Origin of the sequence: Streptomyces spororaveus (assembly GCF_016755875.1) — a bacterium.
GTDB classification, from domain to species: Bacteria; Actinomycetota; Actinomycetes; order Streptomycetales; family Streptomycetaceae; genus Streptomyces; species Streptomyces spororaveus.
Window position 1 is genome coordinate 1 of the sequence record NZ_BNED01000002.1, and the last position, 110,648, is coordinate 110,648.

The window sequence follows — 110,648 nt, forward strand, 5'->3', positions numbered from 1 at the left end:
CGACGACGTCCGTGCCCGCACCGGCCGCAACCGTATGGAAGTTGCCTACCTCGGCGATGTCCTGGTCGGCTGTACCACCGTGCGCCCGCCCACCGCCGACAACCGTGCCACCGCCACGGTCATCGTCCGTGTCCTGCCCGGGTACCGGCGCCGCGGCGTCGGCACCCGCCTCTACAAGCGCGTCCTGGGCCAGGCCCGCGCGTTGGACGCTCAGGTCATCGAGACCGTGGTGCTGGCCTCCAACCCGGACGGACTGCTCTTCGCCGAGCAGCACGGCTTCACCGAGCTTGAGCGTTATCTTCTGCGCGACGGCGACACCGTGCCCTGGATCGACCTGCGCCTGACCTGACCCGCAGGCCGCAGCGTGCCTGGCCGGCTCCCACGCAGGCTGGCGGCGGGGGCGGCCCCGGCCGTACTGCGTCCCGTGATCGGGGACCGGGGCCTGTCCCGCACACTCCATACCGGCACGGGCCGGGATGGAGCCTATAGCCCGCCGCGGGACCACAGTTCCCGGGGTTTCGGTCACACGTGCGATGCCGGGCATGGGTGTCCGGCGGGCGCGGCCCTGGCGGACGGGGCATGCTGCCGACCGGGGGCGGTGCCGGCGACGTGTGACGGCTGCCGGTCCTGCCCGCGGTCGACAGCGCCACGGGGCTGGGAGCAGCCCGTCCGGCAGGTAGCTCCCCGCACTCGCCATTGCACCCCTCGGCAGGGTGAGAGCAGGGGTTGACGCGCGGGGGCGGGGTGAGCCCCACCCGGACAGAGTGCTCGCCCCCGGCCGTGGGACGAGGTTCCGCGGACGGTCCACGCCGTCGAGCGCGTCCGCGTTCGCCGTCCGCAGGGCGGCCACCCTCGCCCGGCCCGGCCCGGCCGGCCACGCATCCGCCGGCTGACGGCTCTTGGGCCGCGGCGGGCGCCGGTCAGCCTGGCGGCGCATCGACGTCCTCACACGCGCTGTTGGCGGTCGTCTCGGGCGCAGTGGCGATCGCCTCCTGCCAGTGCTGCCGCTCCCCCGCCAGGCCCCGCGCGGCCGGTTCGGCGTACCAGGCCCATGCCTCGGTGCCCGCGGCTCCGGCCGTCGGTCCGGACTGGACCGCGATCACGTACTGGCGGCCGGGCTCCAGCACCGCGTAGCGGTCCGGGTCCTCGGTGGCGTACCGGCCCGGGCTGCCGCCGTTCTTCACCCCCTGCGTGACGTCCAGGACGTCGCCGAACTCGCCCTTGAGAGCCTGCAGGGTTTTCACACGGGTCGTGAGGTAGGCGCTGCCGCCGTCCTCCCGGTAGCGGGTGTTCTCGACGGCTTCGACGACGGCCACCGCCTGGGACTGCGCCGCGACGACGTCGTCACGGCCGAGGTCGGGGCCGCACACCGCGTGCGTGGTCCCGGCCTCCTGGGCGGGGATGGTGAACCAGGCCGCGCCCGCCGCGGCGACGGCCGCGACGAGGCAGCCGCCGACCCACACCTTCACGCTCATGATCAGCCCCACAGCTTCTTCAGGTTGGCCTTGTCGACGTCCGTCGGGGCGTCCGGGTACTGGGCGACGTCCGGCCACATCACCGAGGAGACCGCGTTCTTCCCGCTGCCCGATTTGTGGCACAGCCCGAGCGCGTGGCCGAGCTCGTGCGCCGCGACCATCCGGCGTGTGGCCGGGTCGTAGGTGTCCATGCGCGCCTTGTTGAAGCGGATCAGGTCCGTCGCCGCCGGCCCGGGACGTCGCGACCACACCCCGGCCGCTGCGCTCCGCGGGTCGGAGAAGTCCTCGTAGTTCAGGTCGTTGACGGTCGTCGCCGCATCCGGCGCGATCCTGATCCTCGCCCCCGGGTACGACCACGCCCTGTTGGCGTGGGCGTACTCGGCCTTGTACTTCGTGCTCGCTGTCCACCGGATCTCGCCGTCATCGACCGAGCTGTCCGCACGCGTCTCGGTGGCGTCGCTCCCCGACTTCGCGATGCACGGCGCAGCCACCGCAGCATGCGCAGGGGCCGGCGCGAGGAGCAGCACGGCGGCGAAAACCGCCGGGCCGGCTAAGAGGTTGCGCATCCCGTCAACGGTAGGGCAGGCCCCGCCGAGGAGGATCGTTTCAGCACGGCCACCCGCATCCCGAACCTGCCCCGTACACCCTCAAGCCGCTGGCGGCAGCGGCCCGAGGTTCACATTGGCCGTGCGCTCGGGCATCTCGTTGATCAGGACGGGGTCACTGCCGATCTGGACGCCCAGACCTGCGGCGGGAGCGCCTACGCGCCAGCCCCAGTGCCGGTAGAAGGAGACGGGGTCGTGGCGGGCGGGCGCGAGGCTGGTCAGGGCGGCCCGGTGGCCCTCCACCCGGTACCGGTCGAGGAAGGCCTCTGCGACCTGCCGTCCCAGCCCTTCCCCGCGGCGGTCCGCGCGCACTGCCAGGAAGTCCAGGAGGACCATGCGGCGCATGACGGTCTGCTCGATCACGGTCAGCCCCTCGAGCTTGGTGTGCTCCCGAACGTCACGCGGTGGAGGGTTCGTCCCAGGGCATGACGATCGTGGCGGTGCCCTCGCGGGTCCAGGCGACGCGGCAGGCGCGGTTGTCTGCGTGGGCGCGCCAGCCGTGCATCGAGGCGTCGTAGTCGGCGCTGATCAGCGCGGTCCGCACCCGCGCGGGGCGGGCGGGGGTGACGCTGTCGTCCCATTCCAGGACGTCGACCACCGGCCGGCCGTCCATGACCGCCCAGCCTGCGCCGGCGACCTGCCGCGCCCACGTCGGACGTACGGAAAGCTGGACCAGGGGCTGGCCGCCGTACTCGACTTTGTAGGTGAAGAACACCTTCGGGTCGTCGCCGGTGACGGTGGACTCCACCCGGGCCAGAGGGACTTCGGGAACGCGGGAGGCATCATGGCCTGTGCGCTCACGCCCAGCCTTGAACGCGGGTGTCGGTGCCGGATGCGCCGCGTAGTCCATGTCGTCGAACCAGGCTTCGAACCCGCCACGCACCGCGTCCGTCACAGCCTTGCCGATCAGTTCCCTCGCCTGCCCCACCCGCACGGCCACCATCCCCTCTTCACCATCCGGCCCCGGCTCCCGGGGCCTCCGATCCCGGTATGCCACACCATCGGCGCGACGCGCCCGGCAACGGGACGAGACCACCCTTCGCACAGCCAGGACTTCCCACGGGGCGCTCACACCCGCCGGCACCAGGGAATCGGCGGCGGGGTGGCCCCGGCGGGCTGGAGGAGGCGGACTGGACCCGGAGCAGGCGGGTTTCGGGGTGCGGGTGCGTACGTCGCGGACCGGGAGCCGGCTGCCCAGGGCGGCCGGTGACGTTTGGGGCGGCCCGGTGGTACTGCTGCCCCCAGAGCGCTCTGGGCACCGGGCCTCGCCCGCGCACTCCCTGTCGGCGCGAACTGATCACGACCCTAGCCGTCGAACAGGCAGCCACCCCAGGAACGGGCCGAAAAGCAGCCCGCAGGGGTTGGTCCTGACACCCGAAAACTGACGGCACCCGCCCCCGGCCTGATCGCGGGGCCGGGCAGCGGGATAGCGGTAGTACGGGGTTATCCGAGCCAGACGACGTCCAGGACAGACATGCGCCGGGTGAGGCGGTTAACCGTGTAGACGACGGACAGCTGGCCGACCGACGCGGCGCGGACGTCCTCACCCTCCGGGTCGCCGGTATTCCACTGGGGCCATCCCCACGGGGAGCGGACCGCGATGTCCAGGACGTCGCGGACCATCTCCCGGGCGGGCGCGGGAAGTCCGGCGAGGGTCTTGGCGGCCCGCGGGGATACGCGTACTGCCCACGGCTGTTCTTCCGTCACGGGCGGCCGCCGAGGATGTCGTCAAGGTCGATGAAGTCGGAGTCGTCCTGGCCGGAGTCCATGAACGCGTCGACGGCCGGGGCCGCGGCGACACGGAGCTGCCAGGTGCGTACGACCTCGTGCAGGGGGGCGAGGCTGAAGGTGTGGCGGGCGTCGTCCAGGGCCTTGACCCAGTCCCGTTCGAATGCCGGCGCCCACGTCTCAGCGCGGCGGTCCGCGCGCAACTGCGCACGGAGTTCGGCCGCAGCACCGGGGGCGGGCGCATACGGGGTGACAGGGGCGTGGTCGGGCTGGGCGCTCATCGAGGGTTCCTCCCGGCGGCGGGTCGTACCGCAACGGTACGCGCGCCGGAACAGTGCGGAAGCCGGCATCGTCAGATCTCTACCGGCCGGGCGAGAGTCTGGGCGTACTGGCGCAGCGGCTCGTCCTGCATGTTCCAGGTGGCGGTCAGGTGGTGGAGGAGGTCAGGCGTCGCGAGGTCGGTGTCGCTCGGGGCGCTGGGCAGGAGGCGGTCGGCGGTGGCCGCGAGGTCCTCGGCCGGGACGGACAGCGGGGTCGCGGTCGGGGCCGCCGCGGCCGGCGCCGAGGACCGGGAGGTGGCGGATGCCGCTGCGGGTCTGGACGGTGATGGTGTCCTCGCGCGGGACGTCGGGCCTGGCGACATAGAACGCGGCGTCGTGGCCGGTGGCGGGCAGCAGGGGCTTGCCACGGTCGTGCACGGGGTTGCTCCTAGAGGTCGGGAGTGGTCGGGGGCTGCCCGATGATGTGGCCGAGCCGGAAGTGCGGGTGCCGGGTGGTGGTGTAGCGGAAGCCGGTCAGGATGGCGCCCAGGGCGGTATCCATCGCGCTGCGGACCGTCGCGCAGCGGATGCCTGCTGCGGAGTCCGCGCGATCGGCCTCGGCTTGCCCGAGCGCTGCCGGGTCGAGCCGGGTCTGGGGCAACCAGTCGACGACCACGCGAGCGTCGTCGTCGAGGTAGACCACGACGCCGCCCTGCTCCTCGTCCGCCAGCGGCTCGGGTGGGGCCATGTGCAGCCCGGCTGTGGCGAGGTCTAGCCGCACCTGTTCGAGAAGCAGCTCAGGGGCGACCGCGGCAGCCCCTCGGCCCAGTCGAGGAAGTCAGCCGCTTCCTGCTCCTGGCGTTCGTAGTCGTCCTCGGTCTGGCGGTTCGACTCACGTTCGGCGTCGTTCCTCGGGTCCGGGTACGGGTAGTTGATGCTCGCCATCAAAGGATCCGAATTGGTAGTTCGCATTCAGGTAGTCGACGTCGCTGTTTCCACGTCTGACAGTCCAATAGCGCGGGCTGCGCCGTCCTGAAAATGGATTTCTCCCAATCCTTTTGCCAGGATCCGGCGCACCTGCTGGTCGCTTGGTCCCGTGTCACGGGCGTCGGACAGGCGCTGGGCCGACTGCGGCGGTGTACCGAGACCGGGCGCATGTCTTCACGTGATGCCGGTATGGGCGGCGGTGTGCTGGTGGAGGCGGCCAGACCTGGATGCTGCGACCGGGGGCGGTGGCCGGAGACGTGTGACGGCAGCCGGGGACCCTGCCGCGGTCGGCAGCGCTATGGGGCTGGGAGCGGCCCGTCCGAAACCTTCCGGGCAGTGCCTGGCGTTGACGCGCACAATAAGGCGGCGTCCCGCCCGGACAGTGCACGTCCGGGTGAGCCGAAGCTCAGAAGTTGTCACCAGCGCGACCGACTGAGCTGGTGAATGGGGACGGTCGAAGCAGCCTGGTTGTCACACACGAGGCATCCGACTTGTCACAGGCGCTCAATTCGGCAGTCGTTCTGTCACCGGAGACGAAGATCGGGAGCTTGGGGGCAAGGTCAGGACCGCGCGGTCCGGAACGCCAGATACCGGCTGAAGGCTTCATTGCTGTCGGGGGTGAAGCGCCACTCCACCAGGGCCGACCGCAGCTCCGGCTCGGTCAGCCAGCCATGCCAGGCGACCTCATCGGGATCTGGGACCACGGCGTTGGGCACCACGGCTTCGTGCACGCCGAGCCAGTGAGGGCTCAAGCCGCTGCGGTTGAGGAACGTGAACAGCAGGCGCGGCAGCGCACGAATGCCCAGCTCTTCGGCCAGCTCCCGCGCGGCGGCCTGTTCATAGGACTCGCCGACATTTGCGGCGCCACCGACCTCGACCTCATAGAGCCCGGGGAAGCGTGATACCTGTTCCGACCGCCGGTGGACGAGGATCCGGCCACGCTCATCACGACACACCGTCACGGCGACTCGGTGGAGCCAACCCTCTCGGATGGCTTGCCGGCGGCTGGCCACCATCCCCAGCACACGATCTTGATCGTCGACACGCTCCACCAGTTCATCCACAACGCACACCCTGGCAGAGCCCGCTGACAACGCCGCTTCTCCGAGCCGGCAGAGGCCGACCCAGGAGAACCGGAACCAGGAGGCCGGACACAGATGACCACCGTTGTCGACCTGTCGCGCTCAGGCTCAACCGCCCACAACACCGTCGGTGACAACCAGCCTGCCTATGTGACAACCATCGCGCTTCGGCTCACCGGGCGGTCCTGCTGGGCGCGGCGACGGCCGGGGTTCAGAAGGAGACGTCGAAGTAGTCGATGTCGGTGAACTCGACCCGGAGCTCGTCGGCCCGGGTTCCGCCGTCCTTGAAGTAGATCTCCTGCAGTCCCTCGGCGACGATCGCCCGCAGGTCGCGGTCGGCGGCGCCCTGTGCGCGGGCGTCGAACAGGCGCTGGGCGTACAGGGGCGGGAGGTGGACCGTGAGCCGGCGGACGCGGCCGTCGTCGGTGCTGCCGACGGGGGCGGTGTAGCCGAACCGGGCTCGTGTCTCGACCGTGATGCCGGTGCTGGTGGCGGCCTCCTTACGGCGGCGGCCACGCACCACCGGCTGCCAGCGGGCGCGCACGGCCGTATCGATGCGCTCCGCGACAGGCTTGGGTGGAGTCTTGCGGTCGCCCTTGCGGTAGCGCTCCACCGACCGCTGGCTGACTCCGAGCTCGGCGGCGACGGCCTTGGTCGTCTTGAGCCGCTGCAGCAGGAAGTTGATCCGGCCTTTCAGGGTCTTGGGCGGTTCTTTGGTGAAGGCCTCCTGGTCGGCCCGCTCGATCGCGTCCTCGATCTCTCCCACGGTGGGGACTCCTCTCTCGGCGGGGTGGGGCCCGGCCGCCGCGGCGGGGGCTGGCCCGGACATCAGCGGTCCGCATGTCTCTCACGCGGACCGGGACCCGCCACGTGGGGCTGTGGCGGGGTAGGGAGCATGCACAGACCGGCGGCTAGAGACACAACCGTGCTCATTCGTACGGGAACTCGGGGTTGGTGGCGCCCCCGAAGCCGTCGGCAGCGCCGCAGGGGGTGTCACTGCCGGTGGGGGCTACTTGGGTGTCCCTTCGCAGCGAAGGCCGAGCGTTCTCACCGAAGGTTGGGCGAAGGGCTCTTTCTCGCCAAAGGTTGAGCGCGCCATCGAGGCCTGCGCAGAGGCCGTAGCCTGCTCGCTGACCGGCGAGGGACTGTAAGGGTCCGCGGAACGCCGGAGTTCGGCTGGGCTCACGCCTGAACCCCGGCCCGGCACCGGACGGTCACGACCGTTCGACCTCCGCCATGAGGAGGCGCAGGGTCAGCGAGTGCTTCTGCGGCGGGAGGGCGTCCAGCGCGGCGCGGGCGTGCGCGGCGCCGGCGGCGGTGTCCCCGGAGCGGGCGAGCATCAGCCCGCGGTGCATCTCCAGGTGGGTCGCGAACCGGGGCAGGGTCGCGGGCAACTCGGCGGCTGCGGCGTCCTGGGCGGCGACGGCGGTGGTCTCGTCGCCGAGGCGGGCGGCGAGCAGGGAGGTGAAGACGTTGACGCGCCAGTGGGGGACGGCGTAGTCGGAGGTCTGTTCGTGGGAGCCGGCCCGGTCGAAGATGCGCCGACCCTCGGCGAGAAGCCGACGTGCGGTGGTGTGGTCGCCGCGGATGGCCGCAGCGTGGGCTTTGCCGAAGACGGCGTTCAGCAGGCCCAGGGACGGGCGGTCGCTGATGGCGATGGCCTGGTCGGCGAAGACGTCCGCGACCGGGAGGGCTGCGCCTTCGTAGCCGAGGGCGATCGCGGCGCGGCCGCGGACCCAGACACGGGTGTCGAGGTCTTCGGAGGCGTCGGCGGCCTTCGCGGCCATCCGGTACCAGTGCACGGCTTTCGCCCCGTCCGAGCCCGGGAACGTCTTCGCGTAGAGGGTCATCAGGCGGGCGGCGACCGACCAGAGACGGGGGTTGTCGAGCTGCTGCTGGACGGTGACGAGTTCGGCGCTGACCCGGCGCTGGATGTCGGCTGCGCCCAGGCTCATGTACTCGGTGCCGTACGTGGCCAGCTTCGCCTCCCACGCCTCGATGGTGGGGCCGCCGGTCAGGCGGGCGGCGAACCCGGCGCTGAGGAGGTCGGAGGCCACCAGCGGGGCTATCGCGGCGCCGGCCGCGTCGGTGAGGAACTCACGTCGGTCCACTTGACCCTCCAGAACGGCCAGCGGTACGTCCAGCACGACGGACAGGCACCGCAGGTAGTAGGCACCCGGCTTCACCGCGCCGCGCTCCCACCGGGACACGTACTCACGGGTCAGAGCCGTCCCGTACCGGGCGTTGATGTGGTCGGACAGCCTGCCCTGCGACCATCCTCGCGCGGTACGCAGGTCTCTGATCAAGTCCCCCAGGTCCATCACCCCATCTTGCCCCTACCGATGCCCCTGGTGAGGGGACATCAGATCACCGACGGTATGCATGCGAGGGGCCCGTGCAGGCAGTCGAGGAGTGGTGAGCGGCATGACGTACGACAGCAGGCCCGGAGCACCCGGCGGAGGCCAGGGCGCCGTGGTGCACGTGACACTCCCCCGACTCGATCCCAAGCCGGTCCCGGGCTGTCCGCGGTGCACGGGCGCAGCGGCACGGCGGTCCATGTACCGCCGGACCGGGGACCTGTCCGGGGTGTCCGACTGCAACGTCGTCATCCGCCGCCACCCCCACGCCTGAGACAGGAACCGTGATGATCGACCGGCACGACATCGGGCACCGCGTCCAGGACGCCCACGGCAGGACCGGGATCCTGCGGGAAATCGACCCCGCTTGGGAAGACCCCTCCGACCCGCCCGGCGGCCGCCGCTGGCAGGTGGTGGCCTTCATCTCGCCCGAGCGCGGCGGACGCGAGTGGCACGCCGACCCCACGACTGCCTTCCGGATGTGAGGGGCTGTCCTGACACCCGACACCTGACGCCTGTGCCGCCACGCGCGACGGCAGCCGTCCCCTGGGGGTGCGCCCGGCAAGGGACGGAACGCGTCAGGTGCCAGGCACCAGGCCCGCTCCAGGCAGACCCCGGGGGGCGGATGGGGCTCCCGAAGCGGTGTCCGAAGGGCACGTCATGGCCGCGCCAATCACCAACTCCTCCGCCAGCCAGCCGCCCCACAGCGCTCGTCTCAGTCAAGCTCGCCCATCACGTGCAGTTGCGCGAACTCGTCAGCCAGCATGCCCATCACGCCAGGGCTCTCAGCCGTCCAGATGCGCGCGCAGCTGTGTGTTGAGAGCCCCGGCCATCTGCCTGAGCTCGCTGACCTGCTGGACAAAGCCCGTAGCCCAGCCCCCACTGGTGCCCGGGCGCGGCATCTGGTTGGAGATGACGAATGCCTGGGCCATGATCCGGGCGGAGGCGTCGCCGGAGCTCGGTGCTTCTAGATCGAAAATGACACTGGCCCGCCGCATCGCCTGATGGGCGCTCTCCACCTGGTCCAGATGTGCCTGCGCGACGAGTCGACTACCGCTGGAGTATGAGGCGTCCACCAGCCGATCAAGGGCGTCCACGTACTCGTGTGCAGCCAGGATGAATGCCACTGCCGCATCCCTGCGCAGCATGCGCCTCCACTGCCTGCGCTCTTCCTCGCCCTGTACTTCCGCCTGCCGGATGGAAGCTCGCGCCTGCTCCACCGCACCGAGTGCCTGCGCCCTCATCCCGCTACGGCCTAGCGCGGCCGCGGCTATCGCCGCGCCCCCGCCGGCGAGGGCGCCGATACCCGCGCCGACCAGCCCCGCTAGTCCCTGATCCATCAACGGCCTCCGTCGTTTGAGCCTGGTGTCCCAGTGGAATTCTGGGGCGTGATGACATGGGCCGAGCTACGCACAGGGATTCTGCGAGTACCTCAACGCTCACGCTCACCATGAACTCAGACGGTGCCGGACCGCCCACTGCGGAGATGGGCATGTGCGGCCCCGCCGACCGGACTCACCAACGGTTCCGCTCCCTGGCCTCCGGGACTCGGACACACCGGGATCTGGGCTTCGCCCTTCGGGCCCCGTCTGTCCGGGCGTCGGGGGCTGATCACGCGTGCCGCCTCTGCGGGACTGGTCCCGGTGCTGGCCTCGCTCACGCGCCCACCGTATCGGCGTGGCGGTCGTGGCCGCCTCGATACAGTCAGACCCAGCGCTGTCGTCACTCGGCCCACGGATCCGACAAGCTCTGGCGACGGGAACTTCACCTCTCTGCGATCCAGTTACCCCAGGGGGATCCCCGATGAGTCAAGGAGGGCCTGTGACCGGTACGCAGCCGCTGTTCACCCGCGTGGAGCTGAAAGGCCCGCCGGAGGCCGTCGACGATCTGGTCACGGGTCTGAGCGAGATCGGTGAGATCGCCTTCGACTCACGCGGCACCCCCGACGCCCGCGGGGAGGTCGCCTGCATCGCGGAAGTCGTGACGGCGCCCCGCCTGCCTGCTTCCGGTCCCGGCCCGATGCGCGTCGTCATGCAGACGGCCTTCGACGTCGATCCCGCACAGTGGCCGGGGCTGTCCCTGGAGGAGGTCCGGGCGCGGCTGGAAGAGGCTGTCACCGCGGCCGTGTCACACGCGGTCGCGGGCAGCAGCGGCGTCGCGGCGCGGGTGGTCTCCTTGCGCCCCGCCCGAGCGCCCCGGGTATGACCGGCGCGATGCGCTGGGAGGGTGTGTCGCTGCGGCTGGCCGGCTGGAAGGCCGGACCGGGACACCGCTGGCCCGGCTGGCAGGTCATCGCCCTGGTGGACGGCCGGCAGGCCGGATCCGTGCAGTTCCACGCCCACCCGCGGGGCGCTGCCGTGGCGGTGTCGATGCTGGAGGTGCTCGACGGGTTCCGGGGGCGGGGTCTGGCCTCCCTGCTGATCGACACGGTCTACGAGGCCTATCCGGACGCCTGGGTCGATCACGGGGTCCGGACCATTGACGGTGCGCACTGGTGGGACGCCTACCGCGATCCGGCGCCGGGGCGGAACATCCACAACCGGCCGCCAGGGGAATGGGCGGCCTACTTCATGGCGAGCAGGGTGGCCGCCGACAAGACCCGCAACGCGTCGTGGAACAGGCACTTCGGGCTCGACGGGCATGGCGGGGCCGAGTACCGCTACCGGCAGCGGCTGGAGATGGAGTTCATCGGCCACGACAAGTCCTTCCTCCGGCGGGTGGACATGCCGCAGGCCGATCCGACCGCGCAGGCCCTGCACGCCGGGCAGCTGGTCCACCTGCCACCAAGGCTGCACCGCTACGTGCACGACCCGGGCAATCCGGCGGAGCAGCGGGCACACGCCCTGCTCGACCACCTCGGCCACGGCAACCTGCCGCGCCCCGAAGATCACACCGGGTGGTGGAACACCACCCCCGGTGCCGCGCTCGACGACGCCGTGCACCGCGAACTCGCCGCGGGCGGCCAGGGGCCGGGCCTTCCCGCGACCCAGCTCGTCTTCCACGCCCTCCCTCTGCCCGATGAAATCCCCGAGTACGAGAGCGCGGGAAGCTACCTGGAGTACACCAGCAGCGGTGACGTCCCGGTGGAGCTGGCCGGGTTGTCCTGGCGCCAGAGCTCGGCACCCCAGACCCTCCACTCGGCCATCTTCGACCTGCCCGTCGAAGCCGCCGTCCCTCCGCTCTACCCCCAGGCAGCGAGCGACAGCTACCTGGAGCGCTACGACGAGGCCGGAGCGCTTCGCACCCCGCCGACGCCTTGGGAGCAGCTCATCGCCGGCAGGGCCGGAGAGCTGAGAGCCGTCGCGGACCGGCTGCTGGACGGCATCGCCGCCCGCGCGGCCGCAGCACCCCCCAGCCCACCCGCGCCGGGCCCCACCCGGGCAGACGATCCACGGCAGCCACCGCCGGCTCCCACCCCCCGGCCCCGCCTCCCGTAGCCGAAGCGCCCCGTCCACGAGGACGTCGCCAACGTCGGCAGGTCTCGGCTCTACCGTGGGGGTGGGGCCGCGCCGCCCCGGTGCCGGAGCGGCCTCGCCCTGCTACGCGGTGGGGCTGAAGCCGAGGGCTTCGGAGATGACCGGCACCCCGATCGACAGGGTGAACATCGGCCCGAGGGCGTCGGCGTCCAGGGTGCTGCCGATCTGGTGGAAGCTCTCGGCCATGTTGCCCTCCTCGAAGCCGTCACCGAGGAGGTCCCATGGTGAGTGGCCGGTCGGGCGCTCACGGGCCTGGGTGGCCGCGGTGACCGCGTAGCAGAGCGCGGCCGGCCACAGTTCCTCGACCAGGTAGTCCCGCGCGTCCTCACCGCCACCGTCTTCCTCGTCCTCTTCCAGGGTGGCGGCAACCTCCGCACGGAATCGGTCGCGAAGGTCGGGGTGAGCTGCTTCTACCGCGCTCACGAGTGTGTCCAGCCTCGTGCCCGGTCCCAGGTCCTGCAGGGCGGGGGGCAGATCACCGGGCGGAAGCCACACCCACACCTGACCGGGGTCGAACCAGTGCGGCAGCGGCAGTCGCAGAACACCGTCATCGCCTTCGAGACGCTCGCGGAGGTCCGGACCCGCGGCGCAGGCCAGCAGCGCGGTCACGGCCGACCAGCCTGCGGGGGCGGCGATGTCCTCGTCGGTCAGTGCGTCGATCGCGTAGGCCAGGCGCAGCGGGTGGCTGTGGAGGATGTCGCCGTCGAAGACGCAGAACGGGCAGAGTAGGAGCCGGTCGCTCTCGGTCGCCGGCAGGAGGTGCGCGGCCGGGTACTTGTCGCCGCACAGGGAGCACTGTGCGGCGTTGACCAGGGCGTCGGCCTTGGTTGCTCGGGCGCGTGCGAGCTCCGCGCCCACGGTGTGCACGATGTCCGCGAGCGGTGTGGTGGCGGGGAGGGTGAGCACCATCGCTTCCCCGGTGTTGATGGGGATCCTGGGGGCGATGAAGGTCAGTTCGGGGACCGTCGTGAGGTCGTAGTGGTCCGGATCGTCGGGATCTGCGTCAAGGTCCGATCCGCCGCCCGGCCGGGAGAGCATCGACCAGACCGGCCCGAGCCAGCCGGTCCAGGTGCCGCCCTCGGGGAATCCGTCGTTCTCCACCGGCCAGCCCTCGGCCTGGAACGCTTGGATCAGGCGGTCCTGGATGTCGGCGGTCAGGATCTCGTGGGGAGCTGATCCGTGGAGGCGTGCGGCGCGGGCGTGGCTGGTCCCGTCGGCCTCGGCCCGGATGGCCAGCTTCTTCTTACGGTTGCGCGTCATGCGTGCTCGTCGTCCCGTGCAGTCCCACGTCCCGCACTTCGGTGATCCAAGCACAGGTGATCGTCGGTGAGATTCGACAGAACCTTGTCCGCCGGCGCTGCTTGTCACGTGGGAACGCACAGCATCGGAGTCGGGCGGTCACAAACGCCGCACCGACCGTAGCGCCGCAACTCGTGCCGGGACAAGCCCAGGCGGCGGGCGCCCAAGAACTTGCCGGGCTCCCGCCGTCGACCGTGTCAGGACCTGGAGCTGTGATGCGGACGGTTCCCGTGGCCCTGAAGCCGTCCTCTCGACGTCTGCCTGGTTCATCCGGGCGGAGAACGGCAGCCGGACCCGATCCGGTCAGGCTGAAGGGCCGTCACCCCTTCCCGAGGCGACGGCCCTTCGGCGCTTGCTGTTTCCGGCCTACGGGGCGGGGGTGAACTCCACTTCGGTGTCGCCGCAGCCGGCCGCGATGTCGAGCAGCCGGTCCTGCTCCAGCTCGTCGACCGCGAGGCCCCAGCGGAGCTTGGTCGCGGTCCACTCGGCCCCGTACCGGCACAGTGCGTCCGCGGCCGGCGGCAGCCACTCGGCCGGGTCCTGATCGGCCTTCTGCCGGTTCGAGCGGGCGGTGACCGCGACCAGGGAAGACGGCTGACCGAGGTCGTTCGCGTAGGCCTCGCGCCTCTGGGCGGTCCATGAACTGGCCCCGCTGTCCCAGGCCTCGGCGAGGGGCACCATGTGGTCGATGTCCAGCGCCCCGGCCGGGGTCACCTCGCGCGCGTCATAGTACGACCACCACACGCCCCCGGTCAGGGTGCAGCCCGGCCCGACCTCGGGCGCCTCCAGGGCCTCCGCGATCAGCACCTCGGCCCGGGTGTTGCAGCCGTCGGACGGGTTCGCGCCCGCGTTCCAGTGCCGGAAACTCGAACGCTGGTAGCCGGTCCGGTCCTCGGTCGCGATCGGGAGCGCGGAGACCGCGACGCCGATCGGCAGCACCTGCGGCACCGCCGCGACCGGGGGCGCAGGGGGCGCGGCCGCGTGCGCGGCGGTGACGGGCAGGGACAGGAGAAGGGCAGCGGCGGCCGTGACGGCCGACCGCATCATGATCATCATGGGTTGGTTCTACCGGCCCCCGTACCCTCGGCAACAGCCTCTGGCCCCGGCTTCACCCGCCCGGTCACCCAGGTTCACCGGCGAAACGCCACTGCACGGGCCACCCGGCTGGGTGAGCACCACGCTCCCCCGCGTCGTTGCGCCCCGACGCCGACCGCCGGCGGCCGGCTTGGGCCCGCCCGGCTACATGAGCCGGGTGAAGCCGAACTGGTTCATGAGGTCGGTGAAGGTCTCCTGCGCGTGCTCGCGCAGGACGTCGTCCTCGTCGGCGGGGTTGACCTGGGTGGTGACGGGCTGGATGCGGCGGGGCCGGCGGGCTTCGTCAGGGATGCTCGTGAAAACGCCGTGCTCCGTGACGACCGGTGTCAGAGGCGTCGGTTCGGCGGTGACGATGGCCGTAGTGACGTGGAGCGTGCTGTCCACGCGCAGGTGACGGGCGAGGTCCTGGGCGAGCGTGAGCACGTCACGGCACGCGGCGCCGGTGACGTCCGCATCGACCAGGATGCCTGGAGCCGACTCGTCCGCCCGGCCGGAGCCTCGCATCGCGTTCCAGGACAGGTTGACGGCGAGGACGGTACTGCCGTCGTGGTGCAGCTCGGCGTAGATGCCTCTGCCTTGGCCCATGAGCAGGGGCAGGGTGCTGAAGACCCAGCGCCGCAATCCGGGCCGCGGCCGGACGATTTCGAGGCCGGTCAGCGGCCCGGCGGCCAGAGGGTTGCCGGCCAGGCGCCTGGAACGGGTGCGGGCGGTCTCGCAGAGGACGGCCGCGCTTTCCCGGGCGAGGGCTGGTGCGGTACGGGACAGCGGGCGCTCGGGGCGGGCGACGGCCACGAGCCAGGCGGAGGGTTCAGCCTGGTCGGGAAGGATGCCGTCCAGGGCGTGGGTGAGGAGCTTGTCGGTCTCGTCCTGGGCGTGCTGGGCGCGGGTGAAGCGTTCGCGGTAGGCGCGTTCGATCTGGTGCTCGGCCATCCATGCGGTGTGGTCGGCGTCGCGGTAGGGCACGACGGCGGCCTGCTGGTCCTTGTCCTTGGCGGCGGTGCCGTAGACGTGGTGGGGAGCCATGGGGCTGGCGGGTATGTCGATGACCAGGAAGCTGAGGTTCCCGTCGGGGGAGGTGAGGGTGGTGAAGGTGAGGTCGGGCAGGTAGGGCTGGACGTGGTTGCGGATCCACTGGGCGTACTGCTGGGTGTGGACCTCGTCGGGGTCGATGCCGACCGGGATCGTGGTCTTGTCCGTGACGCCGTAGATGAGCAGGCCTCCACGGGTGTTGGCCATCGCGGCGACGTCCTTGGCCAGCTCGTTCCACCGCCCGTCACGTGGAGGCTGCGGGAGCATCTCCTTCCAGTCCAGGTCATCGGACTCGGCAAGGTTGTCGTCGGCGGCCCTCTTGACCATGTCGAAGGTCAGCGGGCCGGGCTGGGCACCGAGGTGCTCGTGCAGTCGTGTCCATGAACGGGCCATGCCCGCACCCTACGGCGCACCGCTGACACCTCGGACGGCGTTGGGTTCTGTGCCCTAGCGCGGGGTCTCGTCGTACCACCATCTCCCGCGGCCGCTGGTCGGCAACCCTGTAGGGCGCAGACCAGCCGCCAGGTGTGAGGGGAGTGGCTAGTGCCGTCGGCGAAGGTACTCGGTGCCCTGCCGCTGGAGCTTGCGCCGCACGCTGTTCCCCATCTTTTCCTTCTGACCGACCTTCAGTGCAGCCTGCTTCCAGGTCAGGCCGGTCGCGTAGCAGAAGGCGACCTCCCGCTCCTCGGGCGAGAGCTTGTCCAGCACGATGCCGACCTCCTCCTTCAGCCCCGGGTCCGGGTCGACGGCGCCACTGCCCGCGATGAGGTCGGCGTCGTCCAGCCGGACCACCCGCCGTCCGCGGGCGGTGCGCTCCCAGAGCTCGGTGTCCGCAGAGGTCGCGGCACGGAATGCGGCGCGCAGCAGGGCCCGAAGCTCGTCGTCGGTCCGTACCTGCTCGTCCCAGCCCTCCTCCAGCAGCCCCTGGGCGACGCGCTCGCGCCGGCGGTCTGGGGCAACGTGGCGGGCGAAGTGGCCGACGACGATGTCGTCGGGCCCGTGGTGGACGCTGGCGTGCCGGGCCTGGAGGGCCGCGGTGAACAACGAGCGGGGCGCGTAGCCGTGCCATCCCCACACGAAGGGGCCGCCGGGGGCCGGCTTCAGGTGGCCGTGGAGTCCGAAGAGGGCGGCGCGGGTGTCCACATGGTCGGGCTTGAGCTCCATGATGAGGGCGGTCAGCACGTGGTGGGATGCCCGGGCCCTCTGGGCGGGGCCGTCCCTCCCGATCACCAGGACGATAGGGCCGATCATGCCCGGCCCGACCCGGCCGCCGGGCACACTCACGTCCACGGGCTGAGGGTCCCGGTGCTGGATGAGGCGGGGCGGAAGGCGGTCCAGGGCGCAGGCGGTGCGCCAGGTCCAGACGGCCCAGGACTTCGCACGCCAGGCGGGTACAGGGCCGGTGGGGGCATGGCAGTGGTCGTGCACCAGCCGGCCGAAGAGGTCGCGCCCGCAGCTGAGGCGGTCTGTGCTCCCCCAGGGGCAGACCGGGTAGGTGCGGGGCGGCCGGCGGTGGGCGAAGAGGCTCTCGGCAAGGTCGGTGAGCGCCCGCAGCATGTCCCCTCCGCCGTCGGCGGGGAGCATGAGGTCGCCGAGAACCGGGCCGAGGCCGTACGGGAAGAGCTGCTGCGCGCGCATGCGGGCCCTGCGGGCCAGCGCGGCCACACGCTCGATCGTGGCCGTGTGGTGCTCGTAGCCGACCAGCGTGCACGCGAAAGCGAGCTGTTCGAGCTGGTCGGTGTCGAAGCGCGGGATCCCCTCAAGCCAGCGCCGGGGGTCCGGGCCGCGGCGCCGGCCGGAGGGACGGCAGCTGGGGCACAAGCGGCCCAGTCCGGTCGCGGGCGCGGGCGGCATCCACCCACGCGCCTCGGTCGGCCCCGGCGCGGCAGCGGGCTGGCGGCGGGTGTTCACGGGCGCTCCAGCAGGTGGTCGGCGAGCAGGGCGGCCGCGACCGCGCCGCCGAAAACCTCCGCGGGCGACGCGCCCGCGGCCCACAGGCCCCCGCCCGTGACCGCTCCCACCAACAGCACCACCAAGACATACACGTTCACCAGCCGGATCCCTCCGCTGAGCGGGAGCGGGCCCGATGCCCCTCCTCACCCTTCCGGGACAGGCGACACCCACACCGACAAAGATTCTTGCGCGAGTTCACGTCGCCCGATCCGATCGGGCGAGATCGGCATCGTTTCGATCGTTCTGCCGAGGGGAGCGGCGTTCCGGTGCATGGCAGCCTGGGTCGACGGCGATCGCGGGCATGCCCCGGGGCGTGAGCGGTCGGCCGGGCATCAGGGCCGTCGCGCCAGCGGGCCGGGGGGTGTACTCAGCGGGTGCGGCGCGTCGCTGGAGCGCAGTGGTGCGTGGAGGGCGAAGCAGCGGCGTAGTCGCAGGGGCGGGTGCAGGTGCCCTGTGCGTATGAAGTTCCAGGCGCGGGCGGCGAGCGGGGTGGTGCGTTCGTCGGCGATGTCGGCGGTCCACATGCCAGCGACGCTGGTACGGCCGCAGGCCCGTACCGCGGCGGCGTCGCAGGCGAGTTCAGCCCACCAGTGCAGAGCGGCGGTACCCAACCACGCGGTCAGGGCGGTCACGGTGAAGGCCCAGAGGGGCAACAGGCCGGAGGCGAGGATGACGGACACAAGCGCGCACGTTTCGACGACGAGCCGGGTGCGGGTGTCTCGCCGGCGGAGGTGGGCGAGTTCGTGTTCCAGGACCGGCGGAAGGTGCCGGGTGTGGTCTGGGTGGAACCAGAGGGCGCCGAGCCACAGGTGCCCGGCCAGGCCGTGGCCGGTCGCGCGGGCGTCCTTGTGACTGTGCCGGTCGCCGGGCAGGGCGAGGGAGACGCGTTCCAGCCCGTGACGGCGGGCGAAGGCGTGCACGTGTTCCTCGGTCTGCCGCATGCGTGCGGCCATCTCCAGGTAGAGCGCCGTGGGATCGGGCGCCTTGTGCGGGCGTACGAAGGGGTCCCAGGTCAGTATCTGCGCGAAGTACCCGGATGAGATGGCGCGGTCGCTGGTGTGGTGGCCGTGCCAGGCCCAGAGCGCGCCACCGACGAGCGAGGTGTAGGCGGCGATGGGGTGGGGGCCTTGAACGGCTGTAGAGACGACCTGCCCGGTGATCAGGGCTCCGACGATGAGGTGAACACCCCAGCGGTCCAGTAACTCCCCGATACGCATGGCGTCAGCGTAGTCCGCTCTGGGGGGCGAGCTGATGCCGCTCCCGATGAATGAGGGCGTGAGGAAGGTTCGCGGGTACGCCGCCTACCAGCGCGGATAGGGTGCAGCAATGGATCCGATAGCGGCGTTTTCGCAGATGAGAGCCGTCCCCGCGGGAGTGGGGCAGCACCATGGCCGTGGTGCCAGTGTGCTCTTCTTCGGAGGTGCAGACGGGCATGACGACGCTCTGCCGCGGGCCGTCGGCATGGTTCCCGTGAGCCTTCCCGTGACCAGTGACAACCGCTGGGAGTGCTCGATCGACCTTGAGAACCGGTTGGCTCTCCTCTTCGAGGGCCATGAGCTGGTCAGCGGGCTGAACGTAAGGGTTTGGGACATCAACCGCGCCCGTCAGCACGGTTGCAGCGTCATCTACCTGCCCGGCGTCAACGACTCCGAGGACGTGGTCGGTGCGCTCCTGGGCCAGTCCGGGTGGTGGGTTTTTGCGCAACACCAGCCGACTCTGCAGACCGCCGCCCTCCAGCCGCCCGTGGGGTGGGCCCGCTCGGTCCTCATCGGGCTCGCCCGACGCATCCGCGGGGCTGCGGTGAAGGGCGATGGCTGACGAGTACCTCCGTCGGGGTGCAGGTCCCGAAATGCGGCGGCGCCGGCGCCTGCTCCGCGGGTAGCGTCGTCTGCAGGGGGGTGCGGCCCTGGCCACCAGGGCCGCGACGGGGGCCGCGCCCCGACACACTCCAGCCCCGGCATGAGCCGTGTCAGTGATTCTCGGGTCTGTCTCGCCTCAGGTCGGGTCTGCGCTCGTTAGGGCAGGAGCTGGATACGAGTCGTGGGAGGAGCCGACGTGGGTAAGCGTGAGAAGGGCCGCGGGCATCGCCGCTTCTCTGGGGGATGGTGTGATGCGCAACTCTGTCTGTGCAGCTCAACGGCACTTCCACTGACCGTGGTCTCCGCAACAGGTGTGGCGCTATCGCTCCGCGGGGTGAGCTCCCCGGAGCGCGCTTGACGTTGCCTGCGTCGCGCCATGTCAGTCGCGGCAAAGCGCCACCCAGTAAACGCCGCTGCGACTAAGCTCGGCGGGGGACGGTTTGTTCCGTGCCCCTGAGCGGTTGCCTCCTGATAAGGAAATGCAGTGTCGATCTGGACCGAGATGGGTTTTCAGGAAAGTCCGTATGCGACTCGCCCAGTACCTGCCTCTGCAGAGGGTGAAGCTCTGTTTGTGGGGCGTGAAGTAGTCGCTAAGAGATTGGCTAACCGTCTCACTTCATCGGACCGGCATCCGACGATCGAAGGCGAAAACGGAGTAGGGAAGACGAGTCTCGTATCCGTTGTCGGTTACCGACTTCGACGCGAGTATGAAGAAGGCGAAACGGGCCAGGCCATTATCCCGCTCGATGAGGCGTTTCAGCTGACGCCGAAAGAGACTGCCGCCTCACTGGAGCGAAGGGTCCTTCTGGCGGTTGCGAACGCGATGATCGAGCATCATGGCGTTCTGAAACGTGGCGGGCATAATGTTCCCGACGTTTCTAATGTGAAGCGCTGGTTGAATTCTCCTCTCCTGACTGGTGGAGGTGGAGGCGGCAGCGCCCTCGGGTTCGGAGCGAACGCCACTCGCACTGTTGCGGCGAATACCGGAGCCGGCTTCAACGAGGAAGGGCTGAAGTCGACCATCACTGGATGGCTTAGCCAGTGCTTCCCCACTTCGCAATCCGGCGCCTTCGTGTGCGTGCTCGACAATCTGGAGCTTCTTGAGACATCGAAGGACGCCAGGGCTCTTCTCGAGTCGATGCGGGACGGCATGCTGTCCATGCGAGGTCTCAAGTGGGTCCTTTGCGGAGCGCGAGGCATCGTCCGGACAAGTGCCTCGTCTCCGCGGCTTGAAGGAAGACTCGCTGAGCCTCTCGAGCTGGATCCCATCGCTGACGATGAGATCACCCAGGTGATCGCTCGCCGGTTGGACTACTACCAAATCAACGACTCTGCTGTAGCTCCCGTCGGACCCGAAAGCTTTAAACTCCTCTACGATATTCTGAATAAGAATCTCAGGAATGCGCTCAAATATAGTGAGGATTTCGCGTTCTGGCTGGATGATGAGGGGCATATCGGAAAGCGTGAAGACGATTTCGGTGCCCTGTTTGAAGAGTGGGTCAAGCGTGAGGCGGCAAAGAGTGCCGAACAGACGGATCTGTCCGGCACTCGCGCCTGGGAGGTTTTTGGTTCTCTCGTGTCGTATGGCGGGAGTTGCTCTCCTGGCGATTATTTCGAGTTCGGATTCCAAACACCGCAAGCCATGACCCCTCACATCAAGACCCTCGAAGATGCAAATCTTGTTCAGAGTTCGACGTCGGACGAGGATCGACGAAGGAAGACCATTACCCTGACGCCTCGGGGCTGGTTCGTTCGATATGCGCGGAGCGGGTTCGTGCTGCCGGAGTGATTGGCGTTCGTTCCGCTTAATTGATTGCGCGGGTCAGCTCTCGGTTCGCTGCCCGGGCGGCGTCAAGCTCCTCGCTGCGCTCCTCGAGCTCAGCCTGCTTATGGGCGAGTTCTTGCTCAAGCAGATTGATTCTCCGCTGGAGCTGGTCGATGTCGACCGGGGCTCCGAGCCCGGACTCCGCCCAGACGTCCTTGCCGAGCTGGGAAGACAGTCGTTTCTCCAGCTGCCGGACCTGTGAGGTGAGGCGCTTGTTGGCTTCCAGTGCGTTCGCGAGGTCAGCCTGGAGGTCCACAGTCCGGGCTCGGAGGCCTCCTTCACCTGGGGGCGAGTCGGCCCCGGTGGCGGTCGCGGACGGCCCGGGCGGCGTGATGTTGCGCTCGTCAGGGAGGGCCGACGCTGGTGGTGTGGCGCCTCAGCCCGAGGCATCGGTCTTCGCCAGCAAGGCGGACGGGGGTCTTGGCCACCACGCGCAGCGCACATGGGAGGCGCTGCGGACGGCGGGCGCGCGGGAGAGTCGCGTGGAGGAGCTCTGCGAAGCGGTCGGGTTCACTCAGCGCACGGTGGCCATGCACCTGGAGGGTCTTGCCGCGCACGGGCTGGCCGTCCAGGTCGCGGGCGGCTGGAGGGCCGCTGACGCGGTTCAGGGGCTGCCGGCTCCGCGGCCCGGTGAGCCGGTTCTGGCGGCCAGGTCCGTCGTCCCGTAGGGGGGTGTGGTCAGTCCGCGCGGAAAGCGGCCGGCTGCAGCGACTTGTGGTGCGCGCAGGACGAGCAGGCGCAGGCGTCGGACTCGACGTGCTCCGCGAGGACTTCGCACTGGAGGCAGCCGCAGTAGGCGGGCTCTCCGGGGGCCCGCACGTGCCCCGGGGGCAGAGGTTGTGGCGCCGGCCATGCGCCCGGGATGTGGGACGGGTCGCGGAAGTCCGTAGGCGAGGGGGCAGGCTCTGCGGGGGCGGGGCTGATCAGGACTCGCATGAATGCTCCCAGATCGCCTTCGTCTCGCATGGCCGTGATGTCGTCGGACTCGGCCGTGAGCATGAGCTGCGTCCCGTGGATCCCGCCCGGACAGCTGGGGCCGGGGCTCTCCTTGGGTGCTGGTGACACCGTTCCCCCCTTCCGGCCCTGTTCCCGTACGCCGGAAGTCTGCGCCGGTGGCGCCGGCCGTGGACGGGAGCCCGCGAAGCCGTCCCACCGGACGGGACCAGCGGCCGCCCGAGGTCATGCGCCGGTCCCGTCCGGCGGGACGCGACGCGCGTAGGCCTGCCCCGGCGGCCCGGTGCTGGGGGCGGCCGGGCGGCGGGCCGTTCCCGTCTGCCGGAACGCGCGGCACGGTCGTCATGCCGGGGCCTGGCATCAGCCGGCCGGTGTCTCACCGCTCGGCCCGGAAGCCCGGAAGGCTCACCTCTGAGCGGCCTGCGGCGCCCTGCGAGACTGACCGCAGGGGGCCGCAGGCCGCCACCCCCCTTTGGGGTAACCCGGGCCGGAGGGGCCGGGGTTGGGCGATCTCAGGGAGTAGTTGATGAGTGCCATGGGCGTGCCGGGTCCGGCGATCACGCAGGTGCAGCTGACCGGTCCGGCCGACGAGGTGAGTCGGCTGATGCAGGTGCTGAGCGGCGTGTCCGAGGTGATCTTCGGTCCCGTTATGCAGCCCGGGCGCGGCGGGGACGTCTCGTGCACCGCGCAGGTGGTCACGCACCCCTCCCCCGAGCCGGTGCCGGCGGGGCGGCCTGCCTCGGTGACGGTGCAGGTCGCGCTTGAGGTCGAGCCGGGGGCGGTTCCTGGTCTGCCGGGCATGGCGGCCGCGCGGCAGGTGGAGGAGTCGGTGGCCGTTGCCGTATCAGCGCTGCCCGGCGTCCGCGGGGCGAGCAGCCGGCTTGTCGCCTGCGTGGGGCTGCCCGCTGCGCGGGAGTAGCCGAAGGTGGCTGGTGCCGAGGCGCGGCTCGACGAGGCGGGTGTCGCTCTGTGGCTGACCGACTGGAAGGTCGAGATCCCCGTGGCGTGGACTCCGCGGCGGGTGCTGGCGATGGTCGGTGGCGAGCGGGCCGGACGGCTGGACTTCCTCGTCCACCCCGACGGGCAGGCGGTGTCGGTGTGGGCGGTCGAGGTGGAGCCCGAGTTCCAGCGCCGGAACCTGGGCGCGGTGATGACGGACGCGCTGTACGCGGCGTACCCCGGCGTGGATCGACCACGGCGGGCGGGGGCCGGACGGCGTGCGGTGGTGGGACCGGTATACCGACCCGGCGCCGGAACGCAACATCCACAATCGGCCGCCGTCGGAGTGGGCGCGATACTTCGACGCCGTGCAGGTGGCGGCGCAGCGGGCCAAGAATGCCTACCTGAACAGGCACTTCGGCTTGGATGGGCACCGCGCGGCCGAGTACCGGTACGGGGAGCGGCTGGAGGCCGAGGCGCAGGAGTGGGCGCTGGCCTTCCGGGAGGCTGCGGCTCAGGGGCCTGACCCGCTGGTGCAGGAACTGTACGGGGGGCTTCGGCTGGTGTTGCCGCCCCGCCTGCACCGGCTGGTGCACGATGGGCGGCGCGAGGAGGGCGAGCGGGCCGAGATGCTGCTGGACCAGATCGGTCACGGCAGCCTCCCCTACGAAGCCGGCTGGAACACCACGCAGCAGGCCGCGTTCGCAGACATGGCGCACGAGGAGGTCTTCGCCCCGGTGCTCGGAGACGGGGAGGTCACTCACCTGTCGTTCCGGGTGCGGCTGGCGGCCGGGCAGGAGGTTCCGCCTCACGATCTGCGGGCGACCTGGCTGACGTACGTCAACTCGCCGGGGTGGGGGTGGAGCTGACCGGTATGGCCTGGCGGTCCCCCGGGATGCCGTGGACCACGCATGAGGCAGGTTTCAGCCCGCCGATCGACGCCGCCGTCGCGCCGAGGGACTCGCGTAAGACCAGCCCGCAGTATGCCGAGCGGTATGACCTGGGCGGCGAGCTGCTGCCCGGCCAGCTCTCGCGGCGGTCGGACGACCCGTTCGCGGGCCGCGAGGCGGAGATCGCGGCGATGGCCGCCAAGCTCAAGGCGTCGGGCCTTGAACGCGCGCTTTCACAGCTGCCTCCGCCACCGACCATGCGGGAGGTGTTCGAGGGCCTGCAGGTTCACCAACAGGACCCCTCGCAGCGGCAGTCCCCGCGGCTGCGGTAGGACCGCGGCCGTGGGGACGCGTGGGCGGTCAGCTCAGCTCGGCGGCAAGGCGGTGGAGCAGAGCGGCCGCGAGGGCGTTGAGGGCGACGGCATCCGCGCGGGTCCAGGCCGCCGAGGCGATGGCGCCGTCGTTGTGCTGGGGGCCGCTGGTCTGGTTGAACGCCGCCTGGATCACCTCGGCGTAGCCGCGGCCTGGTCGGTAATCCGGTCCAGGAGGATCCCGTACCGGTCGGCCTGGTCCTGGTCGTCACGCTTCTTGGCCCCACCGCTCGGCCACACACCCAGCTTCCTCATCGAGGTCAGGGCAAGGCGGGTCTCGCGGATCGCGTCCGTGTACTCGCCTGCCGTGATCTGCCGGTCCGCGGTGCACAGGTGCTCGGCGGCCTGCCGGATCGGGCCGTGTGCCATCGGCAGCGGGACGGTGACGGTGAACGACGCGGTCAGGCCCACACTCTCGAGTTGCCGCTCCCAGGTGCTCGCGGCGACCCGGTAGGTCTCCTGCAGGCCTACAGCAGGGTGTGCCGTGCTCTGCGGCAGGGTCCCCTGCAGATCCAGCAGGACGGCGAGGTCGCCGCCGGCGCGGTGCTCTTCCAGGGCGAGGAGCTGGGCGGAGGTGACCGGGACGACGAGGTCGACGGCCATGCTGGTGGCCTTGGTGCGCAGCGGCACGAGGGTGGGCAGGACGGAGCCGATCCAGCCGATGCCTTCGGCCGCCCGAACCTCACCGGAGAGACTGAGGTGGTTGACGCCGTCGGCGACTTGCCGCGGTTCGGCTTCGATGCGCACGGCCAGCCGGTGCGCGCCCAGGCCGGGCAGCAGCCCCACCGCGGCGGCGCCGTGCTGCTCCGGCGCCCGCAGTCTGACGTGGGTACCGTCTTCGAACTTCATGTCCGCAACCATCCGGCCGCCTCCTGTCTTTCCGGCCCGATTGTCCGCTGCCGGCCGGCTCGCGCGCCGGTGAATTCCGACAAGGCTGCGGCAGCGTGGCTTCGGGCACACGGGCGGTGGCCGAGGCGGTAGGGTGCGCCTCAGGTGGTGCGCCCGCCTGGCCCGCGCCGAGGATGCCCATGCCGTCCGGTGCGAAAGGCCGCAAGGACTGTCCGGGGCTTACCCGGCGAAGGTCGATGACCCAGCGCGCGTGATCTGGCCTCCGTGTTCCCTTCACCGGTGGCGGCATGGGCGCCCGGGAAGTTGATGGACATGTCTCACCGCAACCGCGCCGTGCAGCGCGGAGCACGCAAGATCCGTGATCGCCAGGATGACACCGGCTACACCGAGGCTCGGGCTGCCGTCCTGGAGGGGTGGAATCTGTCGCGGATCCATCCGGGCCCCGCGGTGCTGGACGGCAAGCTCTGGTCCCGCTGGGGGCGGTGGATCTTCGAGACCCCCGACTGGCGACAGTGGCGTTTCCGCACCGGCTGTGGCCACGTACAGTCCGCCGGAGACGTTCCGCCGGATGCAGGCTCGGGTCCCGAACTCGCGGTGACCCAGTGCCTCTTGCACTGCTCCGGCGCCGATCCGGCGCTCTGCCCGCCGGTGGGCACCCAGGGCTCGAAGTACTACCGCGTCGGCTGGTGGAATGGGCACACCAGGGTTCTCCCCTTCGCCTACGACTCGGAGTACGTCCTGGTCGGGCCGCTCACGGACGCTGATGATGGCATCGTGAGCGTGCCGGGCATCACCGATGTCGTGGACCCGGCCGTGAAGGTGCTCAACCTGTAGCACTCCGGAGACGACTGTGGGGCCCGGATCTCACTCGGCGGGCCCCACGGGACCAGAAACCCTGGCCATCGGCCCTACCAGCGTACGGTCTCGCCGAGGCGGACGCCGAGGCGACCCGGCTTCGGACCCGATGTACTGCTCTCACCGGCGCGGCGCGGCATGACCTGGCTGTGGGCGCCCTAGCCTCTCGCCATGGCCGAGATGTTCGATCACGTACCGCAGGTGTGGACGGCAGGGCAGCTGCGGAACGCTCTGACCGCAGTTCCCGACGAGACCCCGGTTCATGTCGGTGTGGCTGACGGGCCGGGTGACTTCGCTGGCGGGTACGAGGAGTTCGTGCTGGTCAACGCCGAGCCCGTGGAGCTGGCAGACGGCAGCAAGACGGTCCCGCCTCAGGTCAGGTTCACGCTCTTCGCCGACGCCGCGGCAGGGGCGTACTACCTCGACGTGGACTGATCGGTGCTGAGGTCTACTGGCCGGGTGTCCGCCCGCTGGGAGCCTGATGCTGGTAAGCGGTGGCCTGCCGCTGGTCCTGCTGAGCCGGAGCACGGGGCAGGCGAGGGTCCGTCCCGCCCGCCTGGGTGACGCGCAGGATCCGATCGCGTGCCCGCGCCTCAAGACGTTCAACGAACGCCGCGATCTGCTCCTCCTCCTCGGCGGCGTACCGGTCGAGGTCGAGGTCGGCGTGCGGGCCCGTCTCGATGTCGGCGTGCGGGCCCGTCTCGATGTCGGCAAGGTCGATGCACTCGTCGTTGTCCGTCGGCGGCCTGTCGGTGGTCCGCTGGTTCAGCTGGGCGATCAAGCGCTGCTTGCGCTCGAAGTACTCGGTGAAGTCGTCTCTGTCCTCTACGACTGCTTCTTGGCGTGTCAGGCGTCCGTCGCGCTGCTCGATCGGCGGCGGGACGTAGGTGGGGGCGAACGTCTGGGCCAAACGGGCGGAGGCCTCGTTCGCGGCGGCGATGAAGGCGGGCCGGTCGAGTCGGTGAGCAGTGCCAGCGAGGCTGTCGAGGCTGGGGTCGCTGTAGTCGTGGCGTGCCACCAGGAGGTGGTCAGCGGCTGGCGCCAGTTCGAGCAGAGGCTCCCGGGCGATCGGGTCCCTGAGCAGATCGGCGTGGACGGCCAGGACGCTGCCGGGGGCGGGAGGCGGCTGGAGTGCGGCGTCCCGGGCGGAGATGACCGTGCACTGCACACCAGGCTGGAGCGCGGCGACCATCGCGCGGGTTTCCTCGTGCAGGACCACTGACTCCACGATGGTCAGCGGGGATCCCTTGCGGGCTGCGAGAGCGGCCGCTGCGGCAACGAGTGTCTCCCGTCCGCCCATGCCCTGCTCATAAATGATGAGTCCCCCGCCGTCCGCGACGAGCGCCTCAACGGTCTGCGCGATCAGGGGCGTGCGCAGCATGCTGGTGTCCAAGAGTCCTCCCGCTGGCAGTGGTTGTGGCGCCGGGCTCTCAATGCAGCGTAGGGCTGGCGGTGGGCCGCGATGCCGTCCGGCCGGGTAGCGTCCCGTGCCGGGGGGCGTGAGCCTGGCACGCGTTTTGCTGCCCGTCGGGCAGGACGCGGCGGCCGGGCGGGGGTCAGTTGGGGGCGGCGCGGAACGTGGAGACTCCGGGTCCGGGGCCTTCGCCGGCCAGGGTCATGCCGCCGGGGACATGGTCGATCCTTCCCGCTACTTGCTGGTGGTGTGTGCGCGAAGTCCTTCGGCGGCGGCCTGGCGCAGAGCCCGGACCGCACGGCGTATCTGGCTGGGGCGGGCGGCTTGGGCGGCGCGACGCTGGCGGCGGTGCTCGGCGGCCGCGGCCGCTATGAGGCGTTGCTGTCCGGCGACTCGCAGCCGCTCCTGCTGCTCGGCATGGATGGCTTCCTGTGTGAGGTGAATCAAAGGGGCTTTCCGTTCGGGGGCCAAGGCGCCTCGGTCCTGTCCGTCACGGGCAGTTTGCGCGGCGCTGCCGAGGCCCGGGGGGACGGCGGCGAGTCCGTCCCGCAGGGCGGGACAACGGGCCGGGATGGTGTTCTTCCGGTTGCGTGGGGCGGGATGCCGGTGTGCCGGGCAGGGCACGGAGGCTGGCCGCATCGCGGTGAGTCGACGACCGGGAGGTTCGGTTGCTGCCTCCGCCGGGCAGCATCGAGCCGGCGGAGGTGCCGGACGGGCCGGGATGAGCCTGCGCAGGGGTGACGCACTCGGTGACGGGGTGACGAGCCGGTGACGCACCTGGTGACGCACTCTGGCCGCTGTAAAACGGGCTCTGAGCTGGTCTTTTCGGCGACAAGCGAGGTTGATGGTGACGGGGTGACGCACTTTCCGGGCTTCTCTCTACCCCTGTTCTCCCCATCAATCTCTCAACAGAGAGAAGGGGGGAAAGTGCGTCACCCCGTCACCACCTGCAGAAGAATGTCCACGTTTTCGCAGGTCAGATGGTTGGGGTGGGTAGGAGAGTGCGTCACCGGGTGCGTCACCAGTGCGTCACCGGGTCGCAGAGTGCGTCACCAGCCCCATCACGCTCTCCTGTGCCAGTGATCCGTGACCACGTGCCACCGAGACTTAAGCGACGCGAGTTTGTGTCATCGAAGGCTGATCGAGCCGCTCCCGGTGTCGGCTCCACGCGGGTGACAGAGCCGGACGGGAGCACTGCCGGGCCTCGGTACTGGCAAGAGCTGAGGAGTGAGTATCCGCAGAGTGAACCCGGTGGGCCCGGACGCGATCTACAGGGCGCTGGCCGCTCTGGGGGCGGCGCCTGTGATGGACCCGGAGCTGTGGCCGAACGGCCCGCAGGACGATGACCGTGCGAGGCTGCTGGGCTGCCTGCTCGCCAAGACCGAGCTCGAACTTGCCGCCACGACCCGGACGAGCGCGGGAGAAAACGGCCTCGCGGTCCTTGGCGACGTATACATGGGGTGGATGGACGAGGTCGGGCCGGACAGGGACACCGCCCTCGCGGTGCTTGTCTCCCGGCTGGAGAGGACAGCGGTCCATCTCCTGGACCCCGAGGACCCGGACGCGGAGAATGCCCCGCCAGGGCAGTTCACGGCGTGGGCCGCGGTGGTAACCGCCGTGACCGCGCTCGGAGCCCACATGCACGCCCAGGACGGGGACGTGGAGGGAGTCCGCCGCGCTCTGGGGCGCGTGGAGTCCTGCATCATCCAACTGCTCCAAGGCGTCCACGATTTGCGCGTGGTCATCGGCGACGCGGACGATGACGAGGACGAGAGCGAGGACTGATCGGGGCAGTGGCCTGCCAGGCGTACACGTTCCCACGCGACCATGACGGCAGAACCCCCGCCCAGCCGACTGGGCTGGGCGGGGGCGCAGACAGGTCAGCTGGCCGGGTCGGTGGAGATCCGAAGCGGCCTGCCCGTCTTCGTGCGGGCCATCTTCTGCACGTCGACACCGCGGCGGCGCAGCGCGGGTGCGGCCCGTTGGAGACGGCCGGACAGGACCGCCGGTGTACGCGGCCAGTCCTCTGCTCTGGGCGGCGGCGTGTGCAGCTCGGGGGGAGTACGAGTTTGGGGAACAACCGGGTGCGGCTCAGCGGTGGTGCGGCGTGGCAGACGGATTTCCGTCGCCGGACCACAGGCCGGGCTCCCAGGACCGCGATGGAGGTCGCCACGGTCCGCCGCACGCTGAACCACACGCTGACCGAGTTAAAGCGGGCCATCGACCAGTACGCGGTCGCGGTCGCCGCCGACCTGTACGCCCTCGCCTGGCAGCAGGCGGCCGGAGCCCCACCAAGCGAGACCCGCGACCAGCGGGCACAGCTGAAGAACCTGAAGGAGATCCTGGGTTCCCGCCGGTGGCAGGAGGAAGAGGGCCGCCAGGCCGCCGCGGCTCCCCCGAAGTCTGTCCCCTCACAGCCTCGGGTAGCCACCGCCGCGCCCCGGGTGCGGCCGGATGTCGCCCGGGCCGACGAATCCGTCGCCCGGTCTCCACGCCGGAATCCCTCTTCCTCTGCGGCGCCCCGGCGTTCCTCCGTACCGCCCCGGCCGCCCGTCCCAACATCGGCGCCGACCCCGGACCCGTCCCCGCACGTGATAGACCGCCCACCGCGCAGGGAAGAGCCAGCATTCCTGGAAACCGGGCAGCTGTGGGAGATCGCGACCGAGCTTCGGCCGCTGCTGGAACAGACCGCTCGGACCGGCTCCACCACCACCTGGCCCCAGATCCACAAACGTCTACCGGGCCTGCCACGCCTGCACGCCGACGACCAGTGCGTGCTCCTGTGGCTGGTCGACGAAGACGGCCGGAAGGGGGAACCGCTCCTGTCCGCGCTCGTCACCGTCGGAGACCGCCAGATGCACCCCCGCTTCCCCGCCGTCGCCGAACAGCTCGGCTGGACACCCCCGGCCGGCACCCGTCCACACACCGGATGGAGCTACGAGGTCCTCAAGGCCCACCAGCATTGGCGCCACCGACGCTGACCCGGCCGGGCCGCCAGCCCTGGGCAAGCCTTTGGTACGGGAGCTTGCCCAGGTTCTCCTTGGGCTTGCCCAGACTTCGGATTCCGCATCGGAACCACTTGCCTGGACCATGGGCGGGCGCAGCTGGCTGGGGTCTCCCGGCTAGCTCTCTGAGGGTTTCGCGGAGGGCGGCAGGGCCATGTCGAGGAGCGCGTCGATGGTCTTCTTGCCCAGCTTGCTGTCGAGGTGGAGGGATCGGCGGATGATTTTCCCGACGGTTTCCGGGTCGACGTTCAGCCGAGCATGTCCGAGCCGCAACGTCGCTCCGCGACGGCGGCGTGGTCGGCGTTGTGGGCAGTTGCCTTGGAGCTCCGCGGCCGCCTGGGCGCACGCCTCTGCGCAAGCGGCCGGCTCTACGGCCGACGGACTGCCATCTTGGGAGAGTTGCCCGCTCCGCCTGTGCCAGCGCGGGCTCCACCGATCTTCGGCATCGACGAGTTCGCCTTCCGCAAGGGTCGGACGGCACCGTCCTCGTCGACGTCGAGTCCTCCGGGCCAGTGGACGTATTGCCCGATCACGAGACTGGCACGGTCGCCGCATGGGGACCGGAGCTCCAACGAAGGCGGAAATGGTTTACCCCTGCGTGAAGAGAGCGCCAGCGCCTGTCCGTGGAGTAGCAGGCTTTCTTGCTGGAGGATCGGTGCATACTGCTGGAGGCGGCCCACCTGCTGGATTGAAGCTCTGCTGGCTCTCATCGTGATCAGGTAGGCATCCCACCCCAGTACCCAGCACGAGCAGCAAGGTGCTGGTCGCTGACGTCCGCCGCCCCAGACGACACGCTCACCAGCCACAACGAGACCTTCACCGAGCGGCGCGCTTGCCGGGCTCAGTTGGAGCGCGGCAGCAGCTGCCCCCCGCCAGCCCACCTCCGGGCAGTTCGGTCGCCTCATGCACGCCGCCGATTGACGGCGGGGGTACGGCGCCCAGCGAAAGTGCTGGCGCGTCACACGGCCGCTCAGGGCAGGTGACGCCACCCCCTCCCGTTGCTGGCTGCTTTTTGGCCGCTCCGAGGACTCGCAGCCGCCGGACTGGCTGGCCACGCATGCCATGTGACGGTAGGCGGTAGGCACCTGGGGCTCATGTTTGAGGCAGGTGCGGGACAGGGGGCCAGACGCGCAGTGACAGAGGTTGACGTCCGGCGGGGGCTGAGAGGGGGGACCTGCGGAGACGTCGTCTGCAGGTCAGGTATTTAGATTGGGGCCGAGCGCATTTCCGCAGGTCAGAAGCCTGTAGAGGGCAGTTGAAGGTACGTCAGGGGTTACATTGAGCGGGAGTTATGTAGCGTCAGAGGTGGCTTCTGACTGGCGAGATGAGACAAATAGTCTCCCTGTGGAGACGTCGGAGGCTCCCAAGCAAGGCCAAGAGGAGACTATTTGTCTCATCTCAGGGCGGAGTGAAAAGGGTGGTGGCGGAGCAAGGACGAGTCATGGCGACGGGCTCGTCCGAAAGCATGGGTACGTCAGCGGCTACCTTCGACACGCCAGGGGAGACTATTTCGCACCTCTGGGGAGACTTATAGTCTCCTTTCAGTAGGCTTCCTCTCGTCTGGATGCGACGCGAGGAGAACTGCACCCCATGGCCCTGCCCTTCGAGGACCCGAGCAAGCAGCGGGCTCCCGCAGAACAACCTGTCCGCAGGCGCAAAGCACCGCCAACGAGCCCGTACCGAACCCGCGGACAGGCAGCTCAAGGTGCGGTTGTTGCCATCCCGCCGGGTCATAAGGTCACGGTCGAGGAGCCGGCCAAGGCGAGTGAGTTTTTGGGACGTTCGTTTGCCATGGACAGCCTGGAGTTCCTCCGGTGGCTGGCGGTGTACTTCCACGATGACCTCCTCACCCTCCGAGTAGCGCTGTTCCTGATGGGCTCCCAGGAGCCTGGAGGGCTCATCAGGGCCACTCAGAAGGAGATCGCGACGGCTCTGAGCGCGCACCGTGTGCACGTGAACCGTTCGGTCGGCGTGCTGTACCGGCTCGGTGTCGTTCACATGGTTCAGCGCGGCATGTACCAGCTCAACCCGCAAGCCTCACTCCGAGGCGGTGTTGTAGAGGTCGAGGAGGCCGAACCGCGGGCGTTCTCGACCGGGGCGAAGGTCAAGCGTAAGATCGATCAGCTGGTTCTCATCGATTCCTTGGATCTCGATCCGAAGGTGCTGGATGAGTTCAAGAACTTGAAGCTTCCCGCACCGCACCCGCGGAAGCGGAAGCGGAAGAACGAGCCCGTCTGTGACGAAGCAGCGGAGGGATAGATGTCTGTTCAGCCTGCCGAGCAAGAAGCACCGCTGCTGTGGGTCTCGGTGCCCGTTTTCGCCTGGCTGCCGAAGTTGCCGGGGCCAGCACTCCAGGTGCTCTTCTACCTCTTGGGCACGCAGCAGCAGGGCGGCCGGATCGTCGCGACCCACAAGGAGCTCGGAGAGTGGCTCGGCATGGACCGGGCACACGTGGGCCGCGCACTGAAACACCTTGAGTTCGCTCGTCTGGTCCGCCGTGAAAAGCAGGGGATCTACGTTCTGAACCCGATGTTGGCAGGGGGGCTGACCCCAGCCGACTCGAAAAACGTGATCGATGCCATGGACCCAGAAGACCGGCTGGATGTCGATGACTTCGAGGATCGGTACTTGGAACGCGTGCGCGCGGACGAGGCGCTGAAGAAGCAGCGGGCTGAAGAACGAAATGCCTCGCCTCGCCCTCCGGCAGACCTCGCAGCACATCGGCGGCGCCGACCGAAGCTCGTTTAACTCACAGAAGCAAGGAGGGGCCCCCGCCGTGTGGCGGGGGCCCCTCCTGCGTCTGGATACGGGACTACTGTAGCGCGGTGCTGAGCAGGCCGAAAGACCGGGAGAACGCTTCCCGCGAGGTGCGCCACCGGCCCTGCCGGGCAAACAATCATGGTCCTCCCCGCCGCGCTCGTCGCCTATCTCTCCGTTGACCCCGTCTTCTTCCTCCGATCTTCACCACACTGCTGCCGTACACGGCGACACCTGGGCGCCTTTCGTGCTTGCCTCCGGCCTCGGCGAAGGAAGGACGGGCACTGGTGGAGTGTGACGGATCCGAATACGACGCCCGCCCAGTCCCAGCAGTGACAAGCCCTGCTGGAAGGCGTCGACGGAGCAGAGAAAGCAGCAGCCGAGACTGGCCTTCACCTGCCCGAGCCCCTTGTCCCCCTGGGGACTCTGGGTTGTTCCGGCAGGCAGATCGCCCTTCCCCACCGGGCGCATCATCAGCAGCCCTGAACGGCAACACCCCGTGGGCAGTCACACGAAACTCGGCTCAGAAGAGGACACAGGAGCATCGTGAGCCGAGCGGGACTTCTCAAAAACCCTTGTGTCGCGCCAATCCATGCCTGGGGTGCTAACGCCGTTAGCACCCCAGGCATGGCGTTGCTTCGTCCCCTGGCTATGTCGATGAGTGAGGGGTTCTGGCACAGATCTTGGGGAGACGTCGCGGAGCGTTACCTTGATGTTCGATTGTGAGGGGGCGGTTCGCGTGAGACCGCGTACGCCTTGTCGTTAGGCGATCAGAACTGACGCTCCCTCAGGGGTCTGCCGGCCGCTACTGCGGCTGCTTGTCGACGGTGATGGTGCTGGTCATGCAGACCGATGCACCGTTCTGGGACTCGTTGGTGTTCGCCGGAATCGATGATGTGGATGTCGAGACGGTGACGGCCGGGTTCGGCACGGTCGAGGTGGTGGCGAGAGGGCGCGAGGCCGAGGCGTCATGCCCGGACTGCGGTCGCGTCTCGGGCAGGGTCCACGACCGGTACCAGCGCCGACTGAAGGACCTGCCGCTCGCTGAGCAGGGGTTTACGATCCGGCTGACCGTCCGGCGCTTCATCTGCGGGTCGGCGGACTGCCCGCGCCGGACCTTTGCCGAGCCGTTCTCCCGGCTGGCCACCCCGCATGCAAGGTTCACCACTCGGCTCAACCACGCCTTGGAGCGCGTAGGGCTCGCGTTGGCCGGGCGGGCCGGAGCTCGCCTGGCTGCCCAGCTGGGCTTCGGCGCCGGACGGATGACCTTGTTGCGCAGGGTCATGGCGCTGCCTGATCCGCAGTTCAGTACTCCGCGTGTGCTCGGCGTGGACGACTTCGCAATCCGTCGCGGTCAGACCTACTTCACGGTCTTGACCAGCGTCGAAGACCATCGTGTGGTCGATGTGCTCCCAACCCGTGAAGCCGGACCGCTGGCTGCCTGGCTGGTCCGTCACCCCGGCGTGGAGATCATCTGCCGAGACCGGGCGGGCGCCTACGCCGAAGGAGCTCGCCTCGGAGCCCCCGACGCTGTGCAGGTCGCCGACCGGTTCCATCTGTGGCAGGGACTCGGCCGGGCCGTGGAGACCTGCGTCGCCGCCCACCGCGACTGCCTGCGCCATCCGTCACCCAGTGCTGCCGAGGGCCATCCCGGATCCTGGCCGGCCGCAGGACAGCTCGGAGCCCGTCGGCCGGCGAGCCGAGCGGAAGAAGGCAGCGCACGCCTTGGTCCACGACCTTCTTGCCCAAGGTCACTCACGCTGGGCGATCGCCCGGCACCTGGGCTGGGGCCTCAACACCGTCCTCCGGTACGCGAACGCCCCCAGCTGGCAGGACACCTTCCGCGAGAACCGGCCCCGTCCCAGCAGGCTGGACCCCTACAAGCCCTACCTGGAACGACGCTTCGCCGCGGGATGCACCAGCGTCACCCACCTCCACAACGAACTCCTCGCCGACAACGCGCCCGTCACCTACCAAATGGTCCGCGCCCACATCGCCATCCTCCGCGGGACGCCTGCCGGCACACCGACGAGGCCTCCGACGGTGCGGCAGGTGACCGGCTGGCTCACCCAGCACCCCACCACTCTGAGCGAGGACGACCAGGCCGCTCTGAAGGACGTCCTGGCACGCTGCCCCGAACTGGACACGGCTGCCGGACATATCCGCGACTTCGGCGAAATCCTCACCGACCGGCTCGGGACCACACTCCCCACCTGGATCGACGCAGTCGACGCCAGCCAACTACCCGGCCTCACCAACTTCGCGCTCCACATGCTCCGAGACCTCGACGCCGTGACCGCCGGACTCACCCTCCACTGGAGCTCCGGCAGCATCGAAGGCGCCGTCAACCGCATCAAAAAGATCAAGAGGCAGCTCTACGGACGAGCCGGCTTCCACCTGCTGCGGAAGATGATCCTGCTCCAGTAGCAACTTGTAGTGTGGGGAGACTGTCATGAGGGGTGATCGATATAAGCAGGCGACGGTACGTAGCCAGGGGGGTACCCGGCGGGTATCGCATTTGGGACAACAAGGGGCAGCGGTGGTGGGGCGACCACTACGAGCTCTGCCCTGACGCTCTCCTGACGGAGCTGAACGGCGCTGCCGAACCCGCGAAGCTCACCGCTCTCCTCAAGCAGTACCGAGCACAGAAACGCTGACGGAGCGAGCGACCGGTTTGGAGCATGGTCGGGTGGGCGTGGCCGAACTGGCCTCGGCCGACTTGTTTCACTGCTTGATCAGTGGCGGCAGCGTCCAGCTCAGCACTTCGCCTCTTGGACGGCCGACTCGCTCACCTGATCTCCAGGAAGCACCTCCTCGAACAACGAGGTGACGCTCCGCGATGGCTCCCCAAGATCTGTGCCAGAACCCAAAACTCATCGATGTTGATCAACCGGTCCGCTCCACACGCCTCCCGAACTTCTCGACGAATGACTCCTCCGGACATCGTCATAGCCAGTTCCCCATGCGCCTGGCCGGGTCTTCCTCTGCTGGGCCCTGCCGCGATCCTGGCAGCCTGCCGACCTGTCGGCGATCTGTACCGAGAAGCTGGAGCTCAGTGGCAACACGGTGCGCGAGCGGCGGTCCGCCACTCGCGGCCCGGAAGGCCAAGGGCCTACGGGCCTGACGTTCGCATGGCGATCGTGACCACCGCATCCGGAGGCGACCTGGTCTCAGACCATCGCAGCGCGGGCGGCCAGGAGCACGCTGCGCACCGGCCTCTCCCCCACGTCAGCCGGATCCTGGCGGATCTGGACCCGAAGCCGCACAAAGCGCCTGAGCCAGACGAACCAGATCTCCATCCAACGAATGGCGTCTCCGAGCCAGTGGTTGGTCTCCCAACAGGACGACGTCGGCCGGCGCATCATCGTCAGTGGTCAGCCCCGCAACAGCCTCCTACGTGCAATCCCCCACCTCGGTGAGACCGGGCAACGACCACGGCAAGGTGCCCGCTACGCATGCCGCCGATGCGTGGCACAGCGGACGGGCACCACAGACAACATTGACTGGTCCTGGACGTCTCACCACTACCAAGTCTGCATCCCGCACCGGCTCCGGATCGGACGCGCTGTCGACAGCCCCGCCCGCCAGCTCGATCTCACCGATCTCCCCGAGGTCCTCCAGGCTCAACGTCGGCACTACCGACTGTTGCGCAGGCATGGAGTCCTCATGATGGACGCCTGCTACCAGTACAGCTCAGCCCTCTGGCACAGCCTCTTGCAGCGCGGCTACCGCCTGAGCGACCGGGCAGAACCAGGACGCCCGCCTGACGTTCTTCGACTCCTACGACCGCCCGGAGGGGACCGAGGCTGGCGCGTGGCGGCGGCACGTGTACGAGGTGCGCCACCTCGGCGCCCTGCGCCTGGAGCGTCACCGGCTCGCCAACGAGTCCGGCGTCGAGGACTCCTACCGGGCGGTGACTGAGGAGCTGGCCTCACTGACGTGACCACTGCTATGAGGCGCCGCCCCGCTCGAAGTGGCGCCCCTTCCTGGCTCCGGGGCCACAACTCCGGCGTCATACCTCATCAAACCGGCCAGAGGCTGGGGAACGAGTCCAGGGCAGGCCCCACAGACCCGGGCGCGCGTTCTCATTCCGCCAAACGGCGGCTCAGCCGGTCCGTCAGCGCCAGAACGCGAGCATGATCAAACCGTGACAGCTATGCCGCGCAGGGGGCACAAGGGCCCGATCTCCCGGGGCCGCCACGCTCCTCGCTTGTGGCCCGTCTGGGTAGTGGGCCTGCTCGCCCTGCTGGTGACCCTGGCCGTGGGCTCCGGAATCTACGAATTCCTGCATGGTCTCGCGTCGAAGGAGGCCAGTCCGGAGAACCCCGTAGCTGCCCACGAGGTGGTCCGTACTGTCCTGGCTACTCTCACCTTTGCCGGTGCTGTACTCGCAGGCGTGTATGCCTACCGCAAACAGCGCCTCGCGGAAAGCGACGCTCATCGGGCCGACGAACAGCTGCTCGCTGAGCGCTTCACCACTGCCGCGGAACAACTCGGTCACGACCAGGCAGCAGTGCGCCTGGCTGGCGTATACGCCATGGCCCGGCTCGCCGACGACTGGATCGAGCAGCGACAGGTGTGCGTCGACGTTCTGTGCGCCTATCTGCGCATGCCGTACGAGCCCAATCCGGAGGCCGCCTCGACGGCGTCGGAGGGCGAATCACTGTCGTCGACGCCCGCCGCATACAAGGAAGGCGAACGCGAGGTCCGCCTCACCATCATCCGGACCATCCGCAGCCACCTGCAACCCGAAGCACCGACATCCTGGTCGGCGTGCAACTTCGACTTCACCCGCGCCACGTTCGACGGTGGGTACCTACAGGGAAGTCTTTTTCAAGGCACGGTCTCCTTCGGTGGCGCGGAGTTCAGCGGCCGCAGCTTCTACTTCGGCGGCGCGGATTTCAGCGCTGGCAGAGTCTACTTCGGCGGCGCGAACTTCAGCGGAGGCAGAGTCGACTTCCGCGGCGCGAAGTTCAGCGGAGCCAGCGTCGACTTCACCGGCGCGAAATTCAGCAGAGGCAGCGTCTACTTCGGCGGCGCGAAGTTCAGCGCCGGCAGCGTCGACTTCACTGGCGCTAAGTTCAGCGGCGGCACGGTTACCTTCATCGACGCGGAGTTCAGCGGCGGCACGGTTACCTTTGTTGGCGCGAAGTTCAGCAGAGGCAGCGTCGACTTCAGCGGCGCGAAGTTCAGCGCCGGCAGCGTCGACTTCAGCCGCGCGAAGTTCAGCGGGAGCCCGGTTACCTTCATCGACGCGGTGTACAGCGGCGGCACGGTCGACTTTGAGGACGTGACAGGCGCCCCACAGAACTGGGGACCTTTCCGGCCAACCGACGCGGGAAGGTGACCCAACAGCACTAGAGGTCCCGCAGCCCTCGAAGCCCCGGACCTCCCTCATGTGTGTTTACGCGTGATGCGGTTCGACGAGGATGTCGATTTCGTCAAGGAGCTGCGCGCCTCGGGCGTCGGTGATGCGGGCGTCGGGAGTGACGACGATGAAGCTGCCGAGCCGTCCGGCGTTGGCGTGGGCGGGTCCAACCAGGTCGCCGGGGCGGGCGCGGAGCCGGACGAGGGGTGTCCGGGGCGGATGGGGGCAGGCCGGTGACGGAGATGAGGCAGCCGGCGTTCGGGCTAGTGAAGAAGCGGACGGTGGCGTGGTGTCGGCGGGTGGGGGTGAGGTGGGCGGGGCGGCCGAGGGCGATGTCTAGCAGGGCGGTCCAGAGGTTGATGCCGAGGGCGTGGTGGAGGAGTTCGCCGATGTGGCCGGTGCCGATGCGTGCCGTGGTCTCGATGACGTACGGCCGACCGGTCGGGGTGACGATGACTTCGGTGCGGGAGGCCCCGTTGCGGATACCGACGGTGCGGACCGCCTTGCCCACCTCCCGATGGATGGCCGTTCCACCGCGGGCGGAAGCAGGGTCGGCAGGGTGTGGGCGAGTTCGACCCGGTGGGTGCCGCGGGTAGTGGTCTTGGTGGTGGTGGCCAGGTGGGTGGTCCGCCCGTGCTGGGTGAACGACTCCACGCTGTACTCGCGCCCCGGGATGTACTGCTGGAGCAGCAGCGTACGGCCTGCCGTCGCCGCGTACATGCCCGGCACGGTGTGGGCCGTCTGCCAGGCGGTGTCGGCGTCCTGGAGGCGGGCGAGGACGGTGACGCCCTGGGAGCCGGCGGCGTCAGTCGGCTTGACGATGACAGGGAGCCGCCTGCCGGGCCGCAGGAACCGGGTGCGGAGCATGGCCGGGGTGGCGATGGTGTGCGGGCGGGGGGCGGTGACGCCTGCGGTGGTGAATGCGTCGGCCATGGCGGCCTTGTCGCGGGTTTGGGGGCTCCACTGCCTGGCTGCCTCTGCTCACAGATGGAGGGCAGCCGGCGCGGCTCCTGACGCGCTGAACATCCGCCGGAACCTGCCTATCCACCGCAGCGACCACGACGCTGCGGCCCCGGCCCCGGGTGGGAAGAAGCAGCGCGGCCTGAGGGGCCTCGGCCCACCGCAGGCATTCACAGGAGATGCGTGGGCGGCCTGGTGGTGGAACCTTGAGAGCAGTTTCGTTTGTGAGGAGCGCCTGTAGGCGTTCTTCGGGTACTGCTCGGGGCCGGCCGCAGGCCCCACGGGCTGATCTCGTTAGAGAGCTTTGGCTGCCTACGCAGTCGTCGCACTCTCACACAATGGCGCGATAGCTAGCGCGAGTTCGGCGTGGGCAGGCAGCTGATCGGACCGCACGGCGCTGTGCGCCGTCGAAGACTTCAGCACCCTGGGCTCCCGCCATCCAGGGAGACCGATGCCGCTTCCGAGGCCCGAAGCAGCTGTAGTGCTGTACCGATTGGGAGGTGTCGCTTCCCCTATCCCGGCGTGCACCTAGTAATGTTCGGCCCCATGAGCATCCCAACCCCTCGGGGGGACAGAGAGAAACTAATCACCTCTCTCACCCCGCAGCTGCGTAGGCACCTGAAGATCCGCGCGTTTGAGCACGGAATGGACATCCAGGACGCAACCGAGCACGCCATCAAGGCTTGGTACCTGGCCGTCGACGTTCCCGAAGTCGACACCGCCAAGGCGAAGACCTGGGGCACCTTCCTCCCGGCGGGTGAACCTGAGACGTTCAAGGGCGCCTGCACCGAGCGGGGCGTCACCTACGTCCAGGGGCTTGCTCAGGCAGTCACGCTGTGGCTGGAGAACCACCCCTCTCCGACGGCGCCACTCACAGCTCAGCCGGTCACGCGCGTGATAGTCGCCAACCAGAAGGGTGGCGTCGGGAAGACCTTCATTTCCTCGGGGATCGCGCAGGCGCTCGCCGAAGACGGACGCCGCGTCCTCTTGGTCGACTACGACCCCCAGGGACACCTCACCGCGGAACTCGGGTTCGAAGACGTCATGTACGAGGACGACGTCGAGACCTTGCTGATGCACATGGAGGGCTCCGCCAAGGGCGACATCCGCGACCTCCTGGTCGCTCTCGACCACAAGCGGTTCGGCGAGCGCCTCCACCTGCTTCCCGCTTCCGATGACGCCTTCCTGCGCGACGTATCGCTGTCGAAGGTCAGCTTCAGCGAAGCCGCTCTGGAACGGGCTCTCGAACCCCTCGAGGACGACTACGACGTCATCATCATCGACGGGCCCCCCAGCCTCGGGCTGAACATGGACACCGCCCTGTACTACGTGCGGCGTCGTGAGGGCGAACTCGCCGACAGGTCCGGAGTCATTACCCCGGTGTGGGCCAACAGGGCCTCTCACCGCGCCTTCCGTCTCCTGAAGAGCCAGATGGACGACCTGTGCCGCAAGGGACGCATCCAGGTCGACTACCTGGGCCTCGTCGTCAACGCCTACGACAGTCGGCGCGGCAAGCTCGTGAAGGAGAACAAGGACCAGTGGGAGCGAAGCACCTCCCCCACCGTCCTCGCCGTGATCGGTGACCTCAAGGAAGGCCGGGAAGCCGCCGACGGCGAGATCCCGCTCCTGGAGTACGCCCCTGACAGCGACCACGCCCAGGCCATGCGCGACCTGGCGAAGGAGCTCGCCGTATGACTCCCCCCACGCAGCGAGTCACCCGGGGCTTCAGCCTCGACGACGACTCCGACACCCAGTCCTCACCGCGCCGCATCCGGACCCGTCAGCAGATCATCTCGGGAGAGGGCAAGCGGCCGCCGGCAGCTGTGCCGCTGACGGATCTGGCGCACAACCCGTTCAACCCGCGCACGGAACTCCTCGATGTCGAGGAGACCGCCGAGTCTCTCCGGGCCAAGGGGCAGATCCAGCCCGTCACTGTGGTGCGCCGCGAGGCGTTCCTCGCTGCGCACCCTGGGCAGGAAGATGCGCTTGGCGAAGCCCCGTACGTGGTCATCGACGGAAACCGACGCCTGGCCGCAGCCCACGCGGCAGGAATCGACGAACTGCGCATCGATGTCCACGACGCCCTGGCCGAGACCTCCGAGGGAATCCTCGAGTCGGCTCTGATCGCGAACATCCACCGCGTCGATGTCGATCCTCTGGACCAGGCACGAGCGATTCAGCAGCTGGTGAAGGCCCACGGAGAGCAGCAGGTTGTAGCTGCTCGCCTCGGCAAGACACCGGCATGGGTCTCCCAGCGGCTGTCCCTGTTGAAGCTCCCCGAGGACCTTCAGGAGAAGGTCGAGACCAGGGAGCTGACGGTCAAGGACGCCCGGCGCATCGGTGGTCTGCCCGCCGGAGAGCAGCACGCGGCGGCCGAAGCGGCGATTAACCGGGTTAAGCCGCCCCGCAAGCCGCGCGGCACCGCCCCCGATTCACCTGCTTCGACCGGAGCGCCTTCGACCGCAGCGGAGACATCCGAAGCCGGTGGCGCGCCTGCCAGCGTCTCAGTCCCCACGCAGTCGGCGGGCGCCGACCTCGCTGATGATCAGGACGCCCAGCCGATTAACCCGGTTAATCGAGACGCTGCAGACCCGGATCCGCTGGCCGTGTTCGCCGACTATGTCGACCGGGCTCAGCAGTTTGCCGCCGAGATGGAAGACCTGGCATCCATCCACCGGAAGGCTGTCCTTGCCGACTGGCAAGAGGCGGACATCCTCCTCAAGGCGCTTCGGCGCCACCTGGACCTGGTCACCCAGCAACTGCCGGCACCAGAGACCGACGCGTAGATCAGGATGCCGAAGGCCGCGCTCGCCCTCAGATGGGGCTGGGCGCGGCTTTCGGCATTTTGGTCCGTCTCCCGCTCTGCACCCCGGCCTGACGGCAGCCACCCCCGGTGTCGTTTCTCACCGAAGGCAGACACCCTCATCCAGTGTTGACCGCAGCAGGTCCGTGCCTGTCGGCCCCGTTCCTCCACAGCCGTGGGCCACTGTCCAGATAGCCATGGTGAAGAGGTACGCAAGGGTGGATGGAGGGTCACGTCAAGGGCGCCCAATGGGACAGAGGACGGCGTTCTACAGGGCGCTGCTGTCGATTAACCGGGTTAATCGACAGCAGCCAACGTCCCGATGGTCGAGCAACGAGTAGTTATCACCCGACCCGCAATCGGGCGATCGGTGCTTCCGGTTCCTCGGGAGACCTGCAACCCGGTTGAGGGTCGCGTGCCGCAAGCCGCCACGGCCGGGCCACTCCTGGTGGCTTGGCCAGGCCAGGGCCGTCAGCGCGGAACCAGGCGGTGATGTCGTACGACCCGAAGCCGAATGTCGACTTCACCCAGCTCCGCGAACAGGAGCCGACCGCCTCCAGCCGCCTGACCTAGCAGAAGCGGCCTTGGAGACCGGTGGGCGGGGCCGATATCGGCTGCTCCACCGGTCCCCAAGGCCAGGGCCGGAGTAGGGACGCGGCGGGCCCCGCACGAAAAGCCGGAGGTCGTGGGTTCACGTGCGGAGCCGCGTTCACAGGGTGGGGCCGTCAGACGCCGGTCAGGGTGTAGGTACCCGTACCGTCCTGCCTGCCGCTGGAGTACTGGCGGATCAACTCCCCGTCCGCGTACCGGTCGTAGCCCATCATGGAGCCGGTGTACTTGTTCTGCACACCGATCTTCGAGCTGCCGGGTACGTCGCGGTAGATGTAGAACCGCTGGAGGTCGTCCTCTCCGCAGGTGGCCGTCGTCAGGTAGGCCTGCTCCTGGTTGGCGATGTTCGCCGGGATGGTCGCGCATCCGCCGTTGCCCCAGTTCCACAGGGACGCCTCGAGGACTCCGTTGTTCTCCGTCACGTTGCACAGACGCCAGTTGTCCAGGTGGGCGCTGAAGAACGAAGACACGCGCAGACGGATGCCGTCGTTGGCCAGGAGCGGTGCGCTCCAGTTCAGGGGCTTGCCGGGGACGTCGATCTTGTAGACGCCGGGCTCGCAGTTGAGCGCGGCCTGCGCGCTCCGGCCGGTGACCTTGGGCTGCCCGGCGGACATACCGCTGGTGGGAGCCGGGCGCTGCACGAGGCGGTCCTGCATCTGCTTCGCCGTTGGCGCCACCGCACCCGCCGGGTGCTCTGCCCGCGCCGCGGGCGAGCCGCAGTCGAGGAGGCCCTTTGCCTTGGCCATGATGCTGTTGGCCGGCACCGTGTCCTCGCAGCGCACCGCGCCTTCCTCAAGGGTGGTGTAGGTGGTGAAGCTGCCGCTGCCGGGCCCCTCGATCCACTTCAGCGCCCAACCGCCGCTGCCCTGTTGCACGCGGTTGCAGTTGAGGCTTCCGTACGTGCCGGTGACCTTCTTCGTGCCCTTGTAGACGCCGTAGTAGCCGGGCCGGGAGAAATTCCACGTGACCGTGTTCGACTCGCTGCTGGTGGAGGAGTAGTTGACCTGAACGTTCAGGCCCAGGCTCGCGCCAACCGTGCCGAGGGTCTCGACGGCGAAGCTGCCCTGGACATTGCCGTTGAGGCCGACGGAGACCGAGATGGTCGTCTGGGTGCTGGTGGTGACGCTCTGGTAGCCAGTGGTGCCCTGGGTGACGTACCAGCCCTTGAAGTGGGTGATCTCCGGGGTGACCTCGGTCGTCTTGACGTACGGACGGCGTGTGCCGAGGTCGGCCGCCGTGCAGACGTCGCCGGGTTTGACCTGCGTGGCGGCGGCTGACTTCGCAGGTGCGGCCGAGGCCGGTGAGACGGCAAGGCCCACGGTGGCTACAGCGGCCGAGGCCGCACAGGCCATGAGCGCTCGCCCTAAGCGGCTGACGGGCTTTGTGGGGCGCATCGTTGCCCTTCCCCCCTGGTCGTGTGGTGTTCGGTCAAGGGGTGAACGTAGCGGCCACGGGGGTGGAGGCGTGAGCCTAGAACGTGCCAAAAACGATCATAGATGGGCTTATTCCGCCCCTGGTGCGCACGGGTGTTGGACCGGTTCCATCCCTAACGCACCCGCACGTCACCGAATAGGGGACCATCCTTTGAAACGCGCCTCACGTCGGCTCGCGACGGCAGTCTCACTCGCCCTCACCGCCGTCCTCCTGCCCCTGGGCATCTCACCGGTCGCGGCCGCACCGCCTCCTGCGGGCCAGGCCGCCGAGGGCCACGGCACCTGCACGGCCACCACGCCCGGCTCCGATCTCGCACGCCAGGGCACGGCACGGACCTGCGTTAAGGAGCGGCCCGTCACCTCCGAGGATCTCGCCCGTATCCGCACCCGCACCGCCGCAATCCCCGGGGCCGCCGCTGCCCCCCTGGACGACGTCGACCCCGGAGACGACCCGGATGCCAGCCCGGAAGCGCTGTGCACCTCCAGCAAACGCCAGGATGTCGTCTCCAACCGCCACGCCTACTGCATGCGGCACGGCATCGTGTACGTGCTTGAGAACCGCGCAGGTGAGCCGATCGGCACCGCCGAACTCCTGGTCACAGCCCGGTCCGCGCTGGACCCCAAGAGCGTGCAGTGGCAGGAGAACATCGCCGTCTACGCTGGCAAGTACGACGGGGTTTCCGCTGTGAGACTCGCTCTGTCGTCGTCGTGCACCGCGTGCATACCGGGGCCGCCCGCCTGGGGAGGCGGGGCCATCGAGCTGCGCGCGGGTGAGGTGGACCAGAGCGGACACCTCTCCTACGAAACCACTACCCGGGGCGGCGGTGAGCGCTCGCGAAGCATGATCGCCTACCAGAGCCAGACGGAAAGCCCCGATGCGGAGTACCCCGTCATCAGCTACGGGCAGTGGGCGGGCCCCTCGGTGGCCTGTGACGGGCAGGTCGGCAGTACCCCCGGCTGCATCGCCACTGACAACCTGGCCAGGGTGGTCCTCAGCAAGTCCCAATACGGGGCCTCCGCGGTGGCCTACGAATGGGCGCAGAACAACCTGAGCGACAACAACGCCATGGGCACCGCAAAAAGGCCGCTCACACGTGACGGTGACAAGGCGAGGGCAAAGAGCAGGAGTTACTACACCTGCAAGGCTCCCCCGAAGCCCTTTGCAGCCGACCCCACCGTCGTAAATGATGAATGTGACGAGTTCCCCTTTGCCAGGACCCGCCAGGGCGGCACGATCGGCTCCATGTGCGCGGAAATCATCCCCCGCTACGTGGGCGGCGGCGCATGGCGGGTAGACGTCGTACGCGACGAACCGGTAGCACCCTGCATCAGGGCCCATGTCCCCTCAGACCAGAACCAGAACGCGGGGCGGTCCGTGGGCCGTCAGGTTCAGTCCGAGCGCATCCTCCAAGGCGAGGCATACCAAGTAGTCATCACTCCCTAGGCGCCGCGCTTCCCTCCCCGGGCACCCGGGGAGGGAAACCCCTGGTCGGTGTGTGATCTCGCCAAAGCCGTCGGCATGGGAGCCTCCGTCGGCTGCGCAACCTGTGGCTGGTCACCGGCGAACGCCACGGCCAGTCCCCCGCCGCCGTGCCGGAGCCTGCTGTCGCCGACCGACCGCGCCTGCCTCGTCCGCAGCTACCGCGGCAGCTTGGCGGTCCGCTCGGGGTGGGCGGTGGCGGTGATTCCCAACAGGCGCATCAGACGGTGCGGGTCGGCGCTTTCAGCCACTTCGTTGACGATGCGGTCCTGGCGCAGATCGCCCAACATCAGCCCGCGGGGGAGGACTCCGCGGAACGATTGTGACCACCAGGGGATCCGGGTCGACCGCGGTCTACTGGGGGTGGTCAGGACGCCCAGCCGATTAACCCGGTTAATCGAGACGCCGACCCGGATCAGCTGGCCATGTTCGCCGGCTACGTCGACCGGGCTCAACAGTTCGCTACCGACGTGGCAGACCTGGCATCCATGCACCGGAGGTGTCCTTGCCGACTGGCAGGAGGCGGACATCCTCCTCATGACGCTTCGGCACTACCTGGACCTGGTCACCGAGCAGCTGCCGGCACCAGAGATCGACGCGTAGATCGGAATGTTGAAGACCGTACTCAGCCCCTGGAGCAGGCCCATGCCTGCTACACCCGGATCGCCAGTGCGCTCACCCTGACGTTCCCCGGCGGCGGCCCGGTCGCCGCGTTCATTCTGCACATCCACGACGACGACAGCGTTGGCTGGCGCTGGCACGACGAGCCCTTCGACTCGGCGAGCCGGTGACGGCCTGGGTTCGCTGCTCCTGAGACCAGATCAGCTGGGACAACGGTCGCGATCTACCTCTCCGGGTCCAGACCACCTGAGATCCCGGCAGCCGAACATCTCAGGTGGTCCGGACGCCGCTGGTCACGGCTGAGCCCCGGGTCCAGATCATTTGCGACGGGACAGTCCACATCGGCCTTCCTCGATTAACCCGGTTAATCGAGGAAGGCCGAGCAGCAGGCCCGATGATGGCCTGCAGTACACAAAACGGGCCCGGCCCCCTGCCCCATCGCGCAGGAGGCCGGGCCTTCGGGCGTGTGAGGACCGCCAGTCAGCGAACAGAAAGCAGATCACCGAGACACGCGGGCCGGAGCCGTGACCCGGCCCGGTTCCCGCGCCGGGAGCCTGCCGGAAGAGGTACCGCGCCCGGGCCCAGAATTCCGCCGCTCACTAGGATTCCAGCATGATCCAGGACGGTGAATTGATGCGCGGCGGCCTGTCGACGGTGCGCCGTGACGGCGAGACTATTCTCAGGCCCTGGCGCGTGTGGACCCCCGCAGTGCGGGAACTACTGCGCCACCTGGAGCAGGTGGGATTCGCTGGCGTGCCGCGCGCCCTGGGTGACGGTCCCGTGGACGGCCACGAGGTGGTGTCGCTGCTGCGCGGCGAAGTCGGGCTGTCCCCGTGGCCACGGGCGCTTCTCGCGGACGAGGGCGTCACCGCGCTTGGGCGATGGCTGCGCGATTACCACGAGGCCGTACGCGACTTCCGGCCCTCAGCGCAGGCCGTCTGGTGCGACCCAGACGCCCGCTGGCGTCCCGGGCTGATCATGCGCCACGGCGACCTCACGAGCTGGAACTCGGTCTGGGCGGACGACCGCCTGGTGGGCGTCATTGACTGGGACCTGGCCATCCCCGGCGAGGCGTTGGACGACCTCGCACAACTTGCCTGGTACAGCGTGCCTTTGCGGCTTCCCGACCGTCAGCGCAGGGTCGGCTACGGCGCAGCTGGCGCGCCGTTGGCGCGACGGCTGCGGCTGCTCTGCGACGCCTATGGTGCGGACCCGGCCGACGTGCTGGACGCGCTGGCGGGGTTGCAGCGCGCCGAGACCGAGCGGATAGCGCGCCTGGGCCCGCTCGGCGCGGACCCCTGGGCGGCATTCCTCCGGCAGAACTTCATCCCGGACATCGAGGAGGAGCGCGCGTGGGCGCTGGCCCGTCGCGAGGAACTCCTCGGCCACGCCTGACGCGACCTGGCCGTACGCGGCACCTTGCCTTGACCGGCCATCGGCGGTCCGAGAAACCGTGGGTGACGGCCGAGAATGCGATCCCCGCCGCGGCCCCGGTCCAACCGATGGCGAGGTCGAGCAGGACCCGCATCACCGTGAGCATCAAGAGCATGACCAGGTGATAGACGGCGACGTGAGCGAGCACGCCACGACTCGGCAGATGTCGGCCCATCGGCATCGCGCTCGGGACGCCCCTTCACCGCTGCCCATCTGTCCGTCTGCCAGCAAGGATCCGCCCAGACATGGAAAGCGAACACCGTGGCGAACACGGCTGCCGGCATCACGCCGTCACCCCCAGGAGTGCACTCCGAGGCGCAATAGCGACGCTCACCAACCGAGACACACGAGCGGATCGCCGAACGGGCATCACCCGTCGACTTCCCCGCAGAAGCGAGACACCGAGGAAGGTGGACACGGCCGTCGCCGCATGAACGAACTGGTCCCCGAGGGGATGGACGGAGTCGAAGACGGCGGTGAGAGCGGCGACCAGGGCCAGGCCCTCGATGGCGCGGACGCGATCGGTCATGCTGCGTGTGCTCCTCATCTCGGTGTTCGGGCGGTGTACAGGGCGGCCGGCCTCTTGCCGATGCTGCGGACGGCCTGTGGTGCCTCGCCCCGGCCGGGGCGGCGGTTCAGAAGGGCGGCTCGTCCCGGTCCGGGACGGGCCAGAGCCGCAGGCGCAGCTCGCGGCGGTGGGCCCAGCAGCCGCACGCCTCCATCTCGGGAAGGCACCGCCGACCCACCAGCCGCCCTCGCCGTGGCAGCGTGGGCAGTTAGGCCGGGGGCGGGCGGTGATCTCGACGCGGTGCTGGTCGGCGTGCAGCGCGAGGTGGCTGGCCTTGAGTACGGCGGCGGCCGCCGCCGCGGCGAGCGGGACGGCGGCGGCGAGCAGCAGGGTGGCGCGCAGGCGGCGGGTGGTCACGTCAGCGGGATGGCGCGGCAGGCGGTGGCGTGGTTGTTGGCGTCCGGCCGGATGCGGAACAGGTAGCCCTGTTCCGGGCGGGCGGAGGAGTCACCGCAGCCGAGGCAGTTCCAGCGGTTGTTCTCGGCGTGCTCGCCGTGGCCGGTGACGTCGACGTAGCTGCCGCCGGTGGTGACGAACCGGATCAGCAGGCCCTTGGGGCGGACGGGCTCGGTGAAGGCGGAGGCGCGGACGGCGGTGTTCATGGGTGGTGGTCCTCTCGGTTCAGGCCGCAAGCAGGTGCTTGGCTGGGGGAGCGATGTAGGAGGCGGGGTCGGCGGGCGTGCCGTCGAAGCACTCCAGGCAGGTGCCCAAGGGCTTCAAGGGGAGGCAGTGGAAGTAGCGCCGGGCGCAGGAGCCGGAGCATGTCTGGCGTGCGGCCATCGCCTTGTCGAGCGCGGCTTCCTTCGCGAGCGTCATCGCGAACTTCGGCTTCGCCAGGTCGACCCGGTACAGCCACGCGAAGCGCTTCCCGTCGCGGCATTCGATCCGGGCGACGGGTTCCTGGCCGCCGGGGCGCAGTCCCATCTCCCGCAGTTGGCGGCGGGTCGCGAGGTTCACGCGGCCGGCCTGCTTCCACCGGAAGACCGGTAAGGAGCCGTCGCCGGGGTCGTACGGGTCGACGTCGACCAGGTCCTGGTCGGCCATCACCTGTTCCAGGCGCCGGGCAGCCGGTCGGGGCGCTGCGGGTAGCGGGGGCCGGGGCGCTGCGGGCGGGGCCGGCCGATCCGGCGGCGCGGGCGGGGAACGAGCACGAGCGGTCTCCTCCAGTCGTCGGGTGGACAGCGCTGCGCCCCGCTGGCGTCGTGTTGTTGTCGGCGGGGCGCAGCGGGTAGTGCGGCTGGGTTGTGCGGCGATGCCGTGGGCCGTGTGGGCGGGGTGCTCAGCCGGAGGTGGCCGGGGCGGGCGCGGTGTGGGCCGGCCGGGGTGTGCCCGGCTGCTGCTCGGGGGCGCCTGCCAGGTGGGAGCCGATCAGCAGCCCGCCGATGCCGAAGACCTTGTGGCGGTTGACCTTCCACCAGGTCGGGGCGGGGGGCTCGGTGAGCACGCCTATGACGGTCGGGGCTTTCGCCAAGGCAGGGTCTCCTTCTCGTTCGCGGACGGGGTGGTGCGTGCGGCCAGGCGGCCTGTCCGGCCCTCGGCGGCCCCGGGGTGCGGGGCGGGCGAGGACCAGGCAGGGCGTCGGGTCAGCGGGTGTGACGGGTACGCCGTTGGCGGGCGGCCCGCTGCCGCAGCCCGTCGAGTGGCCTGGGGTGGGTGTGCTGCCAGGCGGTGTCGAACACGTCGTCGTTGGTCGGGAAGGAGCGGGACTCGCCGCAGGTGCACCTCCAGGCGTACGGCTCGGGGCGGGTGTCGTCGCGGGTGGCGGTGATCTTGGCGGGGAGGCTGTTGTGGCTTCCGTGGAGGATGCCGGTCCAGAACTCGGTCTTCGGCGTCTGCGGCTTCATCGGATTCCCTTTCGGTGCGCGGTGGTGGTGCTGGACGGGGTGGGGTGCGGGTCAGCGCTGGAGCGGGTGGATCTTGTCGGGCCCGAGGTCGTCGCCGGCCGGGGTGGGGGCGGGGAGGGGGGCGTGCAGGTGGAGCGCGGGGTTGAACTGGTACTGCGGCGGGTGGTTGTGGACGATGGGCCGCAGGGTCAGGCCGCGCAGGGCGAAAATGCTGGCGAGCGCCCACATGAGGGCGGCGAGCCCGGTGGCGGCGGCGCGGCCCCCGGCCGGGGCAGCGGACCAGATCATGGCGAGGCTGCCGATCCCGAACAGCAGCCAGGCGATGCGGGCTCCGGCGTTGCCGAGGAATCCGCCGACCAGGCCGAGCAGCCCGGTCAGCTGCTAGAACGCGAACAGGGCGGCCGGGGCCACGGACAGGTGCGCGGCCTGGTCGGCGAGGAAGACCCGGACGGGGTGGTCGACCGTGCCCCACAGACCGCCACCGTCGCCGCCGCTGGTGGCTGGGACGGCGGACAGGCCCTTGAGCGCGGCAGAGACGACGTCGCCGGCGGTGTCCAGCATCAGCACGATGAGGCTGAGCCCGCCGAACAGCGCCACCGCCTTGATCCAGCTGGCGACCTCGTGCCAGCTGGAGTGCCGTGCCTGGAAGACCTCCTCCCACCGCTGGTAGAGGAAGCCGCCCTCCTCCCACGACTCCTTCCACGCGGCGCGCAGCCACGCGAGCCGCCCGGTGCCGGGCTTGGCGTCCAGTTCGGGGGCCGGCGGCACGGGCGGCAACCGGTTGAGCAGGTCGAGGAAGGACGAGTTGTCCTGGCCGTTGACCGGGTTGTCGCTGTGGGTCATGGCGTGGCTGCTCCTTCTGCCGGAGGGCGGTGGTGGCGGGTCAGCGGATCTCGTTGCGGGTGCGGGCGAAGAACGCCCCGCGCGTGGTGCTGTTGTTGTGGATCTCGGTGTGGTGGGTGACCGGACCCTCGAACACGTTCTTGGTCACGACCGCGCGGGCCTTGCTGATCGCGCCGCCGATGGCGGTGGCGACCATCGCGACGGCCGCAAAGGGCAGGGTCGCCATCAGGACGCCGGTGAGCGTGACGGAGGACAGGCCCTGGAGCACGAGCCAGGCACCGCAGCCGATGCCGGTGACCCCGGCGCCGACGCCGATGCTCGCCACCGCGATCCCGGCCGCCCAGGCCGGGACGATCCGGTGGTCGGGCTGCTGCACGGGCGGGGTGGTACCGAAGGCCGGCGGCGCGGTGTCGTCGCGGAACGAGGTGGGGTGGTGGTGTACGGGCTTGGCCGCCCAGTCGTCGATCAGGCGGCGGGCTTCGGCCGCGGCCTCGGACTCGGGCATGCCGTGCTGGGTGTGCAGGGGGTCCATTCGGGTTCTCCGATCACGCGGGAAGGGGGCGCCCTCCTGGCCGTGGCGGGCCGGGAGCACGTGGGGGAGGGGTGCGCGACGTCGGAGGGCGCCGCCGGGGTGCGTGTCCGGCGGCGCCCTTCGGCGTGGTGTAGCGGGGGAGTGGGGGCTGGCGGGTGGGTAGGCACCGCCTACGCGCCCCGGGCATCCTCGGATCATCAGGCGCGGGGGGAGGGGTGTGAGGTGGAGTTCGTCTTCGAGTGCGGGTGGTGCGGGGGTGACAACTACTTCGTCGGGAGGCAGGTCGGCTGGTGGGTCGACAAGTGGGAGATCCCGTCGGAGTGGGACTGCCGTTTCTGCGAGGGCCTCAACTACACGCCCGACCCGCCGTGGACCGAGGCGTAGTCAGAGGCTGGAGACCAGTCCGGCGAGCGCGGCGAGGCCGGTGTTGATGGCCGGGGCCAGGCCGGTCGCAGCGAGGGTGAAACCGAACAGCGTGCAGACCAGCGCGGAGCCGACGCGGACGTAGCCGCCCTTGACCAGGACGACGACGATGATGGCCAGCAGCACGGTGGCGGAGACGGAGAGAGCCACGGCAGGTGGTGCTCCTTTACGAGGGGCAGGTGGTGCCGGCCGCGCTCGGGCGGTCCGGCCCCGGGGATGGGTGGGTGGTTCAGGCGTCGGTGAGGCTCTTGATGGCCTCCAGCGCCTGGCGGGGAGAGTCGACCTTCTCGGAGCGGCTGCTGTCACCCTTGGAGCCGCGGCTGCCTCCCTTACCGCCGTCTCCGCCGCCGCGCCGACGGGGCTTGCCGTCGCCGTCCTCGTCCTCGTCGCTCTTGGGCTCGGGCCAGAACTCGCCGGGACGTACGGGCTCGTTCCAGTCGAACCACAGGCCGCGCTTGGTCAGCTCACTGATCTCGTGGTCGGTGAGCCGGTTGACCTCGTCGGGGAACAGCTCGGACAGGTCTGTGTCGAAGTCCGCGAAGAGGCTGCGCATGAGGACGGCGCGGCCGTTGTCCAGGACGATGACCGCGACGCCGCCGGTGGAGACGCCGTTCTCCGGGTCGGCCTCGCCGCGCATGGCCCGCTCGATCGCGGAGCCCTCGGTGCGGGAGTAGCGGGCGGGGATGGTCGGAACGTCGTACGGGTTCTCCATGGTGCCCTCCGCTGCCTTGCGGGTGGCGCCGGGCGAGCCCATGTTGAAGATCGTGGGCCTGGAGTTCTGCCGCAGGTTGTCCTTCATCTCGGTGGAGAACCCGTTGTGCGCGAACGGGCTCTGTCCCGCCGGGTTGAAGCCGATGCCGTACTTCAGCCCGGTGACGGTGAGGTCGTCGCCGTCGGTCTGGATGAACTCACCGAACTCCGCGTCCTGGCCCGCGGTCATGAACTCGTCCGCGAACACGTTCAGCTGCCGGTAGGGGCAGCGCGGGTCGCCCGGCTTGTAGTCGTGCGGCTGCCCGTCGTGCGGCCAGGGCATCTCCGCCCTGATCTCGCACAGCGCCTGCGCCGCACGCAGCGAGCGGGCCATCCACAGCGCGTTCGAGCCCTGCCGGTCGATGTACCTCCCGAGCACAGTCGTCTTCTCGTCCTTGCGGACCGTGGACAGCCACACCACCTGACCGGCCAGCGACATGGCGGCCATGTCGATGGCGAAAAACTGCGTCTTCCCGGACCGGGACACGCCCAGGATCAGGCCGTGCCGGGCGGCGTTCTTGTCGTGCTGGAAGACCATGTTCTTCACCGGCTGCCCGGTGATGGTGTACCCGCACACGTACATGCCCTTGGCGTCCGGGGTGAGCAGCTCGCGGGTCGCGGGGAAGATCTGCGACAGCGGCGGTTCGTCGAACGCGCTGATCAGGAACTCGTTACCGTCAATGAGGACGAACACGCAGGAGTCATCCTCGGGCATGCCCAGGCCGCGGCAGACCTTGGCCAGGTCGATGCGCGGCGTCTCGGTGGAGTCCGCCATCTTCGCCCGGTAGAAGGTCACCCCGCGTTCGTCGTCGCGGGTCTTGTGGACCAGCTCCGAGCCGGGGGCGCCGCCCTTGGGTCCTGCGACCCGGTCCGTCCAACGCTCGGCGTCGGTCGGCTTGGTGCGGCGGCGCTGGTTGGCGTCGGGGGTGATGCGGGCCTCCAGCCAGCCGGGGCCGCCCTGGCGGCCGGGCTGGACGGCTACTTCCGCCAGGACAACGTCGCTGGACGGCACACCGAACGGCGCGGCGACCGCAGCCTCCGACAGGCCGGTGATCGGCCGTCCGGTCTCCGAGGCGCGCAGCAGGATCGTCATGTCGTGCCGCTGCCCGGGGTGCCGGGTGGCCTTGACGACGTGCGTGCGGCCGGGCATTCCGGCGTTCTCCCACATCATCCGCACCTCGCGGGTGAGCAGGTCGGCTCCGTCGTCCGGCACCGCCACCGGCTCCTCGATGACTTCGGCGGGGGCCGGCTGCGGGGCAGGGGCGGCGAGGGCGGGGCGGTGACGGCGGCGGGTGTGCCGGGAGAACGGCATCACCAGGTAGCCCGCCGCCGCCCATCCGGCGGCAAGCAGCCCGTCCATCCCGTACGGGCCCCAGCCAGTGGTGGTCTTGGCCGCAATGTCGATGGCGGCGGCCAGCACGAGCGGGGACCAGCGCAGGATCTTGCGTCCGGCCCCGGGCTCGTCGCTCTTCGCAGCGAGCACCCAGCCGCCAATCCCGGCGGCGCCGGCGAGCTGCACGACCTGGTTGACGGGGCTGTCGGGGTAGAGGTTCGGGGCCACGGCCAGCACGGGCGCGGCGAGGGTGTAGGCGAGGCGTTCGAGCGCAACGCTGCGCGGCGTGGTCACCGGCTTCTCCTTCGGCGAATGAGTACGGGCGGCCCCGCTGGTGTGCGGGGCCGCCCGTGATGGGGGTGAGTGGGGGAGGGGAGTCAGCGGTTGAAGAACCCGGGCCTGGGCGTCTTCTCGCGCCGGTTGGAGCGGATGTCGTCCAGCGCGCCGTAGAGCTTGGAATGGGTACGCCGGGTCTCGTGGGTGAGGTCGGCGGTCTCCTGGGCGGTGTCCGACAGCTTGCGGACCTCCCGGGCCGCGCCGACCAAGGCGACGGCCACGTTCGCGGTGAGGGCGACGAACTTCGGGTCCAGGCCGGCGTTCTCGATGTCGGTGGCAACGTCGTCGGTGTGGTCGGCGTTGGCCTCCATGCTGCGCTGCAGCCCCTCCAGCTCCAGGGTGGCGTCGTCCATGGCCTTGCCGAGCCTGTCCAGCTTGGCCTGCACGGCCTTGTACCGGTTGTCGCCGTCGGCCACGGCGGGCGCCGCGCCGCTGCTGCGGGGTGCGAGGTCGCTGCTCATCAGCGGATCTCCTCCGGGATCTCTAGTCGTGGTGGACAGCGGCCGAGGCGTGCTGGAGGCCGGCGTCTTCCTTGGCGGCCATGTCCTCGCCGTAGACGCGGGCGACCATCGCGGCCGCGAGCTTGGCGGCCTCCTTGGCGATGCCGCACTGCTCGGCGCAGCGTTCGGCCTGTGCCTTCATGCGGGCCGCGGAGTCGGCCAGGTCCGCGATCAGGTCGGTCACGGCCGTGTCGATGTTGTGGTCGCCGACCAGGTCGCCGGCCATCTCCCGCAGGGCTTCCGCGACCTTGCCGAGGGCCTCCATCAGGGCCTCGGCACGCTCCTGGTCAGAGGCGGCCTTGATGGCGATGTTCGCCATCTCCACCAGGTACTCGTCGAACGTGATGTCTGTACGGTGCTGAGCGGCGAGGCCACCCCCACGGGACGGCCTGCTGACTTCCGAGCTGCCCATGCTGCTCCCTTCCGTGCTGGTCGGCCTGGTGGTGCCGGGTCGTGCGGTGTGCTTCTCCGGTGCGGGCGCCAGACCCCGCACGCCGGTCGTGACGGCCGCGGGGGTGTCGGGGACGATGTCCGCGTCGGCGATGTCGTCCTCGCTCTTCGCGGGGCGCTTGGGTGGGCTGGTGTCGTGCTCGGGCCACTCCACCGTCGGGGTGGAGTCCTCCGCACCGAACGGACTGTCCGCCGGACGGCCACGCCGACCGCCACGACCCGTACGACCGCGCCCCGTCCGGCCCGTCCGGCCCGTCCGGCCCGTCCGGCCGGTGCGACCGGTGCGACCGGTGCGTCGGGTACGTCCGCGCCGTCCGGCCCGGCCCGTACCGGCGGTGCGCCGGCGCCGGAACCAACGCCGCTTCTTCGCACCGTCAGACGCCCCGTCACCGGCCCCGGAGCCGGTGCCCGGCGTATCACCCGCCGTGCCGTCCTTCGAGGCGCTGGAGGCCCCGTCCGAGGCGTCCTTGCCGTCGGTGCCCTTGGCCTCGTCCTTGTCCTTGGTCAGGTTCACCTTCTCGGTGCTGGCCGCCTTGGCGTCCTTCGCGTCCGCGGCGGTCTTCGCGGCGGCGCGGCGCTTGTCCCAGCGGCGCTGGGCTTCCTCGCCGAGGGCCTGGCCCAGCGTGGTGCGGCCCGGGTCGGCCGCTGCGGCTTCCCGCTTCGCTTTCCGTGCCTCGGCCCGCTGCGCCTTCTTGGCCCGGCGGTCCTCCCACGCCTGCTGCTTCTGGGCGCGGGCCTGGTCGCGGTCCTTGCTCCGGTCCGCGACACCGGCAGCGTGCCCGGCGGTGCGCCGCTCCTGCCGCCCGGCCTGCCGGGCGCCGGCGCGCTCCTGGCGTCCGCGGGCCCGCTCGGCGCGGACGCTGGACGCCGGACCTCGCTCACCCTTCGAGTCACCACCCCGGCCGGAGCTGCCAGAGCCCGTCTGAGAGCCTTTCGACCCACCGGACGACCCGTTGCGCCCGGAGCCAGCTGCGCGGCCGCCAGAGCCCGACTGGGAGCCCTTCGGGCCGCCCTTGCCGCCTCCGCTGCCCCCGGTCGATCCGGTCCCCGAACGGCCGCCGAGGCCGCCGGAGTTGGAGCCTCGCGAGGAACCGGACCGGCTCGGCCCGGCGCCGGAGCTGTTGCGGGACGCCCCCGCGCCGCCACCGCCGCGCGAGGACCCGCCACCGCCGCCGGCCTTCGAGCGGCCCTTGTCCGCCCCCATACCGGAGCCGGACGCCTTCGCGCGGTCGGCATCGGCCTTTCCGCGCGCCGCCGCCTTGTCGCCCTTCGCTTTCACCATCGCGGCGCGGAGCCTTCCGTTCTGCTCCATCATCGCGACTTCCTGCGCGGTGCGACCCTCCAGCAGCGCCGCCTTCCGCGCTATTTCAGCCTCACGGAATGGCGTCTCGCTTTCATGATTGGCCCGCGCCATTTCCAGCCGGAATTCCAACCAGTCACCGAGACGGTCAGCAAGAGAACGAAGCTGAATATATTCACCTACTCCGTATTCGCCGCCGGCTTCTCCGGCTTCCGGCACCGCTACTCCTTGGGAGCGCAGCGCCGTAGACGTGTCGGGGGCGGCGGGAATCGGCGGCAGTTCCATCGTCGTCTCTTCCGGCGACTCCGGCGGAGCCGCCGGGATGTCTTCCGGCGGTGGAATGGTGTCGCCGTAATCCGGGATCGGCGGGGGCACGTATGTTGAGTCATCGCGCCAGGGGCCGCGGACCAGGATCCCGTTCGGGTCGTCCACGTCGGACACGATGCACCTCCCTCCTGGGACTTGACAGAGCGTGGGGTCTTGTGTGCACGCGTGTGCACGTGCACGTGTGCACGCTTTACGCGCGCGAGGCCCCGCCGGAGCCCGGCGGGGCCTTCTCTGGTGACGTTCAGTTACGCGGGGGGTGCTTCGCCACGACCTGGTCCGCGTACTGCAGCAGGTCGTTCCAGATCCGTCCGTCGCCCTCCACCCGCCGGTCCAGCGCCGTGATGAACAGGCGGCAGAGCAACGCGAATCCGGAGTAGACGTCTTCGCGACCGGCTTTGACGTCCTTGGCAATTCGGGATCGTGCCAGGCGGAGCCAGAATTCCATCAGCCCTGCCTCGCCGCGAGATTCGCGGGCTTTCGTCGCCTCTTCCTTCAGCCAATTCTGGCGCCGCAGCGCCGAACGTTCGGCGCTGCTGAGGGGGCGGTTCACGCCGACTCCCTGTCACCCAGGTCATAAATCGACGTGGGGCCACTGTACCCGGAATTCCGGCTCTGCCCATCCTGCTGCGACGGATTGGGCGCGGCCTGGAGCGGTTGCAGGTTCTTCTTACGCCACTTTTCCAGCTCCTTTTCCCTCCTGCCCTTGACCGTATTGACAACGGCCTCGTCGTGGGCGCGGCGCTTGTAGGCGCTCTTCTCCAGGCCGTCGGTGAGGCTGTTCAGGTTCTTGAGCACGTTCCCGAGGGCCTTTTCCACGGGCATCGCGCGCAGCCTGGCGTGGTACCAGCGGTCGCCCTCCACGTGCGTGTCGCGCAGGTGCACGCGGGTCTCGTGCGCGAGGGTCTCCAGGTTCCTGCCGATGTCCAGCAGGACCCGCTGAACGTCGGCCAGGTACTGGGCGGTTGCCTCCGGGTTCTGCGCCACGTCGCGCAGAGGGGAGCGGTTCGGGTCGTTGCTGTTCATGCGAGAAAGACCTCCAGGTCTCGGGGGTTGGGGATGGGGAAGTCCGGGTCCCCGAGGCTGTTGCGCGGGGTGGTGGTGCTCGCTCGGTACGAGCGGGCCCGCGCTCCGCACGAGGCGGGCGCGGGGGAGCGGCCTGCCGGCCGTGGCCGCCCCCGTTCCGCACTCGGTGGGCGAGCGCGGAACGGAGGCGACCATGAGCGGCAGGAGTGTTGCCAGACGGGCGAGCGCCTGGGCGCTCACCGGGCGCTCACTGAGCGCCCGGTGAGACCTCTTCGACCTGAGCGCGCAGCCGCTGGGCGGTCGGGCGGGAGACCGGGGTCTCGCAGAGGCCCGCATTGGTGAGCGCGTCGCGGATCTCGGTCCACTCGGGGCGGCGCCCGAGCTCGGTGTAGAGGAGACGGATGCGTGCGTGGCGGCGCTCGGTGAGCGCCTCACTCGCGCTGCGGGTGAGCGAGCCGTCCGCTCGGTGAGCGTCGTCGTCCGCCGTGACGCGCTCACCCTCGTGAGCGCCTGAGGTAAGCGCCGGGCGCTCGCGCTCGCCATTCCCCCCGCCGGGCGTGAGCGCGCTCATGTGGGGGTGAGCGCGCTCGGCTTCGTCCACGCGCTCGACCGTGTGGGCGTCCTCGAGGGTGAGCGTGTCGGCGAGCGCGGCAGGCGCCGTGTCGAGCTTGAGCGCCATCCGCATGTCCAGCGGGGCCTTGCTCCGCCACCGCCGGCCGTACTTCTCCTTGAGTTGCGCTCGCAGGTACGTCTGCTCCTGGAGGCGGGTGAGCGCCTCCTCGTAGGAGGTGATCTCCCACAGGATCATCCGGCGGCGAAGCCGCGCGGTGGGGATCGGGGCGAGGATCCAGCGGCTACGGCGTACCGCCTCCATCCGCTTCTTGCCGGTGACCGCGCCGATCCGCGTCGCGTACACGTGGGAGGCGATCTCCGAGAACACGACCCACAACAGGGTGAGGGCCGCGTGCCCGAGGCGGCCCGACACGGAGTCCGCAGCGTTCCAGTTCAGGTACACAGTGACCGCCGTCAGCGCCCGGGGCACCCAGCGAATCCAGCGCAGCTCCATCCCCATCCGAATCAACACCAGGTTGGCGCCGGTGAAACTCGGGATCGCGACGTCGATTCCGACCGGCAGCAGCCACGGCCAAGACCAGCCCCACCCAGCTGCCTTGGTCTCCAGCGCTGTGTAGGAGGAGAGCAGACCGAGGGTGGAGACGACCGCGGCCGCGATGACGATCGCGATCACGCCGACCAGCTCCTGCCCCGACAGCGGCGGCACCGAGCCGGCAGGCCGGGCGTCGGCCCGCGCCTTGCGCCGGACGGCGCGGGACTCGGTCCGGATCTCCCGGCGCCGCGCCCCCTGCACGGTGCGCTGCGTTGCCGCCTCGAGGATCCGGTCCGCCTCGGCGCGGGCCTGGCCGGCGGCGGCCTGGTCGGCGATGGCCTTGGCCACTGCCTCCCGGGCTGCCTTCACATCGGCGTCGGCCTGCTCGCGCAGCCGAGCGACGTCCTGGTCGACGGACACCCGCAGCTCCTCAGCGCACATACGCGCGTCGGCCAGGGCTCGTTCGGCGTCGGCACGAAGGCCGGCGGCCGCCATCTCGGCCCCGACCCGCACCCGCACGGCCTGATCGTCCGCGCTCCCGCGCATCCGCCCGGCCTCACCCCGCGCACGCTCCAGAAGCTGCTCGGCGTCGGTGGTGGCGCGAGTGCGGATCTGCGCCGCCGTGCGCTCCGCACCGGCGAGCAGCACAGTGCGCGCAGTCTCCGCGTCGGCGAGAGCCTTCGCGGCGGCCTGCCCAGCCTCGATCTTCACCCGCTCGGCGGCCGCGGCCGCCGAGCGGGTGACCTCGTCCGCCTGGCCGCGGGCAGCTGCGAGGACCTTCTCGGCCTCGCCGGTCGCCGCCGCCGTGACGGCGTCGGCCTCGCGGCGCGCCTGGGCAAGCAGCTGCTCCGCCGCCGATTCGGCCTCGGCACGGATCTGGTCCGCGTCGACGGCCGCGCTGCTGGTGGCGTCCGCGCGAACCTGGTCGGCGTCCGACGCAGCCACGGACAAGAGGCGGAACTGCTCAGCTGCGGCGGCCTCGCTGATCGACGCTGCCTCGGCATGTGCACCGTCCAGGAGTTCGGCGGCGCGCAGCTCACCCTCGGCGAGGAGGCGGGCAACATCGTCAGCGGCCTGGCTTCGGAGGTCGGCGGCACGGTCGGCGGCGTCGGCCAGGACCGGATCGGCCTCCGGGAAGACCTCCAGGACGGCTGGCTCGGTGTCCGTGGCGGCGTCGGCCAGGAGGCGGGACTGCTCGGCGGCGGCCTCCTCGGTGAGGGTGGCCGCCTCCGAGCGGGCGCCGTCCAGCACTTCGGCGGCGCGTGCCTCGCCCTCGGCGACGATCCGGGCGGCGTCGACGGTGGCCTGGTCTCGGACATCGGCGGCCCGGTCGGCGGCGTCGGCCAGAACCGGGTCGGCCTCCTCGAACACGAGCGGCATGGTGTTCTCGGCAGCGGCCTGGGCGGCGATCGAAACCTCGACGGTGGGCGCCTTGGCGCGCCCGGCGCCGCGGGGCTTGGCGGCCGGGGCGGGCTTGCGCCTGCGCCGGGCGGTGGTGTTGGCCACGGGGGTGTCCTCTCTTACTCCGGCGCCTCGTGCCAGAGGCCACCGGTCGGTAGGGTCGTGACCAGGCCCTCCGGGGCCCCGGCAGCTTCAATGCCGGGGGCTCGGAGGGCCGTCTGCACGGTGCAGGCGGTCAGGGGCGGGCGGGCAGCGCGCTGCTGTCCTTCCCAAGGTGCTGGCGCAGCCAGGCGACGGCGGCCGGGGTCATCGCCCCGGCGTCCGGCTCGCTCAGCGGCGCGGAGTCGATGTCGTGCATCGCGTCGGCGGCCGGGAGCAGCCGCATGTAGTCGGGGTCGATCCCGGCGCGGTGGCGGTTGGCGCTCAGCTCGACCAGGTCGTAGAGGACCTTGCGGGTGTCGGCGTGCGTCCAGGACCGTTCCACCCGGCCGACGAACGTGTGGCCCGGCAGACCGAGCCAGAACCGCTCGACGTCGCGGAACAGGACCAGGTCGCCCTTGATGTAGGTGACCTTTGGCCGTACGGCCTGCGTCTGGGGCTGGGTCACGTGCTCTCCTCACTCGCGTACACCGGCCCCGAAAGGCCGGCGGGTCCGGACTGCCCGGCTCCCCGTCACCGCCCGACCCGACCGCCGGAGTTCGGCGGTCGGTGCGGGCGGATCAGGCAGCCGTCAGGCCGACCGCGAGCTGGTGTTGGCCAGAGACGCCGTCGCGTAGAACGCGGCCGCGCTGGTCTTCCCGCTGCGCGTCGTGCCGCCCATGAGCGGGTGGGAGTCCGCGAGGAGGGGGAGCGCGGTATCCACTGCGCCGGTGGGCCGGTGCGGGGCAACGATCCGGCCGTCGGGGAGCAGCTCGCCGGTGTCGTCGAAGACGATCAGGGCGTTGCAGAGGAGACTCCAGCCCTGTTCCGGGCGGCCGACCACGACGCGCGCGTCCTCGCGGTCCGGGCTGTCGGCCGTCGGGCACGTCGGCCGGTGCATACACAGGGACTCCGGCAGCCGGCTGCCGGTCGGGGTCGTCGCGGCGTCGAGCTTGGTGCTGCGCTGCATGGGGCTCTCCAGGCGAGTGACGGGCCCGAGACTCTCCCGGACCGAAGGCATGAAAGGGCGGCGTCCCGGGGGGCAGCCGGTACGCGGCGGTCCAGGGCTGCGGTCGAGAATCTGGCCTCCGAGCCCGCCGGACGGGACACCGGATGTTCAGCTCTTGCCGCGTCGGGCGAGGGGCGGATGGATGTCGGTGACGCGATGACCGGCGTCCCAGGCGGCCGCCGCGGTGAGCACGGCGACCGCCAGGTGCGCCTGGGTGAGGGGGTGGGTCAGGCCGCGCGCGGCGATGGCCCGTACCGCGTGGTGCTGGGCGGTACGGGCGGCCGGTATGTGCAAGCCCTACTCCTGTTCGGGCTGCGGCTGCGGCGGCGTTCCGCAGGTGCAGGGCTCGTGCTTGATCGACTGGTACGGCTTGCCGTCCGCGCCGGTGGAGTTCACGGTGACCAGGGTCGGCGAGTGGCCGCAGCCGCTCACCGGACCGTGCCCGCCGTACTCGGCGGCGGGGCCGGGGCGGCGGCGTTCTGGCCGCAGCGGCAGGTCCACCAACCGCACAGGACGCAGGCGTCGTCCGCCGCGCGGAACGGCACGTTGAAGGACAGCAGCGGGGGCCGGACGTAGCCGGGGGCCATCTCCGCGAGGGTCCGCCGGGCACGGCCGCCTTCGGGAATCCGGGCGTCGTCCCGCTCGGCCATCGTGAGCACCAGGGTGCCGAGCTGGTGGAGGGAGTCGGTCTCGTCCCGCTCGTAGCCGCGGGAATCGTCTTCGCGGCGGATGTCGTCGATCTTCCCGGCGCGCGGGGTCAGGGTGGCGGTCATGCCGCGACCTCCCAACCGGTACGGGCGCGACGGGCGGTGCGCACCACTGCCAGCTTGGCGGCGAGCTCGGCGATCCGCTCGTTCTGCTGCCGCAGGAGTGCGGCCTGGTGCGGCATGCCGCCGCTCCTGGTCGGCATCCTGCGGGCCTCGCGGTTCAGCTTCACGGCGAGGTCCCTGAGCTCGTTCCACTCCTGGTCGCTGGCCTCGTCGGCGGTGATCGCGGCGGTCAGGCGCTGGGCCTGAAGCTCGCGGAGGGCGACCAGCTCGTAGCCGGAACGGCCGCCTCGAACCAGGTCGTCGATGCGCGGGTTGCCGTCGCCGTCGCGCAGGGCCAGCTCCTCGCAGGCCGCCCGGACGGGGCAGCCGCGGCAGAAGCCGATCGCCTCGGCGCGCTGCGCCTGCCAGGTGGCCGGCGGCTCGCCGTCGGCCCGGGAGAAGAGGTCGGGGTCTGCCTGAACGCACTTGGCGCCGACGTCGATCGCGGCCTGGAGTACCGGGCGCCGCATCCGGCGGGCCTGAGTGGATGTCATCCTGTGCATGCGTCTTCCCTTTCTGGAGGGGGACTGCAAAGACGAACCCCCGGGGGCCTAAGCCCGGGGGTTCGTCGTGTTCTGACTGCTGTACGAGCAGCCACGGCCCCGGCCGCCCTCTCTTGGTGCTGGGCGGCCGGGGCCGTGGTCGATCGTCGCGATGTGCGGGTCAGGCCACGAGTGCGCGCCTGTGGCAGCGGGCGGTGTACGCGGCGGCGGTCTCGCCCGGGGCCGGGGCGGGCAGCGCGGCCCTGACCTCGGCCACCAGATCGGTGTGCGCGGGTTGGTCCGCCGGGGTCAGGGGGCGGCACCAGATCGTGGCCAGGTGCGTGTAGGCGACGCGGGTGAGGTGCTCCTCGAAGACGTCGCTCGCGGAGCGGTCCTGGTTGGCGTCGGCCAGGGCGCGGAGGGTGCCGGTGGCCAGGGCGCGGACGGAGCGGCGGTCCCCGGCGTTCTGGGGGGTCATGGCCAGCGGGGCGCTGGCGGGTCCGTCGACAGCCCGACCGCGAGTGGTGGGGATCGCGTCGGCGGGCACCGTACGGGCGGCGTCGGCCCTGCGGGCGGCGGGCACGGCACGCTCCCACTGGGCTCGCCGGTCGGCGGGACGCTGCTGCGGCCGGGCGACCTTGAGGGTCTGGACGGTGGCGCGGCGGTGGCGGGTGACGTCGACGGCGAGCCGCTCCTCGCGCGCCCAGTTGCTGTACTGGCGGCGCCAGGCGTAGTCGGTGATGTCCACGTCGACGAGGCGGTTGCTGGAGCTGCAGCGGATTGCGGCGTCGACGCCGGCCTTGCCGGTGTGGTGCGGGACGAGCTTGAGCAGGTAGGTGCCGCGGTGGGGGGTCACGGCTACCCATGTGCCGCAGTCCGGGCACACCAGCGAGATGCGGCGGGTCTGCGTGGTTTCCACGGTCCGCATGTCGATGTGTCCGGGCGACAGGGTGGAGAGAACGATCGCGTCGAGGGGGCTGACGCGGGAGGTACGGGTGCGGCCCAGGCGCTTAGCGGCCTTGGGCACGGTGAGCTCAGGCATGGCGACTCCTCGGCAGGAAGAGGGGGTGTTCCCGGGGCGGATGCTCTCTCCACCCACCAGGTCCACGAGCCAACAGCCCGAATCCCGGCGGACAGACAGCGCATCAACGCTGAGGTCGTACAAGCAGTCCTGCCGGCCGGGGGGTTTGGTTGTAACTACCGCCTCCGACCACCTGCCCGCCTCCGAAGAGACCAGCTGCAGAAACTGCGGTGGTGCTCGTGCTGTTCAGCGGGAGAGGCGACCACTCTTCGAGCAGACCCCTTTGCTGACATAGCTAACTTAGCTGATAGGGTTGGGGTTGTGTCAAGCAGTTCGCTAATGAAGCTAGGGAAGCTGCCTAAGTCGAGGGGGTCGTCTTACGATGTCGCTCATGAACAACGAGGCCGTGCAGCCGTACCAACGGATCGCCCAGGACTACAGCGAGAAGATCCGCCAGGGACGACTCGCTGCCGGCACGAAGCTGCCCGGCATCCGAGAACTCTCCGAGGAGTACGGCGTCGCGGCAGGCACCGTCCAGCGAGCTCTCACCGAACTGCGCAACGCGGGGCTGATCTACTCCCATCAGGGACGTGGGTCCTTCGTCAGCGGCGCAACTGGTAAGTCCGCCCAGGACCCAACTGCACTCGCCATCGAGGCGCTTCAGTCCCAGGTCGCCGAACTCACTGCCCGCCTGGACAAGCTCGAGAGAAGGCGCGATGGCTGACGCCGACTCCCACCTTTCACGCTGCATGTCTTTCGCTCCTTGGTCGCTGTCTGCGTCGCTACCAAAGTTGTAGGACCGAGCGTGGATTGCGTTCTAGGCCTGACATGTGTCCAGCCGACGGGACACAACAATCGGAGACATGAAGGGGATTCAGTGTGGGGCAGAAGCCGAACGTCTTAACCCCCGAGGCATCGCCCTTGCATCGCTTCGGCTACCAGATGCGAGACCTGCGAGAACGGCGCAACCACACCCTGCGCAGCCTGGCGGAGGCGACCTTCATCTCCTACTCCAAGCTCTGGAAATGGGAGAACGCACAGCGGGCGCCGAAACATCGCTCGGAGGTTGAGCAGCTCGACCGGGTGCTCGTCGGCCAAGGGCTCCTGGTGGAGTTATGGGCTCGTATTGGTGTGGACGCTTCCCCACCATGCGATGTGTCCGTTCCGGGGGTCCATGTGTCCGAATCATCTCCACACCTGGCCCTACCCGCCTCTGGACAGGCAGGCTCGAACGATGACGACACGGACACGGTCGTCGTCCCCTGCCGCGTCCACGGAAGGATCCTCTTCGTGCCCGTGCCCCGCCGCGTTGTCCTCGCGTCTGGCTTCGCCGGACTGGCCGCGACAGCGATTCCGGCCCCGACAGCGACCGCCGCCACTACAGCCGCCGACATGGTCTCTCCCATTGAGCACTTCTCGCAGCTCCGCCGCGTGATGATCCAGACCGATAACTTGATCGGCCCTCGACACGTCCTGCCCGCGCTCCAGCAGCACCTGGCCCGGCTTACCAGCCGCCGCCGGGCCTCCCGTGGTGCCGACGCTGCCGAGCTCCTCGCGCTTGAAACCCGATACGAGGAACTCGCTGGCTGGCTGGCGCAAGACATTGGGGACGAGCGAACCGCCCACGGTCACACGGCGAAGGCCCTGGATGCGTCCCACATCACCGGCGACACTGATCTCACGGCATACATTCTCGGCCGCAAGGCCCAGCTCGCCGTCGACACCGGCCTTGCTGCCGACGCACTCGGCCTTGCCGCCGCTGCCCGACGCACTGCCCGCCCCGGCAGCCGCCTCGAAGTCATCGCAGTCATGCACCAAGCACACGCACACGCCGTTCTAGGCGACGGCACTGAGGCTCTGACCTCGTATGACACTGCCCTTGCTCTCCTCGGGCGCGCGGACACCGACGGGGTATGGGGCTCCTGGCTCGACGAGGCATACGTGAGCACGGCCCGTGCTCGTTCCCTGGCCGCACTCGGCGAGTACGAGCAGGCAGCAGCAGGTTTCGACACCGCCATCGCTGCACTGCCGGCCGCCTATCGACGCGACCGCGGCGTTTACCTCGCCCGCGCAGCCCGCGCCCACGCAGGTGCCGGCAACCTCCCCCTCGCTGCTCAGATCGGCCTACAAGCTGTCGGGATCGCGGCTGAGACCGGCTCGGCGCGCATCGTGAGCCAGCTCGATCGACTCGACCGAGTTCTCGCCGCGGCCGGCGACAAAGAGGGCATCGCCGAATTCCGCGCCGCGCTCGATCAGATCGTCCTGCACCCTGCCTAACGCCACCCGGCCCTACTCACTTCTGGAGACTTCCGTGCCTCGCCCGTTTGTCCTGCTGTCCGCCGCCGTCTCCCTCGACGGCTACCTCGACACCCGGCCGGGCGAGGACCGGCTCCTGCTCTCCAACGCCGCCGACTTCGACCGTGTCGACTCAGTACGTGCCTCCGTCGACGCCATCCTCGTTGGCGCTGGCACCCTTCGAGCTGACAACCCCCGGCTCCTCGTCAACTCGCCCGAGCGGAGGGCGGCCCGGGTCGCCTCAGGTCTTCCCGAGTACCCGCTGAAGGTCACCATCACCGGGACGGGCGACCTCGACCCTGCCTGGAAGTTCTGGCACCACGGAGGCAAGAAGCTGGTTCTCGCCGTTGGAGATGAAGCAATAGGAAAGGCCCGCGCCAATCTCGGCGACCTCGCCACCATCCAGGGCATCCCCACTGAAGCAACATGGCAGACCGCGCTCGACATCCTCGGTGATGTCTACGGTGTCCAGCGGCTCATGGTCGAAGGTGGCGGCACCATCCACACCCAGCTCCTCGAGGAAGCCCTCGCCGACGAACTCCAGCTCGTCATCGCCCCACTTCTCGTCGGCCAGTCTGATGCCGTACGGATGCTCGGGCCCGCCAACTACCTCGGTGGCCCCTCGGCCCGGCTCCGGCTGTTGGAAACGAAGCCAATCGGCGACGTGGTGCTCCTGCGCTACGCCCCCAAGGACATCTCCATGGAGCCCCGATGAACACCAGGCATTCCCCATCAAGCTCGAGTGCTCCGGGCATCGGCAGTTCCCCCAACGCTGCGGACTGCCGCTGGCTCGCCCTTGCGTGCGAACTTGCTGTCCTCTGCCCGCCCTCGACGACCGCGTTCTCCGTCGGTGCGGTCATCGTCGCGTCCGACGGAACCGAGCTTGCCCGTGGTCACTCCCGAGAGTCCGACCCACATGACCATGCTGAAGAAGCTGCACTCGCCAAGCTCCCCACCGAGGATCCGCGGCTTGCCACTGCCACGCTCTACAGCTCGCTAGAACCCTGCGCAAAGCGTGCCTCCCGAGCACGGGCCTGCTCCCAGCTCATCCACGACGCCCACATCCCTCGCGTCGTCACCGCCTGGCGCGAGCCCGATACCTTCGTCCCGGGCGCCGACGGCACTGAACTCCTTGAGTCCGCTGGTGTCGCCGTCGTGGAACTTCCTGAGTATGCGGACGCCGCTCAGCGGCCGAACCGCCATCTACTCAGCGGCGGTGACAGGTAAAAACGAGTCAGCGCAGCTCGTACAGCCATGCATCGTCTGTACGGCGCCGAGAGGTCGTCGTAGCCACACCGGGAAAACAGCATCAGCCCCCTTCCAAGGACCGGATGTTGTATCTTTCAGAGATCTGTCGATCATGAGAGGTCACGCCATGCCCGACCCGGACCGCCTGAGGCAGGTCGATGCCCTGCTAGACGGCCTGGACGATGTCCTGCCTCTACCACGGGTGCGCTCACAGCTGCGCCTCGCAGCCGGACTCACACAGAAGGATGTCGCCGACGTCGTGGGCGTGAAGCGTGTGGCAGTGGCGCGTTGGGAGTTGGGCGAGGCCCACCCCCGGCGCCCGCACCGCGAGGTCTACCTTCACCTACTCAAGGGGTTGGCGGAGCGTTTCCCTGAGGCCGCGAAGGTGGACGAGGGCATGCCGACGCCGGCCTCCAAAGGGGGGTCGGGATGACCTAAGGCCATCGGCCGCGCGCGCCAGGCGGATTAACCACCCGCTCCTCGCACGGCCCGTCTACCGACCGGATTAACCACCCGCGTCGGCCGCTCAGGTCCCAGTTGACGCTGGTCCTGAGCTGCGGCTCACCGAGCCGCTCGTTTTCACCCGGCCCCTAACCAGGGCCACCACCACCGGCCACTAACCAAGGCCACCACAGCCGTAGCAGTACCGATCCGCCTTACCCGCAGGCCCCCACCACAGGGGCTTCACGGTTCAGCAGTACCGGGAGGGGAGGAGAAGTCCCCCCCGCCCGATCGGTGTCTGCCCCGCTTCTCACGAAGGGGGGCTCACCCGTCACATCCACACACCCGGTCGTCCAGCCCGAGGGGCGAGGTCGTCCAGCTATATGGAGAGCAGGTCGTTTCTCATAGTGCACGACGTGGTGTCCCCTTGTCAGCTTGACGTTGCCCGTTTCAACCCGGTTCGAGCTCGACGAATGTCCCCCGTGTCGGGACCAGCGTCCGGTTCGCTAGTGTTTGCGGCGTTCATACCGGAAATCAGATTTCCGGTCCGGAGCCACAAGCGCAGCGCTCTCGGGGCGGGCTCGACAAGCGTGGTCACGGCGTCTGCCGCCTCGCTCGTGCACTCGCGCGCAGAGCTCGTCGACAGCTCCGTCGACCGCGGTGTCCTCGAGGACGTCGCCCCATGGGGCGGGACGGGATCCAAGATTCTTACCCGCCCGGTGGGAGCGATCGGCGTTCCCGCCGCTCCAAGTCCCTTGTCCGCAGGGGCCGTGCGCAAGTCTGCTGAGATGATCTACATCTCGCACCCTCGGACCGGCCGGTGAGCGCCGTAGCTGCGCCAGCCGGCGTGATGCTGCCCGCTCCCCACCGTTGCGTCGATGACGCCGACGCGGTCGCCGTGTTACCTGAGCTGTTCGTGGCCGAGGCGTCGCAGTGGCTGTCGACGTCGTCCGGCCGGATCGCGGGCGAGGGCTACAGCTGGATGCAAGCGGTCCACTGGGTCGCCGGGTCCGGGCTGTACCAGCCGCGGCAGCATCGGTCCCACGGGCCGCGCTCCTTCGGGCCGACGACCGTGCGAGTCGCCCAGGAGCTCGCGGCGCTGTTTCCGTGCCGTCCGGGCGTCGAGTATCTGGTTCGCCGTACGGGTCTGTCGGAGCGGTCGGTGGAGTACCACCTGGGGATGCTGCGGGAGACGGGGCTGATCGCGTACATCGTGCGGGGGACCCGGGTGCGCGGTGAGTCGGCGCAGGCGAGCGAGTTCGCCCGGATGATCCCTCGTGAGTTCGACGTCGCGCTGGGCGTCCGCACGGTGCTGCGGGACGAGACCGCGCCCGCGTACACGCGGGCCATGACCGGGATCACTGAGGCGAGCCGGGAGCTAATGGCGAAGCTGGCCAAGAAGGCGTCCCAGAAGGTCCGCCGGCCCCGCTCGAAGACGTCCTCGAAGGCGCTGAAGGGCGGCCGGAAGGCTGCTGGCGAGGCGTCTGTGGCGGCTGTATCGGATGGGGAGCGTTGCACCCCAATGCAGGTGGGTACCTCAGGTCTTTCCACCGCGGGTACTACTTCCCTTCCCCCTGAGAACAGGCTCGCAAGCGGGGAAGGGAAGTCCCCCACCCCGAAGAAATCCAGGGCGAAGGCAGACGGTCACTGTGTTTTGAACACAGTCGGGCGGCGCTTCCAGCTGGCTCGCGAGCTCACCCAGGAGCTGGGCTGGCTGCGCGGCTGCTCGGTGGACCGGATCGCCTGGGTGGCCCGGGGCGTGGCCGATGCCGGGTGGACCGTGACCGACGTCCGGGGCTGGCTGCACCTGCGCGGCGAGGCGAAGCGGGTCCACCGCGGCTCCGGCCTGCTGGCCGTGCTGCTTGCCGGGGCGGAGACGATCCTCGACACCCCCGCCAAGCGGGCCGACGCGATCGAGCAGTGGCGCGGCGCCCAAGAGGCAGCCCGCCGTCATCGCATCCAGCAGGTCCGCGATTGCACCGAGCGCTACGAGAGCGACTGGAAGGCCCCGACGAGCCACTGCGTCTGGCAGCAGGTCAGCGAGGCGTACACCGCTGCGTTCGGCCCCAAGCCCCAGGCAGCCGCCCCCGAGACGGAGACCCTGCTCGCCGTGGACCTGGACGCCTTGGAAGCCGACGTGGTGGCGCAGGCCCGTGCGGAGGCGCGGGAACGGCTGATGGTGGGCGACACCTCGCTGATCACCGTGGCTCTCGATGCCATGGGCCGCGAGGACGCGGAGCAGCTGTACGGCGCCGATCTGGTGCGCCGTGCTCTGCAGCTGGCGAGGGGCGCCCGCAGCTCGCTGATGACGTACGGACGCCGGTAGGAGGCCGAGATGACCGAGATGACCACCACCGCTGAACAGCCCGTCGTCGACGTTCAGGAGGTGTCCGGCGTCGACCTCGCCCGGGTCGCACTGCACCAGGCCCGGGAGGCTGCCAAGAAGCGCGGCAACAGCCAGACCCGCACCCCGCGCCGTCTCCGTCAGCGCGCCGTACAGCGCGACGGGCGGGAGCCAGCCGGGTTCGGCACCGTGCTCCACGGTCTGCTGGGTGACCGAGCCTGGGAGCTCCCGGCCACCGGCGCAACCGTGGTAAACCGCTGGCCGGACATCGCAGCCTGCATCGCACCGCAGCTGCCCGACCACGTCCAGGCAGTCGCCTTCGACCCCGAGACCGGCCAGCTGGATTTGCGCCCCGACTCGCCGGCCTACGCCACCCAGCTGAGGCTGATCAGCGCCCGCATCGTTGCCGCAGCCAACCACGCGGCCGGGACTCAGACCGTCCGGGCCATCCGGGTCCTGGCCGTCGGCCAGCCCTCTGTGCCCGACCCCCGCACGGCCGCTCCGGCACCGAGGGCTGCGGGTGGGTCTGAAGCCCCGGTGAAAACTCGTGACATGGCACCCGACGGCTTTCACCGGGCCCTCGCGGCCCACCAAGCCGTCCCTCGTACCCGAGAGGTGACCCTGGACATCGCGGAGGCGGCCGCACGGCAGACCCGTGTGTTGCGGGAGCTCAGTAACCGGGCCTTCCTCGACCCGGAGTAGCTCGCCGACGAGCAGCTGGCGCCAATCGACATCACTCTCCTCCGGTGACGCCGGCGAATTCGCTGCACCGGAGACCGAACCAGATCTGAACGCGCCTTACTGAGAGGGTCCAGGTCATCCCCGCGTGCACGGGGAGCAGAGCAGGGTCCGTCCGAGGATGCGACCGCGAGGGGGTCATCCCCGCGTGCGCGGGGGAGCAGTGGGCCGGCGTGCTGATCAGGAGCGGCATCCAGGGGCCATCCCCCCGTGTGCGGGGAGCAGTTGCGGCTCTCTGCGTGAGGGCCTTCAGGGGGTCATCCCTGCGTGCGCGGGGCGCAGGCCGCGGCGCTGCGGGACCATCCCCGCGGGTGCGGGGAGCAGATGTTGGCCATGGCTGACTGCATGAGGCAGTCGGGACCATCCCCGCGTGCGCGGGGAGCAGTTGCCGCGGGCCGCCATGCCAGCGCGTTCGGTGGGTTCATCCCCGCGTGCGCGAGGAGCAGACCGTCGCCGTCGGGGCGCGGGCCAAGGGCTCGGGTTCATCCCCGCGTGCGCGGGGAGCAGCCGGTCTTCTCAATCCAGCGGGTGTCGTACTCGGGTTCATCCCCGCGTGCGCGGGGAGCAGGAGATCGGGCTGGTCATACGGGTCTCCTAGGGGGGTTCATCCCCGCGTGCGCGGGGAGCAGCTCCCCTCTGCGGGGTGGCCGGGGCCTTGGTCGGGTTCGTCCCCGCGTGCGCGGGGAGCAGACGGCACTCTGGGCCGCCCTCGACGGCGTCACGGGTTCGTCCCCGCGTGCGCGGGGAACAGACTGGCTGACCTGGCACCCTACGACGGCCACGAGCTGTTCTGCAGCACTTCCTAAGAACCCGACAATCCTGACACCGAGGCCGTCCGTACGGCCAGGCATCCACGCACGCACGGGGAAGCAGCTGCGCACTGCTCCGGGCCGCAGGACTGGAGTGGGGGTCATCCCCGCATGTGCGGGGAGCAGGGTGTGCGCTCCGCACGAGCACGGAGGGTCCGGGGGTCATCCCCGCATGTGCGGGGAGCAGACCGCCGGGACCGTCACTGCGATCGACACCCAGGGGTCATCCCCGCATGTGCGGGGAGCAGACTGGCTGAACTGGCACTTTATGACTGGGCAGGCTGTTTTGCAGCACTTCCTAAAAATCCGGCAATACGGACACTGGCACCATCCGGCGAGCAGGCATCCCCGCGTGCACGGACTTTAGGCGAGCCAGCCGCTACCCATGGGCACTTTCGCCGAATCCGGCATTTCGTGCATGCACGCCACGAGCAAGCCCTCGACGCCCTCGGTCCGGAGCCGCAACCTCGATCCCGTCAACACGCCCGGCCAGCAGGGGCGGGGGAGCAGTCGCGGTGCCGGACGATGCGCTAGCTCCGATTGAGGCTGCCCGGGCACAGTGCCGCCAAAGTTACGGTGTCTGAGGCCGCTGGCTTGCGTCGGGCGCGAGACCAAAGCCAAGCGAGCTATTCCGAGGCGTCGGCGGCCGTGCGGTGAAGAACGTGTTTGTCCAGGACGATGGTGTTGCTGCTTCGGACGGTGCCGTGGAGGTCCGAAAGGTTGCCGTCGAGGTGAATGGCCCTTCCCTCCGTGCGGTAGGTACCCGTGTTGACGCCGATCTTGAACACGGGGCAATTGTCCAGGTTGCAGATCACGTTGTTGATCTGCTCGAAACGGCCGTCCGCGGTGAAGGTCAGCTTCTGGATGTAGAGGGTGATTCCCGGGCGGTCCTTGTCGACGGGTTCGGTCCACTGCCCTGTCAGCCGGGCCTGGTGCGCGGCCGGGGCGTCGGCCCCCGCCACCTGGGCGGCGGCAGAGCCACTGGTGGCCGTCATGGCGGCCAGGAGCAGCAGTGCGGTGCCCAATGCTGACTGAAGAAGCTGCGCGACTCCCTGGACCGCTTCGAAGCTGCGCTGGTGGAGGGCACGACCGGTGGGGTGGCGATCGTGAAGAAGAACGGCGGCCCGTGGATCCGGGTCTCGCCCCGGCCCAAGCAGGAGGAGCCGGAGAACCTGGTGGCCGTGAAGGGTGAGATCGAGCGGCGTTGGGGGACCATCGACCTGCTGGACATCCTGAAGTACGCCGAGTTCGACACTGACTTCACCGCCGAGTTCACCTCTGTGGCCACCCGCGAGAATCTGTCGAAGGACACGCTGCGGCGCCGGCTGCTGCTGGTGCTGTTCGGGCTGGGCACCAACATGGGGATCAAGCGGGTCGCGGTGACCGGCAAGCACGGTGAGAGCGAGGCGACGCTGCGGCGGGTGCGGCACCTGTTCGTGAACCGGACCAACATGCGTGCCGCGCTGGTGAAGCTGGTCAACGCCACCTTCGCCGCCCGCGACGAGCTCTGGTGGGGCACCGGTACGGCGTGCGCCTCTGACAGCCGCAAGTTCGGCTCCTGGTCCTCGAACCTGATGACGGAGTGGCACAACCGCTACCGAGGTCCGGGAGTGATGATCTACTGGCACGTCGAGCGGAAGTCGGTGTGCATCTACTCCCAGCTCAAGTCTTGTTCGGCCTCCGAGGTCGCCGCGATGATCGAGGGCGTGCTGCGGCACTGCACCGACATGGAGGTCGACCGGCAGTACACCGACACCCACGGCGCTTCCATCGTGGGGTTCGCGTTCGCGCACATGCTCGACTTCAAGCTGATGCCCCGTTTGAAGAACATCGGGTCAGCGAAGCTGTACCGGCCAGCTGCCGGCGAGGACGCGAACTGGCCGACCCTGGCGCCGGTGCTGTCCACCCGCACGATCGACTGGGACCTGATCGCCCAGCAGTACGACCAGATCGTGAAGTACACCACCGCGCTGCGGCTGGGTACCGCCGAGGCCGAGCAGGTGCTGCGGCGCTTCACCAAGAACGGCCCTAAGCACCCGACCTACCAGGCGATCGAGGAGCTGGGCCGGGCGGTGCGGACCTCGTTCGTCTGCGACTACCTAGCCGACGTCTAGATGCGCCAGGAGATCGGCGAGGGCCTGCAGGTGGTCGAGAACTGGAACTCGGCGAACCAGGACCTGTTCTACGGCAAAGACGGCGACCTGACCGGCGCGGACAAGGAGAGCCAGGAGGTCAGCATGCTGGCGCTGCACCTGCTCCAGTCGGCGCTGGTCCACGTCAACACCCTGCTGATGCAGCAGGTTCTGGCCGATCCGAAGTGGGCGGACCGGCTCACCGACGCCGACCGCCGGGGCCTGTCGCCGCTGTTCTGGACCCACGTGAACCCGTACGGCCGGTTCGAGCTGGACATGAACAGCCGCCTGGACCTGGAGCCTGCGGCCGCGGTGACAGTGCCTGGCCCGCGTAATCCGCAGAGCGAGGTCTCAGCTACAAGGTGACCCGAGCTACTACCGGATGGTCGTAGAGCCCGGGAAGGTGCACCGGGAGGCCCGTCGGTAGGCAGCGGCCGCGGCAGCCGATGCCGGACAGTCGGGGCGAGGGCGTGGATCAGCTCGGGGTTGTGGTGCCAGCGCCCAGCTGCCGCTCGATCTCCGCGGTCGGGAACGGCGTCTGCTTGCTCTCGGTGAGCAGACGGCGGAAGAAGGAGTCCACGACGACGGTAGGGCGTGCGTGCCGGTCGATGATGGCCGTGATCTCGGGCGGCACGTCGCCGGGTCGCCGACCCGAGATCCAGTCGCGCAGGAAAACTTCGCGTTCCGTGTCACCGCGCACGCCGTCGAGCAAGTGGTACTGGAGCAGGTGGCTCGCGGTGTAGCAGTGGTCGTACGCGAGGTGGTCCGAGAGGAAGTTGGACTCGTCCGCCGAAAGGTCGAAGCGGGAGCTCAGGGCAAGTCCGAAGTCAGCGAAGTAGAGCCGGCGGCCGTCGGTCAGGATGTTGGCAAAGTGAGCATCGAAGTGGACGAGTCCGCGAGAACTCATGAAGGCGGCACCGCTCATCAGAGCTTCCTCCACCCAGCGGAAGGGCGACCCGTCCCCGCCTCCCGGCACGGCGGCTTTGCGGTGGTCGGCCAGCCATTCGGCGAGTGTGTGCGGCACGTGCTCCAAGAAGACCACCAGGCTGCACGAGGAGCGGCCGATGGCCTCCAGCCGGTGACGAACGGCGGGTGATCCCTCCCAGTGTGCGACGGCCCCCTCTAGGCCCCCGAAGTCGTCGGTGAATCCTTCGGGAGGGGAGTCGGGCAGAACCCGCCAGTGGTACATCAGGGGGAAGCCCGCGTACTCGTCGCCCAGAACCCAGTTCGTGGCCATGGTGTGCACGGCAAGCTCCCGCCAGGCACCGAACCCGGCCGAGCCCACCCCGTACTGGTAGAACATCGGCAGGTCGAAGACGTTCGCGGTCGACCGCGCGTTCTCCGGGCGCAATTCGATGTCCGTCAAAGGGATCCGCTTGACGAAGACGCGCGTTCCATCGATGTCTAGCTCTACCGACCTGCCGCCGATGCCCGACCCGAGCGGGGTGGCAGCTGCCACGGCCTCCCCGAGCCGATGGTCGCTCAGCAAGGAGAGCTGAGTGCTCACGGTCCCGTAGGCGGCAAGCCGCGCTGCGTACGTGGCGTCGCGGTGGTGCATCAACAGCTCCTCGGTGCCCCGAACCAAGGGCGTCGTGATCATACGAACACAATCGACTCTATCCGCAAAGGTCGTCCTGTTCCCGTAAACGACCCTTTCCCGGAGCAAGATCAAGAACAGTCGCCAGGAGGAGCCCGGGTCGCGGATTCACTGTCACAACCCGTTCTCACTCAAAAATGGAACCAGGCATGTTCTGGGAATTGTTTGTGACAGCATTCGGGGTCATGACGGACCATCAGACCGCACTCGCGTCCGAAGCGGACGACGTCGAGCGTCACCCCTGCCCCCGCTGTCACGCGTCGTCAGGCTCACCCTGCCGCTCGCGCGCCGGCGCGGTCGCCGGGACTTATCACACCGGCCGCTTCACGAAAGTGCCCCGGCTCGCGAAACTCCTGCGGGTGCCGACCCCGGCCGACCGCGGTCCGGGACAGCCGTGGCGGCCTGGCACCCCCGCGCCCGCGCCCATCGACCCGGACACCCCGAGCGCGGACATCCGCATCGGCTACGCCCGCTGCTCGACCCTCACCCAGGAACTCCAGACCCAGCTGGACGCGCTCACCGCGAAGAGCATCCCCCGGGACAAGATCTTCTCCGAGAAGATCAGCACCCGGGTGCGGGTCCGCCCGAAGTTCGAGGCCGCGCTCGCTGCCGCGCGGGAGATCAAGGCGCACGCCCCGCACTGCCGGGTCATCTTCACCGTGTACGAGATGAAGCGCCTCGGGCGCGACGCCGCCGAACTGACCGCGCTCGCCGACCACCTCGCCGCCCACGGCCTGGTCCTGGAGATGCTCGCAGGTCCCCTCGCCGGGATCTACGACCCCACCGGGCACGGCCGGCTGCTGTTCGCGTTCTTCGCCGCGATGGCGGAGACCGAACGGGAGAACATCCGCGAGTCGACTCTCGAAGGGCTCGACACCGCGGCCCGCAAGGGCAAGCACGGCGGCCGGCCCCCGGTCATCACCGACGACATGCTCCACACCGTCCTGCGCCGCCGCGCGGGCGGAGAGAGCGTCGAGCAAATCCAGCCCGACCTGATCATCCCCACCGGCAAGCGAAAGGGACACAACCCGAGCCTGTCCAGCATCTACCGGGCCCTGGCCGAACATGAGAAGCGGCAGGCATACCCCGAAGCCGCTACCCAGGCCCAGGCCGACTTCGCCGCCCTTCAACAGCGCGACCGCATCCCAGAGTAGTTACTCAGCGCTACACGCCACCTGGCCGTAGCTATACGAGAACAGGGCCGCCACCGGCCGCACCCGAGACGGACACCCCGGGCGCGGACATCCGCATTGGGTACGCCCGCTGCAGCCACCTCACCCAAGAGCTGCAGTCGCAGCTGGACGCGCTCAGCGCGCACGGCATCCCCCGCGACAAGATCTTCTCGGAGAAGATCAGCACCCGCATCCGGGTCCGGCCCCAGTTCGAGGCCGCGCTCACCCTCGCCCGCGAGATCAAGGCCCACGCCCCGCACTGCCGCGTGCTATTCACCGTCTACGAGATGAAGCGGCTCGGCCGCGATGCCGCCGAACTCACCGCGCTGGCCGACCACCTCACCGCCCACGGCCTGGTCCTGGAGATGCTGGCCGGCCCGCTGCCCGGCATCTACGACCCGTCCGGCCCCGGCCGAATGCTGTTCGGGTTCTTCGCCGCGATGGCCGAGACCGAGCGCGAGAGCATCCGCGAGGCCACCCTCGAAGGACTCGACGCCGCCTCCCGCAAGGGCAAGCACGGCGGCCGGCCCCCGGTCATCACCGACGACATGCTGCACACCGTGCTGCGGCGCCGGGCAGCGGGCGAGTCCGTCGAGCAGATCCGCCCCGACCTGATCATCCCCACTGGCAAGCGCAAGGGCCAGAACCCGGGCCTAGCCAGCATCTACCGGGCGCTCGCCGAGCACGAGAAGGCCCAGGCGTACCCGGAAGCCGTCGAGCAAGCCCACGCCGACTTCGTCGCCCTTAGCCAGCCCAATAACCAGAAGTGACAACTGGTCACTCTCTGATACTTGTCGGGCGGCGGCAGCTATACGAGAGCACGGCCGCCACTACGGGTACCGTCGCCAAGCCGAGGGTTGGGCTCTACCACTTCACCGCGCGCGACTCGTTCGACACCCTCTGACCGGGCGCGGCGCGGCTGCCCCGCAGCTGGTGGGCGATGGCCTGCTGATGAGAATCTGTGAAATCGGCCAGTACTGCTCTTCATTCCCCGGTCGATTGCTGTCGGCAACGAGGTGGGGCGTTCGTTGGTTACCAGGCAGCCGCTGTCTCCGGAGATCCGGAACAGCAGTCAGGGCCCGATCTCGACGCAGGTCGCGTGCGCGGAGACGATGACCGCGGAACTGGAGTCGTTGTACACGAGGGCAGTCCACGAGTTGTCGTCCTGATCGGGGCGGCCTCCGAGTACCTGGAAACCGGCGGGCAGAAAGGGCTCGTTCACGAGGTAACTGCCGCTGAGCAGCCTGTATCCCGTAGGGCAGGCGGCGGTGACGGATCCAGAACGCGAGAAGGGGGGAATGCTGGTCTGGTTCGTCACGATCTGGTACTGGCCGAGCCCCGGGGGGCCGGGCGGACCGGACGGGCCGGGCGAGCCCGCTGGACCGGGTGGACCGGAGGAGCCGGGCGGACCGGACTGGTTCCAGTTGAGCGGCGTCTCCAGTTGTGGCAGACACTGCTGTTGGGCCGAGTCGATGACTCTCACAGTCCCGGTCCCTTGACCGATACAACCGTGAATGACGCCATCACTGTCCGGAATGCTGGCCACCGCCACCCCCGCGATGACACCGGACACGCCAACGGCTGTCACGACGCCGACCATCCATCTCCTGCGCCGCTCGGACAGCATCTGCCATCTCACTCGCATCGCGTGCTCCTTCGTCGCAGAGGGAGTTCACCGTCACACACCGCTCTCCCGGACGACCGCGAGCCACCCCGCCATGCGAGGCAGGATCACACGAAAGATCTGGTCCGGGAGGCACTCGGGCGGCCCCTCCCGATTGGTACCCGAATGCGCCGGGACACCTCAGGTGGGAATCGGGTAAGCAGGTCTGGGGGACACCTCGAGCGCGGGTGGGGAAGTTCAAGGAGCCTCATCACTGCACAGCCCGGGCACAGAAGCAGCAGCCGCCGCTTCATTGAAAGCGGCTGCCCGACACGAACTCGACGCCGAGGGGCCGTACCGCTCGCTGCTGTTGGCGACGGCGATCGGGGACAGGTCGACTGCGGTGACCTTCACACCCTGCTTGGCGAGGTAGGCCGCGGCCCGGCCGGTGCCGGTGCCGCTGCCGATCTCGAGGGCGGTTGCCGGGTTCCCGAGGATCTCCATGCCAGGGTCGGCGGGGTGGTCGGTGTACTGGGTCCAGCGGAGCACGGGATCGCTGTTGGAGGGGTCCTTCCACGCGCCGTCGGCGAAGGTGTCCCAGAGGACCTGCTCGTGCTCATAGTTGTGCGGTGCGCTGGTCACGGTGATGTCCTTCGGTAAAGCAGGAGGGGCCCCGCCGGTCGCGCTGGCGGGGCCCACACCCGAGGGCGGTTCGGTCGTGGAGGTGGACGGTTTTGGCCGCCCTTCCGCCGTCAGATCAGCTTGATCTCGATCGCCAAGGCGCCCAGGGCTTCCTTTTCGGGGTCGTAGATGGCGCGGATGTTGTCGAGCTGCCGCTCACGGCTGGAGGCAGGGTTGACCTTCTCCGGGCCCTCGCCGTCCAGGAGGGACTCGAAGGTCTCGTACTCGGTGACGCGGATGACTTCGACCTCGCACCGCTCGTCGGTGTCCTTGATGCGGAATTCGATCCGGTCGCCGGCCTTGAGGTTCTCCAGGTGGGGGTATTTCACCCGGACCTCGATCGTCTTGGTGCCAGCGGCCACCAGCTCGAAGTACTGGCGGTACAGGTTGAGGCGGTGGACGTGGTGCGCGGGGCCGGTGCTCATCAGAGGTACGCCAGGACCCGGTTCCGGAGGGTGTCGTCCTCGATCACGTCCACGTTTTTCCAGGCGTAGCCGCTGACCTCTTCCTCCTGGAGGGTGACGTCGGCGTCACGGTCGAGGCGGAACAGGAACCGGTAGTCGATGTGCTGGTGGTCTTCCTCGCCCTTGGCCGGGTTGGCGGGGATGGGGTGGATGTCGATATGGATGGGCTCGGGGTGGGCAAGGGAGATCGCGACGCCTTCGAGTCCGGCTTCCTCGATCAGCTCGCGGAGGGCCGCCTCGGCCAGGGTGGTGTCGGTGTCCTCCACATGCCCGCCGGGCAGCAGCCACTTCCCGAGGGCGTTGTGGTGGATGTGCAGGACGCGGCCGTCCGCGTCGAGCAGGATCGCGCCAGCGGTCACGTGACCTCGCATTTCCTTGCGGCTGGTGATCTCTCCGGCGGTGTCGAGGAGATCGAAGACCGGCTCCAGGTTGCGCTTCTCCTCGCGATGGGCGTCGAGGTAGACGGTCGTGACGGTGCGGATGTGGGCGTGGCTGATAGGCACGTGCGGTCCTTACCGGTTGTAGTGGTCGAGCCAGATGGAGGCGATGTCGCGGCGGTCGCTATCGGGGATCTCATGGATACCGGGTCCCAGGTCACCGCGGGCGAGTATCCGTACCGCGGCGATGAGTTCTGCCTGGACGAGGTAAATGAAGGGACCGACCGAGGCGCCGTGCAGGAAGTTGACGGCGTTGCCGTCGTTGAGCAGGAAGAACACATGACCGGAGTCGGACGCGTACCGGGTGACGTGCTCGCCGGCCTCGCTGGTGACGTAGCAGGGCGGCAGCCGGTTCAGGTCGAGTTCGTCTTCGCTGCTGGTGACGGTGGCGACGTAGGCGCCGGAGCGCAGGCGGGGAAAGTCGTCTCCGCGAAGGGCGAGCGATCCGGTGGCGCACAGCACCAGTCCGGCCGAGCCGATGGCGGTGGTGCGGTCTTGGGCGACGGTGAAGCCCTGGGCGAGGGCTTGGGTTCGGCGGACGGGGTCGATGTCGTAGACGGTGACGTGAACGCCCTTGGCGTGCAGGAGTCGGGCGATGGAGCTTCCGAGCTTGCCGAAGCCGAGGACCAGGGCGCCGCGGCCGTGGAAGATGTCCCCGCGCCCGCGGGTGAGAGCCTCGGTGGAGAACACCACGGACTGCCCGACGAGGAAGTCCTCGGGGTCCTTCAGAGGAGACCGGGCGGCCGAGATGACGGGGCAGGGCAGCTTGTCGAGGTCGGCGTACTTCTGGTGGCCGTTCTCGGTGTCCTCGATCACGCCCAGGATGCGGCCGGAGAAGCGGTCGCACAGGTCACAGAGGGCGGGTGCGAAATAGCCGCCGACGTCGAAGAGGACCACCGGCTCACGGCAGGCCCGGTTTTCGAGGTAGGCGAGGGCCTTGTCCGGGTCGGTGAACATCTGCCGGGTGAGCGGGTCCACGGGTGCGGTCTGCTCGACCAGGTCGCGTGCGCTGGCGTTGATGGACTTCGGTTTCGGTAGGGTCGCCCGCAGGCCGGTCACGGTGGCGACGGCGCGGACGAATGCGGGACGCTCGGGTAGCAGATGGGTGATCAGCAGCGACGCCGGTGTGGAGTCGCAGGCGAAGGCGCGGGCCACGGTCTCGAAGTACGAGGTGAGACGGGCGAGGTCGGTCGGTTCCACGGCACTCCTCACGTCGGTGGTGCGAGGTGTCAGCGGGCGTCTGCCTGACGCAGGGCCTGGTGGTCGGCGATGACCCATTCCACACCGCCGCCCTCGGGGCGCAGGAACACCGCTTCCGGGATGACACGGCGGGTGGTGGGGTCCTCCCACTCGCCGATGAACTGGACGACGCCCTCACGGTCCCGGCCGGGATCGAAGATCCTCGCCCCCCTCGTAGAGCCAGGAGGGGCGCCTGCTCATGCCTTACCGTCCTCGGCCAGGGCTCGGCCGGCGAGGCGCAGGAACTTCTCCCAGCCGCGTTCGGCGCGGGCCCGAAGGGCGGGGCTGGGATCGGGACTACCGAACGGGTCGTCCCAGGGGGCGTACTCGGGCTGGTCCTCGATCTGGCGGGCGAGCGGACGGCGAGGGAGGTTCTCGGGCATGGGGCGTCACTCCTGCTCCGGTGTGGGTGGCAGCAGGGCACCGTACGACATGAGGGCGGTGCGGTGCCCTGCTGCTTCGGGGGAGCTGCCCGGGGGTAGTGCGGTCACCCCGGGTGGCGTGTCTTCACCGTAGGAAGACGGATAGCCCGCGCTCAACGAAATTGCGGCGAATTGCGGATTCTCACCCGAGGGAGTCGATCGCGGCCGTGATGAGGGCGCGGGCGTTGTCGCCGTAGACGGCCATTTTCGACAGGCCGGCGAACGCTTGTGCATAGTCGGCGAGTTCGCGGGGCTGGGTGATGTTGACCTCGGCGGTGAGCGTCTCGACCACAGCGTGCCGGTCGTCGTACATGTAGAACGCCTCCAGCGGCCAGATGACACGCGGGGCGCTGAACGGGATGACGCCGAGGGAGACAGATGCGAGCGGCATCACGGTGAGCAGGTGGCGGAGCTGGGCGGCCATGGTGTCGGCGTCGCCGAAGCGGGTGCGAAGCACCGACTCCTCCAGCAGCACGACGTACCGGAGTCCGCCCTCGTACAGGAAGCGGCTGCGGGCGACGCGTGCGGCCACGGCTTCGGCAACGTCGTTGGGGGTGCCCTGGAAGGTGGTGATGCTCGTCAGCAGCGCGGTGGCGTACGCCGGGGTCTGGAGGTAGCCGGGGACCACGTTGGAGACGTAGGTGCGGCAGACGCGGGCCTTCTCGTGGCGGCCGTTGACGTTCTGCTGCATGGTGCGCAGGCCGTCGCGGTGCAGGCGGCGCCACTCCACGTACATGGAGTCGACGGCGCGGGCGGTGGCGATCAGGTTCTCGATCTGCTCTTCGGCGCCGCAGGCAGCGCACCAGGCGCGGATGTCCGCGTCGGAGGGAGGAGCCTCGCCCTTCTGGATGCGTGTGGTCTTGGCGGGGTGCCAGCCGCACCGGGCGGACAGCTCACGCCCGGTCAGGCCAGCATCCTTGCGCAGGTGTGACAGGCGGACGGCGAGGGCTTCACGGGCCGCCTGGGCGCTGGAGGACGGGGAGGTGGGCATGAGCTGTCCGGCGGCTCAGACGGTGTACTGGTCGTGCGGGATGCCGCGCTCCCACACCGTTTCGAACGCCGTCTCGCACAGCTTGATCACGGCGGGGTCGTCGGAGACGGAGTACTTCGGGTCGTCCCAGTCGCCGACTCCGGTGAAGTGGTTCCAGCGGACCAACGTGTCGTCGATCAGCCAGAAGTCGTTTCCGGGCAGCGCGATGTCCGACGCCTGTCGACGCGGGAGCCAGCGCACCTGTTCCCCGGCTTCGATGTTCAGCGGGGTGGCCGCGTGCTCCCACCGGATGTAGTCGGTGACCGGCTCAGAGATGATGCGGGCCCGGCGCATCACGACGCCGCGGCCCACGGTCTCCCTGACGATCCCGAGCCATGCCGGCCACCAAGCCGCGGTGGGGTCGAGGTCGATGTGGCCGGTGCGCTTGAACTCCTCGAACTCCGCCACCTCGTCGCCCACGCTGTACACGTCGCGCATCTCCAGGTGGACCGCGCTTCGCTCAGCCGCCCTCAGCATCGTCACGAAGTCCGGCACGTTCTGCGTCATCGCACGCCTTCCTGAGTATCTGAATCATCCGGGCCGGGATCCGTACCACGGTCTCGTGGTCAGGTACGCCCCTGTGGTGGCCAGGGACCCACTCGGTCCCCGCGATCTCGTCCGTCGTCACCGGGTCGAGCTTCCATCCCTGGATGACGATCTCCTGCTTCTCCTCGTCCACCCACACGGTCGGCGATCCATCGCCCCCGGTGTTGGGGTCCATCCCGACGAACCGTAGCGCCACGACGATCTCCCCTGTCCAGCGAGTTGCGCGTATTTGCGTATGACGCTCGTCCGCGTCCGCCGGGGCGTCAAGGGCGCGAACCAGACAGGGTCCGGGAGCCGCAGTCTGATCTCTGGAAGCGGAAGGGGACCGAAGAGTTCAGGACGCCGATCCGCAATCCAGGGGCACCCCGTAGCGGGTGGCGGGGTCGCGCGTAGTAGGGCCGGTCCTTGCCGTGCGCCGTCAGTGATCCGTACGGATGCCCTGGAACCCCGGCCCCAGTCCGCGCCGCCTCGGCCGCGCCCGGCGCGGGGTAGGCACGGTCGCCGCAGCGGCGGGCTCCGGCTCCTGGGCCTGCTCCTCAACGGCGATGCCCAGGTGCCGGCGGGCGGAGTTGGTCGCGGCCGCCACCACAGCGAGGGCCTGCGCGATGCTCTCCCCGGTGCTGCCCAAGGCCTCGACGAGGGTGTCGATCGCATCCAGCGCGTCCTCGGCGGCCGCCGCGCTCCAGTCGCCCGGGCCGGTGGCGTCCACGAGATGGCACGCGGCGTCGGCGACCTGCCCGGCCCACGGTTCGACCCCGGGCGCAGCCCGCCCCAACCACTCCATTGACCCCGTCCCGATGCTGTGCCCGCCGAAGATTCCCGGGCGTGAGTGTCACACAGCGCCGCTTCTCCACACCTGTAGCAGGCGAGAGGGCTCTCTGTCCGAAAGCCCCGAGATCCTTTCGGGGAGCACCGCCGTGTAGGACAACACCACCGATGGCCGCGAGGACACTGCGGGCGACAAGCCTGCCGACGGGCACACGGGCAGGCTCCCGTAAGGGAACGCCACCAGGTCCGCGCCCCGACGTACAGCCGCCGCCACCAGTTCACAGTGGAGAACTACCGGACCGTGCTGGAGACCGCTCTTCAGCTCGCGCGGTAGACGGCTCCCTACTCGGTCAAGAGCGGCGGCGCGGCCGCCGCGTGGCGGATTGTGCGGCCGCGCCGCCCCGCTCCCGGCCTCAACAATCCGCCGCCCCAGTACTGGATCGCCCCCGGATTCCCCCATAACAACAGCAGCGAGGGGGAGCGGTCAGGAATCCCCTCGGCTCCTGTCCGGTAGGAAATCGACTCCCTTGAAGACTTCGAGACCCCTGCTGTCCAGCAGCACCCGAGCCCCACGAAGGGGTGGCGGACGGTTGCGCGCCTTGGTGGCCGCTCCCGCACTGTCCTCCTGCCACCCCGGCCTCTGCGGGGTGGGAACGCTTTTCTACCGATGGAGGACACCCATGAACCCGATGACCCTCGCCCTGCTCGTTCTGCTCGTCGGCTTCCTGTGCGCGACCGTCGTCTGCATCGTGGCCCTGTGCCGCGCCCACCGGACCGACACCGTCGCCCTGGTCGGCGAGTTGGCCGATCTGGTCTCCGTCTTCACCCGGTACCGCCGCAAGAAGCCGTAGCCCGCGGTCCCCAGGGTCGTCTCGTACGTCCCGAGCATCCCCACGCCGACGGGCACCAGGAGCACGAGCAGCCGCGGGGGCCCACCTAGAAGAGGCCGACCTGGAAGGGGCATACCTGAACAAGAGCAAGGATCCAACGGTCGAGCAGCTGGTCTCTGCCCGCCCCGCACAGACGACGGTTCTCCCGACACCTCGCTGCGAATGCCCAGGTCACGGCCCGGATCGCCGTGATGAGGGAAAAGCCATGGGTCTAGCCGCGCTGACCCGGCAGATGGAAGCCTGTAGTGCCGCGGCGGCGCCTCAGAGGACCTCGTCTCCGGGGCGCCGCTGTCGGTCACACGGCGACGGCCGCCCTCAGGGGGCGGCCCCAGCCCTGGGCTCGGTCGACCGTGTCGAGCAGCACCGGCTCCCAGCCGGCGGCCGCGAGGGCCCGCAGGTGATCCACGACGATGCGTTCCCGTCGGTCAGAGCCTCCTCGTCCACGACCGGCAGATGCGGAGGCAGCGGGCCGACGGCGGCGCGCAGGGCGGTCGTGTACTTGGCACCGGACCGGGCGGCCGCGCGGGCACGCCTGGCGGCGGTGTTCTGCTTCTTCGGCATGACATCTCCAGGCCGGACAGGCTCACGCCCTCCGGCCGCACGTCAGGGGCCACGGAAGGGAGAACGGCGCACAGCGCCGGTGATTCTCTCTACGCGGGCCCCGGGAGCTGTTTGACGAGCAGTCCGCGTTCCCGGCACCGTCGTCGGCAGAAGCACAAGCGGCGTGACCTGGGAAGAAGCCTTGCTCACGGTGGCGCCGGCGACCGATCATTCGAACATGAGACCCGAAGTGCAGACGTTCGTTGATGACGGCCCGCTCCCCGACTGGGACGCGAGCGAAGACGAGATCGACAGGCGTGACCAGCAGCTCCGCGCGATCGCCAAGCCGGTCACTAGGGACGAGGCGCAGGCTCTCGTCTCCTGCTTCGGCCCGGACGACTGCTACGGCATGGCCTGGACCCTGCTACACCTCATCGAGACCGGCCCGAATCCCGTGCTGACCAGCAAGCCCGCATCTGGCGCAAACGAGTGGCACCAGCGCCTCTACGACCGCGCCGTGTTCGGAGGCCTCATCCCCTGAACTTGACGGCATAACAACGTGAGGTGTCTTGGCCGCTCCCTATCGGGCCGCCCGCGGCGTGGGCGCGGGCTGAGCGGCGACCGGCAGTACGCGGCTGGCCGGGCGATGCACCCCCAGCTAGGGGAACGATTGCACGCCTGGAGGCCTACGTCGTGGTCGGCTGCGTCTGCATCTCGGCGTCGGCGACCATCTGGTCGTCGTGGTCCCGGAGCATCCGCAGGACGGTGGCCGGGCTGGGGTGTTGCCCGTGCGGTCCGGGGCTTCAGTGCGCCGCGGTGCCGAGGCCCCCGAATAGCCGGGAAAGGGCGCGGCTGTCAGACCCGTACGGGACGATCCTGCGATGACGACGACGTCGACGACGGAGACGCTCCGCGCCTACCGGTACGCGCTCGATCCCACCCCTGCACAGATCGAGATACTCCAGCGCTACGCCACCGCCGCCCGCTGCGGCTACAACTTCGCCCTCGGCTACATGGTGGCCGTGCACCAGAAGTGGGCGCGCGGCCGCGACGCACTGATCGCCGCGGGCATGGACAAGGCCGTGGCGAACAAGGCCGCGCCGAAGGTGAAGGTCCCCAACGCGTTCCGCGCCCAGGCGTTCTTCCGGGAGACCAAGGGCCACCCGTTCACCGGCCCCTTACCCGAGGGCGCCGAGCGGACCACGCCCTACCCGTGGTGGGAAGGGGTCTCCAACCGTGCCTACTACACGGCGATGGAAGACGCGGCCACGGCCTGGAAGAACTGGATGGACTCCGCCTCCGGCCGCAGGGCGGGCGGCCCGGTCGGCTACCCCCGCTTCAAGCGGCGCGGCCGCGCCCGCGAGCGGTTCCGCCTGGTCCACAACGTCAAGAAGCCGGAGATCAGGTTCGAGACCTCCCGTCGGCTGCGGATCCCCGGCGGCGGCGGCCAGAGCGCGTTCACAGTCCGCCTCCACCAGGACGCCCGCGACCTGCTCCGCCTGATCGCCGATGGCCGCGCGGTCGTCAACTCCTTGACCGTCTCCCGCGACGGGCACCGCTGGCACGCCTCCGTCCTGTGCCGCGTCGAGCAGCACATCCCCTCTGGGCCCTCCCACCGCCAGGCCGCCGCCGGCCGTATCGGAGCGGACCTCGGCGTCAAAGCCCTCGCCGCGCTCTCCGACCCCCTCACCCTCACCCCGGCCGCCGGGCCCACCGTCTTGATCCCCAACCCGCGCCACCTGGCCGCCACCGAGCGCAAACTCGCACGCGCCCAGCGGGTCATGTCCCGCCGCTTCGTCCGCGGAGCCGCCCAGCAGTCCAAGGGCTACAGCGAGGCCCGCGCCCGCGTCGCCAAACTCCACGCCCAGCTCGCCGCGCGCCGCACCAGCGCGCTGCACCTGATCTCCAAGCGGCTGGTCCAGCAGTACGCCGAGATCGCCCTGGAATCCCTCAACACCAAGGGCATGACCTCCTCCGCGAAGGGCACCCTCCAGAGCCCCGGCCGCAACGTCCGGCAGAAGGCCGGCCTGAACCGGGCGATCCTGGACGCCAGCTTCGGCGAGCTCAACCGCCAGATCGCCTACAAGGCCGCCTGGCACGGCGCCACCCTCGCCCGCGTCCCCACCTTCTTCCCCTCCTCCAAAACCTGCTCCGCCTGCGGCTGGATCAACACGGAACTGACCTTGGCAGACCGCGAGTTCGCCTGCCGCTCGTGCGGTATCGTCCTGGACCGGGACGCCAACGCGGCCCGCAACATCAAGAACCACGCCATACCCGTCCAGCCCTGAGCCGGACCAGTCCCCTGGAACAGGGGCTGCAACGCCCGTGGACTGCACGTAAGCCCCGGGCACCGCCCCGTGCGGTGCCCGGGCAGGCAGGACGAAGCGGGCAGGCAGGACGAAGCGGGAAGGCCGACGCACCAACAGTCGGTCACCCTGGGACAGCAATGCCCCAGCCATCCCTAACTCCACAGCGTGTACATACGGGAGCAATGTCCGAATCGGCGAAAGTGCTCTCACAGCCAACCGCCGGCCCACAGCACCGCAGGTCACGAAGTGTGCTCCCCGTACGCGCGGGGATGGTCCCGATGAACGACATCATCGCCGGTGATCCGACTCGTGCTCCCCGTACGCGCGGGGATGGTCCCGGCCATGTCCTCACGTCCCCTTCTTCATTGCGGTGCTCCCCGTACGCGCGGGGATGGTCTCACTCTCACCGAGTTCGCCGCTCGCGGGGAGATGTGCTCCCCGTACGCGCGGGGATGGTCCCCCCCTTTGACGGCTTGACCGCCAGGTACGACCGTGCTCCCCGTACGCGCGGGGATGGTCCCACGAGCGAGGCCGACTCCGATCTTCAGGCGCTGTGCTCCCCGTACGCGCGGGGATGGTCCCTGGGCCCGCTCCGGCGGGGTCTCCTGGTCCGGGTGCTCCCCGTACGCGCGGGGATGGTCCCTACGCCCGCGCCGACGGCGGCCCGCTGACCGAGTGCTCCCCGTACGCGCGGGGATGGTCCCCGAGGGGAGCCCCCGTCCACCGGGGCGGGGTGGTGCTCCCCGTACGCGCGGGGATGGTCCCGCCGGATGCGGCGGGCTTTGGTCTTCCTGGTGGTGCTCCCCGTACGCGCGGGGATGGTCCCGACCGACTGGAAGCAGCCACGTTCAGACACCTGTGCTCCCCGTACAGGCGGGGATGGCCCCAAGTCCTACCGGCACGGAGACCGGATCTGCTCGTGCTCCCCGTACGCGCGGGGATGGTCCCGAGAGGAGGGGCGCTCGGACCCTGCCAGGACCGTGCTCCCTGTACGCGCAGGGATGGTCCCCAGCGGAGCCCCCATTGACGAGTGACGAGTGCGCCCGGGGTACTCCCCGTGCGCGCGCGGGGATGGCCCCGGGCTGCCAGTCGGCTTCTGGAGCCTCTCCGGGAATTCCCAGTACGCGCAGCCCCGAACCGTGCGGTCCGGGGCTTCCTCGCGTCTGGGGTCAGCGGTCGCTGGGGGCGAGCAGGCTGGTGACCTCGGCGAGGGCGGCCGCGCCGGGCTTGAAGTACTTGCGGGCGGCGCTGACGGACTTGTGGCGAGACTTCGCCATGAACAGCAACAGGGAGACGCCTTGTTCTCCGAGGTGGGTGAGGCCGGAGTGGCGGAACTCGTGCGGGTCCCAGCCGGTGCCTTCGTCGCCGCCGACGCAGGTGTGGCGGTCGAGCAGGGCGCGGAGCTGGCCGTAGGAGAGGCGGGCGAGGCCGGTGTCGGGGCAGGCGTCTCGCGGGGTGAGGAGTTTGCCGGGGCCGGGGCGGCGGTGGGTGACGAGCAGCGGGCCGCGGGTCCGCTCGCCGATCAGGCGGGGCAGCAGCCGGGCGGTGCCGGCGTCCCAGTAGATCGTCTCCGTGGCGTAGTCCTCGCGGGCCTGGCCCCGGCGGCGGACGGCCTTGGCGCCCTTGGCCTTCACCGGGCACTGGCGGGCGGGGAGGTTGAGGTCCTCGATGTTGATGCCGAGGAGCTCGTCGGCGCGGGCGACAGTCTCGTAGAGCATCCGGTAGGTGACCTTCTCGCGCAGGGCGACGTCGCGCCGGGCGATCAGGCGGTCGATGGCGGTCTTGGAGCGGACCGGGGTGTCGGAGCCGGGGTCGGGCATCCGCTTGCACCAGGCCGGGATGTGCGGCGGCTGCAGGCCGCTGTCGTGGCACCAGGAGAGCCAGCCGCCGACCGCGCCGCGGCGGGCGTTCCAGGTGCTGGCGGCCGCCGTGCCCCAGAGCTGTTCGAGGGCCTGGCCGATCTCGTCGTCGGCGAGGGAGGACAGGGGCCGGCCCTCGCCGAGTTCGGGGACGACCTTGCCGAGCGTCGTGGTGTAGCTCCGGCGGGTGTTGGCGACGGTGATGGAGTCGAGGTAGCGGTCGGCGGCGGTGCGCACGGTCGCCGCTCCGGAGGCGGTCTTGAGGGGGACGACGGTCGCCACGGTTCTCCTTGCCGCAGATAACAGGTCCTCGTCATGTCGGAGAACGGGCACGTTCTCCCTGGTCGACGGTCACCCTAGTGCAGATAACAGGGCAGTTATCTGCATCAATGACAAGCTGGGCTGCAGGGATTGCGGATTCCGGGGCCGAGCCCGCTGGCGCGCCCCCGGCGCCCGCGCCCGTGCCTGTCGTGAGGTGACATGTGCCGGAGGATCCACGGAAGCCGTGGTGGGTGGGGCGTGGGGCTGCTATCAGTGAGGGGAGCAGTCGGCTTCCGGTGACGGCCGGCTTCGGGGAGGGGTGGATGTGACGCGAGGTCGGAAGATCGCGGTCGTGGTGGTGGCAGTGGCGTGCATCGTCTCGACGCCGTTGCTCTGGTTGTTGAACGGTCCGAACACCGGCCAGTTGGTCGGGGCCTCGGTCCAGGCCGCCGCCGGTATCGCAGCCCTGGTCTGGGCCCTGTTCCAGCACCCGACCCCTGCCGGCCCCGTCGACAGAGCGACCAATACCGGTGAGGCCAGCGAGGGCGGTATCACCGGCATCAAGCGGCCCGGCGGCCAAGGAGACGGTTCGGCGACAGCCGAGGGGACGGGAGACGCCAAGGGGCAGGGCTCCGTCTCCGGTATCGACTACTCGAACTAGGACCCAAGCACCCACACATGACCAAAGAGTCGTCACATACGAGACAGGACGATGCGCCCGAGGTGCCGGTGACCGTGCGGGACACCGGCGACGCCGAAACCATCGGCGGGGCCACGGCCGTGACCGGATACCGCGGCCCGGCCCCGGGAACCGGCAACGCTCCCCACGGCTCGGTCCACATCTCCGACACCGGCGACGCCACGGCGATCGGGCCCGGTGTGACGGTCCGGCAGCCCGGGAACGCGGCGGCGGGGGGCGCCTGCGGTTCCTTGGGGGTGCGGTGCGGGGACGGTGGGGGCCGTGCCCACACCGCGCGGTCAGCGTCCGGGCCAGGGGTAGCGGCGGGCGCGGATCGTCCACTCCTCATCCGGCCGGCCGGGTACCAGGCGGCCGTCGGTCTCCCACCGTGCGGCGAGCTCGGTGAAGATCGGCTCCAGCTCGGGGCGCGGAACCGTTTCGCTGCTGGCGCGCTGCACGCCGATGACGGGCGTGAGCCGCATCGTCGTGGTCACGGCCGGTTCAACGGCCTCTGGGCCGTCTGGGTCACCCACGCGCCGGACCGGAGTTGAGTACCAGTTTCCGAGGGTGAACGAACGGCTTTGAGTCGAACAGGTGGCCGCGATGGCCGATCTCGGGCGTGGATCCATGGCTCGCGCCTTCGTCCGGTGAGTGCCGATCAGGTCTATGCGGCCTTGGTGGCGCTGAGGGCCGAACCAGGTCTGCCGGATCGGCCTACGGAACGCGGCGGTTGGCGGGTAGCGTCAGGGCGAGGTGTCTTGACCGAGGGCGGGGAGGAACGTTGAGGAAGTTACGGTACGGATCACTGGCGGGTGCCGCGATGGTGCTGCTGGCGGCATGCACGGGGTCGGGGGGCGGCGGCAAGCCGCAGGACAACGCGCCTGCGGCGCCCGGCAGTTCGGCCTCATCCGCGACGCCGAGCGCGCCGGCCGCCGCGCGGGCACAGGTCCCGCCGGCCTTCGACGGCGGCAAGGGCTGGGCGGTGATGCAGTCGGAGCACCTGACGCAGCCGACCGTCGCCCCGAACTCGCGACTGGTGCTGCTCCTCAAGACCTACGAGGACGGGAAGGCGTTCGGCGTCGAAGCACGCGAGGCCACCACTGGCGCCCTCCGCTGGGCGAGCGCGCCGTGGAAGCCCGGCGAGAACCCCAAGGAGTTCGACGCCAGCGACGTCAAGCTCGTGGTGACGAGCAAGGATGGGAAGGACTACGCGGTCCTCACCGCAGCGGTCAACGAAGGCGCGGACGTGGTCAACCACGGCACGCGCGTCGTCAACGCCGCCGTGTTCCCCGCCGCCTCCTCCGGCACCGGAGTGGCCCCGGCCCGCACAGTCAAGATCCCCGGTGCAGAGCTCGTCATCGCACACCCGGGGGACGGCACAGTGCTCTTCAAGACCGATTCGGCGTTCACCGTCGCCGATGTCACCACCGGCGACCTCAAGGCCCCGCTGGCCCAGGGGAGCCGCGAGTACCAGCTGGCCGCCGGAGGCGGCAAGATGGTGGAGCTGTGGCCGGGGCAGGCGACCATTCCAGACGGGGCCGACCCGCGTGACGACGCGATGCCCGGCAGCGGGGGCCAGGTCATGGCGGTGAAGGGCGGCTACGTGGTCGCCTCGTGGCAGGCGAAGAACCAGGCCTACTCCGCACTGGGCCTGCCGATGAACTACGTCTGGGCCCTGCACGACGAGCGCGGCGGGCAACCCGTCTTCACCCTCGCCTGCGAGGGACTGAGCACGGGAATTCTCGGCCAGGGAGGCTCGACTGCGCTGAGCGACAACGGACGCTACCTCGTCGCCGTCACCATGGCCTTCGACCTCCAGGCCAAGAAGGGCTACTGCTTCGGCGCGACCGACACCCGCAGCGGGGTGAACTTCATGGGGGTCGGCAACAATGGTGTCGCGTACGGCACGTCCGGCCCGGCCGCCAGGACGCCAGTCTCAGTCGACCTCGCCACGGGGACGGCCGCCGACCTGAGCGGGGCCCGGCTCCCCGACCACGTCTCCGGCGACGTCGCCCTCTACACCAGCGCGCCGCAGAACGAGAAGGACCCGGCAGCCGACCTGAGCCACCACGCCGTGCTTAGCGTCTACCCCACACGCTGAGCAGTCGGCCCTCTGCCCTCGGACACCAGCCCAGATTAGGGCTCCAGGCTACACAAAACGGGGGTTCAGACACAGGTACTGACCTTGTCGTTTATGGTCTGCCATCGAACGGGACCTCGAACTTGATCGGGATTTCCCCAGTTCATCGGATGTGTGAGGTGCCGTCGTTCGATCCTGTGCTCAGCGACAACGCAGCACGGAGGCCGGGAACGTGGGACTAGTCGAGCACAACGTCCAACGAGACGCGTTCACGGTGGTGGCGGAGTTCCGGTCGGAGCTGTACGCGTGCCTGGTCTCCAGAAGCGACGCCCTGTTCGAGCTGTGCGACGCACTCCTGTGCACCGACGGGCCGGTCCGCACGCTCGTGGACCTGGCCCTCGCGCCTGAGCACCGGAGGGGCCATGGCGCCTTGTACTCCGGGATCAACCAGGGCCGGATCGATGTTGCCCGGCTACGGCGTGCACTGGCCGCCGTTCCACTGCCCCGGGCCGGCGATGGCCGGCTGGTGTTGGCCGTGGACGTCTCCCCGTGGCTGAGGCCGGACGCCGACACCTCGTCGGACCGCTCCTTCTGTCACACCTTCGGCCGGGGCCTGGGCAAGCACCAGATGGTGCCCGGCTGGCCGTACTCGATCATCGCCGCTCTGGAGACCGGCCGGACCTCGTGGACCGCGCTGTTGGACGCGATCCGGCTGGAGCCCGGCGCCGACGTGGCCGCGGTCACCGCTGGACAGGTCCGCGACGTCGTCGGACGGCTCCTGGACGCTGGACAGTGGAGGGTCGGCGACCCAGGCATCCTGGTCGTGCTGGACGCGGGCTACGATGCGCCCCGCATCGCCCACCTCCTGGCCGACCTCCCCGTGGAGGTTCTGGGGCGGCTCCGCTCGGACCGGGTGATGCGCAAGCCGGTCCCGGTGCCGTGGATCTGCCCGCCACAGGGCGGCCGTCCGCCGAAGCACGGCGGCGAGTTCGTCTTCGGTGACCCGGCTACGTGGGGCGAGGCCACCGCGGTCACCGTCACCAACACCGATCGATACGGGGCGGCGACTGCGCAAGGCTGGGACCGGCTCCACCCACGACTGACGCGCCGAGCCGCCTGGCTCGACCACCAGGGCCCGTTGCCGATCATCGAAGGCACCGTGATCCGGTTGACGGTCGAGAAGCTGCCCAGCGGCGGGGTGAACAAGCCCGTCTGGCTCTGGTGGTCCGGCACCGGCGCCACCACCCAGGACGTCGACCGGTGCTGGCAGTCCTTCCTGCGACGCTTCGACCTGGAACACACCTTCCGGCTGCTCAAGCAGACCCTCGGATGGACCCGGCCGCGACTGCGGGACTCCAGGGCGGCCGACCGCTGGACCTGGCTCGTCCTGGCCGCGCACGCCCAGCTCCGCCTCGCCCGCCCTCTCGCACGGGACCTCCGCCGGCCGTGGGAACGCCCGGCGGAACCGAACAGACTCACCCCCGCCCGCGTCCGACGCGGGTTCAGAAACCTACGCGCGAAAACCGGCACGCCAGCCAGTGCACCGAAACCAACCCGACCCGGCTCCGGACGCCCGCTCGGCTCGAAGAACAGACAGCCCGCCGCCCGCTACGAGGTGGGACGCGTCCTCGCCACGGGCGAGGCCTACAGTCGGCCCGCCCACCACAAGAAGGGGACAAAACCCCGACGCAAAACCGACGCTGCCCGCGATCACAGCACGGCATAGGCTGCTCGGGTAGTCACAGCTGGACCAACAGGGGGCCTCATGGAGCACAGCTCTGAGCGAGAGAACAGCGAAGGCTCGGCTTCTTCCCGCTACACCCGGGATATGCAGCAAGAACGCCACGCTTTGCGCGAAGCCCTGCGCTCCGATCTGCCCGCCGCCCACATGGGCTTGGGCGTGACCATCATCGCCCTCATTGTGGTCGCCAGCTTCTCCGGCCCTCGATGGACACTGATCATCGCTGGTGCCTTCACGGCCTGGTTCATCCTTGCACTGACAGTGATCCACATCGGCAGCGGCCTTGGCTGGGACGCCATCCGACGGGCCTACATCGCAACGTTCGGTTGGGGCAACTGGATCTGACGTCCCTCACTGCCCGCCCCTCTACCAAGGCCGCACCATAAACGACAAGCTGACGGCCCGCAGCGCGGTGCGGGCCGTCTCGGCGTCGATGAGGAGCGCGAACTCTCTGAAGGCGGTGGCCATCACCTCGTCGGGGGTGGCCTGTTGCCCCTCGGGGGCGCGGTGGGCGGCGAGCTGGGCGGCGCCGCGGGCCACGATCCGCTCGCGTTCGGCGTCATCGAGGGTGGTGTCGTTGAGCGCGGCCAGGACCTGCCGCCACAGCGTCATCGCCCGCTCCGATCGCGGGGCGCGGGCACCGTGGCGACCGGCTCCTCGGCTTCCACGCCGGTGTCGTCGTCCTCACCTGGCGCGGGCCGCCGGCCGAAGGGCCCTTCCTGCCCGGGAAGGGCCCCAGCACGGGAGCGCCCTTGGCGCGGTGCGGCGTGTAGATCATGCGCTCATGCTCCCCGCCATCTGGTCCGGAATGCTCCCGACCCTCTGGCGAGCGGCGAAGTCGGCGTGCGCCGCGGTGACGGCCTCCGGGTACGCCTGCCGCTTCTCGTGTTCGGCCAGGGCCCGGTAGATGCTCGACAGGCTCGGGCTCTGTCCCTTGCGCTTGCCGGTGGGGATGATCAGGTCGGGCTGGATCTCCTCGACCGTCTCACCGTTCGACCGGCGGCGGAGCACGGTGTGGAGCATGTCGTCGGTGATGACCGGCGGCCGGCCCCCGTGCTTGCCCTTGCGGGCCGCGGTGTCGAGTCCCTCCAGCGTCGACTCCCGGATGTTCTCCCGCTCCGTCTCCGCCATCGCGGCGAAGAAGGCGAACAGCAGTCGGCCGTGCCCGGTCGGGTCGTAGATCCCGGCCAGCGGACCGGCGAGCATCTCCAGGACCAGGCCGTGCGCGGCGAGATGGTCGGCGAGCGCGGTCAGCTCGGCGGCGTCCCGCCCCAGCCGCTTCATCTCGTACACGGTGAAGATGACCCGGCAGTGCGGGGCGTGCGCCTTGATCTCCCGCGCGGCGGCGAGGGCGGCCTCGAACTTCGGGCGGACCCGCACCCGGGTGCTGATCTTCTCGGCGAAGATCTTGTCCCGGGGGATGTTCTTCGCGGCGAGCGCGTCGAGCTGCGTCTGGAGTTCCTGGGTCAGGGTGGAGCAGCGGGCGTAGCCGATGCGGATGTCCGCGCTCGGGGTGTCCGGGTCGATCGGCGCGGGCACGGGGGTGCCGGGCCGCCACGGCTGCCCCGGATTGCGGTCGGCCGGGGTCGGCACCCGCAGGAGCTTGGCGAGCCGGGGTACCTTCGTGAAGCGGCCGGTGTGATAAGTGCCGGCGACCGCTCCGGAGCGCGAGCGACAGGGTGAACCTGGCGCTGCGTTACAGCGCGGGCAGGGATGGCGCTCGACGTCGTCCGCATCGGACACGAGTGCGGTTTGAGGATCCGTCATGACCCCGGATCGTGTCACAAACCATTCCCGGAACGTGCTCCGTTCCACTTTTGAGTGAGAGCGGGTTTTGACAGCGGATCGGCGGTCCGGGCCGCTCCCGTCGACCGTTTTCGATCTTGCTCCGGGAAAGGTTCGTTTCTGACAGTGACACGGCGTGCGGCCGTGGCCCCCGCTCGATCGGGAGGGCAAGCGCGGTCGACTTCAGGCCGCCCGTCCGAATCCGGTGGTATCGGCCTTCACACCTCGCGGGATGCGGGCGCTGGGTCGTCGCACTCGGCGGCCAGAGCCTCGACTCCGGCTCGAACGTCGTCGGCACGACCTTCGGACTGCCTGTCAAAACTTCTGACACCAACACCGGTTTCCTGGGCCGTTCCTACTCGGCCCCCACGTCGTTGGCCCGGCAGATGCGCCTCCCGGAGAACCGGGCGACCCTGGCCGCGCTCGCGGGCACCGTCTTCGGCATCCTGCCCGCTGCCGTCGGCGCGTTCGCCTCCGAGACAACCCGCACGTGGGCGGTGCTCGCGCGGGCGGCGGCCGCCGAGCGCCAGAGCGATGCGGCGCTCGCCGCGGTCGAGGCGATGGCGGAGCCGCAGGCCTCGGAATTGCTGGAGGACGCGCTCGACCACTGGGCCCTGGGCGGGGCGAGCCCGGAGGAGATCGCGAACATGTTCCAGGTGATCGGGCCCCAGGATCTCGGCATCGAGCCGGAGAAGGACGCTGGCGAGGCCGACGCGTACGCGGACATCGCGCTGTTCACCGACTCGAAGGGCTGGGCGGGCGGGGACTACGCGCTGCACCTGGGGTTCGTGGAGATGCCGGACGGACGGCCGTTGCCGCTGATCGCCTTCGAGTCCCGCACCGACCGCGCAGGCCTTGAGGACCTGCACGGCAGGTGCGGGTGGCGGCTGTGGAACGGGCGGGCCGACGCCTTCCCCGAGCTGGACGTCAACTGGCGTGTCCGCGCACACATCGGCACCCAGGCGCTGGAGGAACTCGCACACACCGACGCCGAGGGCTGGGACGACATCCGGCTGTGGCGCGGAGAGGCGAAGACGCCCGGCGAGTGGTGGGACCTGCTCGACGTGGCCGGCCACGCGCTGCTGTGCGGTCCGGTCCCATCGGCCGATCCGAACGCGATCCTCGCGGCCGCCGAGGCGGGGCAGCTGTCGGCCGTGGTCGCCCGCGCCCGGTTCTCCTGACCCCGGCCACTGCACCAGCGGCACGGAGCATCCAGGCCCCGGTGCCGTCCGGCGCGCACCGGGCTGTGCCCGACTCGACCTGACCGCGCCGGGCGGTGCCGGGGGAGCGGGGGTCCGGGGGCCGGCGAAGGCCCCCGCGACCACCGGCCCCAGCCCGCTGCACACCCCATCGACCCGAAAGGCGGCCACATGACCGAGACCACCGTGAACCTCTCCCAGATCGCCCGGACTGCCCGGGTGGGCCGTGCCGCCGTCGCCAACTGGCGCCGCCTGCACGACGACTTCCCACGGCCCGTCGGCGGCACCGAGACCAGTCCCGTCTTCCTCCTCGCGGCCGCCGAACAGTGGCTGCGCACCCACGATCGGATTCCCCAGCCCCCCTCCGAGCCCGCCCCACCGCGGCTGCCCGCGACCGTGACCTTCGGGAACGGCCGCATCGTCACGATCTACGGTCCCGAGCTGCACACGGCACCAGCGTGGAACGGCGACGCGGACGAGGAGGCGTTCAGCGGCTTCCTCGACCCCGGCCGTGACGGGATCCCCTGGCCCACCGCCTCAGCCCGGATCGACCTGCCCGGAGCGGCCCCGTTGAGGTGACGAACGCCCACGTCGACATCAGCAGCTGGGGCTGCCCCATGGAATTCCTCAGCCTCATCTGGCCCACCGGGCAGCGCACCGTGCTGGCCGCCGACCCTACCGACCTGCAGACCACGGAGGTGCACTGATGACGGACACCCTCACCGAGACGGAGACCACGGCCCAGACGACCCCGCCGGAGCCGTCCTGGCCGGAGGCCCTGGGCGGCCGGCGCCTGGCGGGCATGCTCGCCGAGATCACCGGCCAGCCGGTGACGGCCGCCGACGTCGAGGAACTCGTCGCCCGCGAACACCTGGTCGCCGTCGACTCCTACAAGGGCTGGCCGCTCTACGCGACGGCGGCCGCGCGCGAGCTCGACGCGGGCCTGGTCGGCTCGATCGTCTCCGCTCGGGTGGCGTGGTCCGAGGTGAGCCTGACCCGGGACGCGGCCGCCGAGCGGATCGGCTGGCACTGGCGCGACCTCGCGCGGATGGGCCGCGAGGGACGCATCGCCATCGGCCCCGGGGACCGGTACCGGATCGCCGACCTGGACAAGCTCGCGGTGGAGGCTGAAGGCGAGCAGCACGTCACCGCGCAGGCCGCCGCCGACATTCTGGAGATCCGGCCCACCGACTGGAAGTACGTGGAGGCGGCCGGGTGGATCGAGCCCGCCGACACCTACGAGCGGGGGGTCGGCCGGTACCGCACCGTCACCGTGGCGCTCTACCGGCTCGGCGACGTACGCGATCTGCGGGAGATGCCCGGTGTGGACTGGGAGGCCGCCCGCGGTCTCGGCAAGGGCGTGCCGTCGCCGCTGCGCGAGTACGCCAAGCTCGCCCCCACCCGCGCCGACGCGGTGAAGGCCTTCGCCCAGCAGCTCGCGGACCGACACGATACGACGGTGTGGGCGTGGCACAGCCCGTACTCCGGCAGGTGGGAGTTGGACTGGGAGCGGGTGGACGGCGCCCCGACCCAGGAGACCGTTCGCGGTGAGCTCGCCGCGGACCCGGTTGTCGGCTTGTACGCCGAGGAGATCACCCTGTGTCCCACCTGGGGCAGGATCACCCGCCGGGCGCGCAGGCTGCTGGAGCCGGACGCCGCGGTGATCGTGGACACCGAGACCACCGACCTGTACGGGCAGACGATCGAGCTGGCCGTCATCGACGCCGCGACCGGCAAGGTGCTCCAGAACACCCTGGTGAAGCCCACGGAGCCGATCAGCGCCGGGGCCCGGTACGTGCACGGCCTGAGCGACGAGGACGTGGCCGGAGCCCGGCCCTTCGAGAAGGTCCTGCCTCGTCTGCGGAAGGTGACGAAGAACCGCGTGATCTGCGCCTACAGCGTCGAGTTCGACCGTGCCGTGATCCTGGGCGACGTCCGGCGGGCCGGGAAGAAGCCGCTGCACCTGGAGCCCCGGGAGTCCTGGTACTGCCTGATGGAGGCCTATGCCTCCTGGTTGGGCTCGAACCGGTGGCTTGCTCTGGGCGGCGGACACCGCGCGGCCGGCGACTGCGCGGCCTCACTTGAACGACTTGAGGAGATGGCACGCGGCAAGGGAACAACCTTCACGCCCACCCGTTAGAGGGGCACAAGCCATCAGCCTTGACGGTCTGCGGATACGAAAAGTTGGACAGGTCCAACCGTAAAGACCGATGACGCTCGGCGCGTATGTGCCCCGAACACGCGAAGGTGCCTACCTCTCAGGGAGGTAGGCACGTGGAGTCGAGTCCCAGACTTGTTGTAACTACGACTTCTTGCGGAACCGTCGATAGAGGACGGGGACAACCACAAGCGGAATCAAGAGGATTGAAACAAGCCGCCCCGGCACTCGTCCCTGCGGAACTTCGGGGACATCGCCTGCCTCGGGTTCAGGAGCCCTCCGTCCGCCCGAAACGGGCGGCTGACCACCTCCAGTGAACATGTCTTTCGCCAGGAGGCCGAGGAATACGGCAAGAATCTCCAGGAGGGCAAGATCGAAGCCGTAGGCGGAAACGAGATAGCCGCTCGTCCCCTGCAAGGTCATGAAGGCCAGCACCGCCCCCCATCCAAGGTAGCCGCGGCGGGGGATCCACATGATCAGGGCCGACATCTGGGCCGTGACCAGCAGCAGGGCGTTCAGTGCTTCTTGACGAAGCGGGCCGGCCAGGACCGTGAACAACACGATCGCCGAGGCAACGGCCAGGACGGCGGGCGCCGTACTCCAGGAGTTTCGGCGGGTCATCTTCGAGGTATTACTGTTAGGCTCCATCTGAGGGTCCTCCTCGATTGAAATGGTGGATGCGGATCTTCGTGTTCGCATAGATGTGCATTCGCATGCATTCCTTTCCGTGGGAGTGGGGACTCGACTCCGGGGACGCGGTCGCCCTAAGCCCGCCAAGACAGCAGGCGACCCGTCCCCGTATTCTTTTTTATGACGACGAGAGCCGTCAGGCGCAGCATAACCCTGCCGCCCTAAGGCTGCCAGGGTCCAATACTGTTCGGCCGCCACGGAGCCGCGAGCGGGCTTTTTGTACCAGCACAAATCTCGATAAACATCCGCGCGAATGTACCGACTCTGGAATTAGACGTATTCCGGGAACTCGTATCACCAGTGGCGCCGAACTCGACCAGCTCGGCGTGCAGACCCGCGTGCTGAGCAACGACCTCGGTCTGCACCTGCGCGCCCGGACCTCGTCCCGGTGAGACTGTCTGCGGCTCAGCAGCGGAAGACGTCCCCGCGCCACTCTCCAGGTGCGTGAGGCAGGTCTGATGCAAGGCCACAACCGGGGTCTGGGCAGCACGTATTCTCCGACGTGATCTTCCCCGTCTACTCGACTCCGAGTGAGGTACCTGTGCGTGCTCCTGTGCGGCCGTTAGCGCTCGCCCTGTCCCTGACCGTCGGTCTGCTCGCCGGGTGCGGTCCGGCAGCCGACGACGCGAAGCCGAACGGCAGCACACCCCCGGCGGCCCTGACTCCTTCGGCGCCAGCGAAGCGGACCCTGACGCCGCACGACCCTCCGCAGTGGTTCGATGTGCGCGGGAAGGTGCCCCTGCCGGAGGCGGCCACGAAGGGCCGGACCAACCTGGCCGGGCAGGTCCGCGGCGGCGGCGAGGATCTGCCGGTGCTGCTCCACGAGGCCCGGGCCTTTGTCGTCTCCCCCACGGGCGTCCAGGTCGTCGACCTTGCCGACGGCCGCACGGTGGGCGAGGAGGCGGCCAGCGGCCAGGTTTTGCGCCAGGACAGCGACGGGTTCATCCTGCCGCCGGTCCTGGCCGGCAGCGAGGTCCTGGTCCCCTTCCTGCTGACGGTGCCCGCCTCCGGTACCCACACCGCGGGCGCGATGGTCGAGCTCGTCGCGGTGAGCACGGCGCCCCCGTACAAGGCGACCGGGCGGACGACCGTCAAGCTGCCCGAGTGGGCACTCAACTCCCGCACGGTGCAGGCCGCGGTCGTCGGTGCGGAGAACGGCACGGCCGTCGTCACCGTGACCGGCGGCGACGATGCGGTGTCGTACGGCATCGACACCGCGTCCCACTCGGTGCGCTGGACACAGCCCGGGCTGGAGGCCATCCAGGTTGGTGCGGGCATGGCGGTGGGCCTGCTCCATGTCGAGCCGCTCACTTCCGTGCCGCTCGGGGTCGATCTCGTCTCCGGCACCGAGAAGTGGCGCGGGGGGAAGACCTACGCCGCGATCATGAACGGTGCCGGGCCCGGCACGGTCCGGGTCGCGGGCCCGCAGGTCGGCGACAAGGGCGACCAGCTGCTGGACGTGACCAGCGGGAAGACCCGCGCCACCATGCCGCCGGGGCTGCGCGCAGCCGACTGCACCTACGACCGTGCCGCGACGCTGGTGTGCACGCGTGGGTTCGCGGTCGTGGCGGTGGACGCGGCCACCGGCACGTTGCTGTGGTCGCTCAAGGACGGAGATCAGGGACGCACTCCCCCGACCGTGACCACGGTGTGGCACGGCCGGGTCTACGGCCGCGGAGCAGGCGGTCCTGTCGTCCTGGACGCGCGGACCGGCGCCGACATGCCCACCAAGCCGGAGGCCGCACCGCTCCTCGTCACCGAATACGCCGGACTCGTCCTCGACGACAACCACCTGTTCAGCTATCCGGCCGGAGGCTGAACCCTCCGCCCGGCTCTCTACAAACCCGCCGTGCGTCCATGCTTGGGAGGCCGCCACTGACGCCCATTTCTCACCTCTTAAGAGGTGAGAAACCCGGGTGAAGCATCCGGCGCCGCACGGCGGAAGTCGCGCGTCAGGCGCTACGCCGCGGCTTGCCCGTCGCGTAGAACAGGGCGGTGACCTCCCCGGCCCGCACCGGTTGAAAGGGGTATGCGAAAGAGGATCTACATGCTGACGGCGGCGGCCCTGGTGTTCGCTGCCGCACCCGCGTACGCCGACGCCAAGGCCGAGGACGGTCGGATCGGCCTGTCCGTGTACGGAAAGGGCCTCCGCGTCAATGACGTCGGAGCCCACATGGAGGGCCACGGCACCGGCGTGCGCGCCCGCCTCATCACCTACACGCCGAAGGGGTACAGGTCGGAGCTGACCGGATGGAAGGATGCCACTCCGGTGACCGCAGCCTTGACCAAGTTGTCGACCGTGGGCTGGAAGTGGAAGGGCGGCAAGACGTTCCCCCACGGGACCAAGCTGTGCGTGGAGTTCAACACCGTGAGCGGGGAGCCGTGCGCGGTGATCCACCGCTAGGCCCGTTTCTCCCGACCGCCCCGACCACCCCGGACAGGACGCCGGACGGTGGCCTGGTGAGCCGGACGGTGACGCGCGGCGTGCCCGTCGGCGTCCGGCAACAGCCCTCCAGGAGCGAATCGTTGGGCGATACGGGCGCCAGGGGAAGTTTGTAGCACCCGCGGGGAATCCGGGTCTCCTGGGGGTCCCAGCACCGCATATGCTTGTGGCTGCTACCCGTTCCCTCCAGAAGCGTTCGCCATCCGGTGAACACCCCCTGGCGGGGGGCCCGACAAGGGATCGAGGTAGCACATGGCGAGGAGCAAGAAGAGCGTCAAGGGCCGGCACGAGCAGCGACTGAATATCCTTCAGGAGCTGGACGGCCTGGCCAAGCTCATGCTCACGATCGTCAGGGTGTGGCTGTACTTCCACATGTAGTGGAGGGTCTTCGACCGTGACCGGAACGCGGGCTTCGATACGACGAAGCCCGACCGGATGATAGACGGTCGGGCCTCGTACCAGTCTCACCACGCGGAGGGCCTGACCTGGTTGCACCCGGGTCAGGTCCTTCGCTGCATCCCGGCAGTGACGCCAGGAGCTGCGGTGACACTTTAAAGTTTACAGAAGCTCCCCCACCCTAGTACATCGGCGGATGTGCTGACGGACTGCAGAGCGCCAGCCCGTGAACCTCGATGAAGTACGCGAACTCCAGCACCCGATGGGGTGTCAGCCGTGAATCTCTACCGGCCGCGGCCGTAGTGCAGGAGTCGATCAGCCATCCGGCCCACCTGGGTCCTTCTGGCCGTGGTGGAGGATCGGAAGCAGGGTCTCGGCCGGCATCACATCCGGTGCACGCGGTCGCCCCCGGGCCGGGCGAGCGCATCGAGCGCCGCCATGGTCCCCAGAGGTTTCGCGTGGTCGGTGGCGAGCTGGCATCCGGCGGCGTGGACCGCCGCAGCACTCCCCCGCGTACGGCCGAACGGCGGGTATCCGCCTCTGCGCGGCCGCGGTCGCGCAGGGTGTCGGCTGCCGCCATCGGGCGGAAGGGGTGATCAGGACCTGCACTGGGAAGACGCCTCCCAGCAGGACGACACCGCAGGTCAAGGTGGTGATCAACGATGGCCAGACCCGTCTGGGCTGGGGTCCTCTCCTTCGGACTTGTCTCGCTCCCGGTCTCGCTCTACACCGCGACCGACAGCCACACGATCCACTTCCATCAGCTGCAGCGCGGCACTTCCGACCGGATCCGCAACCGGCGGGTGAACGAACGCACCGGCAAGGAGGTGGAGCTGGAGGAGATCGTGAAGGGCTTCGACACCGGCGAGGAGTACGTGCTCGTCGAGCCCGGTGAGCTCGACGAGATCGCGCCGGGGCGGTCGAGGACGATCGAGATCAGCGGGTTCGTGGACCTGGACACCGTGGACCCGATCTTCTTCGACAAGACGTACTACCTCGGGCCGAAGGGCAAGGAGTACGCCAAGGTCTACGGACTGCTGGAGCAGGCGCTGGAGGAGTCCAACCGGGCCGGGATCGCGACCTTCGTCATGCGCGGCCGCGAGTGCCTGGTGGCGCTGAAGGCGGAGAAGGGGCTGCTGGCGGTGCACACGCTGCACTGGTCGGACGAGATCCGCGACCCCCGGAAGGAGATCCCCGACCTCCCCGAGGCCGGGAAGGCGAGCGCGGGTGAGCTGAAGATGGCCCACCAGCTGATCGACGCCCTCGCCATCGACTGGCGGCCGGAGGACTACCGCGACGTGTACCAGGAGAAGGTGGCCGCGCTGATCACCGCGAAGCAGGCTGGCGAGACGGTCGAGAAGGCCGAGCCCGCGCCGAAGGCCACCGGCGCCGTGGACCTCATGGAGGCTCTGCGCGCGTCCGTCGAGCGGGCCCGCAGCCCGAAGGACACCGGCGAGAAGGCCAGCACCTCCACCGCCCGCACGAAGAACGCGGGGAAGGGTTCCCGCGGCGCGAAGAAGCGCACCACCGGCTCTTCGGGAACCTCCCGTGCCCGGTCGCTTCAGTCGCTGACGAAGGCCGAGTTGTACGAGAAGGCGACGAAGGCCGGGATCCGCGGCCGCTCCGGGATGAGCCACGACGAACTTGCCGACGCCCTCGCCGGCACCAAGAGCGACTGAGCAGCGCCTTTCCCGGGACCGCGCAGCTCAGCAGTGCGGGCCGTCGCCCGAGGGGGCGACGGCCCGTGCGGTCATGTCACGCAGGACCCCGACATCGTGCGGGGCCCGCGGTCGCGGTCCTAGCGGCGGCGGCCCCAGGACTCGGTGTCGACGGTGCGGCCACGGTCGTCGCGCAGGGTGGCGGTGTCGGAGCCGTTGTCCCAGACGTAGTTGCGGCGGTCCTGGAAGAGGTCGGTGCGGGTGTCACGGCCGTTGCCGGTGTGGATCCGGATCGTGTTGCGGGCGCCGATGCGGACGTTGTCGAAGCGGTAGCGGTTGCCGTCGCTGTCGCGCAGCGTCCAGCCGCGCAGGTTGATGGCGTCGCGAGTGGTGTTGGTGATCTCCACCCACTCCGAGTTGAGGGAGCGGTTCGAGCGGTCGTCGCGTCCGGGGCTGTCGGCCTGGACCCGGCTGATCTCCACCCGCGGCCGCTGATGGTGACGGTCACCGTCGTGCGCGGCCGCCGGCAGAGCGGCGGCACCGACGACGGCGCCGGCGGCCAGGACGGTGGCGGCGATACGGCGTACGGAGGAAGAAGCAGAAGACATAGGTTGGCGCCCCTCAAGAACAGCGCCCCACCAGCCGAAACACGGTGGTGGAAGCGCTTGCGGTGTCGGCCCGGTTGAGCCGAGGGCCACACTCTCGACCCGACACGACCCCCGCCGCACCCCTCGCCGGCGCCGGTTACCGGACACGGACATATCCGTCACAGTCACCTGCACACCGCACGCATTCCGCCCGAACGTGCTCCTGACATTCACTGACAGCTACACCCACCCGCCCCACAAACCGGATATCAGGGTCGACAGGCTCCGGCGCACTACCGGGCGCAGTCTTCCGCCGCTTCACCCGGCCGGACCAGTGGATCAAGTAACAACCGTTCTGCGGAATTCTTCGCACCCAAGTACGTGAATCGCACATATGCCACAACCTGCGGCAGCCCGACGGTGTCTGAGGTGAGGAGCCTTCGGCCGCATGCCGCCGGGTGCCATGGCGCTCCTGAGAGGTGCACCCCTCTCGCGGTGCTGTTCGCTGAATCCGGGCGGCCACTGTCTGCTTGCGCCTCCTGGTGTTGGACCGTCAGGAGACGTGGCACACGCGTATCGGCAGCTCTCGCCGGCGTGGTCACGTTCTCCGCGCCCGTCACCTCGGAGTGGAGCCGCTCGTCGTGATGACGTCGCCCCGGCTCGCGCCCGGTTTCGTATGGGGGTCGATCGGAGAGCCGGAAATGCGTGCGCCTTTGCAACGGCGGGTGGTCAGGCCGATCACGGGGGTGGTACGGCGGGGAGCCGAGTTGGCGGCGATGTCCGGTGCGAGGGATCACTGGAGGAGAGTGCAGGCCGATGCTGCGCTGGCCTGCTGACCTGGCCGAACGTCGACGTTCGACGCCAGAAATGTGGATCTTCTCGTGTACCGTCTCCAGGAACCTTGGGGGGAGGGATCATGAGCGATGGCGGCCCAGACCTGGACATGGATCCGGTCGCGGTGCGAAACATCCAGGACGGTCTGCGTTCCGCGGTTGGGGAGTTGCGCGAGTTCGCGATGGGCACCTCGGCCGTGGCAGGTAATGGTTTGAGCCAGCTGGCGCCGACGGGTATGGAGGCCGGTCATCCGGCGGTCGCGGCGGCGTTGGAGGGGTTCTGCGAACGCTGGGACATGGGCGTGGCCAGTCTCTTCGTTCTCACCAGTGGGCTCGCGGAGCGCCTGGGCATCGGGGCCGGATCGGTGTGGGAGCAGGACCAGTACCTGAAGGGCACCTTCAAGGTGGTGGTCAACGCCGGTATCGGCAACCCCCATGCGTCGAACGAAGAGGTCGAGAAGAAGTCCCTGGAAGCGGTCCTCGCCGATCACGCGTTCAAGCGGGAGACGCCGGAGCAGGCCCGTCAGGCCCGGGAGGACTTCGACCGTACCTGGGCGGACACCAAGAAGGGCCTGCTCAACGAGGGTTTCGTCGGCGGCGTGGTGGAGGAAATTGCCGAAGCGCAGGGCATGGACCGCGAGACCCTCGACCGCATCCGCAACCCGCAGGGCGGCGGCCAGCAGGGTGGCGGCCAGGACAGTGATCAGAGCGGGGTGCAGGGGGACGGTTCCCGATGAGCGGCGGCAACTGGCTGGAGAAGGGTGCGGCCCTCACGGGCGACGCGGTCGAGTGGCTCGGCGACAAGGCAGCCGACAAGCTGGAGGATGTCGGCTGGCAGGGGGGCGCCAACGCGGTCCGGAACACGGCGAACTCCGCAGCGAACCGTCTGGGCGCCGACGTCAGTGAGGTCGAGCTCGGCCAAAGTGACGATCCCAAGCAACTGGTCCACGGCAGCGCAAGCACCCTGCGGTCAACCGCCGGGCACCTGAACGACTTCCACGCGGCCTTCACCCGGACCGGGGAGGGCCTGAAGAAGTTGGGCACGGACGGCATCAAGGGTGCCGCTGCCGATGCCTTTCGGGACTCCGTCCAGGAGAAGGCGCCCCGCTGGTTCGCGGCCGCGGCCGCCTTCGAGACGGCAGCCGGCGCGGTGAGCCGCTTCGCCGACACAGTGACTTGGGCGCAGGGGCAGGCCAAGGAGGCGATCGACGAGTACAAGGCCGCCGTCAAGCTGTCGGAGAACGCCCAGGCCGCCTACGACACGTGGGTCAAAGACTACGAGTCGGCTGTCAAGGCCCAGCAGGATCCGCTGCCGGCCCGCCCCATGGGTTTCACCGACCCGGGTACGGACGGCATCAAGGCCGCCCGGCAGAAGCTGGCCGAGGCGCGGCGCCAGCGCGACGACGTCGCCCAGTCGGTGGCACAGGCGTTGGAGAAGGCTAGGGACGCTGCGCCGAAGGTGTCTGCCGCGGACGCAGCGCTGGTCGAGATCGTCCGCAAGAGCGCCGAGATGGAACACTTCGTCGGCGGAATCGCCAAGGGTACGGCCGGCCTGGTCAACTTCGCCCGCGGGCTCGACTCCCACGACCCGTACAACATCAACCACCCGACCGTTGCCCAGATGGGCCTCAACAGCATGAGCGCCGGTTTCCTCACGGCGGCCAACGACCCTGCCGCGGCGGCCAAGGCCATGCTGGACCAGGCTATGAGGGATCCGTACGAGTTCGGCGGCACACTCGTCCCGGAAGCCATCGGCCCCAAGGGAGGTGGCCTGCTGGCCGGCACTACCCGTAGAGCCACCACAGCAGCCAAACTCCTCGACGACGCGAAGCACCTGGACGGCAAAAAGCCGGGCGGCAGCCGCGGGGATCACGAGAAGGATCCCGGCGGCAGCCGCGGGGATCACGAGAAGGATCCGAACCACAACAGCAATCAGTGTGGCGACAACGTGTGCGACGGCGACCCGGTGGACATGGCGACCGGCCGCGTGCTGCTGCCGCAGACGGACATCGCCCTGCCCGGAGCACTTCCCCTCGTGTTTCGGCGTACTTTCGACTCTTCGCACCGTTCAGGTCGCTGGTTCGGTCCCGCCTGGTCCAGCACGGTGGACCAGCGGCTGGAGATCGACACCGAAGGCGTGGTCTTCAGCTGCGACGAGGGCAGCCTGTTGGCGTACCCCCACCCGACCCCCGGCGCCCCGGTCATGCCCACACACGGCCGTCGGTGGCCGCTGGACCGGGTCGAGAACGGCTACACCCTCACAGATCCGGACACCGGCAGGGTTTGGCACTTCACCGACCACAGCGACGAGCTCGCGCTCCTGGCCCAAGTCGACGACCGCAACGGACGCTGGATCAGCTTCGAACACGACGAAGAGGGCGCACCGACCTCGATCGTCCACCACGGCGGATACCACCTGAAGCTCACGACGAACGAAGGCCGGGTGACGGCCCTCCACCTTGCGGGAGCGGCTGCGGACGGCTCCGACCAGGAGATCCTCCGCTACGGTTACACCGACGGCCACCTGACCGAGGTCACCAATTCCTCCGGCCGCCCTCTGCGCTTCGACTGCGACGAACACGGCCGCATCACCGCGTGGACCGACACCAACGGCAGCCGCTACAACTACGTCTACGACGACCGGGACCGCTGCACCTACCAGTCCGGTATCAACGGCCACGTCGAATCGCGGTTCACCTGGGACGATCCGGACCCAGCGACCGGCCTGCGCACGACGTCCATCACCGATGGCCTCGGCCACACGAAGCGCTTCGTGGTCGACGAGCGTTCCCATATCGTCGCCGAGATCGACGCCTTGGGGGCGGTCACCCGCTTCGAGTACGACCGGGACAACCGACTGCTATCCCGGACGGACCCGCTGAGCCACATCAGCCGCTTCACTTACGGCGAGCACGGCCGAATATCGGTGATGGAGCGTCCGGACGGACGACAGGCCCGGATCGAGTACGACGACAACCGGATGCCGGTACGCATCGTCGGCGCCGACGGGAACGTCACGTGCCAGACCTTCGACGAGCGCGGAAACCGCACGTCGGTGACCACCCCCTCGGGGGCGACGACGCAGTTCGACTACGACGCGGCAGGCCGGCTCACAGCGGTGACCGATCCGCTCGGGGGCACCACCCGACTGGTCCTGGACCCCCGGGGTCTGCCCGTCGAGGTCACCGATCCGTCGGGTGCCACGACCCGATACGAACACGATTCCTTCGGCCGTAGGGTCCAGGTCACCGACGCCCTCGGTGCACAGACACGCATGGAGTGGACGGTCGAGGGCCGGCCGTCCCGGCGCACAGCACCCGACGGCACCGTGGAGTCCTGGACGTACGACGGCGAGGGCAACTGCCTCAGCCACACCGACTCCATGGGCGGCACGACACACTTCGCGTTCACGGACTTCGACCTGTTGACGGCGCGCACGGGCCCGGACGGGATTCGTCACGAGTTCTCCTACGACACCAATCTGCGACTGACGCGTGTAACTAACCCGCAGGGTCTGACCTGGGACTATGCCTACGACGGGGCAGGACGCCTGGTCATGGAGACGGACTTCGACGGCCGGGCCCTGAGTTACGGCTACGACGCTGCGGGCCGTCTGACCTCGCGGGTGAACGGTCTGGGGCAGCGCATCGACTTCACGCACGATGCCCTCGGCCAGGTGATCCGCAAAGAGGTCGAAGGCCACGGGGCCACGACCTTCGAGTACGACATCTTCGATGAACTCGCGGTGGCTGTCGGCCCTGACGCCGCGCTGGAACGTATGCGCGACCGCTATGGCCGCCTGCAGTCCGAGACAGTCAATGGCCGGACGCTGACATATCGATATGACACGGTAGGCCGCCGGGTGGGGAGGACGACGCCCGGCGGTGCGGTCAGCGAATGGTCGTACGACGCAGCCGGCCGCAGAACGAAGCTCACCACGTCCGGACGCGACATCGCCTTCTCCTTCGACGCCCTGGGCCGGGAGGTGGGGCGCACCGTATCGGACTTCGTGGCGCTGACGGCGTCGTTCGACGAGATGCACCGTTTGACGACTCAGGAGGTCACGTCCGGGGGCCGTGACCTCCAGCACCGCGCCTACACCTACGGCGCGGGCGGCGGTCTCGTCGGCATCAGCGACGCACTCTCCGGTGCCCGTGGTTTCGACGTTGACTCGGCCGGTCGCGTCACTGCCGTCCACGCGCACGGATGGACCGAGCGGTACGCCTACGACGACGCAGGAAACCAAACCGAGGCATCGTGGCCGGCAACCCACCCGTCGCACTCCGCGACGGGTACCCGGACGTACGAGGGCACCCGGATCGTCGGCGCGGGTGCCGTCCGCTACGAACACGACGGCCAGGGCCGAGTCGTCCTGCGCCAGAGGACGCGACTGTCCCGGAAACCCGACACCTGGCGCTACGAGTGGGACGCGGAGGACCGTCTCACCGCGGTGACGACACCAGACGGCATGGTCTGGCGGTACGCGTACGACCCCCTGGGCCGACGAATATCCAAGCAGTCCCCTTCCGAGACCGTCCACTTCACCTGGGACGGCACGACCCTCTGCGAACAGACGACCGCGAACGTCGTCCTGACCTGGGACCACGC

Annotated in this window: 116 protein-coding genes, 6 pseudogenes and 2 CRISPR repeat arrays (1 of these 124 running past the window's edge); of the genes and pseudogenes, 52 read left to right on the forward strand and 70 right to left on the reverse strand. The window is 69.6% G+C overall.

Translation table 11 applies throughout. The features are described from left to right. The coding region (locus Sspor_RS00220) for a GNAT family N-acetyltransferase (RefSeq protein ID WP_202197125.1) at positions 1-349 on the forward strand (349 nt) is incomplete at its 5' end. 571 nt (positions 350-920) lie between these two features. Here the strand turns inward: Sspor_RS00220 and Sspor_RS00225 are convergent. The 12 genes from Sspor_RS00225 to Sspor_RS00280 all read right to left on the reverse strand — a co-directional run bounded on the left by Sspor_RS00225 (position 921) and on the right by Sspor_RS00280 (position 8,458). Then, on the reverse strand, positions 921-1,475 hold the full coding sequence (locus Sspor_RS00225; protein ID WP_202197126.1) for a hypothetical protein: 555 nt from the start codon (positions 1,473-1,475) through the stop codon (positions 921-923). Between the two features lie 2 nt (positions 1,476-1,477). Continuing rightward, entirely contained in the window at positions 1,478-2,041 is a 564-nt protein-coding gene (locus Sspor_RS00230) for a matrixin family metalloprotease (protein WP_202197127.1), read from the reverse strand. An 81-nt stretch (positions 2,042-2,122) separates the two neighbouring features. After that, positions 2,123-2,443 carry a GNAT family N-acetyltransferase gene (locus Sspor_RS00235; RefSeq protein WP_202197128.1) on the reverse strand — a complete coding sequence of 107 codons (321 nt, stop codon included), beginning with the start codon at positions 2,441-2,443 and terminating at the stop codon, positions 2,123-2,125. 34 nt (positions 2,444-2,477) lie between these two features. Next, positions 2,478-3,023, reverse strand: a complete 546-nt coding sequence (locus Sspor_RS00240; RefSeq protein WP_202197129.1) for a hypothetical protein — start codon at positions 3,021-3,023, stop codon at positions 2,478-2,480. A gap of 500 nt (positions 3,024-3,523) precedes the next feature. Further along, positions 3,524-3,787, reverse strand: coding sequence for a hypothetical protein (locus tag Sspor_RS00245; RefSeq protein WP_202197130.1), 264 nt, complete (start codon positions 3,785-3,787; stop codon positions 3,524-3,526). Beyond that, the gene (locus Sspor_RS00250; RefSeq protein WP_202197131.1) at positions 3,784-4,089 is read right to left on the reverse strand and encodes a DUF6247 family protein; all 306 of its coding nucleotides are present in this window, start codon (positions 4,087-4,089) and stop codon (positions 3,784-3,786) included. The genes Sspor_RS00245 and Sspor_RS00250 overlap by 4 nt, the downstream gene beginning before the upstream one ends. Positions 4,090-4,160: 71 nt before the next feature. After that, positions 4,161-4,451, reverse strand: coding sequence for a hypothetical protein (locus Sspor_RS00255; RefSeq protein WP_202197132.1), 291 nt, complete (start codon positions 4,449-4,451; stop codon positions 4,161-4,163). Between the two features lie 65 nt (positions 4,452-4,516). Then, complete coding sequence (locus Sspor_RS00260; protein ID WP_202197133.1) at positions 4,517-4,816, reverse strand: hypothetical protein; 300 nt, start codon at positions 4,814-4,816, stop codon at positions 4,517-4,519. A gap of 23 nt (positions 4,817-4,839) precedes the next feature. Further along, the gene (locus Sspor_RS00265) at positions 4,840-5,013 is read right to left on the reverse strand and encodes a hypothetical protein (RefSeq protein ID WP_202197134.1); all 174 of its coding nucleotides are present in this window, start codon (positions 5,011-5,013) and stop codon (positions 4,840-4,842) included. A gap of 602 nt (positions 5,014-5,615) precedes the next feature. Next, positions 5,616-6,071 (reverse strand): NUDIX hydrolase, encoded by a 456-nt coding sequence (locus Sspor_RS00270; protein ID WP_373318726.1) that lies wholly within the window; start codon positions 6,069-6,071, stop codon positions 5,616-5,618. Between the two features lie 277 nt (positions 6,072-6,348). Beyond that, positions 6,349-6,903, reverse strand: coding sequence for a telomere-protecting terminal protein Tpg (tpg, locus tag Sspor_RS00275; RefSeq protein ID WP_202197136.1), 555 nt, complete (start codon positions 6,901-6,903; stop codon positions 6,349-6,351). A 448-nt stretch (positions 6,904-7,351) separates the two neighbouring features. After that, on the reverse strand, positions 7,352-8,458 hold the full coding sequence (locus Sspor_RS00280) for a helix-turn-helix domain-containing protein (RefSeq protein WP_202197137.1): 1,107 nt from the start codon (positions 8,456-8,458) through the stop codon (positions 7,352-7,354). A gap of 103 nt (positions 8,459-8,561) precedes the next feature. On the opposite strand from Sspor_RS00280, the gene Sspor_RS00285 reads away from it, so the two are divergent. Next, the gene (locus tag Sspor_RS00285; RefSeq protein WP_202197287.1) at positions 8,562-8,768 is read left to right on the forward strand and encodes a hypothetical protein; all 207 of its coding nucleotides are present in this window, start codon (positions 8,562-8,564) and stop codon (positions 8,766-8,768) included. A gap of 13 nt (positions 8,769-8,781) precedes the next feature. After that, on the forward strand, positions 8,782-8,979 hold the full coding sequence (locus Sspor_RS00290; protein ID WP_202197138.1) for a hypothetical protein: 198 nt from the start codon (positions 8,782-8,784) through the stop codon (positions 8,977-8,979). Positions 8,980-9,279: 300 nt separating this feature from the next. On the opposite strand, the gene Sspor_RS00295 is transcribed toward Sspor_RS00290, so the two are convergent. Further along, entirely contained in the window at positions 9,280-9,834 is a 555-nt protein-coding gene (locus tag Sspor_RS00295; RefSeq protein ID WP_202197139.1) for a hypothetical protein, read from the reverse strand. 481 nt (positions 9,835-10,315) lie between these two features. Here Sspor_RS00295 and Sspor_RS00300 point away from each other — a divergent pair, with 481 nt between their 5' ends. Further along, positions 10,316-10,699, forward strand: coding sequence for a hypothetical protein (locus Sspor_RS00300; protein ID WP_202197140.1), 384 nt, complete (start codon positions 10,316-10,318; stop codon positions 10,697-10,699). Further along, entirely contained in the window at positions 10,696-11,931 is a 1,236-nt protein-coding gene (locus Sspor_RS00305) for a GNAT family N-acetyltransferase (RefSeq protein ID WP_202197141.1), read from the forward strand. Before Sspor_RS00300 ends, Sspor_RS00305 begins: the two co-directional genes overlap by 4 nt. A gap of 102 nt (positions 11,932-12,033) precedes the next feature. Here Sspor_RS00305 and Sspor_RS00310 read toward each other — a convergent pair whose 3' ends face one another. The 6 genes from Sspor_RS00310 to Sspor_RS00335 all read right to left on the reverse strand — a co-directional run bounded on the left by Sspor_RS00310 (position 12,034) and on the right by Sspor_RS00335 (position 18,563). After that, complete coding sequence (locus Sspor_RS00310; protein WP_202197142.1) at positions 12,034-13,230, reverse strand: hypothetical protein; 1,197 nt, start codon at positions 13,228-13,230, stop codon at positions 12,034-12,036. 405 nt (positions 13,231-13,635) lie between these two features. Beyond that, the gene (locus Sspor_RS00315; protein WP_202197143.1) at positions 13,636-14,325 is read right to left on the reverse strand and encodes an HNH endonuclease family protein; all 690 of its coding nucleotides are present in this window, start codon (positions 14,323-14,325) and stop codon (positions 13,636-13,638) included. 183 nt (positions 14,326-14,508) lie between these two features. After that, entirely contained in the window at positions 14,509-15,786 is a 1,278-nt protein-coding gene (locus Sspor_RS00320; protein WP_202197144.1) for an AlbA family DNA-binding domain-containing protein, read from the reverse strand. Between the two features lie 147 nt (positions 15,787-15,933). Continuing rightward, entirely contained in the window at positions 15,934-17,304 is a 1,371-nt protein-coding gene (locus Sspor_RS00325; protein ID WP_202197145.1) for a hypothetical protein, read from the reverse strand. Continuing rightward, on the reverse strand, positions 17,301-17,444 hold the full coding sequence (locus Sspor_RS00330; RefSeq protein ID WP_202197146.1) for a hypothetical protein: 144 nt from the start codon (positions 17,442-17,444) through the stop codon (positions 17,301-17,303). The genes Sspor_RS00325 and Sspor_RS00330 overlap by 4 nt, the downstream gene beginning before the upstream one ends. Before the next feature lie 234 nt (positions 17,445-17,678). Beyond that, entirely contained in the window at positions 17,679-18,563 is an 885-nt protein-coding gene (locus tag Sspor_RS00335; RefSeq protein WP_202197147.1) for a hypothetical protein, read from the reverse strand. Between the two features lie 265 nt (positions 18,564-18,828). Between Sspor_RS00335 and Sspor_RS00340 the strand changes: the two genes are divergently transcribed. After that, the gene (locus Sspor_RS00340) at positions 18,829-19,164 is read left to right on the forward strand and encodes a hypothetical protein (RefSeq protein ID WP_202197148.1); all 336 of its coding nucleotides are present in this window, start codon (positions 18,829-18,831) and stop codon (positions 19,162-19,164) included. Positions 19,165-19,689: 525 nt separating this feature from the next. Beyond that, positions 19,690-20,994, forward strand: a complete 1,305-nt coding sequence (locus tag Sspor_RS00345; RefSeq protein ID WP_202197149.1) for a helix-turn-helix domain-containing protein — start codon at positions 19,690-19,692, stop codon at positions 20,992-20,994. A gap of 16 nt (positions 20,995-21,010) precedes the next feature. On the opposite strand, the gene Sspor_RS00350 is transcribed toward Sspor_RS00345, so the two are convergent. Next, positions 21,011-21,286 carry a hypothetical protein gene (locus Sspor_RS00350; RefSeq protein ID WP_237403557.1) on the reverse strand — a complete coding sequence of 92 codons (276 nt, stop codon included), beginning with the start codon at positions 21,284-21,286 and terminating at the stop codon, positions 21,011-21,013. A gap of 112 nt (positions 21,287-21,398) precedes the next feature. On the opposite strand from Sspor_RS00350, the gene Sspor_RS00355 reads away from it, so the two are divergent. Continuing rightward, positions 21,399-21,698, forward strand: coding sequence for a LexA family transcriptional regulator (locus Sspor_RS00355; RefSeq protein ID WP_202197150.1), 300 nt, complete (start codon positions 21,399-21,401; stop codon positions 21,696-21,698). Between the two features lie 10 nt (positions 21,699-21,708). Here Sspor_RS00355 and Sspor_RS00360 read toward each other — a convergent pair whose 3' ends face one another. Beyond that, positions 21,709-22,095 carry a hypothetical protein gene (locus Sspor_RS00360; protein ID WP_202197151.1) on the reverse strand — a complete coding sequence of 129 codons (387 nt, stop codon included), beginning with the start codon at positions 22,093-22,095 and terminating at the stop codon, positions 21,709-21,711. A gap of 415 nt (positions 22,096-22,510) precedes the next feature. Here Sspor_RS00360 and Sspor_RS00365 point away from each other — a divergent pair, with 415 nt between their 5' ends. The 3 genes from Sspor_RS00365 (at position 22,511) to Sspor_RS00375 (ending at position 24,145) form a co-directional block, all read left to right on the forward strand. Beyond that, positions 22,511-22,903: a hypothetical protein gene (locus Sspor_RS00365; RefSeq protein WP_202197152.1), complete on the forward strand. Its 393-nt coding sequence runs from the start codon at positions 22,511-22,513 to the stop codon at positions 22,901-22,903. Between the two features lie 298 nt (positions 22,904-23,201). Next, the gene (locus Sspor_RS00370; RefSeq protein ID WP_202197153.1) at positions 23,202-23,792 is read left to right on the forward strand and encodes a hypothetical protein; all 591 of its coding nucleotides are present in this window, start codon (positions 23,202-23,204) and stop codon (positions 23,790-23,792) included. Then, positions 23,777-24,145, forward strand: a complete 369-nt coding sequence (locus tag Sspor_RS00375) for a hypothetical protein (protein WP_202197154.1) — start codon at positions 23,777-23,779, stop codon at positions 24,143-24,145. Before Sspor_RS00370 ends, Sspor_RS00375 begins: the two co-directional genes overlap by 16 nt. 28 nt (positions 24,146-24,173) lie before the next feature. Here the strand turns inward: Sspor_RS00375 and Sspor_RS00380 are convergent, their stop codons facing one another. Beyond that, positions 24,174-24,320, reverse strand: a complete 147-nt coding sequence (locus Sspor_RS00380; protein WP_202197155.1) for a hypothetical protein — start codon at positions 24,318-24,320, stop codon at positions 24,174-24,176. After that, the gene (locus Sspor_RS00385; RefSeq protein ID WP_202197156.1) at positions 24,317-25,033 is read right to left on the reverse strand and encodes a hypothetical protein; all 717 of its coding nucleotides are present in this window, start codon (positions 25,031-25,033) and stop codon (positions 24,317-24,319) included. Before Sspor_RS00385 ends, Sspor_RS00380 begins: the two co-directional genes overlap by 4 nt. A gap of 312 nt (positions 25,034-25,345) precedes the next feature. Between Sspor_RS00385 and Sspor_RS00390 the strand changes: the two genes are divergently transcribed. Beyond that, positions 25,346-25,867: a hypothetical protein gene (locus Sspor_RS00390; RefSeq protein ID WP_202197157.1), complete on the forward strand. Its 522-nt coding sequence runs from the start codon at positions 25,346-25,348 to the stop codon at positions 25,865-25,867. A gap of 192 nt (positions 25,868-26,059) precedes the next feature. Then, entirely contained in the window at positions 26,060-26,323 is a 264-nt protein-coding gene (locus Sspor_RS00395; protein WP_202197158.1) for a DUF6225 family protein, read from the forward strand. 13 nt (positions 26,324-26,336) lie between these two features. On the opposite strand, the gene Sspor_RS00400 is transcribed toward Sspor_RS00395, so the two are convergent. Both Sspor_RS00400 and Sspor_RS00405 read right to left on the reverse strand, forming a co-directional pair. Further along, a complete protein-coding gene (locus Sspor_RS00400) occupies positions 26,337-27,281 on the reverse strand; it encodes a hypothetical protein (RefSeq protein WP_202197159.1) in 945 nt (314 codons plus the stop codon). 255 nt (positions 27,282-27,536) lie between these two features. Beyond that, complete coding sequence (locus Sspor_RS00405) at positions 27,537-27,749, reverse strand: hypothetical protein (RefSeq protein ID WP_202197160.1); 213 nt, start codon at positions 27,747-27,749, stop codon at positions 27,537-27,539. A gap of 780 nt (positions 27,750-28,529) precedes the next feature. Between Sspor_RS00405 and Sspor_RS00410 the strand changes: the two genes are divergently transcribed. Next, on the forward strand, positions 28,530-29,087 hold the full coding sequence (locus tag Sspor_RS00410; RefSeq protein ID WP_202197161.1) for a hypothetical protein: 558 nt from the start codon (positions 28,530-28,532) through the stop codon (positions 29,085-29,087). 95 nt (positions 29,088-29,182) lie between these two features. Here Sspor_RS00410 and Sspor_RS41785 read toward each other — a convergent pair whose 3' ends face one another. Next, entirely contained in the window at positions 29,183-29,497 is a 315-nt protein-coding gene (locus Sspor_RS41785) for an AICE-type RepA C-terminal domain-containing protein (protein ID WP_506005365.1), read from the reverse strand. Here Sspor_RS41785 and Sspor_RS00415 point away from each other — a divergent pair. Beyond that, positions 29,462-30,283, forward strand: a complete 822-nt coding sequence (locus Sspor_RS00415) for a hypothetical protein (RefSeq protein WP_202197162.1) — start codon at positions 29,462-29,464, stop codon at positions 30,281-30,283. The genes Sspor_RS41785 and Sspor_RS00415 overlap by 36 nt on opposite strands. Before the next feature lie 141 nt (positions 30,284-30,424). Here the strand turns inward: Sspor_RS00415 and Sspor_RS00420 are convergent, their stop codons facing one another. Further along, positions 30,425-30,580 carry a hypothetical protein gene (locus Sspor_RS00420; protein WP_202197163.1) on the reverse strand — a complete coding sequence of 52 codons (156 nt, stop codon included), beginning with the start codon at positions 30,578-30,580 and terminating at the stop codon, positions 30,425-30,427. A gap of 1,518 nt (positions 30,581-32,098) precedes the next feature. Here Sspor_RS00420 and Sspor_RS00425 point away from each other — a divergent pair. The 6 genes and pseudogenes from Sspor_RS00425 to Sspor_RS00440 all read left to right on the forward strand — a co-directional run bounded on the left by Sspor_RS00425 (position 32,099) and on the right by Sspor_RS00440 (position 38,411). Continuing rightward, positions 32,099-32,566, forward strand: a complete 468-nt coding sequence (locus Sspor_RS00425) for a helix-turn-helix domain-containing protein (RefSeq protein WP_202197164.1) — start codon at positions 32,099-32,101, stop codon at positions 32,564-32,566. Continuing rightward, positions 32,567-33,055, forward strand: a complete 489-nt coding sequence (locus Sspor_RS00430; RefSeq protein ID WP_202197165.1) for a helix-turn-helix domain-containing protein — start codon at positions 32,567-32,569, stop codon at positions 33,053-33,055. A gap of 851 nt (positions 33,056-33,906) precedes the next feature. Further along, positions 33,907-34,629 (forward strand): annotated as a pseudogene (locus tag Sspor_RS40095) (ISL3 family transposase); the annotation flags it as partial. Positions 34,630-34,789: 160 nt separating this feature from the next. Beyond that, entirely contained in the window at positions 34,790-35,491 is a 702-nt protein-coding gene (locus tag Sspor_RS40100) for a transposase (RefSeq protein ID WP_237403558.1), read from the forward strand. A gap of 41 nt (positions 35,492-35,532) precedes the next feature. Continuing rightward, entirely contained in the window at positions 35,533-35,721 is a 189-nt protein-coding gene (locus tag Sspor_RS40105; protein WP_078624200.1) for a hypothetical protein, read from the forward strand. 1,571 nt (positions 35,722-37,292) lie between these two features. Continuing rightward, on the forward strand, positions 37,293-38,411 hold the full coding sequence (locus Sspor_RS00440; RefSeq protein WP_237403559.1) for a pentapeptide repeat-containing protein: 1,119 nt from the start codon (positions 37,293-37,295) through the stop codon (positions 38,409-38,411). Positions 38,412-38,468: 57 nt separating this feature from the next. Here the strand turns inward: Sspor_RS00440 and Sspor_RS41415 are convergent, their stop codons facing one another. Both Sspor_RS41415 and Sspor_RS00450 read right to left on the reverse strand, forming a co-directional pair. Next, positions 38,469-38,606, reverse strand: a complete 138-nt coding sequence (locus Sspor_RS41415) for a hypothetical protein (protein WP_202197271.1) — start codon at positions 38,604-38,606, stop codon at positions 38,469-38,471. A gap of 162 nt (positions 38,607-38,768) precedes the next feature. After that, positions 38,769-39,368: pseudogene (locus Sspor_RS00450) on the reverse strand (ATP-grasp domain-containing protein); the annotation flags it as partial. Between the two features lie 570 nt (positions 39,369-39,938). Here Sspor_RS00450 and Sspor_RS00455 point away from each other — a divergent pair. Together Sspor_RS00455 and Sspor_RS00460 are read left to right on the forward strand one after the other, a co-directional pair. Next, complete coding sequence (locus Sspor_RS00455; RefSeq protein ID WP_202197167.1) at positions 39,939-41,087, forward strand: ParA family protein; 1,149 nt, start codon at positions 39,939-39,941, stop codon at positions 41,085-41,087. Continuing rightward, positions 41,084-42,178, forward strand: coding sequence for a ParB/RepB/Spo0J family partition protein (locus Sspor_RS00460; RefSeq protein WP_202197168.1), 1,095 nt, complete (start codon positions 41,084-41,086; stop codon positions 42,176-42,178). Before Sspor_RS00455 ends, Sspor_RS00460 begins: the two co-directional genes overlap by 4 nt. 742 nt (positions 42,179-42,920) lie before the next feature. Here Sspor_RS00460 and Sspor_RS00465 read toward each other — a convergent pair. Further along, a complete protein-coding gene (locus tag Sspor_RS00465) occupies positions 42,921-44,156 on the reverse strand; it encodes a hypothetical protein (RefSeq protein ID WP_237403561.1) in 1,236 nt (411 codons plus the stop codon). A 232-nt stretch (positions 44,157-44,388) separates the two neighbouring features. Between Sspor_RS00465 and Sspor_RS00470 the strand changes: the two genes are divergently transcribed. After that, complete coding sequence (locus Sspor_RS00470; RefSeq protein WP_202197170.1) at positions 44,389-45,681, forward strand: NucA/NucB deoxyribonuclease domain-containing protein; 1,293 nt, start codon at positions 44,389-44,391, stop codon at positions 45,679-45,681. 194 nt (positions 45,682-45,875) lie between these two features. Here Sspor_RS00470 and Sspor_RS00475 read toward each other — a convergent pair whose 3' ends face one another. Continuing rightward, complete coding sequence (locus Sspor_RS00475; RefSeq protein ID WP_202197288.1) at positions 45,876-46,211, reverse strand: hypothetical protein; 336 nt, start codon at positions 46,209-46,211, stop codon at positions 45,876-45,878. 739 nt (positions 46,212-46,950) lie between these two features. On the opposite strand from Sspor_RS00475, the gene Sspor_RS00480 reads away from it, so the two are divergent. After that, positions 46,951-47,733 (forward strand): phosphotransferase, encoded by a 783-nt coding sequence (locus Sspor_RS00480; protein ID WP_202197171.1) that lies wholly within the window; start codon positions 46,951-46,953, stop codon positions 47,731-47,733. A 960-nt stretch (positions 47,734-48,693) separates the two neighbouring features. Here the strand turns inward: Sspor_RS00480 and Sspor_RS00485 are convergent. From Sspor_RS00485 to Sspor_RS00510, 7 genes are all read right to left on the reverse strand, one after another. After that, a complete protein-coding gene (locus Sspor_RS00485) occupies positions 48,694-48,942 on the reverse strand; it encodes a hypothetical protein (protein ID WP_202197172.1) in 249 nt (82 codons plus the stop codon). A 19-nt stretch (positions 48,943-48,961) separates the two neighbouring features. Next, positions 48,962-49,384, reverse strand: a complete 423-nt coding sequence (locus Sspor_RS00490; protein WP_202197173.1) for an RRQRL motif-containing zinc-binding protein — start codon at positions 49,382-49,384, stop codon at positions 48,962-48,964. 235 nt (positions 49,385-49,619) lie between these two features. Further along, complete coding sequence (locus Sspor_RS00495) at positions 49,620-49,811, reverse strand: hypothetical protein (RefSeq protein ID WP_202197174.1); 192 nt, start codon at positions 49,809-49,811, stop codon at positions 49,620-49,622. Between the two features lie 112 nt (positions 49,812-49,923). Further along, a complete protein-coding gene (locus Sspor_RS00500) occupies positions 49,924-50,184 on the reverse strand; it encodes a hypothetical protein (RefSeq protein ID WP_202197175.1) in 261 nt (86 codons plus the stop codon). A 51-nt stretch (positions 50,185-50,235) separates the two neighbouring features. Further along, positions 50,236-50,472, reverse strand: a complete 237-nt coding sequence (locus Sspor_RS40120; RefSeq protein ID WP_237403562.1) for a hypothetical protein — start codon at positions 50,470-50,472, stop codon at positions 50,236-50,238. Between the two features lie 93 nt (positions 50,473-50,565). Continuing rightward, positions 50,566-51,027, reverse strand: a complete 462-nt coding sequence (locus Sspor_RS40125; protein ID WP_237403563.1) for a hypothetical protein — start codon at positions 51,025-51,027, stop codon at positions 50,566-50,568. A gap of 40 nt (positions 51,028-51,067) precedes the next feature. Next, entirely contained in the window at positions 51,068-51,559 is a 492-nt protein-coding gene (locus tag Sspor_RS00510) for a hypothetical protein (RefSeq protein ID WP_202197176.1), read from the reverse strand. A gap of 222 nt (positions 51,560-51,781) precedes the next feature. Here Sspor_RS00510 and Sspor_RS00515 point away from each other — a divergent pair, with 222 nt between their 5' ends. After that, entirely contained in the window at positions 51,782-51,943 is a 162-nt protein-coding gene (locus Sspor_RS00515; protein ID WP_202197177.1) for a hypothetical protein, read from the forward strand. On the opposite strand, the gene Sspor_RS00520 is transcribed toward Sspor_RS00515, so the two are convergent. The 13 genes and pseudogenes from Sspor_RS00520 to Sspor_RS00580 form a co-directional block, all read right to left on the reverse strand. Then, positions 51,944-52,132, reverse strand: a complete 189-nt coding sequence (locus tag Sspor_RS00520) for a hypothetical protein (protein WP_202197178.1) — start codon at positions 52,130-52,132, stop codon at positions 51,944-51,946. It lies immediately after the preceding gene. Positions 52,133-52,211: 79 nt separating this feature from the next. After that, positions 52,212-54,359 carry a chromosome segregation protein ParM gene (locus Sspor_RS00525; protein WP_202197179.1) on the reverse strand — a complete coding sequence of 716 codons (2,148 nt, stop codon included), beginning with the start codon at positions 54,357-54,359 and terminating at the stop codon, positions 52,212-52,214. Between the two features lie 83 nt (positions 54,360-54,442). Continuing rightward, on the reverse strand, positions 54,443-54,862 hold the full coding sequence (locus tag Sspor_RS00530) for a conjugal transfer protein TraB (RefSeq protein ID WP_202197180.1): 420 nt from the start codon (positions 54,860-54,862) through the stop codon (positions 54,443-54,445). A 22-nt stretch (positions 54,863-54,884) separates the two neighbouring features. Next, positions 54,885-56,666: an ATP/GTP-binding protein gene (locus tag Sspor_RS00535; protein WP_202197181.1), complete on the reverse strand. Its 1,782-nt coding sequence runs from the start codon at positions 56,664-56,666 to the stop codon at positions 54,885-54,887. Between the two features lie 553 nt (positions 56,667-57,219). Beyond that, entirely contained in the window at positions 57,220-57,528 is a 309-nt protein-coding gene (locus Sspor_RS00540) for a hypothetical protein (RefSeq protein WP_202197182.1), read from the reverse strand. After that, a complete protein-coding gene (locus tag Sspor_RS00545) occupies positions 57,525-58,001 on the reverse strand; it encodes a hypothetical protein (RefSeq protein WP_202197183.1) in 477 nt (158 codons plus the stop codon). The genes Sspor_RS00540 and Sspor_RS00545 overlap by 4 nt, the downstream gene beginning before the upstream one ends. 247 nt (positions 58,002-58,248) lie before the next feature. Then, positions 58,249-60,612, reverse strand: coding sequence for a DUF2637 domain-containing protein (locus Sspor_RS00550; RefSeq protein ID WP_237403564.1), 2,364 nt, complete (start codon positions 60,610-60,612; stop codon positions 58,249-58,251). A gap of 130 nt (positions 60,613-60,742) precedes the next feature. Further along, positions 60,743-61,114: a hypothetical protein gene (locus Sspor_RS00555; protein WP_202197184.1), complete on the reverse strand. Its 372-nt coding sequence runs from the start codon at positions 61,112-61,114 to the stop codon at positions 60,743-60,745. Between the two features lie 243 nt (positions 61,115-61,357). Beyond that, a pseudogene (locus tag Sspor_RS41250) lies at positions 61,358-61,552 on the reverse strand (DUF5999 family protein); the annotation flags it as partial. Positions 61,553-61,762: 210 nt separating this feature from the next. Beyond that, positions 61,763-61,948 carry a hypothetical protein gene (locus tag Sspor_RS00565; protein ID WP_202197186.1) on the reverse strand — a complete coding sequence of 62 codons (186 nt, stop codon included), beginning with the start codon at positions 61,946-61,948 and terminating at the stop codon, positions 61,763-61,765. Between the two features lie 134 nt (positions 61,949-62,082). Next, positions 62,083-62,427, reverse strand: a complete 345-nt coding sequence (locus Sspor_RS00570; protein WP_202197187.1) for a hypothetical protein — start codon at positions 62,425-62,427, stop codon at positions 62,083-62,085. Further along, positions 62,424-62,957 carry a WhiB family transcriptional regulator gene (locus Sspor_RS00575; protein WP_237403565.1) on the reverse strand — a complete coding sequence of 178 codons (534 nt, stop codon included), beginning with the start codon at positions 62,955-62,957 and terminating at the stop codon, positions 62,424-62,426. Before Sspor_RS00575 ends, Sspor_RS00570 begins: the two co-directional genes overlap by 4 nt. Positions 62,958-63,126: 169 nt before the next feature. Further along, on the reverse strand, positions 63,127-63,987 hold the full coding sequence (locus tag Sspor_RS00580) for a hypothetical protein (RefSeq protein ID WP_237403566.1): 861 nt from the start codon (positions 63,985-63,987) through the stop codon (positions 63,127-63,129). Between the two features lie 370 nt (positions 63,988-64,357). Here Sspor_RS00580 and Sspor_RS00585 point away from each other — a divergent pair, with 370 nt between their 5' ends. From Sspor_RS00585 to Sspor_RS00610, 6 genes and pseudogenes are all read left to right on the forward strand, one after another. Continuing rightward, on the forward strand, positions 64,358-64,690 hold the full coding sequence (locus Sspor_RS00585) for a GntR family transcriptional regulator (RefSeq protein WP_202197189.1): 333 nt from the start codon (positions 64,358-64,360) through the stop codon (positions 64,688-64,690). A gap of 155 nt (positions 64,691-64,845) precedes the next feature. After that, positions 64,846-66,243, forward strand: coding sequence for a helix-turn-helix domain-containing protein (locus Sspor_RS00590; RefSeq protein ID WP_202197190.1), 1,398 nt, complete (start codon positions 64,846-64,848; stop codon positions 66,241-66,243). A gap of 34 nt (positions 66,244-66,277) precedes the next feature. Next, positions 66,278-67,488: pseudogene (locus tag Sspor_RS00595) on the forward strand (dihydrofolate reductase family protein). 148 nt (positions 67,489-67,636) lie between these two features. Continuing rightward, a complete protein-coding gene (locus Sspor_RS00600) occupies positions 67,637-67,942 on the forward strand; it encodes a helix-turn-helix transcriptional regulator (RefSeq protein WP_202197191.1) in 306 nt (101 codons plus the stop codon). Between the two features lie 828 nt (positions 67,943-68,770). Then, positions 68,771-70,276: a helix-turn-helix domain-containing protein gene (locus Sspor_RS00605; protein WP_308445506.1), complete on the forward strand. Its 1,506-nt coding sequence runs from the start codon at positions 68,771-68,773 to the stop codon at positions 70,274-70,276. Between the two features lie 9 nt (positions 70,277-70,285). Next, positions 70,286-70,996, forward strand: a complete 711-nt coding sequence (locus Sspor_RS00610) for a DciA family protein (protein ID WP_202197192.1) — start codon at positions 70,286-70,288, stop codon at positions 70,994-70,996. Positions 70,997-71,388: 392 nt separating this feature from the next. Further along, positions 71,389-71,784: a CRISPR direct-repeat array (repeat unit 29 nt; unit sequence GGGTTCATCCCCGCGTGCGCGGGGAGCAG). Between the two features lie 683 nt (positions 71,785-72,467). Here Sspor_RS00610 and Sspor_RS00615 read toward each other — a convergent pair. Further along, the gene (locus Sspor_RS00615) at positions 72,468-72,836 is read right to left on the reverse strand and encodes a hypothetical protein (RefSeq protein ID WP_202197193.1); all 369 of its coding nucleotides are present in this window, start codon (positions 72,834-72,836) and stop codon (positions 72,468-72,470) included. Positions 72,837-73,121: 285 nt separating this feature from the next. Here Sspor_RS00615 and Sspor_RS40130 point away from each other — a divergent pair. After that, positions 73,122-74,339: pseudogene (locus Sspor_RS40130) on the forward strand (Tn3 family transposase). Positions 74,340-74,448: 109 nt separating this feature from the next. Here the strand turns inward: Sspor_RS40130 and Sspor_RS00630 are convergent. Further along, positions 74,449-75,531, reverse strand: coding sequence for a BUD32 family EKC/KEOPS complex subunit (locus Sspor_RS00630; protein ID WP_202197275.1), 1,083 nt, complete (start codon positions 75,529-75,531; stop codon positions 74,449-74,451). Positions 75,532-75,755: 224 nt separating this feature from the next. On the opposite strand from Sspor_RS00630, the gene Sspor_RS00635 reads away from it, so the two are divergent. Together Sspor_RS00635 and Sspor_RS00640 are read left to right on the forward strand one after the other, a co-directional pair. Further along, entirely contained in the window at positions 75,756-76,724 is a 969-nt protein-coding gene (locus Sspor_RS00635; RefSeq protein WP_202197196.1) for a recombinase family protein, read from the forward strand. Positions 76,725-76,819: 95 nt separating this feature from the next. Continuing rightward, the gene (locus Sspor_RS00640; protein WP_202197276.1) at positions 76,820-77,512 is read left to right on the forward strand and encodes a recombinase family protein; all 693 of its coding nucleotides are present in this window, start codon (positions 76,820-76,822) and stop codon (positions 77,510-77,512) included. Between the two features lie 302 nt (positions 77,513-77,814). On the opposite strand, the gene Sspor_RS00645 is transcribed toward Sspor_RS00640, so the two are convergent. The 10 genes from Sspor_RS00645 to Sspor_RS00690 all read right to left on the reverse strand — a co-directional run bounded on the left by Sspor_RS00645 (position 77,815) and on the right by Sspor_RS00690 (position 83,948). Next, positions 77,815-78,342 carry a hypothetical protein gene (locus tag Sspor_RS00645; protein WP_202197197.1) on the reverse strand — a complete coding sequence of 176 codons (528 nt, stop codon included), beginning with the start codon at positions 78,340-78,342 and terminating at the stop codon, positions 77,815-77,817. A 261-nt stretch (positions 78,343-78,603) separates the two neighbouring features. Next, a complete protein-coding gene (locus Sspor_RS40135; RefSeq protein ID WP_237403568.1) occupies positions 78,604-78,987 on the reverse strand; it encodes a class I SAM-dependent methyltransferase in 384 nt (127 codons plus the stop codon). Between the two features lie 110 nt (positions 78,988-79,097). Next, positions 79,098-79,451, reverse strand: coding sequence for an ASCH domain-containing protein (locus tag Sspor_RS00655; RefSeq protein WP_202197198.1), 354 nt, complete (start codon positions 79,449-79,451; stop codon positions 79,098-79,100). Beyond that, entirely contained in the window at positions 79,451-79,993 is a 543-nt protein-coding gene (locus tag Sspor_RS00660; protein WP_202197199.1) for an NUDIX hydrolase, read from the reverse strand. Before Sspor_RS00660 ends, Sspor_RS00655 begins: the two co-directional genes overlap by 1 nt. Before the next feature lie 9 nt (positions 79,994-80,002). After that, a complete protein-coding gene (locus Sspor_RS00665) occupies positions 80,003-81,127 on the reverse strand; it encodes an adenosylhomocysteinase (protein ID WP_202197200.1) in 1,125 nt (374 codons plus the stop codon). Positions 81,128-81,363: 236 nt separating this feature from the next. After that, a complete protein-coding gene (locus Sspor_RS00670) occupies positions 81,364-81,549 on the reverse strand; it encodes a hypothetical protein (RefSeq protein ID WP_202197201.1) in 186 nt (61 codons plus the stop codon). A gap of 181 nt (positions 81,550-81,730) precedes the next feature. Further along, positions 81,731-82,579 carry a helix-turn-helix domain-containing protein gene (locus tag Sspor_RS00675; protein WP_202197202.1) on the reverse strand — a complete coding sequence of 283 codons (849 nt, stop codon included), beginning with the start codon at positions 82,577-82,579 and terminating at the stop codon, positions 81,731-81,733. Between the two features lie 15 nt (positions 82,580-82,594). Next, positions 82,595-83,125 carry a DUF6879 family protein gene (locus Sspor_RS00680; RefSeq protein ID WP_202197203.1) on the reverse strand — a complete coding sequence of 177 codons (531 nt, stop codon included), beginning with the start codon at positions 83,123-83,125 and terminating at the stop codon, positions 82,595-82,597. Beyond that, positions 83,079-83,360, reverse strand: coding sequence for a hypothetical protein (locus tag Sspor_RS00685; protein WP_202197204.1), 282 nt, complete (start codon positions 83,358-83,360; stop codon positions 83,079-83,081). The genes Sspor_RS00680 and Sspor_RS00685 overlap by 47 nt, the downstream gene beginning before the upstream one ends. A 222-nt stretch (positions 83,361-83,582) precedes the next feature. Continuing rightward, positions 83,583-83,948, reverse strand: a complete 366-nt coding sequence (locus tag Sspor_RS00690) for a hypothetical protein (protein WP_202197205.1) — start codon at positions 83,946-83,948, stop codon at positions 83,583-83,585. Between the two features lie 664 nt (positions 83,949-84,612). Between Sspor_RS00690 and Sspor_RS00695 the strand changes: the two genes are divergently transcribed. From Sspor_RS00695 to Sspor_RS00705, 3 genes are all read left to right on the forward strand, one after another. Continuing rightward, positions 84,613-84,783 (forward strand): hypothetical protein, encoded by a 171-nt coding sequence (locus Sspor_RS00695; protein ID WP_202197206.1) that lies wholly within the window; start codon positions 84,613-84,615, stop codon positions 84,781-84,783. A gap of 817 nt (positions 84,784-85,600) precedes the next feature. Then, positions 85,601-85,903, forward strand: coding sequence for a hypothetical protein (locus Sspor_RS00700; RefSeq protein ID WP_237403569.1), 303 nt, complete (start codon positions 85,601-85,603; stop codon positions 85,901-85,903). A gap of 340 nt (positions 85,904-86,243) precedes the next feature. Further along, positions 86,244-87,650, forward strand: a complete 1,407-nt coding sequence (locus Sspor_RS00705) for an RNA-guided endonuclease InsQ/TnpB family protein (RefSeq protein ID WP_202197207.1) — start codon at positions 86,244-86,246, stop codon at positions 87,648-87,650. A gap of 269 nt (positions 87,651-87,919) precedes the next feature. After that, positions 87,920-88,680: a CRISPR direct-repeat array (repeat unit 29 nt; unit sequence GTGCTCCCCGTACGCGCGGGGATGGTCCC). Between the two features lie 160 nt (positions 88,681-88,840). Here the strand turns inward: Sspor_RS00705 and Sspor_RS00710 are convergent. Beyond that, entirely contained in the window at positions 88,841-89,812 is a 972-nt protein-coding gene (locus Sspor_RS00710; protein ID WP_202197208.1) for a tyrosine-type recombinase/integrase, read from the reverse strand. Between the two features lie 304 nt (positions 89,813-90,116). Here Sspor_RS00710 and Sspor_RS00715 point away from each other — a divergent pair, with 304 nt between their 5' ends. Continuing rightward, entirely contained in the window at positions 90,117-90,452 is a 336-nt protein-coding gene (locus Sspor_RS00715) for a hypothetical protein (RefSeq protein WP_202197209.1), read from the forward strand. Positions 90,453-90,769: 317 nt separating this feature from the next. On the opposite strand, the gene Sspor_RS00720 is transcribed toward Sspor_RS00715, so the two are convergent. Further along, positions 90,770-90,964 (reverse strand): hypothetical protein, encoded by a 195-nt coding sequence (locus tag Sspor_RS00720; RefSeq protein ID WP_202197210.1) that lies wholly within the window; start codon positions 90,962-90,964, stop codon positions 90,770-90,772. A 287-nt stretch (positions 90,965-91,251) separates the two neighbouring features. Between Sspor_RS00720 and Sspor_RS00725 the strand changes: the two genes are divergently transcribed. The 3 genes from Sspor_RS00725 to Sspor_RS00735 all read left to right on the forward strand — a co-directional run bounded on the left by Sspor_RS00725 (position 91,252) and on the right by Sspor_RS00735 (position 94,636). After that, positions 91,252-92,571 (forward strand): hypothetical protein, encoded by a 1,320-nt coding sequence (locus tag Sspor_RS00725; RefSeq protein WP_202197211.1) that lies wholly within the window; start codon positions 91,252-91,254, stop codon positions 92,569-92,571. Positions 92,572-92,782: 211 nt separating this feature from the next. Beyond that, entirely contained in the window at positions 92,783-94,276 is a 1,494-nt protein-coding gene (locus tag Sspor_RS00730; protein WP_202197212.1) for an NF041680 family putative transposase, read from the forward strand. 39 nt (positions 94,277-94,315) lie between these two features. After that, positions 94,316-94,636 carry a hypothetical protein gene (locus tag Sspor_RS00735; RefSeq protein ID WP_237403570.1) on the forward strand — a complete coding sequence of 107 codons (321 nt, stop codon included), beginning with the start codon at positions 94,316-94,318 and terminating at the stop codon, positions 94,634-94,636. 21 nt (positions 94,637-94,657) lie between these two features. Here the strand turns inward: Sspor_RS00735 and Sspor_RS00740 are convergent, their stop codons facing one another. Then, positions 94,658-94,903 (reverse strand): hypothetical protein, encoded by a 246-nt coding sequence (locus tag Sspor_RS00740; RefSeq protein WP_202197213.1) that lies wholly within the window; start codon positions 94,901-94,903, stop codon positions 94,658-94,660. A gap of 162 nt (positions 94,904-95,065) precedes the next feature. After that, positions 95,066-96,058 carry a recombinase family protein gene (locus Sspor_RS00745; protein ID WP_202197214.1) on the reverse strand — a complete coding sequence of 331 codons (993 nt, stop codon included), beginning with the start codon at positions 96,056-96,058 and terminating at the stop codon, positions 95,066-95,068. Positions 96,059-96,462: 404 nt separating this feature from the next. Between Sspor_RS00745 and Sspor_RS00750 the strand changes: the two genes are divergently transcribed. The 4 genes from Sspor_RS00750 to Sspor_RS00760 all read left to right on the forward strand — a co-directional run bounded on the left by Sspor_RS00750 (position 96,463) and on the right by Sspor_RS00760 (position 99,415). Continuing rightward, the gene (locus Sspor_RS00750; protein ID WP_202197215.1) at positions 96,463-97,257 is read left to right on the forward strand and encodes a hypothetical protein; all 795 of its coding nucleotides are present in this window, start codon (positions 96,463-96,465) and stop codon (positions 97,255-97,257) included. A 189-nt stretch (positions 97,258-97,446) separates the two neighbouring features. Next, entirely contained in the window at positions 97,447-97,854 is a 408-nt protein-coding gene (locus tag Sspor_RS00755; RefSeq protein ID WP_202197289.1) for a hypothetical protein, read from the forward strand. Continuing rightward, complete coding sequence (locus tag Sspor_RS40980; RefSeq protein WP_272934806.1) at positions 97,851-97,982, forward strand: hypothetical protein; 132 nt, start codon at positions 97,851-97,853, stop codon at positions 97,980-97,982. Before Sspor_RS00755 ends, Sspor_RS40980 begins: the two co-directional genes overlap by 4 nt. Next, on the forward strand, positions 97,982-99,415 hold the full coding sequence (locus Sspor_RS00760; protein WP_202197216.1) for a 3'-5' exonuclease: 1,434 nt from the start codon (positions 97,982-97,984) through the stop codon (positions 99,413-99,415). Before Sspor_RS40980 ends, Sspor_RS00760 begins: the two co-directional genes overlap by 1 nt. Before the next feature lie 162 nt (positions 99,416-99,577). Here Sspor_RS00760 and Sspor_RS00765 read toward each other — a convergent pair whose 3' ends face one another. Next, positions 99,578-100,054, reverse strand: coding sequence for a hypothetical protein (locus tag Sspor_RS00765; protein WP_202197217.1), 477 nt, complete (start codon positions 100,052-100,054; stop codon positions 99,578-99,580). A gap of 610 nt (positions 100,055-100,664) precedes the next feature. Here Sspor_RS00765 and Sspor_RS00770 point away from each other — a divergent pair. The 3 genes from Sspor_RS00770 (at position 100,665) to Sspor_RS40985 (ending at position 102,944) form a co-directional block, all read left to right on the forward strand. Next, complete coding sequence (locus Sspor_RS00770; protein WP_202197218.1) at positions 100,665-101,942, forward strand: PQQ-binding-like beta-propeller repeat protein; 1,278 nt, start codon at positions 100,665-100,667, stop codon at positions 101,940-101,942. A gap of 210 nt (positions 101,943-102,152) precedes the next feature. Then, positions 102,153-102,527 (forward strand): hypothetical protein, encoded by a 375-nt coding sequence (locus tag Sspor_RS00775; RefSeq protein ID WP_202197219.1) that lies wholly within the window; start codon positions 102,153-102,155, stop codon positions 102,525-102,527. 291 nt (positions 102,528-102,818) lie between these two features. After that, positions 102,819-102,944: a hypothetical protein gene (locus tag Sspor_RS40985; RefSeq protein WP_272934807.1), complete on the forward strand. Its 126-nt coding sequence runs from the start codon at positions 102,819-102,821 to the stop codon at positions 102,942-102,944. 401 nt (positions 102,945-103,345) lie between these two features. On the opposite strand, the pseudogene Sspor_RS41420 reads toward Sspor_RS40985, so the two are convergent. Beyond that, positions 103,346-103,468: pseudogene (locus Sspor_RS41420) on the reverse strand (DUF6233 domain-containing protein); the annotation flags it as partial. A gap of 156 nt (positions 103,469-103,624) precedes the next feature. Between Sspor_RS41420 and ku the strand changes: the two are divergent. Beyond that, a complete protein-coding gene (ku, locus tag Sspor_RS00780; protein ID WP_202197220.1) occupies positions 103,625-104,641 on the forward strand; it encodes a non-homologous end joining protein Ku in 1,017 nt (338 codons plus the stop codon). A gap of 119 nt (positions 104,642-104,760) precedes the next feature. On the opposite strand, the gene Sspor_RS00785 is transcribed toward ku, so the two are convergent. Beyond that, positions 104,761-105,228: a lamin tail domain-containing protein gene (locus Sspor_RS00785; protein ID WP_202197221.1), complete on the reverse strand. Its 468-nt coding sequence runs from the start codon at positions 105,226-105,228 to the stop codon at positions 104,761-104,763. Between the two features lie 895 nt (positions 105,229-106,123). Here Sspor_RS00785 and Sspor_RS00790 point away from each other — a divergent pair. After that, a complete protein-coding gene (locus Sspor_RS00790; RefSeq protein ID WP_202197222.1) occupies positions 106,124-106,777 on the forward strand; it encodes a hypothetical protein in 654 nt (217 codons plus the stop codon). After that, on the forward strand, positions 106,774-110,648 hold the 5' portion of the coding sequence (locus Sspor_RS00795) for a putative T7SS-secreted protein (protein ID WP_202197223.1). Its footprint extends 856 nt past the window's final position; the window shows 3,875 of its 4,731 coding nt (coding positions 1-3,875); its start codon is at positions 106,774-106,776; its stop codon lies beyond the right edge, outside the window. Before Sspor_RS00790 ends, Sspor_RS00795 begins: the two co-directional genes overlap by 4 nt.

Bases quoted from the DNA above. Each gene is read 5' to 3' on its own strand.
- Sspor_RS00225 (WP_202197126.1), bottom strand. From the start codon at position 1,475: ATGAGCGTGAAGGTGTGGGTCGGCGGCTGCCTCGTCGCGGCCGTCGCC.
- Sspor_RS00230 (WP_202197127.1), bottom strand. From the start codon at position 2,041: ATGCGCAACCTCTTAGCCGGCCCGGCGGTTTTCGCCGCCGTGCTGCTC.
- Sspor_RS00240 (WP_202197129.1), bottom strand. From the start codon at position 3,023: ATGGTGGCCGTGCGGGTGGGGCAGGCGAGGGAACTGATCGGCAAGGCT.
- Sspor_RS00250 (WP_202197131.1), bottom strand. From the start codon at position 4,089: ATGAGCGCCCAGCCCGACCACGCCCCTGTCACCCCGTATGCGCCCGCC.
- Sspor_RS00255 (WP_202197132.1), bottom strand. From the start codon at position 4,451: ATGTCGCCAGGCCCGACGTCCCGCGCGAGGACACCATCACCGTCCAGA.
- Sspor_RS00260 (WP_202197133.1), bottom strand. From the start codon at position 4,816: ATGGCCCCACCCGAGCCGCTGGCGGACGAGGAGCAGGGCGGCGTCGTG.
- Sspor_RS00265 (WP_202197134.1), bottom strand. From the start codon at position 5,013: ATGGCGAGCATCAACTACCCGTACCCGGACCCGAGGAACGACGCCGAA.
- Sspor_RS00270 (WP_373318726.1), bottom strand. From the start codon at position 6,071: ATGGTGGCCAGCCGCCGGCAAGCCATCCGAGAGGGTTGGCTCCACCGA.
- Sspor_RS00280 (WP_202197137.1), bottom strand. From the start codon at position 8,458: ATGGACCTGGGGGACTTGATCAGAGACCTGCGTACCGCGCGAGGATGG.
- Sspor_RS00285 (WP_202197287.1), top strand. From the start codon at position 8,562: ATGACGTACGACAGCAGGCCCGGAGCACCCGGCGGAGGCCAGGGCGCC.
- Sspor_RS00290 (WP_202197138.1), top strand. From the start codon at position 8,782: ATGATCGACCGGCACGACATCGGGCACCGCGTCCAGGACGCCCACGGC.
- Sspor_RS00295 (WP_202197139.1), bottom strand. From the start codon at position 9,834: ATGGATCAGGGACTAGCGGGGCTGGTCGGCGCGGGTATCGGCGCCCTC.
- Sspor_RS00305 (WP_202197141.1), top strand. From the start codon at position 10,696: ATGACCGGCGCGATGCGCTGGGAGGGTGTGTCGCTGCGGCTGGCCGGC.
- Sspor_RS00310 (WP_202197142.1), bottom strand. From the start codon at position 13,230: ATGACGCGCAACCGTAAGAAGAAGCTGGCCATCCGGGCCGAGGCCGAC.
- Sspor_RS00315 (WP_202197143.1), bottom strand. From the start codon at position 14,325: ATGATGATCATGATGCGGTCGGCCGTCACGGCCGCCGCTGCCCTTCTC.
- Sspor_RS00320 (WP_202197144.1), bottom strand. From the start codon at position 15,786: ATGGCCCGTTCATGGACACGACTGCACGAGCACCTCGGTGCCCAGCCC.
- Sspor_RS00335 (WP_202197147.1), bottom strand. From the start codon at position 18,563: ATGCGTATCGGGGAGTTACTGGACCGCTGGGGTGTTCACCTCATCGTC.
- Sspor_RS00365 (WP_202197152.1), top strand. From the start codon at position 22,511: ATGAGTGCCATGGGCGTGCCGGGTCCGGCGATCACGCAGGTGCAGCTG.
- Sspor_RS00385 (WP_202197156.1), bottom strand. From the start codon at position 25,033: ATGAAGTTCGAAGACGGTACCCACGTCAGACTGCGGGCGCCGGAGCAG.
- Sspor_RS00390 (WP_202197157.1), top strand. From the start codon at position 25,346: ATGTCTCACCGCAACCGCGCCGTGCAGCGCGGAGCACGCAAGATCCGT.
- Sspor_RS00395 (WP_202197158.1), top strand. From the start codon at position 26,060: ATGGCCGAGATGTTCGATCACGTACCGCAGGTGTGGACGGCAGGGCAG.
- Sspor_RS00415 (WP_202197162.1), top strand. From the start codon at position 29,462: ATGGAGGTCGCCACGGTCCGCCGCACGCTGAACCACACGCTGACCGAG.
- Sspor_RS00425 (WP_202197164.1), top strand. From the start codon at position 32,099: ATGGACAGCCTGGAGTTCCTCCGGTGGCTGGCGGTGTACTTCCACGAT.
- Sspor_RS00430 (WP_202197165.1), top strand. From the start codon at position 32,567: ATGTCTGTTCAGCCTGCCGAGCAAGAAGCACCGCTGCTGTGGGTCTCG.
- Sspor_RS00455 (WP_202197167.1), top strand. From the start codon at position 39,939: ATGAGCATCCCAACCCCTCGGGGGGACAGAGAGAAACTAATCACCTCT.
- Sspor_RS00460 (WP_202197168.1), top strand. From the start codon at position 41,084: ATGACTCCCCCCACGCAGCGAGTCACCCGGGGCTTCAGCCTCGACGAC.
- Sspor_RS00465 (WP_237403561.1), bottom strand. From the start codon at position 44,156: ATGGCCTGTGCGGCCTCGGCCGCTGTAGCCACCGTGGGCCTTGCCGTC.
- Sspor_RS00480 (WP_202197171.1), top strand. From the start codon at position 46,951: ATGATCCAGGACGGTGAATTGATGCGCGGCGGCCTGTCGACGGTGCGC.
- Sspor_RS00485 (WP_202197172.1), bottom strand. From the start codon at position 48,942: ATGAACACCGCCGTCCGCGCCTCCGCCTTCACCGAGCCCGTCCGCCCC.
- Sspor_RS00490 (WP_202197173.1), bottom strand. From the start codon at position 49,384: ATGGCCGACCAGGACCTGGTCGACGTCGACCCGTACGACCCCGGCGAC.
- Sspor_RS00500 (WP_202197175.1), bottom strand. From the start codon at position 50,184: ATGAAGCCGCAGACGCCGAAGACCGAGTTCTGGACCGGCATCCTCCAC.
- Sspor_RS40120 (WP_237403562.1), bottom strand. From the start codon at position 50,472: ATGATCTGGTCCGCTGCCCCGGCCGGGGGCCGCGCCGCCGCCACCGGG.
- Sspor_RS40125 (WP_237403563.1), bottom strand. From the start codon at position 51,027: ATGACCCACAGCGACAACCCGGTCAACGGCCAGGACAACTCGTCCTTC.
- Sspor_RS00510 (WP_202197176.1), bottom strand. From the start codon at position 51,559: ATGGACCCCCTGCACACCCAGCACGGCATGCCCGAGTCCGAGGCCGCG.
- Sspor_RS00530 (WP_202197180.1), bottom strand. From the start codon at position 54,862: ATGAGCAGCGACCTCGCACCCCGCAGCAGCGGCGCGGCGCCCGCCGTG.
- Sspor_RS00535 (WP_202197181.1), bottom strand. From the start codon at position 56,666: ATGATGGAGCAGAACGGAAGGCTCCGCGCCGCGATGGTGAAAGCGAAG.
- Sspor_RS00545 (WP_202197183.1), bottom strand. From the start codon at position 58,001: ATGAACAGCAACGACCCGAACCGCTCCCCTCTGCGCGACGTGGCGCAG.
- Sspor_RS00570 (WP_202197187.1), bottom strand. From the start codon at position 62,427: ATGACCGCCACCCTGACCCCGCGCGCCGGGAAGATCGACGACATCCGC.
- Sspor_RS00575 (WP_237403565.1), bottom strand. From the start codon at position 62,957: ATGACATCCACTCAGGCCCGCCGGATGCGGCGCCCGGTACTCCAGGCC.
- Sspor_RS00580 (WP_237403566.1), bottom strand. From the start codon at position 63,987: ATGCCTGAGCTCACCGTGCCCAAGGCCGCTAAGCGCCTGGGCCGCACC.
- Sspor_RS00585 (WP_202197189.1), top strand. From the start codon at position 64,358: ATGAACAACGAGGCCGTGCAGCCGTACCAACGGATCGCCCAGGACTAC.
- Sspor_RS00600 (WP_202197191.1), top strand. From the start codon at position 67,637: ATGCCCGACCCGGACCGCCTGAGGCAGGTCGATGCCCTGCTAGACGGC.
- Sspor_RS00610 (WP_202197192.1), top strand. From the start codon at position 70,286: ATGACCGAGATGACCACCACCGCTGAACAGCCCGTCGTCGACGTTCAG.
- Sspor_RS00615 (WP_202197193.1), bottom strand. From the start codon at position 72,836: ATGACGGCCACCAGTGGCTCTGCCGCCGCCCAGGTGGCGGGGGCCGAC.
- Sspor_RS00630 (WP_202197275.1), bottom strand. From the start codon at position 75,531: ATGCACCACCGCGACGCCACGTACGCAGCGCGGCTTGCCGCCTACGGG.
- Sspor_RS00635 (WP_202197196.1), top strand. From the start codon at position 75,756: ATGACGGACCATCAGACCGCACTCGCGTCCGAAGCGGACGACGTCGAG.
- Sspor_RS00645 (WP_202197197.1), bottom strand. From the start codon at position 78,342: ATGGTCGGCGTCGTGACAGCCGTTGGCGTGTCCGGTGTCATCGCGGGG.
- Sspor_RS00655 (WP_202197198.1), bottom strand. From the start codon at position 79,451: ATGAGCACCGGCCCCGCGCACCACGTCCACCGCCTCAACCTGTACCGC.
- Sspor_RS00670 (WP_202197201.1), bottom strand. From the start codon at position 81,549: ATGCCCGAGAACCTCCCTCGCCGTCCGCTCGCCCGCCAGATCGAGGAC.
- Sspor_RS00675 (WP_202197202.1), bottom strand. From the start codon at position 82,579: ATGCCCACCTCCCCGTCCTCCAGCGCCCAGGCGGCCCGTGAAGCCCTC.
- Sspor_RS00680 (WP_202197203.1), bottom strand. From the start codon at position 83,125: ATGACGCAGAACGTGCCGGACTTCGTGACGATGCTGAGGGCGGCTGAG.
- Sspor_RS00690 (WP_202197205.1), bottom strand. From the start codon at position 83,948: ATGGAGTGGTTGGGGCGGGCTGCGCCCGGGGTCGAACCGTGGGCCGGG.
- Sspor_RS00695 (WP_202197206.1), top strand. From the start codon at position 84,613: ATGAACCCGATGACCCTCGCCCTGCTCGTTCTGCTCGTCGGCTTCCTG.
- Sspor_RS00700 (WP_237403569.1), top strand. From the start codon at position 85,601: ATGAGACCCGAAGTGCAGACGTTCGTTGATGACGGCCCGCTCCCCGAC.
- Sspor_RS00705 (WP_202197207.1), top strand. From the start codon at position 86,244: ATGACGACGACGTCGACGACGGAGACGCTCCGCGCCTACCGGTACGCG.
- Sspor_RS00735 (WP_237403570.1), top strand. From the start codon at position 94,316: ATGGAGCACAGCTCTGAGCGAGAGAACAGCGAAGGCTCGGCTTCTTCC.
- Sspor_RS00740 (WP_202197213.1), bottom strand. From the start codon at position 94,903: ATGACGCTGTGGCGGCAGGTCCTGGCCGCGCTCAACGACACCACCCTC.
- Sspor_RS00745 (WP_202197214.1), bottom strand. From the start codon at position 96,058: ATGACGGATCCTCAAACCGCACTCGTGTCCGATGCGGACGACGTCGAG.
- Sspor_RS00750 (WP_202197215.1), top strand. From the start codon at position 96,463: ATGCGCCTCCCGGAGAACCGGGCGACCCTGGCCGCGCTCGCGGGCACC.
- Sspor_RS00755 (WP_202197289.1), top strand. From the start codon at position 97,447: ATGACCGAGACCACCGTGAACCTCTCCCAGATCGCCCGGACTGCCCGG.
- Sspor_RS00760 (WP_202197216.1), top strand. From the start codon at position 97,982: ATGACGGACACCCTCACCGAGACGGAGACCACGGCCCAGACGACCCCG.
- Sspor_RS00765 (WP_202197217.1), bottom strand. From the start codon at position 100,054: ATGACCCGCCGAAACTCCTGGAGTACGGCGCCCGCCGTCCTGGCCGTT.
- Sspor_RS00775 (WP_202197219.1), top strand. From the start codon at position 102,153: ATGCGAAAGAGGATCTACATGCTGACGGCGGCGGCCCTGGTGTTCGCT.
- Sspor_RS40985 (WP_272934807.1), top strand. From the start codon at position 102,819: ATGGCGAGGAGCAAGAAGAGCGTCAAGGGCCGGCACGAGCAGCGACTG.
- ku (WP_202197220.1), top strand. From the start codon at position 103,625: ATGGCCAGACCCGTCTGGGCTGGGGTCCTCTCCTTCGGACTTGTCTCG.
- Sspor_RS00785 (WP_202197221.1), bottom strand. From the start codon at position 105,228: ATGTCTTCTGCTTCTTCCTCCGTACGCCGTATCGCCGCCACCGTCCTG.
- Sspor_RS00790 (WP_202197222.1), top strand. From the start codon at position 106,124: ATGAGCGATGGCGGCCCAGACCTGGACATGGATCCGGTCGCGGTGCGA.